Annotated in this window: 100 protein-coding genes and 1 pseudogene (1 of these 101 only partly in view); 55 read left to right on the forward strand and 46 right to left on the reverse strand. The window is 70.0% G+C overall.

The genetic code is table 11. From position 1 onward, the window contains the following. Together FM069_RS21860 and uvrD are read right to left on the reverse strand one after the other, a co-directional pair. Positions 1-138, reverse strand: a pseudogene (locus FM069_RS21860) (hypothetical protein); the annotation flags it as partial. A 129-nt stretch (positions 139-267) separates the two neighbouring features. Continuing rightward, positions 268-2454, reverse strand: coding sequence for a DNA helicase II (gene uvrD / locus FM069_RS10890; protein ID WP_143488337.1), 2187 nt, complete (start codon positions 2452-2454; stop codon positions 268-270). A 173-nt stretch (positions 2455-2627) separates the two neighbouring features. Between uvrD and hutI the strand changes: the two genes are divergently transcribed. Genes hutI through hutH form a run of 4 tightly spaced genes read left to right on the forward strand, consistent with a single transcriptional unit; the run spans position 2628 to position 7987 of the window. After that, the gene (gene hutI, locus FM069_RS10895) at positions 2628-3842 is read left to right on the forward strand and encodes an imidazolonepropionase (protein WP_143488338.1); all 1215 of its coding nucleotides are present in this window, start codon (positions 2628-2630) and stop codon (positions 3840-3842) included. Continuing rightward, positions 3839-4759 carry a formimidoylglutamase gene (gene hutG / locus FM069_RS10900; RefSeq protein ID WP_218570294.1) on the forward strand — a complete coding sequence of 307 codons (921 nt, stop codon included), beginning with the start codon at positions 3839-3841 and terminating at the stop codon, positions 4757-4759. The genes hutI and hutG overlap by 4 nt, the downstream gene beginning before the upstream one ends. 11 nt (positions 4760-4770) lie before the next feature. After that, the gene (gene hutU, locus FM069_RS10905) at positions 4771-6450 is read left to right on the forward strand and encodes a urocanate hydratase (protein ID WP_143488339.1); all 1680 of its coding nucleotides are present in this window, start codon (positions 4771-4773) and stop codon (positions 6448-6450) included. 1 nt (position 6451) lies between these two features. Beyond that, the gene (gene hutH, locus FM069_RS10910) at positions 6452-7987 is read left to right on the forward strand and encodes a histidine ammonia-lyase (protein WP_143488340.1); all 1536 of its coding nucleotides are present in this window, start codon (positions 6452-6454) and stop codon (positions 7985-7987) included. Between the two features lie 407 nt (positions 7988-8394). On the opposite strand, the gene FM069_RS10915 is transcribed toward hutH, so the two are convergent. After that, positions 8395-9345 carry a homoserine kinase gene (locus FM069_RS10915; protein ID WP_143488341.1) on the reverse strand — a complete coding sequence of 317 codons (951 nt, stop codon included), beginning with the start codon at positions 9343-9345 and terminating at the stop codon, positions 8395-8397. A 37-nt stretch (positions 9346-9382) separates the two neighbouring features. Continuing rightward, on the reverse strand, positions 9383-9667 hold the full coding sequence (locus FM069_RS10920; protein ID WP_143488342.1) for a DUF2782 domain-containing protein: 285 nt from the start codon (positions 9665-9667) through the stop codon (positions 9383-9385). A 170-nt stretch (positions 9668-9837) separates the two neighbouring features. Here FM069_RS10920 and polA point away from each other — a divergent pair, with 170 nt between their 5' ends. Further along, positions 9838-12582, forward strand: coding sequence for a DNA polymerase I (polA, locus tag FM069_RS10925; RefSeq protein WP_143488343.1), 2745 nt, complete (start codon positions 9838-9840; stop codon positions 12580-12582). Between the two features lie 234 nt (positions 12583-12816). Here polA and yihA read toward each other — a convergent pair whose 3' ends face one another. Next, the gene (yihA, locus tag FM069_RS10930) at positions 12817-13476 is read right to left on the reverse strand and encodes a ribosome biogenesis GTP-binding protein YihA/YsxC (RefSeq protein ID WP_143488344.1); all 660 of its coding nucleotides are present in this window, start codon (positions 13474-13476) and stop codon (positions 12817-12819) included. Positions 13477-13659: 183 nt separating this feature from the next. On the opposite strand from yihA, the gene FM069_RS10935 reads away from it, so the two are divergent. From FM069_RS10935 to FM069_RS10955, 5 genes are all read left to right on the forward strand, one after another. Then, positions 13660-13950, forward strand: coding sequence for a c-type cytochrome (locus FM069_RS10935; protein WP_143488345.1), 291 nt, complete (start codon positions 13660-13662; stop codon positions 13948-13950). 49 nt (positions 13951-13999) lie between these two features. Continuing rightward, the gene (locus tag FM069_RS10940) at positions 14000-14662 is read left to right on the forward strand and encodes a c-type cytochrome (protein WP_143488346.1); all 663 of its coding nucleotides are present in this window, start codon (positions 14000-14002) and stop codon (positions 14660-14662) included. A 155-nt stretch (positions 14663-14817) separates the two neighbouring features. Further along, positions 14818-15447 carry a thiol:disulfide interchange protein DsbA/DsbL gene (locus FM069_RS10945; protein ID WP_143488347.1) on the forward strand — a complete coding sequence of 210 codons (630 nt, stop codon included), beginning with the start codon at positions 14818-14820 and terminating at the stop codon, positions 15445-15447. A 10-nt stretch (positions 15448-15457) separates the two neighbouring features. Further along, positions 15458-16318: an endonuclease/exonuclease/phosphatase family protein gene (locus FM069_RS10950; RefSeq protein ID WP_178106718.1), complete on the forward strand. Its 861-nt coding sequence runs from the start codon at positions 15458-15460 to the stop codon at positions 16316-16318. A gap of 39 nt (positions 16319-16357) precedes the next feature. Next, the gene (locus tag FM069_RS10955) at positions 16358-18337 is read left to right on the forward strand and encodes a GGDEF domain-containing protein (protein WP_143488348.1); all 1980 of its coding nucleotides are present in this window, start codon (positions 16358-16360) and stop codon (positions 18335-18337) included. Between the two features lie 46 nt (positions 18338-18383). Here the strand turns inward: FM069_RS10955 and FM069_RS10960 are convergent, their stop codons facing one another. After that, positions 18384-19802, reverse strand: coding sequence for a DASH family cryptochrome (locus tag FM069_RS10960; RefSeq protein WP_143488349.1), 1419 nt, complete (start codon positions 19800-19802; stop codon positions 18384-18386). A 138-nt stretch (positions 19803-19940) separates the two neighbouring features. Here FM069_RS10960 and FM069_RS10965 point away from each other — a divergent pair, with 138 nt between their 5' ends. Then, positions 19941-20534 (forward strand): MarC family protein, encoded by a 594-nt coding sequence (locus FM069_RS10965; RefSeq protein WP_143488350.1) that lies wholly within the window; start codon positions 19941-19943, stop codon positions 20532-20534. Continuing rightward, positions 20531-21307 (forward strand): N-acetylmuramoyl-L-alanine amidase, encoded by a 777-nt coding sequence (locus FM069_RS10970; protein WP_143488351.1) that lies wholly within the window; start codon positions 20531-20533, stop codon positions 21305-21307. Before FM069_RS10965 ends, FM069_RS10970 begins: the two co-directional genes overlap by 4 nt. 27 nt (positions 21308-21334) lie before the next feature. On the opposite strand, the gene FM069_RS10975 is transcribed toward FM069_RS10970, so the two are convergent. After that, entirely contained in the window at positions 21335-23110 is a 1776-nt protein-coding gene (locus FM069_RS10975; RefSeq protein ID WP_407681579.1) for a KinB sensor domain-containing domain, read from the reverse strand. A gap of 20 nt (positions 23111-23130) precedes the next feature. Next, positions 23131-24480, reverse strand: coding sequence for a sigma-54-dependent response regulator transcription factor AlgB (algB, locus tag FM069_RS10980; RefSeq protein WP_143488353.1), 1350 nt, complete (start codon positions 24478-24480; stop codon positions 23131-23133). A 284-nt stretch (positions 24481-24764) separates the two neighbouring features. On the opposite strand from algB, the gene FM069_RS10985 reads away from it, so the two are divergent. From FM069_RS10985 to FM069_RS11000, 4 genes are all read left to right on the forward strand, one after another. Continuing rightward, a complete protein-coding gene (locus tag FM069_RS10985) occupies positions 24765-25196 on the forward strand; it encodes a PA2169 family four-helix-bundle protein (RefSeq protein WP_143488354.1) in 432 nt (143 codons plus the stop codon). Between the two features lie 122 nt (positions 25197-25318). After that, complete coding sequence (locus FM069_RS10990; protein WP_143488355.1) at positions 25319-25615, forward strand: hypothetical protein; 297 nt, start codon at positions 25319-25321, stop codon at positions 25613-25615. A 15-nt stretch (positions 25616-25630) separates the two neighbouring features. Further along, positions 25631-25813, forward strand: a complete 183-nt coding sequence (locus FM069_RS10995; RefSeq protein ID WP_143488356.1) for a hypothetical protein — start codon at positions 25631-25633, stop codon at positions 25811-25813. Positions 25814-25835: 22 nt separating this feature from the next. Further along, positions 25836-25997 (forward strand): DUF1328 domain-containing protein, encoded by a 162-nt coding sequence (locus FM069_RS11000; protein ID WP_143488357.1) that lies wholly within the window; start codon positions 25836-25838, stop codon positions 25995-25997. Between the two features lie 628 nt (positions 25998-26625). Here FM069_RS11000 and wrbA read toward each other — a convergent pair. Next, positions 26626-27222, reverse strand: coding sequence for an NAD(P)H:quinone oxidoreductase (gene wrbA, locus FM069_RS11005; protein ID WP_143488358.1), 597 nt, complete (start codon positions 27220-27222; stop codon positions 26626-26628). 216 nt (positions 27223-27438) lie between these two features. Between wrbA and FM069_RS11015 the strand changes: the two genes are divergently transcribed. After that, entirely contained in the window at positions 27439-28665 is a 1227-nt protein-coding gene (locus tag FM069_RS11015) for a nucleoside recognition domain-containing protein (RefSeq protein ID WP_143488359.1), read from the forward strand. Here FM069_RS11015 and FM069_RS11020 read toward each other — a convergent pair. Next, positions 28647-29753: a DUF5924 family protein gene (locus FM069_RS11020; RefSeq protein WP_143488360.1), complete on the reverse strand. Its 1107-nt coding sequence runs from the start codon at positions 29751-29753 to the stop codon at positions 28647-28649. The genes FM069_RS11015 and FM069_RS11020 overlap by 19 nt on opposite strands. Positions 29754-29981: 228 nt before the next feature. Between FM069_RS11020 and FM069_RS11025 the strand changes: the two genes are divergently transcribed. The 3 genes from FM069_RS11025 (at position 29982) to FM069_RS11035 (ending at position 31574) form a co-directional block, all read left to right on the forward strand. Next, the gene (locus tag FM069_RS11025; RefSeq protein WP_178106719.1) at positions 29982-30266 is read left to right on the forward strand and encodes a hypothetical protein; all 285 of its coding nucleotides are present in this window, start codon (positions 29982-29984) and stop codon (positions 30264-30266) included. A gap of 466 nt (positions 30267-30732) precedes the next feature. Next, complete coding sequence (locus FM069_RS11030) at positions 30733-31146, forward strand: hypothetical protein (protein WP_143488361.1); 414 nt, start codon at positions 30733-30735, stop codon at positions 31144-31146. Next, positions 31143-31574: a hypothetical protein gene (locus FM069_RS11035; protein ID WP_143488362.1), complete on the forward strand. Its 432-nt coding sequence runs from the start codon at positions 31143-31145 to the stop codon at positions 31572-31574. Before FM069_RS11030 ends, FM069_RS11035 begins: the two co-directional genes overlap by 4 nt. A gap of 24 nt (positions 31575-31598) precedes the next feature. Here FM069_RS11035 and FM069_RS11040 read toward each other — a convergent pair whose 3' ends face one another. The 3 genes from FM069_RS11040 to FM069_RS11050 all read right to left on the reverse strand — a co-directional run bounded on the left by FM069_RS11040 (position 31599) and on the right by FM069_RS11050 (position 35994). Beyond that, on the reverse strand, positions 31599-32996 hold the full coding sequence (locus tag FM069_RS11040; protein ID WP_143488363.1) for a M16 family metallopeptidase: 1398 nt from the start codon (positions 32994-32996) through the stop codon (positions 31599-31601). Positions 32997-33105: 109 nt separating this feature from the next. Then, on the reverse strand, positions 33106-34236 hold the full coding sequence (locus FM069_RS11045) for a PilT/PilU family type 4a pilus ATPase (RefSeq protein WP_143488364.1): 1131 nt from the start codon (positions 34234-34236) through the stop codon (positions 33106-33108). A 78-nt stretch (positions 34237-34314) separates the two neighbouring features. Then, a complete protein-coding gene (locus tag FM069_RS11050; RefSeq protein ID WP_143488365.1) occupies positions 34315-35994 on the reverse strand; it encodes a Na/Pi cotransporter family protein in 1680 nt (559 codons plus the stop codon). A gap of 241 nt (positions 35995-36235) precedes the next feature. Here FM069_RS11050 and recC point away from each other — a divergent pair, with 241 nt between their 5' ends. From recC to FM069_RS11085, 7 genes are all read left to right on the forward strand, one after another. Next, positions 36236-39514 (forward strand): exodeoxyribonuclease V subunit gamma, encoded by a 3279-nt coding sequence (recC, locus tag FM069_RS11055; protein ID WP_143488366.1) that lies wholly within the window; start codon positions 36236-36238, stop codon positions 39512-39514. Next, positions 39511-43041 carry an exodeoxyribonuclease V subunit beta gene (gene recB / locus FM069_RS11060; protein WP_143488367.1) on the forward strand — a complete coding sequence of 1177 codons (3531 nt, stop codon included), beginning with the start codon at positions 39511-39513 and terminating at the stop codon, positions 43039-43041. Before recC ends, recB begins: the two co-directional genes overlap by 4 nt. Continuing rightward, entirely contained in the window at positions 43038-44897 is a 1860-nt protein-coding gene (recD, locus tag FM069_RS11065; protein ID WP_143488368.1) for an exodeoxyribonuclease V subunit alpha, read from the forward strand. The genes recB and recD overlap by 4 nt, the downstream gene beginning before the upstream one ends. An 89-nt stretch (positions 44898-44986) precedes the next feature. Continuing rightward, a complete protein-coding gene (locus tag FM069_RS11070; protein ID WP_143488369.1) occupies positions 44987-46135 on the forward strand; it encodes an NAD(P)/FAD-dependent oxidoreductase in 1149 nt (382 codons plus the stop codon). A 184-nt stretch (positions 46136-46319) separates the two neighbouring features. Further along, positions 46320-46592 carry an HU family DNA-binding protein gene (locus FM069_RS11075; protein ID WP_143488370.1) on the forward strand — a complete coding sequence of 91 codons (273 nt, stop codon included), beginning with the start codon at positions 46320-46322 and terminating at the stop codon, positions 46590-46592. 202 nt (positions 46593-46794) lie between these two features. Beyond that, the gene (locus tag FM069_RS11080; protein WP_143488371.1) at positions 46795-47193 is read left to right on the forward strand and encodes a helicase; all 399 of its coding nucleotides are present in this window, start codon (positions 46795-46797) and stop codon (positions 47191-47193) included. Between the two features lie 144 nt (positions 47194-47337). Next, on the forward strand, positions 47338-48105 hold the full coding sequence (locus tag FM069_RS11085; protein WP_143488372.1) for a hypothetical protein: 768 nt from the start codon (positions 47338-47340) through the stop codon (positions 48103-48105). A gap of 10 nt (positions 48106-48115) precedes the next feature. Here the strand turns inward: FM069_RS11085 and FM069_RS11090 are convergent, their stop codons facing one another. The 6 genes from FM069_RS11090 to exbB all read right to left on the reverse strand — a co-directional run bounded on the left by FM069_RS11090 (position 48116) and on the right by exbB (position 54893). Then, positions 48116-49525: an HDOD domain-containing protein gene (locus FM069_RS11090; RefSeq protein WP_143488373.1), complete on the reverse strand. Its 1410-nt coding sequence runs from the start codon at positions 49523-49525 to the stop codon at positions 48116-48118. Positions 49526-49615: 90 nt separating this feature from the next. Beyond that, a complete protein-coding gene (gene recG / locus FM069_RS11095) occupies positions 49616-51691 on the reverse strand; it encodes an ATP-dependent DNA helicase RecG (RefSeq protein WP_143488374.1) in 2076 nt (691 codons plus the stop codon). Next, positions 51688-52626 (reverse strand): hydrogen peroxide-inducible genes activator, encoded by a 939-nt coding sequence (locus FM069_RS11100; RefSeq protein ID WP_143488375.1) that lies wholly within the window; start codon positions 52624-52626, stop codon positions 51688-51690. Before FM069_RS11100 ends, recG begins: the two co-directional genes overlap by 4 nt. A gap of 105 nt (positions 52627-52731) precedes the next feature. Beyond that, positions 52732-53475: an energy transducer TonB gene (locus FM069_RS11105; protein ID WP_143488376.1), complete on the reverse strand. Its 744-nt coding sequence runs from the start codon at positions 53473-53475 to the stop codon at positions 52732-52734. Further along, the gene (gene exbD / locus FM069_RS11110; RefSeq protein WP_143488377.1) at positions 53472-53894 is read right to left on the reverse strand and encodes a TonB system transport protein ExbD; all 423 of its coding nucleotides are present in this window, start codon (positions 53892-53894) and stop codon (positions 53472-53474) included. The genes FM069_RS11105 and exbD overlap by 4 nt, the downstream gene beginning before the upstream one ends. 3 nt (positions 53895-53897) lie before the next feature. After that, positions 53898-54893 (reverse strand): tonB-system energizer ExbB, encoded by a 996-nt coding sequence (exbB, locus tag FM069_RS11115; RefSeq protein WP_143488378.1) that lies wholly within the window; start codon positions 54891-54893, stop codon positions 53898-53900. 202 nt (positions 54894-55095) lie between these two features. On the opposite strand from exbB, the gene FM069_RS11120 reads away from it, so the two are divergent. Continuing rightward, a complete protein-coding gene (locus FM069_RS11120) occupies positions 55096-55950 on the forward strand; it encodes an NAD-dependent epimerase/dehydratase family protein (protein ID WP_143488379.1) in 855 nt (284 codons plus the stop codon). Positions 55951-55963: 13 nt separating this feature from the next. Here the strand turns inward: FM069_RS11120 and FM069_RS11125 are convergent, their stop codons facing one another. From FM069_RS11125 to FM069_RS11150, 6 genes are all read right to left on the reverse strand, one after another. Continuing rightward, on the reverse strand, positions 55964-56704 hold the full coding sequence (locus FM069_RS11125) for a hypothetical protein (protein WP_143488380.1): 741 nt from the start codon (positions 56702-56704) through the stop codon (positions 55964-55966). Positions 56705-56754: 50 nt separating this feature from the next. After that, positions 56755-57135, reverse strand: a complete 381-nt coding sequence (locus FM069_RS11130; RefSeq protein WP_143488381.1) for a RidA family protein — start codon at positions 57133-57135, stop codon at positions 56755-56757. Positions 57136-57199: 64 nt separating this feature from the next. Further along, positions 57200-59305, reverse strand: coding sequence for a bifunctional GTP diphosphokinase/guanosine-3',5'-bis pyrophosphate 3'-pyrophosphohydrolase (gene spoT / locus FM069_RS11135; RefSeq protein WP_143488382.1), 2106 nt, complete (start codon positions 59303-59305; stop codon positions 57200-57202). A gap of 57 nt (positions 59306-59362) precedes the next feature. Then, positions 59363-59626: a DNA-directed RNA polymerase subunit omega gene (gene rpoZ, locus FM069_RS11140; RefSeq protein ID WP_143488383.1), complete on the reverse strand. Its 264-nt coding sequence runs from the start codon at positions 59624-59626 to the stop codon at positions 59363-59365. 106 nt (positions 59627-59732) lie between these two features. Continuing rightward, on the reverse strand, positions 59733-60353 hold the full coding sequence (gene gmk / locus FM069_RS11145) for a guanylate kinase (RefSeq protein WP_143488384.1): 621 nt from the start codon (positions 60351-60353) through the stop codon (positions 59733-59735). Positions 60354-60405: 52 nt separating this feature from the next. Next, positions 60406-61269, reverse strand: coding sequence for a YicC/YloC family endoribonuclease (locus tag FM069_RS11150; protein ID WP_143488385.1), 864 nt, complete (start codon positions 61267-61269; stop codon positions 60406-60408). 182 nt (positions 61270-61451) lie between these two features. Here FM069_RS11150 and rph point away from each other — a divergent pair, with 182 nt between their 5' ends. Together rph and FM069_RS11160 are read left to right on the forward strand one after the other, a co-directional pair. Next, entirely contained in the window at positions 61452-62180 is a 729-nt protein-coding gene (rph, locus tag FM069_RS11155) for a ribonuclease PH (protein ID WP_143488386.1), read from the forward strand. A 4-nt stretch (positions 62181-62184) separates the two neighbouring features. Beyond that, positions 62185-62556, forward strand: coding sequence for a DUF4870 domain-containing protein (locus tag FM069_RS11160; RefSeq protein WP_143488387.1), 372 nt, complete (start codon positions 62185-62187; stop codon positions 62554-62556). A 36-nt stretch (positions 62557-62592) separates the two neighbouring features. Here FM069_RS11160 and FM069_RS11165 read toward each other — a convergent pair whose 3' ends face one another. Beyond that, a complete protein-coding gene (locus FM069_RS11165; protein ID WP_143488388.1) occupies positions 62593-63372 on the reverse strand; it encodes an exodeoxyribonuclease III in 780 nt (259 codons plus the stop codon). A gap of 94 nt (positions 63373-63466) precedes the next feature. Here FM069_RS11165 and pyrE point away from each other — a divergent pair, with 94 nt between their 5' ends. Together pyrE and FM069_RS11175 are read left to right on the forward strand one after the other, a co-directional pair. Further along, positions 63467-64108, forward strand: coding sequence for an orotate phosphoribosyltransferase (gene pyrE, locus FM069_RS11170; protein WP_143488389.1), 642 nt, complete (start codon positions 63467-63469; stop codon positions 64106-64108). Positions 64109-64127: 19 nt separating this feature from the next. Continuing rightward, a complete protein-coding gene (locus FM069_RS11175; RefSeq protein ID WP_143488390.1) occupies positions 64128-64730 on the forward strand; it encodes a DUF4124 domain-containing protein in 603 nt (200 codons plus the stop codon). A 46-nt stretch (positions 64731-64776) separates the two neighbouring features. Here FM069_RS11175 and argB read toward each other — a convergent pair whose 3' ends face one another. The 4 genes from argB to coaBC all read right to left on the reverse strand — a co-directional run bounded on the left by argB (position 64777) and on the right by coaBC (position 70098). After that, complete coding sequence (gene argB / locus FM069_RS11180; RefSeq protein ID WP_143488391.1) at positions 64777-65682, reverse strand: acetylglutamate kinase; 906 nt, start codon at positions 65680-65682, stop codon at positions 64777-64779. 99 nt (positions 65683-65781) lie between these two features. Next, a complete protein-coding gene (algC, locus tag FM069_RS21710) occupies positions 65782-67176 on the reverse strand; it encodes a phosphomannomutase/phosphoglucomutase (RefSeq protein WP_218570298.1) in 1395 nt (464 codons plus the stop codon). Between the two features lie 1243 nt (positions 67177-68419). Next, complete coding sequence (gene dut, locus FM069_RS11190; protein ID WP_143488393.1) at positions 68420-68884, reverse strand: dUTP diphosphatase; 465 nt, start codon at positions 68882-68884, stop codon at positions 68420-68422. Between the two features lie 5 nt (positions 68885-68889). Beyond that, positions 68890-70098 carry a bifunctional phosphopantothenoylcysteine decarboxylase/phosphopantothenate--cysteine ligase CoaBC gene (coaBC, locus tag FM069_RS11195; protein WP_143488394.1) on the reverse strand — a complete coding sequence of 403 codons (1209 nt, stop codon included), beginning with the start codon at positions 70096-70098 and terminating at the stop codon, positions 68890-68892. A gap of 250 nt (positions 70099-70348) precedes the next feature. Here coaBC and radC point away from each other — a divergent pair, with 250 nt between their 5' ends. Next, positions 70349-71023: a RadC family protein gene (gene radC / locus FM069_RS11200; RefSeq protein WP_143488395.1), complete on the forward strand. Its 675-nt coding sequence runs from the start codon at positions 70349-70351 to the stop codon at positions 71021-71023. Positions 71024-71026: 3 nt separating this feature from the next. Here radC and FM069_RS11205 read toward each other — a convergent pair whose 3' ends face one another. Beyond that, positions 71027-71587: a hypothetical protein gene (locus FM069_RS11205; protein ID WP_143488396.1), complete on the reverse strand. Its 561-nt coding sequence runs from the start codon at positions 71585-71587 to the stop codon at positions 71027-71029. Then, positions 71584-73155, reverse strand: a complete 1572-nt coding sequence (locus FM069_RS11210) for an ABC transporter substrate-binding protein (protein WP_143488397.1) — start codon at positions 73153-73155, stop codon at positions 71584-71586. The genes FM069_RS11205 and FM069_RS11210 overlap by 4 nt, the downstream gene beginning before the upstream one ends. A 332-nt stretch (positions 73156-73487) precedes the next feature. On the opposite strand from FM069_RS11210, the gene rpmB reads away from it, so the two are divergent. Together rpmB and rpmG are read left to right on the forward strand one after the other, a co-directional pair. Continuing rightward, entirely contained in the window at positions 73488-73724 is a 237-nt protein-coding gene (rpmB, locus tag FM069_RS11215; RefSeq protein ID WP_143488398.1) for a 50S ribosomal protein L28, read from the forward strand. 10 nt (positions 73725-73734) lie between these two features. Beyond that, positions 73735-73890: a 50S ribosomal protein L33 gene (rpmG, locus tag FM069_RS11220; RefSeq protein ID WP_014854577.1), complete on the forward strand. Its 156-nt coding sequence runs from the start codon at positions 73735-73737 to the stop codon at positions 73888-73890. A gap of 63 nt (positions 73891-73953) precedes the next feature. On the opposite strand, the gene FM069_RS11225 is transcribed toward rpmG, so the two are convergent. Next, positions 73954-74313, reverse strand: a complete 360-nt coding sequence (locus FM069_RS11225) for a cupin domain-containing protein (RefSeq protein ID WP_143488399.1) — start codon at positions 74311-74313, stop codon at positions 73954-73956. 141 nt (positions 74314-74454) lie between these two features. Continuing rightward, positions 74455-75579: a GlxA family transcriptional regulator gene (locus FM069_RS11230; RefSeq protein WP_143488400.1), complete on the reverse strand. Its 1125-nt coding sequence runs from the start codon at positions 75577-75579 to the stop codon at positions 74455-74457. 30 nt (positions 75580-75609) lie between these two features. On the opposite strand from FM069_RS11230, the gene FM069_RS11235 reads away from it, so the two are divergent. The 4 genes from FM069_RS11235 to FM069_RS11250 all read left to right on the forward strand — a co-directional run bounded on the left by FM069_RS11235 (position 75610) and on the right by FM069_RS11250 (position 80757). Then, positions 75610-76593, forward strand: coding sequence for an ABC transporter substrate-binding protein (locus FM069_RS11235; protein WP_143488401.1), 984 nt, complete (start codon positions 75610-75612; stop codon positions 76591-76593). 63 nt (positions 76594-76656) lie between these two features. After that, entirely contained in the window at positions 76657-77769 is a 1113-nt protein-coding gene (locus tag FM069_RS11240; RefSeq protein ID WP_143488402.1) for an aryl-sulfate sulfotransferase, read from the forward strand. A gap of 182 nt (positions 77770-77951) precedes the next feature. After that, positions 77952-79445 (forward strand): aldehyde dehydrogenase, encoded by a 1494-nt coding sequence (locus tag FM069_RS11245; protein ID WP_143488403.1) that lies wholly within the window; start codon positions 77952-77954, stop codon positions 79443-79445. Positions 79446-79557: 112 nt separating this feature from the next. Continuing rightward, positions 79558-80757, forward strand: coding sequence for an MFS transporter (locus FM069_RS11250; RefSeq protein ID WP_143488404.1), 1200 nt, complete (start codon positions 79558-79560; stop codon positions 80755-80757). On the opposite strand, the gene FM069_RS11255 is transcribed toward FM069_RS11250, so the two are convergent. The 3 genes from FM069_RS11255 to FM069_RS11265 form a co-directional block, all read right to left on the reverse strand. Continuing rightward, positions 80754-81410: a hypothetical protein gene (locus FM069_RS11255; RefSeq protein WP_143488405.1), complete on the reverse strand. Its 657-nt coding sequence runs from the start codon at positions 81408-81410 to the stop codon at positions 80754-80756. The two genes, FM069_RS11250 and FM069_RS11255, sit on opposite strands and share 4 nt — an antisense overlap. A 17-nt stretch (positions 81411-81427) precedes the next feature. Then, complete coding sequence (locus FM069_RS11260) at positions 81428-82999, reverse strand: phospholipase D family protein (protein ID WP_407681580.1); 1572 nt, start codon at positions 82997-82999, stop codon at positions 81428-81430. 172 nt (positions 83000-83171) lie between these two features. Further along, the gene (locus tag FM069_RS11265) at positions 83172-84470 is read right to left on the reverse strand and encodes an NAD(P)/FAD-dependent oxidoreductase (protein WP_143488406.1); all 1299 of its coding nucleotides are present in this window, start codon (positions 84468-84470) and stop codon (positions 83172-83174) included. A gap of 153 nt (positions 84471-84623) precedes the next feature. Between FM069_RS11265 and FM069_RS11270 the strand changes: the two genes are divergently transcribed. The 3 genes from FM069_RS11270 (at position 84624) to FM069_RS11280 (ending at position 88608) form a co-directional block, all read left to right on the forward strand. Then, a complete protein-coding gene (locus FM069_RS11270) occupies positions 84624-85169 on the forward strand; it encodes a sigma-70 family RNA polymerase sigma factor (RefSeq protein ID WP_178106721.1) in 546 nt (181 codons plus the stop codon). Beyond that, positions 85166-86005 (forward strand): FecR family protein, encoded by an 840-nt coding sequence (locus FM069_RS11275; RefSeq protein ID WP_178106722.1) that lies wholly within the window; start codon positions 85166-85168, stop codon positions 86003-86005. Before FM069_RS11270 ends, FM069_RS11275 begins: the two co-directional genes overlap by 4 nt. A gap of 113 nt (positions 86006-86118) precedes the next feature. Next, complete coding sequence (locus FM069_RS11280; protein ID WP_143488407.1) at positions 86119-88608, forward strand: TonB-dependent siderophore receptor; 2490 nt, start codon at positions 86119-86121, stop codon at positions 88606-88608. A gap of 203 nt (positions 88609-88811) precedes the next feature. Here FM069_RS11280 and dadR read toward each other — a convergent pair whose 3' ends face one another. After that, entirely contained in the window at positions 88812-89300 is a 489-nt protein-coding gene (dadR, locus tag FM069_RS11285; protein WP_143488408.1) for a transcriptional regulator DadR, read from the reverse strand. 136 nt (positions 89301-89436) lie between these two features. Here dadR and FM069_RS11290 point away from each other — a divergent pair, with 136 nt between their 5' ends. The 10 genes from FM069_RS11290 to FM069_RS11335 all read left to right on the forward strand — a co-directional run bounded on the left by FM069_RS11290 (position 89437) and on the right by FM069_RS11335 (position 100461). Continuing rightward, on the forward strand, positions 89437-92013 hold the full coding sequence (locus tag FM069_RS11290; RefSeq protein ID WP_143488409.1) for an intermembrane phospholipid transport protein YdbH family protein: 2577 nt from the start codon (positions 89437-89439) through the stop codon (positions 92011-92013). 13 nt (positions 92014-92026) lie between these two features. After that, positions 92027-92206, forward strand: a complete 180-nt coding sequence (locus FM069_RS11295) for a YnbE family lipoprotein (RefSeq protein ID WP_143488410.1) — start codon at positions 92027-92029, stop codon at positions 92204-92206. A gap of 10 nt (positions 92207-92216) precedes the next feature. After that, positions 92217-92561 (forward strand): YdbL family protein, encoded by a 345-nt coding sequence (locus FM069_RS11300; protein WP_143488411.1) that lies wholly within the window; start codon positions 92217-92219, stop codon positions 92559-92561. A 249-nt stretch (positions 92562-92810) separates the two neighbouring features. Continuing rightward, positions 92811-94109 (forward strand): D-amino acid dehydrogenase, encoded by a 1299-nt coding sequence (dadA, locus tag FM069_RS11305; RefSeq protein WP_143488412.1) that lies wholly within the window; start codon positions 92811-92813, stop codon positions 94107-94109. Beyond that, positions 94084-94437: a RidA family protein gene (locus tag FM069_RS11310; protein WP_143488413.1), complete on the forward strand. Its 354-nt coding sequence runs from the start codon at positions 94084-94086 to the stop codon at positions 94435-94437. The genes dadA and FM069_RS11310 overlap by 26 nt, the downstream gene beginning before the upstream one ends. Before the next feature lie 60 nt (positions 94438-94497). Then, positions 94498-95586, forward strand: coding sequence for an alanine racemase (gene alr, locus FM069_RS11315; protein WP_143488414.1), 1089 nt, complete (start codon positions 94498-94500; stop codon positions 95584-95586). 113 nt (positions 95587-95699) lie between these two features. After that, positions 95700-96248: a cupin domain-containing protein gene (locus tag FM069_RS11320; RefSeq protein ID WP_143488415.1), complete on the forward strand. Its 549-nt coding sequence runs from the start codon at positions 95700-95702 to the stop codon at positions 96246-96248. A 156-nt stretch (positions 96249-96404) separates the two neighbouring features. After that, positions 96405-96827 carry a c-type cytochrome gene (locus FM069_RS11325; protein WP_143488416.1) on the forward strand — a complete coding sequence of 141 codons (423 nt, stop codon included), beginning with the start codon at positions 96405-96407 and terminating at the stop codon, positions 96825-96827. Positions 96828-96956: 129 nt separating this feature from the next. Beyond that, complete coding sequence (locus FM069_RS11330) at positions 96957-99113, forward strand: acetyl-CoA hydrolase/transferase C-terminal domain-containing protein (protein ID WP_143488417.1); 2157 nt, start codon at positions 96957-96959, stop codon at positions 99111-99113. Between the two features lie 157 nt (positions 99114-99270). Further along, positions 99271-100461 (forward strand): HDOD domain-containing protein, encoded by a 1191-nt coding sequence (locus FM069_RS11335; RefSeq protein ID WP_143488418.1) that lies wholly within the window; start codon positions 99271-99273, stop codon positions 100459-100461. Between the two features lie 326 nt (positions 100462-100787). Here the strand turns inward: FM069_RS11335 and FM069_RS11340 are convergent, their stop codons facing one another. Both FM069_RS11340 and FM069_RS11345 read right to left on the reverse strand, forming a co-directional pair. Continuing rightward, on the reverse strand, positions 100788-101711 hold the full coding sequence (locus tag FM069_RS11340) for a LysR family transcriptional regulator (protein ID WP_143488419.1): 924 nt from the start codon (positions 101709-101711) through the stop codon (positions 100788-100790). Positions 101712-101804: 93 nt separating this feature from the next. Then, positions 101805-103043 (reverse strand): cyanate transporter, encoded by a 1239-nt coding sequence (locus FM069_RS11345; protein ID WP_143488420.1) that lies wholly within the window; start codon positions 103041-103043, stop codon positions 101805-101807. Between the two features lie 558 nt (positions 103044-103601). On the opposite strand from FM069_RS11345, the gene FM069_RS11350 reads away from it, so the two are divergent. Continuing rightward, on the forward strand, positions 103602-104822 hold the full coding sequence (locus FM069_RS11350) for a methyl-accepting chemotaxis protein (protein WP_407681581.1): 1221 nt from the start codon (positions 103602-103604) through the stop codon (positions 104820-104822). Here FM069_RS11350 and FM069_RS11355 read toward each other — a convergent pair. Beyond that, positions 104801-105514 carry a Crp/Fnr family transcriptional regulator gene (locus FM069_RS11355; protein ID WP_143488422.1) on the reverse strand — a complete coding sequence of 238 codons (714 nt, stop codon included), beginning with the start codon at positions 105512-105514 and terminating at the stop codon, positions 104801-104803. The two genes, FM069_RS11350 and FM069_RS11355, sit on opposite strands and share 22 nt — an antisense overlap. Before the next feature lie 91 nt (positions 105515-105605). Between FM069_RS11355 and FM069_RS11360 the strand changes: the two genes are divergently transcribed. After that, positions 105606-106106 (forward strand): Mpo1 family 2-hydroxy fatty acid dioxygenase, encoded by a 501-nt coding sequence (locus FM069_RS11360; RefSeq protein WP_143488423.1) that lies wholly within the window; start codon positions 105606-105608, stop codon positions 106104-106106. Position 106107: 1 nt separating this feature from the next. Here FM069_RS11360 and FM069_RS11365 read toward each other — a convergent pair whose 3' ends face one another. Next, positions 106108-106872 carry a hypothetical protein gene (locus FM069_RS11365; protein ID WP_143488424.1) on the reverse strand — a complete coding sequence of 255 codons (765 nt, stop codon included), beginning with the start codon at positions 106870-106872 and terminating at the stop codon, positions 106108-106110. A 230-nt stretch (positions 106873-107102) separates the two neighbouring features. Here FM069_RS11365 and FM069_RS11370 point away from each other — a divergent pair, with 230 nt between their 5' ends. Then, positions 107103-108974 (forward strand): hypothetical protein, encoded by a 1872-nt coding sequence (locus FM069_RS11370; RefSeq protein WP_143488425.1) that lies wholly within the window; start codon positions 107103-107105, stop codon positions 108972-108974. Between the two features lie 35 nt (positions 108975-109009). Here the strand turns inward: FM069_RS11370 and FM069_RS11375 are convergent, their stop codons facing one another. From FM069_RS11375 to FM069_RS11390, 4 genes are all read right to left on the reverse strand, one after another. After that, the gene (locus tag FM069_RS11375; RefSeq protein WP_143488426.1) at positions 109010-109999 is read right to left on the reverse strand and encodes a sulfate/molybdate ABC transporter ATP-binding protein; all 990 of its coding nucleotides are present in this window, start codon (positions 109997-109999) and stop codon (positions 109010-109012) included. A gap of 3 nt (positions 110000-110002) precedes the next feature. Beyond that, a complete protein-coding gene (cysW, locus tag FM069_RS11380; RefSeq protein WP_143488427.1) occupies positions 110003-110863 on the reverse strand; it encodes a sulfate ABC transporter permease subunit CysW in 861 nt (286 codons plus the stop codon). 10 nt (positions 110864-110873) lie between these two features. After that, positions 110874-111692 (reverse strand): sulfate ABC transporter permease subunit CysT, encoded by an 819-nt coding sequence (gene cysT / locus FM069_RS11385; protein WP_143488428.1) that lies wholly within the window; start codon positions 111690-111692, stop codon positions 110874-110876. A 139-nt stretch (positions 111693-111831) separates the two neighbouring features. Continuing rightward, positions 111832-112596, reverse strand: partial view of a sulfate ABC transporter substrate-binding protein gene (locus FM069_RS11390; RefSeq protein ID WP_143488429.1) — the 3' portion only. Its footprint extends 234 nt past the window's final position; the window shows 765 of its 999 coding nt (coding positions 235-999); its start codon lies beyond the right edge, outside the window; the stop codon is at positions 111832-111834.

A 112596-nucleotide genomic window follows, 5' to 3' on the forward strand; every position in this document is an offset into this window, starting at 1 on the left:
GGTCGGCTGGGCCTGGCGGGTCTGGTGGGTCGGCGCGGAGCCGAAGGATTTGCCGCCGCCCATGCGTTTGGCATTGGCGTCGAGGCTCAGCGTCAGGGCGACGCAGAAGGCCAGGGCGATACTGAGGACACGCTGCATGTTCGGCATCTCGTGTGAAAAGGGTACGCGCGCCATGCTGCCGATTCGGGCGCGCCTTGGCCAGCCATAGAATGTTTCGGGATTTTTTGCCCCGGGCCACGCCGACCGGCGGCGGTGTCCGGGACGGCGCTACAGCGCCTGCAGCTTGGCGTAGGCCAGCATCAGCCACTTGCTGCCTTCGCTCTCGAACTTCACCTGCACCCGGGCCTGGGCGCCGGCGCCTTCGAAGTTGAGGATCACCCCCTCGCCGAACAGCGCGTGCTGCACCCGCTGGCCGAGGGAGAAGCCGGTGTCCGGTACCTCGGCGCCGGCGAACATCGAGCCGCCGCCGCGGGTCACCCCGCCCAGGGGCCGGCTGACGCTGTTGGACAGCCGCACTTCCTGCATCAGCCCCGGCGGGATCTCGCGGATGAAGCGCGACACCTTGTTGTAGGTTTCGCTGCCGTACAGCCGGCGGGTCTCGGCATAGGTCACCACCAGGCGCTGCATGGCCCGGGTGATGCCGACGTAGGCCAGGCGCCGCTCCTCTTCCAGGCGGCCCGGCTCCTCCAGGCTCATCTTGTGGGGGAACAGGCCTTCCTCCATCCCCACCAGGAACACCAGGGGGAATTCCAGGCCCTTGGCGCTGTGCAGGGTCATCAGCTGCACGCTGTCCTCGTGGGCCTCGGCCTGGGTGTCGCCGGCCTCCAGGGAGGCGTGGGAGAGGAACGCCTGCAGCGGCGTGAGGCCTTCGTCCTCCTCGCCGTGCTCGAAGGCGCGGGCGGCGCTGACCAGTTCCTCCAGGTTCTCCACCCGGGCCTGGCCCTTCTCGCCCTTTTCCTCCTTGTGGTAGGTGATCAGCCCGGACTGCTCGATGACCGTCTGGGTCATCGTATGCAGGGGCATGTCCTCCACCTTCAGGGCCAGGGTGTCGATCAGCTCGACGAAGCCGTTCAGGGCGCCGGCGGCGCGCCCGGAGACGTGCTTGGCGCCCACCGCCTCGTGCAGCGCCGCCCACAGGGAGATCTGCCGCTGGCGGGCCAGGTCGCGCAGGGTCTCCACGGTCTTCTCGCCGATGCCCCGGGCCGGCACGTTGATCACCCGTTCCAGGGCGGCGTCGTTGTCGCGGCCGTCCAGCAGGCGCAGGTAGGCCATGGCGTTCTTGATCTCGGCGCGCTCGAAGAAGCGCTGGCCGCCGTAGATGCGGTAGGGGATGCGCTCCCGCAGCAGCGCCTCCTCCAGCACCCGGGACTGGGCGTTGGAGCGGTAGAGAATGGCGATCTCGCTGCGGGACAGGCCGTCCTTCAGGGCGCGCTCGATGTTCTCCACCACGTAGCGGGCTTCGTCGTGCTCGTTGAAGGCGGCGTACAGGCCGATGGGCTCGCCGTCCTCGCCCTCGGTCCAGAGTTCCTTGCCCAGGCGTCCCTGGTTGTTGGCGATCAGGGCGTTGGCGGCCTTGAGGATGCCGCCGGTGGAGCGGTAGTTCTGCTCCAGGCGGATCAGCTGGGTGTCGGGGAAATCGGCGGAGTACTGGTGGATGTTCTCGATCTTCGCGCCGCGCCAGCCGTAGATGGACTGGTCGTCGTCGCCCACCACCATCAGGCTGTCGCCGCCCTTGGCCAGCAGCCGCAGCCAGGCGTACTGCACGGCGTTGGTGTCCTGGAACTCGTCCACCAGGATGTGGCGGAAGCGCCGCTGGTAGTGGGCCAGCAGGCCGTCGTGGTTGCGCCACAGGTCCAGGGCGCGCAGCAGCAACTCGGAGAAGTCGATCACCCCGGCGCGGGCGCAGGCCTCTTCGTAGGCCTGGTAGATCTTCAGCATGGTGGCCAGGAACAGGTCGCCGCCGGGCTGGATGTGCTGGGGCCGCAGGCCCTCGTCCTTCTGCCCGTTGATGAACCACTGGGCCTGCCGCGCCGGCCAGCGCTGCTCGTCCAGGCCCAGCTCGCGGATCACCCGCTTGACCAGGCGCTGCTGGTCGTCGCTGTCGAGGATCTGGAAGTTCTGGCTCAGCCCCGCTTCCTGCCAGTGGGCGCGCAGCAGCCGGTGCGCCAGGCCGTGGAAGGTGCCGACCCACATGCCCTGGGGGCTGATGCCCATCAGGTGCTCGATGCGGTGGCGCATCTCGGCGGCGGCCTTGTTGGTGAAGGTCACCGAGAGCACCGAGTGCAGCGACGCGCGCTCCACCTGCATCAGCCAGGCGATGCGGTGCACCAGCACGCGGGTCTTGCCGGAGCCGGCGCCGGCCAGGACCAACTGACGGCCCAGGGGGGCGGTCACCGCCTGGCGCTGGGCATCGTTGAGGGAATTCAGCAGGGGGGAGAGGTCGTCTGTGAGCATCGCGGCATTCTAGGGGCCGCTGCGCACGCGGGCAAACCAGATGGCACCGACGGCAGGGTGGGTGGCGCTTGGTCGCGGGCGCGACATTTGTATAGTCAATATGCGGCATCAGGGTTGACCGGTCCGGTTGTTTGCCTCTATTGGTATGTACAAATAACAACGAGGGATCGTCCATGCCGTCCGCCACGAGCTGGATCAACCTGCGCATCGCCACCTTCGACCCGGCCCTGCCGCAGCCCTACGGCCTGCGGGACGCCATGGCCCTGGACGTGGTCGACGGCCGCATCCACCGGCTGCTGCCCATGGGCGACTGGCGCGCTCCGCCGGGTGCCGAGGTGATCGACGCCGAGGGCCGCTGCCTGACCCCCGGGCTGATCGACTGCCACACCCACCTGGTCTGGGGCGGCGACCGCGCCGGCGAGTTCGAGCGGCGCCTGCGCGGCGCCAGCTATGCGGAGATCGCCGCGGCCGGCGGCGGCATCCGCGCCACCGTGGCGGCCACCCGTGCCGCCGACGAGCAGGCCCTGCTGGACGCCGCCGCGCCGCGCCTGCGGGCGCTGCTGGCCGAGGGCGTCACCTGCGTCGAGATCAAGTCCGGCTACGGCCTGGCCACCGCGCACGAACTCAAGCAGCTGCGGGTCGCCAAGGCCCTGGGCGAGCGGTTCGGCGTGCGGGTGCGCACCACGCTGCTGGCGGCCCACGCAGTACCGCCGGAATTCGTCGGGGACGCCGACGGCTACATCGAACGAGTCTGCACGGAGATCCTCCCGAGCGCCGCGGCCGCCGGCCTGGCCGATGCGGTGGACTTGTTCTGCGAGAGCGTCGGCTTCGACCTGGCGCAGTCGCGCCGGGTATTCCAGCGCGCCCGGGAGCTGGGCCTGCCGTGCAAGGCCCACGTCGAGCAGCTGTCCGCCATGGGCGGGGCGCGGCTGGCCGCCGAGTTCGGCGCGCTGTCCGCCGACCACGTGGAGTACCTGGAGGACGCCGATATCGCCGCCCTGGCCGCCGCCGGCACCGTGGCGGTGCTGCTGCCCGGGGCGTTCCTGTTCCTCAACGAGACCCGCAAGCCGCCGGTGGCCGCCCTGCGCCAGGCCGGCGTGCCGCTGGCGGTGGCCAGCGACCTCAACCCCGGCACCTCGCCCTTCGCCTCCCTGCGGCTGATGGCCAACCTGGCCTGCACCCAGTTCGGCCTGACCCCCGAGGAAGCCCTGGCCGGCGTCACCCGGGAGGCCGCCCGGGCCCTGGGTCTGGACGACTGCGGGACGATCCGCCCCGGCCTGCGCGCCGACCTCGCCCTGTGGGACGTGGAGCACCCGGCCCAGCTGGTCTACGAGCCGCTGACCCCGCGCCTGTGGCGACGGGTGTTGGGCGGGGCGGTGCAGCCATGACCGTGGACATGAGCCTCTGGCAGGGCCGCGTCGACGCCGACGAGGGCCCCCGGGCCCGCCGCTGGCACCAGTGCGTGCAGCCGTTCGCCGCCGGCGTCGAGCCCGGCGTGGCGTTGCTGGGCTTCGCCTGCGACGAGGGGGTGCGGCGCAACCAGGGCCGCATCGGCGCTGCTGCCGGCCCGCGGGTACTGCGCCAGGCCCTGGCGAACCTGGCCTGGCACGGTACGCGGCCGGTGTACGACGCCGGCGACGTGGCCTGCCCGGGCGATGACCTGGAAGGCGCCCAGGCGGCGCTGGCGCAGCGGGTTGCAAGCCTGATGGGCGCCAGCCAGCTGCCGCTGCTGCTGGGCGGGGGCCACGAGACCGCCTGGGGCAGCTTCCAGGGCCTGGTGGCGGCGCGGCCAAGCGCACGCATCGGCATCCTCAACCTGGACGCCCACTTCGACCTGCGCCGCGCCGCCCGGGCCAGTTCCGGCACGCCGTTCGCCCAGATGGCCGACTGGCAGCAGGCCCGGGGGCACGCCTTCGACTACCTCTGCCTGGGCATCGCCGAGCCGGCCAACAGCGCGGCGCTGTTCGACACCGCCGCGGCCCTGGGGGTGGACTGGACCCTCGACGAGGCCATCGACGACGCCCGCCTGCCGGCGCTGCTGGCGCGGGTCGAGGCGTTCTGCGCCCGGGTCGACGCGGTGCAACTGTCCATCGACCTGGACGTGCTGCCCGCCGCGATCATGCCGGCGGTCAGCGCGCCGGCGGCCCGCGGCGTGGCCCTGGCCCACATCGAGGCGATCCTCGAGCGGGTCCGCGCCAGCGGCCGCCTGGCCCTGGCCGAGCTGGTGGAATTCAACCCCCGCTACGACATCGACAACCACGGCGCGCGTTGCGCCGCCCGACTGCTGTGGCGCCTCGCGCGCTGACGGAGACCCCCATGAGCCACGCCCACCACCCCGCCGCCCGTCCCCTGCGCGCGCCCCACGGCAGCACCCTGCACTGCAAGAGCTGGCTGACCGAGGCCGCCTACCGCATGCTGCAGAACAACCTCGACCCGGCGGTGGCCGAGCATCCGCAGGAGCTGGTGGTGTACGGCGGCATCGGCCGCGCCGCCCGCGACTGGGACTGCCTGGACGCCATCCTCGAGACCCTGACCCGGCTGGAGGACGACCAGACCCTGCTGATCCAGTCGGGCAAGCCGGTCGGGGTGTTCCAGACCCATGCCGACGCCCCGCGGGTGCTGCTGGCCAACTCCAACCTGGTGCCCCACTGGGCCACCTGGGAACACTTCCACGAGCTGGATCGCAAGGGCCTGATGATGTACGGCCAGATGACCGCCGGCAGCTGGATCTACATCGGCAGCCAGGGCATCGTCCAAGGCACCTACGAGACTTTCTTCGCGGTCGCCGACCAGCACTTCGGCGGCGACCCGAAGGGCCGCTGGATCCTCACCGCCGGCCTAGGCGGCATGGGCGGCGCGCAACCCCTGGCGGCGACCATGGCCGGCTTCTGCATGCTGGCGGTGGAGTGCGACGAAACCCGCATCGACTTCCGCCTGCGCACCCGCTACCTGGACCACAAGGCCGCCGACCTGGACGAGGCCCTGGCGCTGATCGAGGCCGCCCGGGCCGAGGGCCGGGCGATCTCCGTGGGGCTGCTGGGCAACGCCGCGGAGGTCTACCCGGAGCTGGTGGCGCGCAACGTGATCCCCGACTGCGTCACCGACCAGACCTCCGCCCACGACCCGCTCAATGGCTACCTGCCCGCCGGCTGGGCCCTCGGCCGCTGCCGCGAGGCGCGGCTGCGCGAGCCGAAGGACGTGATCGCCGCGGCGAAGCGCTCCATGGCCGTGCAGGTGCGCGCCATGCTGGCCTTCCAGGCCCGCGGCGCGGCGGTGCTGGACTACGGCAATAACATCCGCCAGATGGCCCTGGAAGAGGGCGTGGCCAACGCCTTCGACTTCCCCGGCTTCGTCCCGGCCTACATCCGCCCGCTGTTCTGCGAGGGCATCGGGCCGTTCCGCTGGGTGGCGCTGTCCGGCGACCCCGAGGACATCTACCGCACCGACGCCAAGGTCAAGGAACTGATCCCTGACGACTCGCACCTGCACACCTGGCTGGACATGGCCCGCGAGCGCATCGCCTTCCAGGGGCTGCCGGCGCGGATCTGCTGGGTCGGCCTGAAGGACCGCGCGCGCCTGGGCCTGGCGTTCAACGAGATGGTCGCCCGCGGCGAGCTGAAGGCGCCCATCGTGATCGGCCGCGACCACCTGGACTCCGGTTCGGTGGCCAGCCCCAACCGCGAGACCGAGGCGATGCGCGACGGCTCCGACGCGGTTTCCGACTGGCCGCTGCTCAACGCCCTGCTGAACACCGCCGGCGGCGCCACTTGGGTCTCGCTGCACCACGGCGGCGGGGTGGGCATGGGCTTCTCCCAGCACGCCGGGGTGGTCATAGTGGCCGACGGCAGCGAGGCGGCGGCGCGTCGCCTGGGCCGGGTGCTGCGCAACGACCCGGGCACCGGCGTGATGCGCCACGCCGACGCCGGCTACGACAGCGCGCGCCGTTGCGCGCGGGAACAGGGCCTCGACCTGCCCATGCTCGCCAAGGATTGCTGACATGTATGAACTGAACCTGCGTCCCGGCCACCTCGGCCTCGCCGACCTGCGCCGGGTGGCCCACGAACCGGTGCGCCTGCGCCTGGACGCCGAGGCCCACGGGGTGATCGCCGCCTCCGCCGCCACTGTCACCGAGCTGCTCGGCCAGGGCCGGGTCATCTACGGCATCAACACCGGCTTCGGCCTGCTGGCCAACACCCGCATCGACGCCGCCGACCTGGAGACCCTGCAACGCTCCATCGTCCTGTCCCACGCCGCCGGCATCGGAGCGCCCATGGACGAGGCCTCGGTGCGGCTGATGATGGTGCTCAAGATCAACTCCCTGGCCCGCGGCTATTCCGGCATCCGCCAGGTGGTGCTGGATGCCCTGATCCGCCTGCTGGAGGCCGAGGTCTACCCCTGCGTGCCGGCCAAGGGCTCGGTGGGCGCCAGCGGCGACCTGGCGCCCCTGGCCCACATGAGCACGCTGCTGCTGGGTGAGGGCGAGGCACTGCACCGCGGGCGCCGCCTGGACGCCGGCGAGGCCCTGGCCCTGGCCGGGCTGCGTCCTCTGGAGCTGGCGCCGAAAGAGGGCCTGGCCCTGCTCAACGGCACCCAGGCCAGCGCCGCCTTCGCCCTGCGCGGGCTGTTCGCCGCCGAGGACCTGTTCGCCGCGGCGCTGGTGTCCGGCTCGCTGTCGGTGGAGGCGGCCAGGGGCAGCCGGCGGCCGTTCGACGCGCGCATCCACGCGGTGCGCGGCCAGCCGGGGCAGATCGACGTGGCGGCGGTGTACCGCCAGTTGCTTGACCGCAGCGAGATCGAGCACAGCCACAGCGACTGCAGCAAGGTCCAGGACCCCTACTCCCTGCGCTGCCAGCCCCAGGTCATGGGCGCCTGCCTGGACCAGCTGCGGCATGCCGCGCGGGTGCTGGAGATCGAGGCCAACGCGGTCTCCGACAACCCCCTGGTGTTCCCGGACGACAACGAGATCCTCTCCGGCGGCAACTTCCACGCCGAGCCGGTGGCCTTCGCCGCCGACAACCTGGCCCTGGTGCTGGCGGAGACCGGCGCGCTGTCCGAGCGGCGCATGGCCCTGCTGATCGACTCCAGCCTGAGCGGCCTGCCGCCGTTCCTGGTGCACAACGGCGGGGTGAACTCCGGCTTCATGATCGCCCAGGTCACTGCCGCCGCCCTGGCCAGCGAGAACAAGAGCCTAGCCCACCCGGCCTCGGTGGACAGCCTGCCCACCTCGGCCAACCAGGAGGACCACGTGTCCATGGCTGCCTTCGCCGGCCGGCGCCTGCTGGAAATGAGCGAGAACACCGCGGGCATCCTTGCCGTGGAGCTGCTGGCCGCCGCCCAAGGCGTGGACTTCCGCCGCCCGCTGCGCAGCTCGGCGGCCCTGGAGACCGCCATCGGCCTGCTGCGGGAGCGAGTGCCGTTCTACGACAAGGACCGCTACTTCGCCCCGGACATCGCCGCGGCCCGGGACCTGATCGTCGCCGGCGCCTACAACGCTTTCATGCCCGGCGGGCTGTTGCCCAGCTTTCCGGCGTAGGGGTCGGCTGGGGGCTTGGCCGGGTCATGACGGCGCTGGCCGGAACCGCTCGCGCGTCTCCTGGGCGCGAGGGTGTCGACGGTCCTGAACGGAAGGTCCTGTGGCGTGGCTCGCTGTCAGGTGATGTCGGGGCAATTAGCCACGGGCGGGTGCTGCCTGGGCCTGCCGCCTTCCCGCGGAGGGACGCCTAGGATGGCCAATGAGGAGACGGTCCGCTTCCCAGGAAAAAGGAAAAGTCCGGAAGGGGAAGGCCTCGGGCCGCCTCTTCGCGAAGAAGGGCGAGGCTGATGAAAGCCGCATGCCCCGGGCGAGTGGCCCCTTGGCGGAGGCGGAGTGCGTTCGAGGCCCGTGGCGTGGCGCGTTGCGCCAACCGCGAGCCCGGGCGGATCGCTCCGCCCGGGGCAGCGTCAGAGGGCGATGGGCAGCGGCAGGTCGACGTCCTGGCGGTGCGTCAGGCGGCGGCGGAACTCGTCGGGGTCGTGGATCAGCACGTCCTGGCCGGCGAAGGCGTCGGCGGCGATCAGCCGCGACAGCCAGAAACGCACGCAGGCGATGCGCAGCAGGGTCGGCCACAGCTCCGCCTCGGCGGCGACGAACCGGCGGCGCGCGGCATAGGCGCCGAGGAAGGCCCGGGCATGCTCCGGGTGCAGGCTGCCGTCGGCGTGGGAGCACCAGTCGTTGAGGGTGATGGCCACGTCGTAGAGCATCGGCCCCGAGCAGGCGTTGTAGAAGTCGATCACCCCGGCCAGATGGGTGCCGTCGAACAGCACGTTGTCGCGGAACAGGTCGCCGTGCAGGTTGGCCCGGGGCAGCGCCCGCACCCGGTCGATCTGGGCCTCGATCTCCGCCAGGGTGCCGGCCAGCAGCGGCTGCGCGTCGGCGTCCAGGCGCGGCAAGCGGGTGCGGCCCACGGTCAGCATCCACTCCAGCCCACGGTCGCTGCGGCGCTCGATGATCCGCTCGCGGGTCGCCAGGTGCAGCCGCGCCAGCAGGTCGCCCACCGCTGCGCAGTGGGCCGCGTTGGGCTCGCGCACGTGGCGGCCGGCCAGCCGCGGCTGCAGCAGCGCCGGCTTGCCAGCCAGTTCCCGCAGGGCCGCGCCGTCCGCGCTGCGCAGCGCATAGGGCACCGGCAGCCCGGCTTCGTGGAGCACGTCCAGCAGGTCGATGAAGAACGGCAGGTCGGCGCTGGGGCCGCGCTCCACCAGGGTCAGGACGTACTCGCCGCGTTCGAGGCTGACGAAGAAATTGCTGTTCTCCGAGCCCTCGGCAATCCCCTGGAAATCCCTCAACCGGCCCAGCCCGTAGGGGGCGAGGAAGGTGGCCAGGACATCGCGTTCGAGGGGGGTGAAGACCGACATAGGGTTCCTTAAATCGGGCCGCCGCGGCGCGGGGCGCTTACCAGCTGAAGATTTCCCACTGCGGGATGAGCATGTCCGGGTTGTCCGAACGGATGAAGTTGCTGTCGCCGTCGGCGCGCACCAGGAAGTACGGCTTGCCGTGCTTCGGGGTGACCTTGATCGCGTAGAGGAAGCCGTTGACCCGGTATTCCTGAACGGTCTTGTCGCCTTCCTGGCGGATGGTCACGTCCGGTTCGGGCGTCACCGCGTCGTCCTCGGCCAGCGCGGCCAGGGGCGGGCAGACCAGCAGGGCGGCGAGCACCAGGCGATTGAGCGTACCCATGGTAACCTTGTCCTTTTCTCGACGGGGGTCCGGCCATTCTAGCGAGGCCCCGGCGAAAAAGCCCTGCCGTCGTCGGCACCGGCCGTGCGAACCGTCGCCGCCGCGGGGCTGTCGCATTCACAGTCGCCGGTCCCCCGCGCCCGCTCTCTCGATAAAGGTCGCTGCCGCCCATGTCCAACGCCCCTCTCGTCCTGGTGGACGGTTCTTCCTACCTGTACCGCGCCTTCCACGCGCTGCCGCCGCTGATGACCTCCACCGGCAAGCCCACCGGCGCGGTGAAGGGCGTGCTGAACATGCTGCTGTCCCTGCGCAAGCAGTACCCGGACAGCTTGTTCGCGGTGGTCTTCGACGCCAAGGGGCCGACCTTCCGCGACGCGCTGTTCGCCGACTACAAGGCCCACCGCCCGCCGATGCCCGACGACCTGCGCGGCCAGGTGGAGCCGCTGCACGCCTGCATCCGCGCCCTCGGCCTGCCGCTGTTGAACGTGGATGGCGTGGAGGCCGACGACGTGATCGGCACCCTGGCCCGGCGCTGCGCCGCCGCCCAGCGCCCGGTGGTGATCTCCACCGGCGACAAGGACATGGCGCAGCTGGTCTGCGAGTACGTCACCCTGGTCAACACCATGAGCGGCAGCGTGCTGGACGTGGAGGGGGTGAAGACCAAGTTCGGCGTGGGCCCCGAGCTGATCATCGACTTTCTGGCCCTGATGGGCGACAAGATCGACAACATTCCCGGCGTGCCGGGCATCGGCGAGAAGACCGCGGCTGCGCTGCTCACCGGCATGAACGGCGGCCTCGACGTGATCTACGCCAACCTGGAGCAGGTGGCCGGCCTGCCGATCCGCGGCGCCAAGTCCCTGGCCGCCAAGCTCGCCGAGCACCGCGAGCAGGCCTACCTCTCCTACCAGCTGGCCACCATCAAGCTGGACGTGGCCCTGGACATCGCCTTCGAGGAGCTGACCGTGGGCGAGCCCCACCTCGAGGCGCTGATGAGCCTGTACCGGGAGCTGGAGTTCAAGTCCTGGCTCGACGACCTGCTGCGGGACGCCAAGACCGCCGGTGCGTCGCTGCCGCTGAGCGAGGACGAGGTGGCCACCCAGGTGGACACCGACTACGAGACCCTGCTGGAACGGGCCGACTTCGACGCCTGGCTGGCGCGCCTGCGCGATGCCGAGCGCTTCGCCTTCGACACCGAGACCACCGGCCTGGACGCCCAGCAGGCGGAGTTGGTGGGGGTGTCGTTCGCCATCGAGCCGGGCCGCGCCGCCTACGTGCCCCTGGCCCACAGTTACATGGGCGCTCCGGAACAGCTGCCCCTGGACGAGGTGCTGGCCGCGCTCAAGCCGCTGCTGGAAGACCCCCGGCGGCTGAAGATCATGCAGCACGGCAAGTACGACATGAACATCCTGGCGCGCTACGACATCGCGCTGCGCGGGGTGGCCTTCGACACCATGCTGGAATCCTACGTGCTGGACGCCACCGCGACCCGCCACGACATGGACAGCCTGGCCCTGAAGTACCTGGGCCACAGCACCATCCGCTTCGAGGACATCGCCGGCAAGGGCGCCAAGCAACTGACCTTCGACCAGATCGCCATCGAGCAGGCCGGGCCCTACGCCGCCGAGGACGCCGACGTCACCCTGCGCCTGCACCAGGCCCTGCAGCCGAAGCTGGAGGCCGTGCCGGCCCTGGCCGAGGTGTTCCGCACCATCGAGATGCCCCTGGTGCCGGTGCTGGCGCGCATCGAGCGCAACGGCGCCCTGGTGGACAAGGACCTGCTGGGGGGGCAGAGCCGCGAGCTGGGCGAGAAGATGCTCGACCTGGAGAAGGAGGCCTACGACCTGGCCGGCCAGGAATTCAACCTGGGCTCGCCCAAGCAGCTGGGGGAGATCCTGTTCATCAAGCTGGGCCTGCCGGTGATCGCCAAGACCGCGTCCGGCCAGGCCTCCACCGCCGAGGCGGTGCTCCAGGAGCTGGCCGACCAGGACTACCCGCTGCCCAAGGTGATCATGCAGCACCGCTCCATGAGCAAGCTCAAGAGCACCTACACCGACAAGCTGCCGCAGCAGATCAACCCGCGCACCGGGCGCATCCACACGTCCTACCACCAGGCGGTGACCGCCACCGGGCGGCTGTCCTCCTCCGACCCGAACCTGCAGAACATTCCGATCCGCACCGCCGAGGGCCGGCGCATCCGCCAAGCGTTCGTCGCGCCCAAGGGCTACAAGCTGCTGGCGGCCGACTATTCCCAGATCGAGCTGCGCATCATGGCCCACCTGGCCCAGGACGAAGGCCTGCTGCACGCGTTTCGCAACGACCTGGACGTGCACCGCGCGACCGCCGCCGAGGTGATGGGGGTGAGCCTGGACGAGGTGTCCCATGAGCAGCGCCGGCGCGCCAAGGCGATCAACTTCGGGCTGATCTACGGCATGAGCGCCTTCGGCCTGGCCAAGCAGATCGACGTGGCCCGCGGCGAGGCCCAGGCCTACATCGACCGCTACTTCATGCGCTACCCGGGCGTGCTGGCCTACATGGAGCGCACCCGCGCCCAGGTGGTGGAACAGGGCTACGTGGAGACCCTGTTCGGCCGCCGCCTGTACCTGCCGGACATCCAGTCGAAGAACCAGGGTATCCGCCGCGCCGCCGAGCGCGCGGCGATCAACGCGCCCATGCAGGGCACCGCGGCGGACATCATGAAGCGCGCCATGGTGGCGGTGGACGATTGGCTGCAGCAGTCGGGTGTCGACGCCCGGGTGATCCTGCAGGTCCACGATGAATTGGTGCTGGAAGTACGCGAAGACCAGGCGGACACCGTGCGCGAGGCGCTGCGGCCGCTCATGAGTCAGGCGGCGCAGCTGGACGTGCCGCTGCTGGTGGAAGCGGGGATCGGCGACAACTGGGATGAGGCGCACTGACGCGCCTCAGCGGTTTCCGCTGGACGGTCGAATCGAAAGTTTGAACTTTTTCACAGCGTGACCGGTCAGACCCCGGGAATGGCTTTGAAGCCCTTCGATGCTCCTTTTGCTGTGTTTTAGTGTTGGCAGATATCTGAACCCCGCCCTAGCGGTTCAGTCTTGAACCCCGAACTTCCCCCTCCCCATACGAAGCTCGGGGTTTTTTTTGCCCGCGAAAAAGTCGCGGGCATTTCTTCAGTGATCGGCCTCAGGGGCCTCGTCCTCTTCCTCGTCCGCCTCCAGCAGCCCCAGCCAGCCGGCGAGTACGGCGTGGGCCTCTTCGATGCCCTGGCGCTTGGGCGCGGAAAACAGCTGGATGCCGACGGACTCGCCCCAGGTGGTCTGGATGTCTCGGCGCACCTTCAGCAGCGCGTTCTTCGCCGCGCCGAAGGCCAGCTTGTCGGCCTTGGTCAGCAGGATGTGCAGCGGCATGTCGCTGCTGCTGGACCAGTCCAGCATCAGCCGGTCGAAGTCGGTGAGGGGATGACGGATGTCCATCAGCAGGATCAGCCCCGACAGGCTGCGGCGGCTGCTCAGGTAGGCTTCCAGGTGGTGCTGCCAGTGCTGCTTGAGGGGGATCGGCACCTTGGCGTAGCCGTAGCCGGGCAGGTCCACCAGGCGGCGGTCCTCGTCCAGTTCGAAGAAATTCAGCAGCTGGGTGCGCCCCGGGGTCTTGGAGGTGCGCGCCAGGCTGGCGTGAGTCAGGGTGTTCAGGGCGCTGGACTTGCCGGCATTGGAACGGCCGGCGAAGGCGACCTCGAGGCCCTCGTCCGGCGGGCACTGGTCCACCTTGGCGGCACTGATGAGGAAGCGGGCCTGCTGGCACAGGCCGAGGATCGGATTCTTGCTTGACATGAAGGGGTGTCCAACGGGTGCGACTCGGTGTCGCAGAGGGCGGTTTCGTTTCCGTTTATGCGTCGCCAGTATATAATGCCGCAGATTTAGTGTGCGCTTTATGCTCAGGATCGGGTGTCACACGGGAGCGGCTGGCAGCCTGCGCGACAGACGCGGCTCGCGCTTTTCCCGCCAAGGTCGATCATGAAAAGAATGCTGTTCGCGGCGGGTTGCGCGGCGCTGGCGTTCGGCGTGGAGGCGGCGCAGGACCCCGAAGCAGTCTTCGAGCGGGCCTGTGGTGTCTGTCACGACGGGCAGCTGCCGACGGCGCCGAAGAAGGGCGACCAGGCCGCCTGGGCCGCGCGGATGGACAAGGGGATCGATACCCTGGTGCTGAGCGTGACCAACGGCGTCGCCGCGATGCCACCGCGTGGAATGTGCACGGATTGCACGGCCGAGGACTACCAAGCAGTCATCCGCTGGATGGCGAAATAAGGTGCCCGGTACTAACTCTATTCACCCTTAGCCGTAGTTGGATTAGCTGATGAACAAACTACTCGTGAGTCTGCTGTTGAGCCTGGGCGTCTCCGGTCTGGGCGTCGCCGGCTCGGCGAATGCCGCGGACGGCGCCATCGTCGGCGATGCCGCCGCCGGTCAAGCCAAGGCGGCCGTCTGCGGCGCCTGCCATGGTCCCGACGGCAACAGCCCGGCCCCCAATTTCCCGAAACTCGCCGGCCAGGGTCAGCGCTACCTGCTCAAGCAGCTGAAGGACATCAAGGTCGGCACCGCCCCCACCGCCAAGCCGGGCGAAGGCCGCAAGGTCCTCGAGATGACCGGCCTGCTGGACAACCTCAGCGACCAGGACCTGGCCGATATCGTCGCCTACTTCTCCAGCCAGCACATGGGCATCGGCGCGGCCGACCCGAACCTGGTGAAGCGTGGCGAGGCCCTGTTCCGCGGCGGCAAGCTGGAAGACGGCATGCCCGCCTGCACCGGTTGCCATTCCCCCAGCGGCGTGGGCAACGCCCCGGCTGGTTTCCCGCGCCTGAGCGGTCAGCACGCCACCTACGTGGCCAAGCAACTGACCGACTTCCGCGAAGGCAACCGCGTCAACGACGGCGACAGCATGATCATGCGCAGCATCGCCGCCAAGCTGAGCAACAAGGACATCGAAGCAGTGTCCAGCTACATCCAGGGCCTGCACTGAGGCCCGCCCGCGCCGACGCGCGGCTTTGCACGAAAGGGTGGCTTCGGCCACCCTTTTTCATTGGCGCGGCCGCTACAATGAGCGGAACCCGATCACCCCGCGCCGGTCGAAGCCTCGCCGTCCGCGGTGCCCTTTTCCCGTTCGAGGAGTGAAACATGCGTAACCTGATCTTCGCCGCTGCGCTCGCCACCGCCAGCCTGTTCGGCGCCACCGCCCAGGCGGAGCCCATCGAGGCCGGCAAGCAGTACGTGGAGCTCAAGAACCCGGTGCCGGTGGCCCAGCCCGGCAAGATCGAAGTGGTCGAGCTGTTCTGGTACGGCTGCCCCCATTGCTACGAATTCGAACCGACCCTCAACCCCTGGGTCGAGAAACTCCCCGACGACGTCCATTTCGTCCGCGTGCCGGCCATGTTCGGCGGCCCCTGGGACGTGCATGGCCAGACCTACATCACCCTCGACCTGATGCGTGTCGAGTCGAAAGTGCACAAGGCCATCTTCGACGCCATGCACGAGCGCAAGCAGCCGCTCAACACCCCCGAGCAGATCGCCGATTTCCTCGCGCCCCTGGGCGTGGACAAGGATGCGTTCCTCAAGACCTACGAGTCCTTCGCCGTGAAGGGTCAGGTGGAGAAGGCCCGCAGCCTGGCCAAGGCCTACCAGATCACCGGCGTGCCCACGATGGTGGTGAACGGTAAGTACCGCTTCGACCTGGGCTCGGCCGGTGGCCCGGAAGGCGCGCTGGATGTGGCCAACCAGTTGATCGAGAAAGAGCGCGCGGCGCGCTGAGACGCACGCCATGCTGCGCCGGGCGGGCAGTGTACGGGTGGCGGGCCTGCGCGATGCGCAGGTCAACCCCCACTGTGACGCGCAGAGCGGCCTGCCGCTCGACGGCCGCCTGCGGCTGCTCAGCTTCAACATCCAGGTCGGGATCAGCACCGGCCGCTACCACCACTACCTGACCAAGGGCTGGCAGCACCTGCTGCCCCATGCCGGCCGTGCGCTGAACCTGCAGCGCATCGGCGCCCTGCTGGGTGACTTCGACCTGGTGGCCCTGCAGGAAGCGGACGGCGGCAGCCTGCGCTCCGGCTTCGTCAACCAGGTCGAGCACCTCGCCCGCCTGGGCAACTTCCCCTACTGGTACCAACAGCTCAACCGCAACCTGGGCCGCATCGCCCAGCACAGCAACGGCCTGCTGAGCCGCCTGCAACCCGCTGCCCTGGAAGACCACCCGTTGCCCGGCCCCGCCGGCCGCGGCGCCATCCTCATGCGCTTCGGCGAAGGTGAGGACGCCCTGGTGGTGGTGATGATGCACCTGGCCCTGGGGTCCAAGGTGCGCACCCGCCAGTTGGCCTACATCCGCGAGCTGATCGGCGGCTACCGCCACCAGGTGCTGATGGGCGACATGAATACCCACGCCGTGGACCTGCTGGAGAACTCGCCGTTGCGGGACCTCGGCCTGCTGGCGCCCCAGGTGGAGGCCACCTTCCCCAGCTGGCGGCCGAAGCGCTGCCTCGACCACATTCTGCTCAGTGCCGGCCTCGGCCTGGAGCGTGTGGAAGTGCTGAGCCAGCCGATTTCCGACCACCTGCCGGTGGCCGTGGACATCCGCCTGCCGGAAGCGCTGAATGGGCGGCAGCTCCCTATCCGGGTGGAGTGATTCACCCCTCCCTCGTTCTTCCGTTTTTGGATCCCCGCCATGAGCGACGACGCCCAGCGCTGGAAAGAAAAATACCTGACGAGCCTTGAGGAGCAGGAGAAGCTCGAGCGCCGGTGGGAGTCGCGTTTCGACCTGCTCAAGCGTGGCCTGGTGCGCAGCTCCCTGGCGGCGGAAGGCAGCGACAAGGCCGTGGACCAGTGCATGCAGGAGCTGCGGGAGATCATCCGCGGCGACAAGCTGGACGCCGGCCTGTCCGGGCTGATCCCGCGGCTGGAGAAGGCCGTGCTGGATTCCGAGGAACGCCGCCGGCAACGGGCCGAGCAGAGCGTCGTCGCCCTGAACGGCCTGGCCGGCCAATTGCTCAAGCTCGACCTGCCCCGGGAGGTGCGCAAGCCCCTCAAGCAGTTCGCCAAGAGCGTCGACGACCGCGCTGGCCATGTCCGCGAGCTGCCGCTGCTGCTGAGCGAGTTGAACGACCTGCAGCACAAGGCGCTGGAAGTGCTGGAAAGCGGCGAGGCGGAGCGGCCCGGGCTGCTGCAGCGGCTGTTCGGCGGCCGCGACAGCGGCAGTGACGCCCCCGAGGATGCACCGCCTGCCGCGGTGTCCGCCGAACCCGGGCAGGTCGCGCCCGCAAGTGCCGTGGAGCCGCTTTCCGAACCCATCGCCGCCCCGGTGCCTGTACCCGCCGCCACCCTGTCTGCCGCACCGGCCGAGACAGCCCGGACGGATACCCCCGAGGCGCCGGTCGCGGCGCTGGACGCCGTGCCGGAGGCGCCCCTGGCCGCGCTCACGGTGGCGGGGGAAGGGCACGCACCGGTGCCGCCGTTGATCGCACCGCAGCTGGAGGAACGTCTGGCGGCAGCCGCGGCGCGCGGCGCGCGGCCCCTGTCCCTGGACAGCCTGCCCATGGCCGCCGCGGTGTTCACCGGCCAGTCCGATCCGGCCTATGCCCTGCCGGCGTTGCCGGAGCCGGGCTACAGCGCTGTGGCGCCCCACGTCGCCAACAGCCTGCTGCACCTGCTGGACGAGCTGGAGCTGCCGCCGCGCCACCAGCCCCAGGGTGACGCCCTGCGCGATCGCCTGCAGGGCGGGCTGAACTGGTACGAGCTGGTGCCGGTGCTGGACGACCTGGCGGTGCTGGTGCTGGCGGTCACCGACAGCGACCAGGACGAGTTCGCCGGCTACCTCAAGCAGCTCAACCAGCGCCTCGTGCAGTTCCTCGGCACTCTCTCCGCGGCCCACGAGGGCTACGCCGACTCCCTGCGCAACGCCCGCGCCCTGGACGTGGAACTGCGCGAGCAGGTGGGCGACCTGCAGCACAGCGTGCAGGACGCGCTCGACCTGGAGATCCTCAAGCGTGCCGTGGAGCAGCGCCTGGACGGCCTGCTGACCACCGTCAACGAGTACCAGCGCCGGCGCGACCAGCACGAGCAGGAAGTCACCGGGCGCCTGCAGGACATGGTCCAACGCATGACGACCATGGAGCAGGAAGCCAAGGATTTCCGCGAGCATCTGGACGAGCAGCGGCAGAAGGCACTCTCCGACCCCCTCACCGGGTTGCCCAACCGCGCCGCCTGGAGCGAGCGCCTGGAGCTGGAAGTCGCGCGTTGGCAGCGCTACGGCGGCGACCTGCTGCTGGTGGTGATGGACATCGACTACTTCAAGCGGATCAACGACAACTATGGCCACCTGGCCGGCGACAAGGTGCTGAAGATCGTCGCTGGCGAGCTGGCCAAGCGGACCCGCAAGACCGACTTCATCGCCCGTTTCGGCGGCGAGGAGTTCGTCCTGCTGGTCCCCGGCACGCCGTCCGAGGGCGGGGCGCAGATGGTGGAAATGCTGCGCCAGGCCATCGCCGCCTGCCCGTTCCACTTCAAGGGCGAGCCGGTGACCATCACCCTGTCCGCCGGGCTGTCGGCCTTCGCCCCCGGCGATACCCCCGAAGCGGTGTTCGAGCGGGCCGACCAGGCCCTCTACCGCGCCAAGCGCGGCGGACGCGACCGGCTGGAGCTGGGCTGATCCTCACCCGCCCGCGTTCGCGGCGGATGGCCGGGCGCCGCGTGCCTCAGGCCGCTTCGCTGAGGTAGGGCTGCCAGGCTTCGGGGATGCGTTCCAGCCGGGGGTAGCCCATGGCATCCAGCTGCAGGGCCGAGAGCTGGAACGGCGAGTGCCGCAGCGCCGCCGGCAGGGCGCGCAGTTCCGGCAGCCACAGACTGACGTAGGCGGCGTCCGGGTCGAAACGACGGGCCTGGCGCAGGGCGTTGAAGCCCTGGCGTCGGCGCGGGTCGGCGGCCACCCCGGCGAGGAACGCCCAGTTGCCCCAGTTGCTGGCCTCCTCATGGTCGATCAGGTGCTCGGCGAACCAGGCGGCGCCGTGCCGCCAGTCCTGCTGCAGGTCGATCACCAGGTAGCTGGCCGCCACCTGGCGGGCCCGGGCGGTGAGGTAGCCGGTGGCCGACAGCTCGCGCATGCAGGCGTCCACCAAGGGCATCCCGGTGCGGCCCTGGCACCAGCGCACGTAGCGTTCGTCCAGGTTACGCGGCGCCCGCGCGGTGGCCTTCACCCCGGCCGGCTGGAACAGCGCGTTACCGTGGCGGCGCAGCGTCCAGCGGAAGAATTCGCGCCACAGCAGGGCGCTCCAGAAGCCCTGGGTGGCCTCGCTGCGGCCGTACTGGGACTCGTAGCGGCGCAGGTCCGCCGCGACCCGCCGCGGTGACAGGCAGCCGTGGGCCAGCCATGGGGAAAGCTTGGAGGAGGTCTCGGCACTGACGTGTTCCTGACTCACCAGGTAGTCCTGCACCCCCTGGCCCTGCCACAGGTAGTCCCGCAGGCGCGCCTGGGCCGCCGCCTCGCCGCCGGCGAAGGGGAAGCCGCTGTTGGGGATCATCACGGGTTCGCCGAGGCCCAACTGGGCCAGCACCGGCAGCGGCTGCAGCCAGGCCTCGCTGCCCTCGGGCAGGGCCGGCAGGCGATCCGGAGCCGGCTCCGGCTGGAACACCTGCACCCGCTGTTCCAGGGCCGCGCGAAAGTGGCTGAACACCACCGGCACCCGGTGCGGCAGCCAGGGCAATTCCTCGGCCCGCAGCAGGCCGTTGTCGTCCAGGCACTGCAGCGGCACGCCGCCCAGGGCGCGCTGCACGGCGGCGACCCGCTCGCGCTGGTCCGGCACGATCTCTTCTAGGGTCACCACGCCGGTGAGGCCCAGCCGCGCCACCAGTTCGGGAATCAGCCGCTCGGCCTGGCCGTGCAGCACCAGCAGGTTGGAGCCGCGCCGGCGCAGCTCCACGTCCAGCGCCTGCAGGCTCTCCAGCAGGAAGCCGGCGCGGTGCACGCCCAGGGCGCGGGTGCCGAAGGCGGTCACCTGCAGCCAGGCGGGGTCCAGGATGAACACCGGGAGCACCCGGTCGGCCTCCAGCGCGGCGCGCACGGCGGGGTGATCGTCGAGTCGCAGGTCCTGTTTGAACCACAGCAGCAGGCGACGCATGGCGGTTTCCTCGCATCAGGGTCTTCTTATGGCAGTCACCATAGCGCGGGGTTCGCCGGCTGCCGAAGGATTTATACGGCGCGCGTTTCGCCGCCGTGCCCGGTAGACTGGGCGGATTTTCGCTCCGGAGCGGTTCCCATGGACATCCTCGGCATCGCGGTGCTGATCTTTCTGGTCACCGACCCGTTCGGCAACATCGCCATCTTCCTCGCCGCGCTCAAGGGCGTCGCTCCGGAGCGGCGCCTGAAGGTGGCGCTGCGGGAGCTGCTGTTCGCCCTGGTCCTGCTGCTGCTGTTCCTCACCTTCGGCGAGAAGATCCTCAGCGCCCTCGGGCTGTCCCGGGAAGCCATCGCCATCGCCGGCGGGATCATCCTGTTCATCATCGCCCTGCGGCTGATCTTCCCCACGCCCCAGGGGGTGCTGGGGGACCTGCCCGACGGCGAGCCGATGCTGGTGCCCCTGGCCACCCCGGCGGTGGCCGGGCCCTCGGCCCTGGCGGTGCTGATGACCCTGCGCAACACCCATCAGGGGCATCTCTGGGAGCTCTACCTGGCGGTGCTGCTGGCCTGGGCGGGGACCGCGCTGATCCTGCTGCAGGCGGCCTTCCTGCAGCGCTTCCTCGGCCCCCGCGGGCTGATCGCCATCGAGCGGCTGACCGGCATGCTGCTGATCATGCTGAGTATCGATATGCTGCTGGACAACCTGCAAAGCGTGCTGCACATCGCCCCATGAAGACCTTGCTGCTCAGCCTGACGCTGGTCCTGCTCGCCGGATGCGCCCGCGGACCGCAGATCGACACCCGCTTCGTCTCGGCCAACCAGGACAGCCGCGTGCAGTACATCGTGCTGCACTACACCTCCACCGACTTCCTGCATTCCCTGGCGCTGCTGACCCACGGCGAGGTCAGCGCCCACTACCTGATCGACGAAGACCCCGCCACGGTCTACCAGCTGGTGGACGAGAACCGCCGCGCCTGGCACGCCGGCGAGAGCCAGTGGCAGGGCCGCACCTGGCTGAACGCCAGCAGCATCGGTATCGAACTGGTCAACCGGGGCTACGACGACACCCCGGACGGGCGGGTCTGGTACCCCTTCTCCGATGCCCAGATCGACGCCCTCATCGGTTTGCTCAAGGACCTGATGAAGCGCCACGGGCTGCGGCCCGGCAGCATCATCGGCCACATGGACATCGCGCCCCAGCGCAAGGTGGACCCCGGTCCGCTGTTCCCCTGGAAGCGCCTGGGCGAGGCCGGCCTGATCCCCTGGCCGAATGCCGGCGAGGTGGCGCGCAAGCAGGTGCTGCTGGCCGCCCAGCTGCCCAACGTGCTGTGGTTCCAGCACCAGCTGTCGAGCCAGGGCTACGCGGTGCCGGAGAACGGGGTGCTGGATCAGGCCACCCGCAACGTGCTGGCGGCGTTCCAGATGAAGTACCGCCCGGCCCGCTACGACGGCGAGCCGGATGCCCAGACGGCGGCGTTGCTGCTGGTGCTGAACACCGCCCGCTGACGCACCGGCCAGGGACGCGCCGCGGCCCTAGAGCGGCAGCGCCAGGTAGAACTGGGCGCCCTGGCCGGGCCGCGAATAGACGCCGATGCGCCCGCCGTGGAGCTGCACGATCTCCTTGCACAGGGCCAGGCCGAGGCCGGCGCCGCCTTTCTTCTGGCTGACCTGCACGAACGGTTCGAAGATGCGCGCCTGCTGGCTGGTGGCGATGCCGTCGCCGTTGTCCTCGACGCTCATGATCACCCGGTCGCCGTGGCGGCGCGCCTGCAGGCGGATGGTGCCGCCGTCGGGGGTGTGGCGCAGGGCGTTGCCCAGCAGGTTGTCGAAGACCCGCTCGATCTGCGCCCGGTCCAGGTTCACCCGCGGCAGCGGCTGGTGCAGGTCCATCTCGATGGCGATGTCGCGCTGGGCGGCGCGCTCGACGAAGCGCGTGCGAATCGCCTGCAGCAGGTCGTCCAGGGCGCAGGGTGCCCGCTCCAGGGACTGCAGCCCGTTCTGGAAGCGGGAGAAGTTCAGCAGATCGGTGATCAGCCCTACGAGGCGCTGCATCTCGGTGTCCACGGTGCCGACCAGGTCGGCTTCGCGGGTCTCCGGAGGGAAGTCCAGGCGTTCCCGGAGCAGGCCGAAGGCCATCTGCATGCCGGTGATGGGGGTCCGCAGTTCGTGGGAAGCCCGCAGCATGAATTCGTTGCGCACCCGCTCGAAGGCGCGCTGCTCGGTGACGTCCCGCAGCACCATCACCGCCCCCAGGGGCCGGCTTTCCCCCAGGCTCACCGGGGTCAGTTGCCAGCTCAGCAGGCGGGTCTCGCCCTGGGCGTCGATCATCAGGTCCGGCGGCGCGTCGTCGAGGAGCTCTCCGGCCAGCACCCGGCGGGTCAGGGCGTCCAACTCGGGGTGGTCGAGGGCGATGCCCAGGGACTGGCCGAGCAGGGCGTCGCGCCAGTCCAGTTGGCGCTGCGCAACCGGGTTTGCGTGTTCCACGTGGCCCTGGCGGTCGAGGATCAGCAGGCCGTCGTCGATGCTGTCGAGCACCGCCTGCAGGCGCTGCTGCTCGGCTTTCAGGCGCTCCACGTCCACCGCCTTGAGTTCCCGCAGGGACTCCGCCATGAAGCCGAAGCGCCGGCTCAGGGCTTCTAGTTCGCGAACCGGCGAATGGGGCAGTTGCACTTGCAGGTTGCCCTGGCCGATCTGGTCGGCGGCCTTGGCCAGGGCCTCGATGGGCCCGCCGAAGCGCCGGGCGATGCCGTGGGCGGTGGCGAAGCCGATCAGCAGCACGGCCACTCCCATCACCCCCAGCAGGCTGGCGATCATGAAAGCGCGGTCTTGGTCGCGGTCTTCCGCTGCAGTGACGTTCTCCAGCGCCCAATGGTGCATGTCCAGCATGCTGTGGCGCAGGGTATTGAAGGTCTGGCTGAAGTCGTTGTCGTCCCGTAGCGACCAGCGGCTGGTGCCAGGTTGTTCGAGGGCGGCCATGAAGGCGTCGTATTGCTGGCCGATCTGCTCGTAACGGGCCTGGGTCTGTGGGTCTCGGGCACTGGCGATGCCTTCTTGCAGGACCTCACGGAATTTCGCCTGAGAGTGTTGCAACGTGTCCTGCTGCACGGATTCGCCCAGCAGATTGGCCAACTGGTCGCCCAGGTGCTGGCGCAACTGCTGGTTGAGCTCGATGGTGGCGAAATTGTCGCGGATCAGCCGCTCCTGGGAGCGGTTCATCTGCATCACGCTGATCAGGCCCAGCAGCAGGCCGATCAGCGCCACGGTGATCAGGGCCGAGATGCTCAGGAACAGACGCGTGCGCAGAGTCATCGGCCGCGCGAATGCAGGCTTCATAGTCCGTACTGCTTGCGTTTCCTATAAAGCGTCGACGCGTCGATCCCGAGGGTTCGGGCGGCTTCGTCGAGGGTCTCGCTGGTGGCGATGACGGCGGCGATGTGGGCTTTCTCCAGCTCCTCCAGGCTCAGGGAGGCGCCGATCCGCGGGGTGTTGCTCTCGGTGGGCGCGCCGCCCAGGCCCAGGTGGCTGACGTCCACCCGTTCCTGCGGGCAGATGATGCTGGCCCGCTCGATGACGTTGCGCAGCTCGCGCACATTGCCCGGCCATCGATAGCCCAGCAGCGCGTTGCGGGCCTCGTCGGCGAAGCCGCGGGCCGGGCGGGCGTAATCCTTGACGAAGCGGGCGAGGAAGCGCTCGGCCAGCTCGATGACGTCTTCCGGGCGCTCCCGCAGGGGCGGCAGCTTGAGGGTGATGACGTTGAGGCGGTAGAGCAGGTCCTCGCGGAATTTGCCGGCGCGGACCATTTCTTCCAGGTTCAGGTTGGTGGCGGCGAGGATGCGCACGTCGGCGCGACGGGTCACCGGGTCGCCGACCCGCTCGTACTCCTTGTCCTGGATGAAGCGCAGCAGCTTGGGCTGCAGCGCCAGGGGGAAGTCGCCGATCTCGTCGAGGAACAGGGTGCCGCCATCCGCCTGACTGACCCGGCCGAGAGTGCTCTCGGAGGCGCCGGTGAAGGCGCCGCGGGTGTGGCCGAACAGCTCGCTTTCCATCAGCTCGGCGGACAGCGACGGGCAGTTGATGGTGACGAAGGCCTTCTTGGCCCGCTTGCTCCAGCCGTGGATGGCCCGGGACAGCTCGCCCTTGCCGGTGCCGGACTCGCCGAGGATCAGGATGTTGGCATCGGTGGCGGCCACCTGCCGGGCGGTTTCCAGCACCGCCATCATCGCCGGGCTGTGGGAATCCATGCCCTCGCCGGGCTTGCGCACCTCGCCTTCCAGGGCCTCCAGGCGCGCCGTCAGCTGGCGCACCTCCAGCTGCTTGGCGGCGGCCAGGCGCAGCTGGTCGGGGCTGCAGGGCTTGACCAGGTAGTCCGCCGCGCCGGCCTGCATGGCGTCCACCGCGGTGTCGATGGCGGAATGGGCGGTGACGATCACCACCCGCATCCAGGGCGCCTGCACCCGCATCTGCGCCAGCACGTCCAGGCCGTTCTCCTCACCCAGGCGCAGGTCCAGGAAACACAGGTCGAACACCTGGCGTTGCAGCAGCGCTTCGGCCTGGGCCGAGCTGCCGGCGGTGGCGACGGTATAGCCCTCGTCTTCCAGGCAATAGCGGAAGGTACGGAGGATGGCGGACTCGTCATCGACCAGAAGGATACGCCCCTGGTTTTCGGTGGCGGATTGCATGGATTCGGATGCTCCGTGATGGGTGCCGTGTCGCTTAGTCAAGGGATTATCGTGCAAGTTGCATGGTTGTTTCGCGGTGATCTTGCAGGGTGCATGTGCTGGCACTTGCTGGACATAACGTAAGTTATTGTTATTAAAAGAAAATAAAATTTATGAAAGTCTGGCACAGCGCTTGCGATAAGGGTTTCAACGGCCGGCGAAAGCCGTCCCAGAAGGCTTCCGACCTCGGCTTCATGAGATCACCGCCTTCCACTCGATCCGCTTCAACCCTCAAGGAGAACGCCATGTCCAGTGCAACGTCGAAACTCAACGAACTGATCGAAATCACCCGCGACGGCCAGCGCTTTTACCAGCACGCCATCGAGGAAGTGAAGAACCCGCAGCTGCAGAGCCTGTTCCGCGACATGGCTCAAGCCAAAACCCAGGTCATTCAGGCCCTGGCCGTGAAAGTTGCCGCCAACCATGACCAGCCCGCCAACGGCGGCACCTTCATGGGCAAGCTGCGCGAAGTCTATGCCGACACCCGCGCCAGCATGAGCAAGGACGAAGACGCTGCCTATGTGGCCCAGCTGGAAGAAGCCGAGGACCGCATCCTGCACGCCTTCGAAGATGCCCTGGAAGATGCCGATCCGGACGTCCGTGCCCTGCTGGTTGCCGAACTGCCGAAAGTGCGCGCCTGCCATGACCGCATGCGCAGCCTGAAGCACTCCCAGTGATTTCACGGCCGGGGCATGGACGCCCCGCTCAGGCCGAAGGGTTTTCTAACGTGATCCGCCCATTTTCTTTTTCTTCGATGCTTCAACGATTCATCCGCGCCGATGCGCCAAGGAGTCCGACCATGCAGCGCCACGCCTTCCCGCGTAACGCCTTTGCCAGCCGACTGGGACAGGTCCTGCTGGCAGTTGCGACGGTCGTGGTCCTGCTGTTCGTCGAGCACCTGCTCAATACCCGTATCAATGCCCTGCAGCCGATGCGCCCAGCCCTGCCGGCCAAGGTCGTCGATGCCGGCCATGCCACGTTGCGCGCGCCTGCGCCTCTGGCCCGGTATGCCTCCCAGGCCGCCTTCGAGGCGGGCTCGGTCCGGGCCGCTGCGCTACGGACCCATGCGGGCGACGCGCCCCTGTGGGTCTTTTGACCGAGGAGAGACGCCATGACCTATCTCGCGTTTCTCGCTCTGTGTGCCGGCTTCGTCCTGTTGCTGTCGGTGATCAGTGCCTTGGCCGTGGGCCAGGCGCTGCATCACAGCCGCTCGCTGGACGCGCAAATCGAACCGAACCCGGCAGACGCCAAGCCGTCTGAATTCCAGTCACCACGACCGATGCATCACGCATAAAAACTGCATAAGGAGACACACCATGTTGAGTTGGGCTCTGACATTCCTGGTAATCGCCATCGTGGCGGGCGTCCTTGGCTTTGGCGGCATCGCCGGTACCGCTGCAGGTATCGCCAAGATCCTGTTCGTCCTGTTCCTGGTCCTGTTCGTGCTGTCCTTCATCTTCGGACGCCGACGCGGCTAGCGGACCCCGATTCCCCGCCTGAACGCATGCGTTCGCCGGGGATCGACACCAGCCCCATCGCGTCGACGCGTGCCGTGGAGCCCGTCGATAACGAGAAACCCGATGCCCTTTCACGTGTCGGTTGCGGGACCCCGAACCCGGCTGGATTCGTCCGCCGGGTGAGGATACGGATCATGACGTCCCGTTCCCAACGGGACGTGGCAGGCTCGGCCGCTGGCCGATCCGCCTTCTTCTTCGACGAGCGCTTGTGCCGTGTGGCGTCAGGCGTTTTCCGAACGAGGCCCCGGACGGGGCCGCGGCCAGGGGGCCGGGTTGCCTTGGATGAAACAGGTCCGAGGCGACCTAGGGGTACAGGGAGTGCCTCCGCGAATGCGGGCCAGGTCAGGCGTACTGCACCGGGGCGCGGGTAAACCCGCCCCCGGGGAGCAGCTCACACGCTTCCTTCGTATTTCTCTTTCTTCCTTGAAGACTCGACCAGCCCTCGCCGGGGCATGGGCACTTGGCGATTGGGTTCCGCTCCGTTCGACTCCGTGTTCCCGCGTGCGGCGGCGCCTGAGTGGTTCGCTTCCGGCCCCCATCGGCTTCGACTTGCGGACGCGACCGGTAGCCCGGCCGCACCCGCGACGGGTCAGGTGAAGCGGGTCGCCAGCTTGGCCACGTGGGCGCCCTGGTAGCGGGCCAGGGACAGCTCCTTGGCACTGGGCTGACGCGAGCCGTCGGCCGCGGCGATAGTGGCTGCGCCATAGGGCGTGCCGCCGCGCATCTCGCTGATGTCGGTCAGCTCCGGGGCGGTGTAAGGCAGGCCGACGATGAGCATCCCGTGGTGGGCCAGGGTGTGCCAGAACGAGGTGATGGTGGTCTCGCTGCCGCCCCCGGTGCCGGTGCTGGTGAACACGCTGCCCAGCTTGCCCACCAGCTTGCCTTGGCTCCACAACCCGCCGGTCTGGTCGAGGAAGGTGCGCATCTGCCCGGTCATGTTGCCGAAGCGGGTCGGGCTGCCGAACAAGATGGCGTCGTAGTCGCCCAGTTCCTGGGGCGAGGCCAGCGGGGCGGCCTGGTCCAGCTTGGCCCCGGCCTTGCGGGCGACATCCTCCGCCATGGTCTCCGGTACCCGCTTGAGGCTCACCTCGACGCCCGGGACGCTGCGCGCGCCTTCGGCCACCGCCTCGGCCATGCGTTCGATGTGGCCATACATGGAGTAATACAGCACCAGAATCTTTTTCATCGCTCTCTCCTGTCGGGACGGCGACCGGGACGGATGCCCGGTCCAACCGGGGCGAGGCGCCCGCAGGCGACCCGTACGTTCGGCCGTGCCGGCCCGGCAAAAGTTCGTCCGCCGCCAACCGCCCTGCCGGGGCGCCTCCCGCCGCCGGGCCCTCCGCCTGGCACGCCGCCGGGGGCGCCGCTATCATCCCCGGCCTCTGCTCGCGAGGGACCTTTCATGCTCAATGGCTTGTGGCTCGGCTTCTTCGCCGTGGCGGCGGTGGCCGCCCTGACCCGCTGGATCGGCGGCGACCCCGGCGTATGGGCGGCCATGGTGGAAAGCCTGTTCGCCATGGCCAAGCTCTCGGTGGAGGTGATGGTGCTGCTGTTCGGCACCCTGACCCTGTGGCTGGGCTTTCTGCGCATCGCCGAGCGGGCCGGCATCGTCGATGTCCTCGCCCGGCTGCTGGGGCCGCTGTTCTCGCGGTTGATGCCGGAGGTGCCGCCGGGCCATCCGGCCCTGGGGCTGATCACCCTGAACTTCGCCGCCAACGGCCTGGGCCTGGACAACGCCGCCACGCCCATCGGCCTGAAGGCGATGAAGGCCCTGCAGAGCCTCAACCCCAGCGCTGAAACCGCCAGCAACGCGCAGATCCTGTTCCTGGTGCTCAACGCTTCCTCCCTGACCCTGCTGCCGGTATCGATCTTCATGTACCGGGCGCAGCAGGGCGCCCACGACCCGACCCTGGTGTTCCTGCCGATCCTGCTGGCCACCAGCGCCTCCACCCTGGTGGGCCTGCTGGCGGTGGCGGTGATGCAGCGCCTGCGCCTGTGGGACCCGAGGGTACTGGCCTACCTGGTGCCCGGCGCGCTGCTGCTGGCCGGCTTCATGGCGCTGCTGGCGGGGTTGTCCGCCACCGCCCTGGCGGCGCTGTCCTCGTTGCTGGGCAACCTGGTGCTGTTCGGCCTGATCCTGCTGTTCCTGCTGGTCGGCGCGCTGAAGAAGGTGCCGGTCTACGAAAGCTTCGTCGAGGGCGCCCGGGAAGGCTTCGACGTGGCCAAGAACCTGCTGCCGTACCTGGTGGCGATGCTCTGCGCGGTGGGTGTGCTGCGGGCTTCCGGCGCCCTGGACATCGGCCTGGACGGCATCCGCTGGCTGGTGGACCTGCTGGGCTGGGACAGCCGCTTCGTCGATGCCCTGCCCACCGCCCTGGTCAAGCCGCTCTCCGGCAGCGCGGCCCGGGCGATGCTGATCGAGACCATGCAGAGCCATGGTGTCGACAGCTTCCCGGCGCTGGTGGCCGCCACCGTGCAGGGCAGCACCGAGACCACCTTCTACGTGCTGGCGGTGTACTTCGGCGCGGTGGGCATCCAGCGCGGGCGCCACGCCGTGGGGTGCGCCCTGCTGGCCGACCTCGCCGGCGTGCTGGCGTCCATCGCGGTGTGCTACTGGTTCTTCGGCTGAACCAGGGACGAGGTGCTGGCCGGCGTGTCCGGTGCCTCGTTTGCGGCGGCCTCGTGGGGGCCGCTGACGTGGAAGCGCAGGGTGCCGATCATCTGCCCGGCCTCGGTCAGCACCTTCACCTGCCAGCGCCCCTCGGCGTCCTCCGGGAAATTCTGCTTGCGCGTCCAGGCGCGGTAGCCTTCCTTGCGTCCGCCGTGGATGTCCAGGGCGATCCGGTCGATGCGCTCGCCGTTGTGCAGCCACTCGTGGTAGATGCGCTCGTTGAGGCCGCGGGGCGCGGAGATCGCCGTGTAGGCGTACAGGCCGCCGGCCCGCAGCTGGGCGATGTTGACGTCCCCCAGGCTGTCGGCAGGCGCGCGGTTGCTGCCGTCCAGCTGGGTGGTGATAGCCACGTCGGTCAGCCAGAGGGTCGCCGGCGGCACCCAGACCCGCGCCAGCCAGCCGCCCAGGCCCAGCACCAGGGTCAGGCCGATCAAGGCCGCCCCGCGCCAGCGCGCCACCGGGATCACGCTGTAGAGGCTGGCGAAGGACAGCAGCACCGCGATACCCAGGGCCAGCGGGTAGCTCTGGGCGGTGCTCAGGTGGAGGATGATTGGCAGCGCGGTGAGCAGCGCGGCGAACAGCGTCAGAGTATGGAACCCCAGGTACAGCCAGCGCCGGCTCGCCAGGCGCTGGTGGTACAGCGGGTCGATCACCGAGACCAGCGCCGCCACCGCCAGCAGGCCGGTGAACAGCGCCTGGCCGCTGTTCCAGCTGGTGGTCACCAGGAAGAACGGCAGCACGAAGAACAGGGTTTCCTGGTGGATCAGCTGGGTGGCGAAGCGCAGCAGCGGTGGCGGCAGCTCCCAGCCGCAGAGCCGCGCCACCAGCCGCCGCACCACCCCCTCCAGCAGCAGCCACAGCCAGCTCACCAGCATGATCGCCGCCACCAGCACCGCCAGCCGGGCGCCCCGGTCCACCAGGAAGAAGCTGCCCACCCCGGAGACGAAACCATAGAGGGCGATCAGCCGGGGGTAGCGCGCCAGCAGCGCGAACAGCTTGAGGATGCGGGTTTTCCAGAGGGTCACGGTGGCGGCGGATGGGGTCATGGCAGGGCTGCGCAGGATACTCGTTCGGCACGTTTCCTTCTGACCGGCGCCGGCCCGAATCGCCGCGCCCGGCAGACGAAAGGTCACCCCCACGATGTGGGGCGCCCAGCGATGTGAGGTACGTCGCCATTCCGGATGCGTGGCCTGGCTTAGGCTGAGGGACCCAAGGGGGGTCTTTGTAACTCCATACCTGATTCCGAAAACTGGGGCGTCGTTCAAGTGGGGCACATGAAAACTTTCTTCTGTCTGCTCGGCATGCTGCTGATTGCTCTTGGGATCACCGCTTTCTGGGCGCGCCACCCGAATTTATTGCCAGCACCGCCAGCGACCTTCGTCCTTTGGCTCGGTGAACGTTATGGCGCCGAAAACGGTGAGCAGGTGGCCGATCTGGAATTGCTGTTGATGTTCGGCCTGTCCTTGGGCTTAGTGTGGATACTGGCGCTGAGCTTGTGCAGGCTGATGAGCAGGTGGAAATCGCGGTGGAAACCATTCGAGCTATGTTTCCCTATTTAGAGGGGTGCTTACTTAATCAGCAGGGAGCTATACATGTGGGTTTTTACTGAAATTGCGAATTGGTGGGAGGAGAACCGCAGGAGCGCGAATCTTTCCCTGGAAGACTATGTAGAAAGATATCCCAATCAATTTGCAATCATGGTGGCGACTGCTGCCCATACATCGATGGCCGTCGGTTCTGGCGTCGTTGATGTGCTCAGGCTGGGTGACGGGGTGAGCGAAGGGAGCTGGAAAAGGGGTCGCAAGCGATGGTTTGAGAGTGCTCAGCGTGGCGGGACCGCTGGGAAAGAGCGTTCAATTGGTAAGAGAGGCCCAACACACTCGACTGGCGAGATTGATAGCTGACCCAGGCGGGCCTTGTTGTGGATGGGTGGCTTCTACGAAAGCCCTGGTCCAAACGGGTAATCGCGTAAACGGTAGGCTCTTGGCCTCAGTGGACGACTTGGCTAAGGCTCTAGGAATACCCATGCATCAAGCCGGCCCGCTTACCCTCGAGGGCATAGCTGCCAATCTGCGAGCGCTGGGGGCCGATGTAGGCTTGGTGAAGAAGGTGGAGCACATGGACGATATTGCCCGCAGTCTGCCGCGAGATGGGAGTGTGGCCATCGTTGGCATACTGGGTGATTTCCAAGGGCAAAGGGTGGGGCATGCCGTTTATGTGTTCAAGGATTTGTCAGGGTCTACGCGCGTGATGGATCGTACAGGGGTCTATAAATCGCTTTCAGACCTCAACCTGATTTATGGCGTGAAACAGTTCAGCCCATTCGCTTATGTCCACGTGAAAAACGTGTTTGGAAAGGTAATGGTGCCTGGTGGAACTGCTGTATTGGCCATGGAAGTTTTGGGCGTGATTGCAACGCAGCAAGGAGCAACTCGATGATCCCGCTTCAGCAACGGACAAGGGCCTTCATTCAAGCGCGCTATCACATTCAGGCACGGATCGTCAGTCCGCTGGAGTTTGCGGCGGATGGCGGCCTGACCCGTCTGGAAGTGGAAGTCTTGAAGAACTATCGGGGCAACGATTTCGCAGTAGGCGATGTGGTTGCGTTCACTCTCAAATTTGTAACGCTTAAAAGAGAAGAAATAATATTAGGCGGTCAGTTCGTATGCGTTGAAGATTTGGTGCCTGGCCGACTTCTTGAAGTATGCCTTGATGGAAATGAAGAACCCTATGACGTGCCACTGGATTTATGTATCTCCATCCAGTCGGTTACCGAAGTCCCTTCTTTCGATTTCAAGGTTCCTGATGTGCCAGCGGTAGAGAACCCCAAAAGGGGACGTTTACTCGGCTGGCTGAAGCGGTCTTAGTTCGACGCTAGGTGCTCTCGCAATCTAGCGCCGACGCCCGCGGCGCAACACGAGCAGCAGCGCGAGGAGTGCCGGCAGCGCCAGGGCCAGGCCGGCGCCCAGCCAGTAGAGGCTGGCGAAGCCCAGCAGCGGTTTCTCGATGCGCAGGTAGCCGGGCTGTTCCAGCAGGTGCCGCAGGGCCTGGTCGGCCTGGTCCAGGCTCACCGCCCGCAGGCGCGCGGCGTCGTCGCCGAAGCGGCCGTCCTGGTAGTCGCCCAGGGCGTACCAGTAGTGGTCGGCGAGGTCGCTGTCGCCCTGCAGCGCCCAGGCCTGGCGGGCCACCGCGGCGCCCTGCAGGCGGGCGAAGGTGTCCGGGTCGAGGCCGTCGTGGCGCAGTTCCTCGATCAGTTCCCGGAGCACCCGCTCGGTGCGCGCGACGTCGCTACGCTCGACGTCGGCGTTGAGGCTGAGGAAGCTTTCCTCGCCGTAGGCGCGCCGCTCACTCCAGGGCCCGTAGGAGAGCCCCTGCTCGATGCGCAGGCGGCGGTACAGCGACCACTCCAGGTAGTCCCGCAGCAGTTCCCAGGTCTCGTTGTCGGCGCCGTCCAGGGCCGGCTCGCGGAAGATCCAGTGGAGCTTGGCGCCTTCGCCGAACAGGCCCTGGCTCAGGGTGCGGCGCGGGGCGGCCGGCTGGCGGATCGAGGTAAGCGGCCGGCGCTCCATCTGCGGGCCTTCGGCGAGGGCGCCGAAGCGCCGCTCGATGTAGGCCGGCAGGTCGCGGTCCAGGTCGCCGACCACGATCAAGGTCATGTTGTTGGGCACGTACCAGTCGTGGCGCAGGGCTTCCAGGCGCTGGCGGGTCAACCCGGCCACCTGGGGCCGTTCGGCGCAGGCCAGGCCCAACTCCACGGCAAGCTGCTGGTGGGCCTCGCGGCCGATCAGGTCCTGGCGGTCGAGCCAGCGCTCCAGGTGCGAGTAGTTGCCGCCGCTCTCGCGCTGGACGATGCGCTTGGCCTCGGCGATGCCGGCGTCACTCAGGCGGGTGTCCGCCAGTACGTCCAGCAGCAGGTCGAGGGCGGCGCGCTGGCGGGCGGCGGGCGCTTCCACCAGGTAGGCGGTGTCGCCGTCGCCGGTGAAGGCGTTCCATTCGCCGCCCAGGGCCTGCATGCGTGCCTCCAGGGCGGCTTCGCCACCGGCGTCCAGCCCGCCGAAGAACAGGTGCTCCAGCAGGTGCGGCAGTTCCTGGTCGACGCAGGCGAAGTCGTCGAAGCCCACCCCGACCACCAGGCGGATCGACACGTGGCCGCGCTCGGCGGTGGGCTTGAGCAGCACCTGCAGGCCGTTCTCCAGCAGGTAGCCTTCGGCCTGGAGGCGGTCCTCGGCGTGCAGCGGAAGAGACAGCAGGAGGGTGAGGCCGAGCAGGCGGGTGAGCAGGTAACGCATGGGTGCAAGCGGTGACGGCGGGGAGGCGGCCAGCATAGCGGGTTTCGCCGCCGCCGCGCAGCGCGTTCGGCGGCCAATCGACCGAACGGAGCCCCGGCATCCGGGCCGCTCAGCCCGGTAGCGGGGTGTCGGTGTCCGACTCGGGGGCACGGTGGCTGCCTTCCAGGCGTACCTTGAGGGACAGGTCGGTGCGCGAATCGGCGTGCTTGAGGGCCTGCTCCAGGGTGATCCGGCCCGCCTCGTAGAGGGCGAACAGGTGCTGGTCGAAGGTCTGCAGGCCCTGTTCCGGCGCCTGGCCGATGGCGTCCTTGAGGGCCGTCAGTTCGTCACGCTTGATCAGGTCCCGCAAGTAGGGGGTGCCCAGCAGCAGCTCCACGGCCACCACCCGCTTGTGGTCGCGCCCCGGCACCAGGCGCTGGGCCACCACCGCCAGCAGGTTCTGCGAGAGATCGCCGAGGACCTGGGTGCGGGCCGACTCGGGGAAGAAGTGCACCACCCGCTCGATGGCCTGGACGCTGCTGGTGGCGTGCAGGGTGGCCAGGCACAGGTGGCCGGTCTCGGCGTAGTGCAGGGCGTGCTGCATGCTGTCCAGGTCGCGGATCTCGCCGAGCATGATCACGTCCGGCGCCTCCCGCAGCACGTTGCGCAGGGCGGCAGCGAAGCTGTGGGTGTCCAGGCCCACCTCCCGCTGGTCCACCAGGGAGCGTTTGTGCCGGTGGATGAACTCGATGGGGTCCTCCACGCAGACGATGTGCCCGCTGCGCCGTTCGTTGCGATGGTCGAGCATGGCGGCCAGGGTGGTGGACTTGCCGGAGCCGGCGGCGCCCACCACCAGGATCAGGCCGCGGTCGAACAGCGCCAGTTTCTCCAGGGCCGGCGGCAGGCCCAGGCTGTCCAGGGAGGGAATGTGGGTCTTCACGTGGCGCACCACCATCGCCACCTCGCCGCGCTGGCGGTACAGGTTGACCCGGAAACGCCCCACCTGGGGGATGCCCAGGGCCAGGTCCAGCTCCAGTTCCTGGGCGAACTCGACGCGCTGGGCGTCGTTCATCAGGTCGTCGGCCATCCGCCGCAGGGCCGGCGGCGTCAGCGGCGGCAGGTCCAGGGGCTGGGCGTGGCCGTCGATCTTCACGTGGGGCGGTGCGCCGACGCTGAGGAACAGGTCGGAGCCCTCGCGTTCGGCCAGCACCCGCAGCAGGGCGTGGATGTCCAGGGGCTCGGGGGTGGGCGACGTGTCCATGGCGGGGCTCGCAGGGCGGGTGACGCGCCATCATCGCCTCGCCACGGCCCGCGCCGCAATGCGCCGGGCCGCCGCGGGTCAGCCGTCTTCCAGGCGCGCCTCGGTCAAGTCGTCGTCCAGGTGCTGCTCGTCGCCGATGGCGGCGGGCGCGTCGGGGTTGTCCAGCACGGCGTAGGCGATGGAGCAGAACAGCGAGTTGAGGCGCTTCATGTCGCTGATCAGGTCCAGGTGCAAGGAGCTGGTCTCGATGCTCTGCACCACCTGGTGGTGCAGGCGGTCGACGTGGGCGTGGGCGAAGCGCCGTTCCTGCAGGCGGAAGCGCTGCTTGGCCCGGCGCAGGCGCTTGGCGCTTTCCACGTCGCCGTTGAGGAACACCGACAGGGCCAGGCGCAGGTTGGCCACCAGCTGGGCGTGGAGGGTGGTGATTTCCTCCAGGCCGGTGCTGGAGAAGGAACGGCTGCGGGCGGTCTTCTTGTCCTGCACGGTGCTGAGCATGTGCTCCACCAGGTCGCCGGATTGCTCCAGGTTGATCGCCAGCTCGATGATCTCCGCCCAGCGGCGGCTGTCCCGCTCCCCCAGGTCTTCCCGCGGCATCCGCGCCAGGTAGAGCTTGATCGCCGTGTAGAGGGCGTCGACGTCGTCGTCCTGGCGGCGGATCTCCTTGCCCAACAGCGGGTCGCCGCCGTGGATCACCTGCAGCAGGTTGTTCAGCATCTGCTCCACCATGTCGCCCATGCGCAAGGTCTCGCGCACCGCGTTGGCCAGGGCGATGCTCGGCGTGTCCAGGGCCGCCGGGTCCAGGTGCCGGGGGCGCGCCACGTTGTCGGCCAGGGCGCGGTCGGGCATCAGGCGGTTGCAGAAGCGCGCCATGGGCGTGGTGAGGGGCATGCACAGGGTGCAGCGCACTAGGTTGTAGAGCACGTGGAAGGCGATCACCAGTTCCTGCTGGCTGATGGGCCAGTGCTCCAGGCCGGCGGCCAGGGGCTCCACCAGGGGCAGCACCAGCAGGCAGCCGCCCAGCTTGAACAGCAGGCTGCCCAGGGCCACTCGGCGGCCGGCGGCGTTCTGCGCGCCGGCGCTGATCATCGCCAGGATGCCGCTGCCCAGGTTGGCGCCCACCACCAGGCACAGCGCCACCTTCAGGGAGATCACCTTGGAGGCGGCCAGGGTCGAGGTGAGCAGTACGGCGGCCAGGCTGGAGTAGGAGACCATGGCGAACAGCGCACCGGTCAGGGCGTCCAGCAGCACGTCGCCGGTGAGGGAAGAGAACAGCACCTGCACGCCCTTGGCTTCGGTCATGGGCGTGGCCGCGGCGACGATCAGCTGCAGGGCGAGGATGATCAGGCCGAGGCCGATGGCCACCCGGCCGAGCTGGCCGATGCGGGTCTGCTTGCGGGACAGGAACAGCACCACGCCGAAGAAGATCAGCAGCGGCGACAGCCAGGACAGGTCGAGGGTCAGCACCCGCGCCATCAGCGCGGTGCCGACGTCGGCGCCGAGCATCACCGTCAGCGCCGGCGCCAGGGCCATCAGCCCCTGGGCGACGAAGGACGTGGCGAGCAGGGCGGTGGCGTTGCTGCTCTGCACCAGGGCGGTCACGCCCATGCCGGTGATGAACGCCAGGGGCTTGCGCTCCACGCTGCGGCTGATCAAGCGCCGCAGGTTGGCGCCGTATACCCGCAGGATGCCGGTGCGCACGATGTGGGTGCCCCAGACCAGCAGGGCGACGGCCGAGAGCAGATTGAGCAAGGTCAGCATTGAGGGCCCTCCGGACTGACGAGGATAGAGCCGCGACGAACACCCCTGGAGACGACGATGAACGGACGAGATGTCACACGATTGTCATATTTGTCCGGAATTGCAATCGTGAGTTCGCTAACGAAACGCTTCCGTGCACCCTGCCAGTCCCCTTCAGCGTAGCCGCACCGGCCGGCGTCCGGGCGAAGCGCTGGCCGGTGCATCTGGTACCCTTGGCGACCGGATTCCCGCAGGCGCCGCGATGCTCGACCTCTACCATGCCAACGACCTGGAAAGCCTCGGCGAGCTGGCCTGCGCGCTGCTGGCGCAGCCCCAGGCCGACCCGCTGGCGCCGACGCGGGTGGTGGTGCCCAGCCAGGGCATGGGACGCTGGCTGACCCTGCAACTGGCGCGCCGCCAGGGCATCGCCATGCACCTGGAGATCCAGCTGCCGGCGCGCTTCGTCTGGGACCTGGCGCGCCAGCTGCTGGGGGCCTTGCCGCCGCAGTCGGCGTTCAACCCGGCGACCCTGGCCTGGCGCCTCTACGACTGGCTCTGCGAGGACGCCCACCTGGCCCGGGCGCCGCGCCTGGCGCGCTACCTGGAGGGCGGCGACGAGCGCCGTCGCCTGGCGCTGGCGGCGCGCATCGCCGACGTTTTCGACCAGTACCTGCTGTACCGCGACGACTGGCTGGCGGCCTGGGAGCGCGGCGCCACCCTCGACCTGGGCGCCGACGAGGACTGGCAGGCGCTGCTCTGGCGCGAACTGACCGCCGACGGCCACCCGCACCGGGCGCGCCTGCTGGGCGAACTGCTGGCCCGGCTGCATGACGACGCGCCGCTGCCGGGGCTGCCGGAACGGCTGCTGGTGTTCGGCATCAGCAGCCTGCCGCCCCACCACCTGCGGGTGCTGGAAGGGCTGGCGCGGCACGTCCACGTGGTGCTGTTCGCCCTCAACCCCAGCCGAGAGGCCTGGGGCGACATCCGCGACATCCGCGAACTGGCCCGGGAGGAGGGCCAGGGCCCGGACGACTGGTACCTGGACGTGGGCCACCCGCTGCTGGCGAGCCTGGGCAAGCAGGGCCGGGACTTCTTCGACGCGCTGTTCGCCCTGGCGTCCGGCGAGGGTGGCCAGGACACCGGGCTGTACGCCGACGACGCCGGGCTGCGGGACGACAGCCTGCTGCACGCCCTGCAGAACGACATCCTGCGCCTGCACACCCGGGCGCCGGAGGCGCGCCTGGCCCTGCGGGAGGACGACCGCTCCCTGGAAGTGCACGTCTGCCACTCGCCGCTGCGGGAAGTGGAGGTGCTGCACGACCAGTTGCTGGCGCGCTTCGCCGCCGACCCCGGCCTGAGCCCCGACCAGGTGGTGGTGCTGACCCCCGACATCGAGCGCTACGCCCCCTACATCGAGGCGGTCTTCGCCGGCCGCGAGGGCGCCGCGGCCCGCGCCACCCCGGCGATCCCCTACAGCCTGGCGGACCGCAGCCTGCGCGCCGAACTGCCGCTGGTGGGCGCCTTCCTCGACCTGCTGGGCCTGCCGGACAGCCGCTTCGCCGCCGAGGAGCTGCTGGCCTGGCTGGAACACCCGGCCCTGGCGGTGCGCGCCGGCATCGAGGCCGACGACCTGCCGCTGCTGCGGGACTGGCTGCGGGACGCCGGCGTGCGCTGGGGGCGCGACGCCGAGCACCGCGAGCGCCTGGGCCTGCCGGGCGACGAGGCATTCGGCTGGCGCCAGGGCCTGGACCGCCTGCTGCTGGGCTTCGCCGCGCCGCCGCAGCTGGCCGGCGACCGACCGCCGCTGCTGGGCGGCACCTGGCCCCTGGACGCCCTGGAAGGCGCCCGCGGCCAGTTGCTGGGGCGCCTGGCGGCCTTCGTCCAGCGCCTCGCCGCCCTCGCCGCCGAACTGGCCCGGCCGCGAGCCCTTGCGGACTGGGCCGACACCCTGCAAGGGCTGCTCGACCTGCTGTTCGACGAGCGCGAGGCGGGCGATACCCTGCTGCTGTTGTCCCAGGCCTGCGCCGCCTTGCGGACCCATGCCGAGGCCGCGCGCATCCAGCGGCCGCTGCCGGTGGCCCTGGTGCGCCAGCAACTGATGGCGACCCTGGAGCAGGGCGGCAGCGTCGGCGGCTTCCTCACCGGCGCGGTGACCTTCTGCACCATGGTGCCCATGCGCAGCCTGCCGTTCCGCCAGGTCTGCCTGCTGGGCCTGGACGACGGCGCCTTCCCCCGGCGCACCCCCTCCGCCGGCTTCGACCTGATCGCCCGCCACCCGCGCCGCGGCGACCGCGCGCGGCGCCTGGACGACCGCTACCTGCTGCTGGAGACCCTGCTCTCGGCGCGAGACGGGCTGTACCTTAGCTACGTCGGCCGCGATCCCCGGGACAATGCCCCGCTGCCCCCTTCGGTGCTGGTCAGCGAGTTGCTGGAGAGCATCGACCTCACCGCCGAGGCCGGCCCCCGGCGCGCCAGCCAGCAGGTCACCTTCGCCCACCCCCTGCAACCCTTCGCCCCCGGCAACTTCGCCGGGGGCGGCTGGCAGGGTTTCGCCGCCCCCTGGCACCGCGCGGCCCAGCGCCTGGCGTCTCCCCCGGTCGCGCCGCCGGCGCCGTTCGCCGCGTCGCTGCCGGCGCCCGAAGGCAACGACTGGCTGACCCTGGAGCCGGCGCGGCTGGTGCAGTGCTTCCGCCATCCGGCGCGCTTCCTCCTGGAACAGCGCCTGGGCCTGCGCCTGCCCGAAGAAGAGGAAACCCTGGCCAGCGACGAGCCCTTCGAGCTGGAGCGCAGCGCGTTGACCGGCCTGCGCCGCCTGGCCCTGGAGGCCGCCGAGCGCGGCTGGAGCGAAGCGGAGGAACGGCGCCTGGCCGCCGCCTCCGGCTGGCTGCCGGCGGGCGAACTGGGCCAGGCGTTCTGGGGGCAGTTGCGCGGGCCGATCCGCGCCTTTGCCCCGCTGCTGCAGGAGGAGCGTCCCGAGGACAGCCCCAGGCCGCTGCTGGTGGACCTGCAGGTGGGCGGGGTGCACCTGCACGGCTGGCTGGACGGGGTCACCGCCGACGGCCTGTTCGACTACCGCCTGCGCGACCTGGGCGCCTGGGAGCTGGCGCCGTTCTGGCTGCGGCACCTGCTGCTCAGCGCTTGCGCCGGCCCTGGCGTGGCCCGCCACAGCCGGCTGCTGTCGCCCCGGCGCGAGTGGCGCCTGGGTCCGGTGGACGACGCCGTCGCCCAGCTCGAACCCTGGATCGCCGCCTACCGCGAGGCCCTGGTGCGGCCCCTGCCGCTGCTCCCCCGCAGCAGCCACGGCTTCGCTCACAAGTGGCGCCACCCCGGGCGCAAGGCGCCGGTGGACGCCGCCCGGCTGGAGGCGCGGGTGCAGTGGGTCGGCAACGACTACCTCAGCGGCGAATCCCTCGACCCCTGGAACGCCCTGGCCTTCCGTGGCGCCGACCCCCTGGACGCACGCTTCGAGGCCCTGGCCGAACAGCTCTACGGGCCGCCCCTGGACGCCCTGGGCGACGCCGACGAGGAGACCGCCCCATGAGTCTCGACCTGCTCGCCTCGCCCTTCGACGGCCGCAGCCTGATCGAGGCCAGCGCCGGCACCGGCAAGACCTGGACCCTTACCGCCCTCTACGCGCGGTTGCTGCTGGAGCGGCAGCTGAGCGTCGGGCAGATCCTGGTGGTGACTTACACCACCGCCGCCACCGCCGAGCTGCGCGAGCGCATCCGCGGGCGCCTGGCGGCGCTGCTGGCGGTGTACGAGGGCGCGGCGGCGGAGGATGCGATCCTCGCCGGGCTGCACGCCCGCTACCCCGGCGAGGACGCCCACCGCCGGCTGTTGCTGGCGGTGCACGGCTTCGACGAGGCGGCGATCTTCACCATCCACGGCTTCTGCCAGCGGGCGCTGCAGGACGCGGCGTTCGAGGCCGGCGGGGATTTCGACGCCGAGCTGACCGCCGACGACCGCGACGTGCTCGACGCGCTGCTGGCCGACCTCTGGCGCCGCGAACTGGCCGCGGCCGAGCCGGCCTGGGCGCGCTACCTGGCCCAGCGGCGGATCACCCCGGCCTGGCTGCGCCAGCGCCTGCGCGGGCACCTGGGCAAGCCCTACCTGCGCATCGAGCCGCGAGACCTGGCGCCGGGCGACCTGGCCGCCAGCGAGGCCGCCTGGCGTGCGGCGCGGGACGCCTGGGTACGGGACAGCGGCGCCTGGCTGGCCGAGCTGTGCGGCTTCGACGGCCTCAACAAGCGCAGCTACGACGCCGCCCGTCTGCGCCTCTGGCAGGGCGAGCTGGACGCCTACTTCGCCGACCCGGCGGCCCTCTACGCGCCTCCCGGCGGGCTGGAGAAGCTCGGCCGCGAGGCCCTGCTCAAGGGCACCCGCAAGGGCCTGGAGGCGCCCCTGGCGCCCCTTGCCGACGCCCTGCAGGCGCTCCACGACGCCCTGGCCGCGGCCGAGCCGGTGGGCGCCGCACGGCTGGTGGCGCTGCAGGTGCGCCTGCTGGACGCCCTCAACGCCGAACTGCCGGCGCGCAAGGCGGCCCAGCGCCTGCTGGCCTTCGACGACCTGCTCAACCGCCTCGACGAGGCCCTGCACGGCGCGGCCGGCGACGACCTGGCGGCGACCCTGCGGGCGCGCTACCCGGTGGCGCTGATCGACGAATTCCAGGACACCGACCCGGTGCAGTACCGGATCTTCCGGCGGATCTACGCCGAGGCGGGCGACCTGTGTTTCGTCGGCGACCCCAAGCAGGCCATCTACGCCTTCCGCGGTGCCGACCTGAGCACCTACCTGCGGGCGCGGGAGGAAGCGGCGCGGCAGTACAGCCTGGCCACCAACCACCGCTCCACGCCGCAGCTGATCGCCGCCCTCAACCGCCTGTTCGACCGTCCGCTGCCCTTCGCCGAGGCGGGCCTGCTCTACCCGCCGGTGGGCGCCAGCGAACGGCCCCGGGCGCGCCTGGTACTGCCGGACGCGGGGGCGCCGCTGGAGCTGGTCTGGCTCGGTGACGAGCCCTTGGGCAAGGGCGAGGCCGGTGAACGGGTGGCCCGGGACAGCGCCCGGCGGATCGCCGCGCTGCTGGCGGCCAGCGCCGCCGGCAGCGCCTATTTCGAGCAGGACGGCGCCCGCACGCCCCTGCGCGGCGGCGACATCGCGGTGCTGGTAGCCAGTCACCGCCAGGCCGCGGCGGTGGCCGCCGAACTGGCGGCCCGCGGCGTGCCCAGCGTGCGCCGCGCGCGCGACAGCGTCTGGCACAGCGAGGAAGCCGAGGCCCTCGGCGCGGTGCTCGCCGCCTACGCCGAGCCGGGCCGCGAAGGAGTCCTGCGCTACGCCCTGGCCAGCCGCCTGCTGGGCCGCGACGCCGCGCACCTGGCGCGTTGCCAGGACGACGAACTGGCCTGGGACGCCGAGCGGGAAAGCGCCGAGCGCTACCACCAGCTCTGGCAGCAGCAAGGCTTCATGCGCGCCTTCCGCGCCTGGCTCGACGAGCAGGGGGTGGCGGAGCGGCTGATCGCCCTGCCGGACGGCGAGCGGCGCCTGACCAACCTGCTGCACCTGGCCGAGCTGCTGCAGGCGGAGAGCCTGCTGCGCCCGGGCCTGGAACCCCTGCTGGCGTGGTTCGACGCCCAGCGCGGTGCCGACCAGCACGGCGAGGACGCGCTGCTGCGCCTGGAGAGCGATGCCGAGCGGGTACAGATCGTCACCGTGCACACCAGCAAGGGCCTGGAGTACCCGCTGGTGTTCTGCCCGTTCCTCTGGGACGGCGCCCTGCTGCGCCGGGAAGAAGACATCACCTGCCATGCCGAGGACGGCACGCCGCTGCTGGACCTGGGCAGCGACCAACTGGACGCCCGCCGCCAGGTGGCCCGCCACGAGCGCTTCGCCGAGCGCCTGCGCCTGGCCTACGTGGCCCTGACCCGAGCCCGCGACCGGCTGTGGCTGCACTGGGGACCGGTGGCGGCGCCCAAACCCAGGGCCGACGGCGGCCTGCCCGAAGAGGGCCTGCACAGCAGCGCCCTGGCCTGGCTGCTGCACGGCCGTCACCTGGATGGCGAGGCCCTGCTGGCGCGCCTCGCCGCGCACCTGGCGGACCTGGACGGCGCCGGCTTGCGCGCCGAGCTGGACGCCCTGGCGGCCGACAGCGACGGCCAACTGGCGGTGGTGGCGCCGCTGGAGGAAGAAGCCCGCGCCCAGGGCGAGGAACGCGCCGCACCGCCGGCGCCCCTGGCGCGCCTGACGCGCACCCTGCACAGCGCCTGGCGCATCGGCAGTTTCTCCGGCCTGGCCGCCGGGATGCACCAGGAAGCCCCGGACCGCGACGCCCTGGCGGTGCCGGCGGCCATCGAGCCCGGCGAGGGCTTCTACGCTTTCCCGCGGGGTGCCCGGGCCGGCACCTGCCTGCACGCGATCCTCGAGGACTGGGTGCGCGGCGAGGGCGAGCTGCCGGCCCTGGTTGCCACCCACCTGAAAGGTCATGGCCTGCCGGAGCACTGGGGCGAGATCGCCAGCGCCCACCTGCAACGGGTGCTGGACACCGACCTGGACGGCCACGGCCTGCGCCTGTCGACCCTGGACCCGGCGCGGCGGCTGCCGGAGCTGGGCTTCACTTTCCCGGTGGCCGGGCTCGACGTGGCGGCGCTGCGCACCCTGCTGGCCGACCCCGCCCACGGCCTGCCGACGCCCATGCGGCTGGCCGCCGAGCGCCTGGAGTTCGACCGCCTGAAAGGCTTCATGAAGGGCTTCATCGACCTCACCTTCGAGCATGCCGGGCGCTGGTACATCGCCGACTACAAGTCCAACTGGCTCGGCCCCGACGCCAGCCACTACGGCGGCGAACGTCTGGAGCAGGCCATCGCCGCGGAGCACTATCACCTGCAGTACCTGATCTACCTGGTGGCGCTGCGGCGCTTCCTGCGCCTGCGCCTGGCGGACTTCAGCGACGCGCGCCTGGGCGGCGCCTATTACCTGTTCCTGCGCGGCATGCCCGAGGCCGGGGTGTACTTCCAGCGCCCCCGTGACAGCCTGCTGGACGCCCTGGAGCGCCTGTTCGACGAGGGCAGCCCATGAGCCTCGCCGCCCTGCCCCTGGGCGCCCTGGAGCGGGCCTTCGTCGACAGCCTGCTGCGCCTAGACCCCGAGGCACCGGAGCCCGTGCTGGCTGCCGCGGCGCTTTGCTGCGCGGCCCTGGCCAACGGCGACGTCTGCCTGCCCCTGGCGCCCCTGGCCGGCCAGGCGGTATTCACCGAGGAGGGTGGCGGCCTGCACGTGCCGCCCCTGGAGGCCTGGCGCGCGCTGCTGGCGGCCTCGCCCCTGGTGGCTGCGCCCGGCGGTTTCGCGCCCCTGGTGCTGGACGACGACCGTCTCTACCTGGCCCGCTACCACGCCTACGAGCGCGCCCTGGCCGCGCAGCTGCTGGCCCGCCACGCCGAGCGCCCGGCGCTGGACGAGGCGCGCCTGGCCGACTCCCTGGCAAGGCTGTTCGCCGCCAACGCCGAGCGCCCGGACTGGCAGCGCCTGGCCGCCGCCCAGGCGGTGCGTTGCAGCCTGGCAGTGATTTCCGGCGGGCCCGGCACCGGCAAGACCACCACCGTGGTGCGCCTGCTGGCGGCCCTGCTGGAGCAACAGGCCGAGGCCCCCTCGCGCCTGGCCATCGGCCTGGCCGCGCCCACCGGCAAGGCCGCGGCGCGCATGGCCGAGGCGATCCGCGGCGCCAAGGCCACGCTGCCGGTGGACGACGCGGTGCGCGCAGCCCTGCCCGAGGAGGCCCAGACCCTGCACCGCCTGCTGGGCAGCCGCGGCGACAGCCCCCAGGTGCGCCACCACGCCGGCAACCCCCTGGCCCTGGACGTGCTGGTGGTGGACGAAGCCTCCATGGTCGACCTGGCGCTGATGGCCAAGCTGCTGGACGCCCTGCCGCCCGGGGCGCGGCTGATCCTCCTGGGGGACAAGGACCAGCTCTCCGCGGTGGAAGCCGGCGCGGTGTTCGCCGAGCTGTGCGAGGGGCGCGGCTTCGACCCGGCCACCGCCGAGGCCCTGCAGCGCCTGACCGGTCAGCCGGTGCCGACGGAAGCGCCCGGCTCGCGCCTGGGCAGCGCGGTGGTGCTGCTCGCCCACAGCCACCGCTTTGCCGGCGACAGCGGCATCGGCGAGCTGGCGCGGCGAATCAACAGCGGCGACCCGACGGCGGTGCTCGCCCTGCTGCGCGAAGGCCGCGACGACCTGGGCTGGAACCCGGCGCCGGTGGCCTCCGCCTTGCTGGACCGGCTCGAACGGGGCTACGCGGCGTACCTGGCGGCGGCCCGGAGCGGCGACCCGGCGACGGCCTTCGCCGCCTTCGCCGGCTTCCGCGCCCTCACCGCCCAGCGCGAAGGCCCCTGGGGCGTGGCCGGGCTCAACGAGGGCCTGGAGACGCGCCTCAAGCGGCGCCTCGGCGTGGCCCAGCGGGAGCGCTGGTACCCGGGGCGGGCGGTGATGGTCCGTCAGAACGACTACGCCCTGGGCCTGTACAACGGCGACGTCGGCCTGTGCCTGGCCACCGCCGGCGGGCTGGCGGTGTTCTTCGAGGGCGAACAGGGCTACCGGCGCTTTGCCCCGGCGCGCCTGCCGAGCCACGACAGCGCGTTCGCCATGACCGTGCACAAGAGCCAGGGCTCGGAATTCGACGAGGTGCTGCTGGCGCTGCCGGAGCAGCCCAGCCCGCTGCTCAGCCGCGCGCTGTTCTACACCGGCATCACCCGGGCACGGCGGCGGGTGGAAATCTGGGGCCTGCCGGCGCGCCTGGAGGAAGCGGTCAGCCACCGGGCCGAGCGCGCCGCCGGCCTGGCCCGGCGCCTGGCGCGGGATGTCCCGGCGGATGCACCGCCCGGGGCGGCCCCCGCCGAGCCGCCTGCGGCCGCCGGGCCGGCCCAGCTCGACCTGTTCTGACCACGACCTTGGCGCAGGCGGCGGCCTTGGGGTAGGGTCGCCGACTGGCCCGCCGCGCCGCGGCGGCCATCGTGTTCGTGGGAGGAAAGATGAACGCACCCCTGGTGATCGTCGGGACCGGCCTGGCCGGCTACACCTTGGCCAAGGAATTCCGCAAGCTGGACAGCGAGACGCCGCTGCTGCTGATCAGCGCGGACGACGGCCGCTCCTATTCCAAGCCGATGCTGTCCACCGGCTTCGGCAAGGCCAAGGACGCCGACGGCCTGAGCATGGCCGAGGCCGGCGCCATGGCCGACCAGCTGCGGGCGGAAATTCGCACCCACACCCGGGTCACCGGCATCGACCCGGGGCACCGGCGCCTGTGGATCGGCGAGGAGGCGGTGCCCTACCGCGACCTGGTGCTGGCCTGGGGCGCCGAGCCGATCCGCGTGCCGCTGCAGGGCGATGGCATCGACGCGGTGTACCCGCTCAACGACCTGGAGGACTACGCACGCTTTCGCGTCGCGGCGGCCGGCAAGCGCCGGGTGCTGGTGCTGGGCGCCGGGCTGATCGGCTGCGAATTCGCCAACGACCTCAGCCTGGGCGGCCTGGAGGTGGACGTGGTGGCACCCTGCGAGCAGGTCATGCCGACCCTGCTGCCGCCGGCGGCGGCCGCGGCGGTGCGCGGTGGCCTGGAAGCCCTGGGCGTGCGCTTCCACCTGGGACCGGTGTTGAGCCGCGTGGAGCGCCACGGCGAGGGCCTGGACGCGCACCTGTCCGACGGCACGCGGATCGCCTGCGACCTGGTGCTGTCGGCGGTGGGCCTGCGCCCGCGCACCGACCTCGCCGCTGCCGCCGGCCTGCGGATCAACCGCGGTATCGAGGTGGATCGGCTGTTGCGCACCTCCCACGCCAACATCCACGCCCTGGGCGACTGCGCCGAGGTGGACGGCCTCAACCTGCTCTACGTGATGCCGCTGATGGCCTGCGCCCGGGCCCTGGCGCGGACCCTGGCCGGTACCCCGACCCCGGTGGGCTACGGGCCGATGCCGGTTACCGTGAAGACCCCGGCCTGCCCGCTGGTGGTCTCGCCGCCGCCCCATGGCGCCCACGGCGCCTGGCAGGAAGAAGGCCAGGGCGCGGACATTCGCGCGCTGTTCCGGGATGCCGAAGGGCGCCTGCTGGGCTACGCCCTGACCGGCGCGGCGGTGCAGGAGAAACTGGCGCTGAACCGCGAGCTGCCGGCGCTCCTGGCCTGATCGCGGCGCATCCTGGCACATTTGCCGCGGACATCCGTCCGCGGACGCCCGGCGAGACTGGCGTGGCCCCGGCAGGCGTGCCATCCTCCCCCGGGTCTGCCGCAGCGCAGAGCTGTTACGGCGCCCCGCCGTCGTACCCCCGGCAGCACGGACACAACAACAACAAACCGTCAAAGAGGCTTCTATGCGTAAACCGGAACTTGCCGCCGTCATCGCGGAAAAGGCTGATATCACCCGCGACCAGGCCAATCGCGTCCTCAATGCCATGCTCGACGAGATCACCGGCGCGCTGAACCGCAAGGACAGCGTCACCCTGGTCGGTTTCGGCACCTTCGTCCAGCGCCACCGGGGCGCCCGCACCGGGAAGAACCCGCAGACCGGCGAGCCGGTGAAGATCAAGGCCAGCAACACCGTGGCCTTCAAACCGGGCAAGTCTCTGCGCGACGCCGTCAACTGAGGTGCATCCCCTGAGCGTTTCCCCCTGGACCGACTCGGGGTCGTCGCCAGGGGGAGCCGCCCAGGGGGCCGCCCAACGAGCCCCGCCCAGCACGCACCGCCAGCCGACCACAGGCTCTGCCGCGCGGTGTGTACGGGCTGTAGTCGTCGCGGCAAACCGCTACAATGCGCCGCCATTCGCAACCCAATCGAGGCCGCGCGCAATGAAATTCCGTTTTCTCCTGTGGATGATGGGTCGTCTGATGGCCAAGGCCAGCCGCGTCGATCCGGGCTTCCAGCAGCAACTGGCGGGCAAGGACCTGGTTTTCCAGCTGCACACCCTGGACGGGCGCATCGCCCGCCACTACATCGTCCGCGACCAGCGGGTAGTGAGCAAAGGCGGCGCCTACAAGGACCCTGACTTCGCCCTCGGCTTCAAGGACGGCGCCTACGGGTTCGCCACCTTCACGGCCAAGAATAAGCAGCTGGCCTTCATGCAGGGCATCCAGAACAAGGACATCCAGATCCAGGGCAACCCGGCGCTGGTGATCTGGTTCCAGGGGCTGACCAAGTACCTGGCGCCGAAGAAGAAAAAGAAGCCTGTGGAACAGAAGGCCGCCTGAGCCCCATCGGCCGGGCCCGGCGCCCGCCGTTTCGCCCCCCGGCGGCATCCCGGCGGGACCTGGCGCACGCTTCGCCGCCGGCCCGCTGGTGGGCGCGAAAGGCTTTCGCTAGGCTGGTCGGGTTTCCCATTGGAAGGCCCTGTCATGCGCGCCCGCACCCTGCTCCCGCTGTTCCTCGCCTGTGCGGCGGTTCCCGCCCTGTTCGCCTCGACCACCCAGGCCGCTCCGGCCGACGACGGCTACCGCCGTCTGTTCCGCCTCGCCGGCCTGGAACTGCTCTGCGAGCAGAGCGCGCCCCTGGCGCAACGGGGCATGCCGCCAGCGCAGCAGGCCCGGCTGGGTGAGGTGTTCGAGGCTGCCGCGCTGTGCCAGGACCTGGCCGCCGCCGTGGCCGCCCGCCTGCCGGCCGACCAGGCGCAGCAGGCCGAGACGCTGCTGGACAGCCCCCTGGCCCAGCGTTTCACCGAGGCCGAGCGCAGCGTCGGCAACGGCGAGGGTCTCGCCACCTACCGCAGCCAGCTGGACAGCCGGCCTCCACGCCCGGAGCGGCTGGCCCTGGTGCGTCGCCTGGACAGCGCGGCCCATACCACGCGCCTGGCGGCGCTGCTGCGCTACGAGGTGGGCAAGACCCAGGCCCTGGCGGCCCTGCAGGCCCGGGGCGAGCACCTGGACGAGGCCACCCTGGGCGCGCGCACGGCCGAGCAGGCCCAGGCGCTGCAGACCTCCAGCGCCCAGGCCGTGGAATCCTTCATGCTGTATGCCTACCGGCAGATGCCCAGCGACCAGGTGCAGGCGTATGCCGAGCTGTACGAGCAACCGGCGGTGACCGCCCTGCTGGACGCCAGCGTGGCCAGCCTGCCGGCGCTGTTCGCCGCGCGCCGGGCGCGGCTGGCGGAACCCGCCACGCCCTGAGGGGCGGTCCTCAGGCCGTGGGGCCGTTGAACTGCTGGGCTAGGTCCCGCAGCGCGGCCTCTGCCTCCAGTACCTTGTTCACCGCTTCCTGGGCCTTCGCCGGCGTCAGCTCCAGGCGTTCGTAGAGGGCGGGCGGCACGGGCAACCGCGGGCCGTTGCCGATGCCCCGTTCCCGCAGCAGGTTCACCGCCAGGCACACCAGGTTCGGGTAGGCGGCGTGGGGGCCGTCGTAGTGGGGGTCGTGCTGGAAGCGCAGGGCGGTGGACAGCTCCTCCGGCATATCCCAGAAGCGCATCAGCCAGGCGCCGATCTGTTCCCGGGTGATCCCCAGCAGGTGCTGCTCGATGTAGCTGTGGGGCAGGTGCGGATTGACCTCCAGGTGCCGGCAGATCAGCGAGAAGTGCGGCGGGAACACGTGGGCCAGGACCAGGTAGCCGAAGTTGTGCAGGAGCCCTGCCAGGTAGGTCAGGCCGGCTTCCGGGCGCAGCGCCCGGGGCATCGCCCGGGTCAGGCCCTCGATCACCGCGGCGGTGTAGATGGACTGCTGCCAGTAGGGCGTCGCCTGCTGCGGCTGGTCCTTGGGCAGGCTGAGGGTCTTGCCCAGGGCCAGGCCCAGGGCCAGGTTGATCACCAGGTCGAAGCCCAGCACACGGACGATGGCGTCCTCCACCGAGCGGATCTTGCCCGGCGCCGCGTAGTAGGGCGAGGCGGCCCAGCTCACCACCTGGGCGGCGAGGGCCGGGTCGGTCTCCACCACGCCGGTGATGTCGTCCACCGTGGCGTTGGGGTCCACCCGCAGCTTGATGATGCGCTGGGCGGTTTCCGGCAGCGGCGGGATCTCGATGGTCTCTTCCAGGCGCTGCTGGATGCGCCGGGCGGTGAAGGCCTGCACCGCCTGGGTGATTTCCGCGCGGTCGTCGTCGGGGCGGTCCAGGTTCGGCCGGATTTTGCTCACCGGCTCACCGAAGCGCGCCGCGCTGGCCTTGCCCAGCAGCGTCCGGTAGGCCTCGCCGGCGATCTCCAGCAACACGCCGCGCTGGCCGGACTCGACCAGCAGCGACGGCGCCTGCAGCAGGCGCTCGTCGTAGAGACAGGGCGAACTGGTCAGGGGCGGCAGCCCCGGCAGGTCGGCCAGGCCGTGCTTGCCCAGCATCCGCTCCAGGCGTTCCGGCTTGACCGCGGTGAGCTTGCGGCCGGTGAGCTCGGCCAGGCGGTTAAGGTCCAGCAACTGGTCGCGGGGGAACAGCACCAGCAGGGCGCCCACGGCATCGTCCAGCAGCACCGCCTGCAGGCGCCGCTCCGCCGGCAGGTCGGCGGTCTCCGGGCGCACCGTGTAGGCGACGCCGAGCCGCTCCAGGAGTTGCTGGATCACCGCGGGAGGCTGGGCGGCATTGTCCGGGGCGAGGGCGAGTTCAGTCATGGAGGCGTCCGGCGGCAGGCGTTCGTCTGGAGTATAACCAGACGTCCTCCCGCGGGGCCGCCGGCCTGACCGGCGTTGTTGTGACCGGCGTCACACTTGGCCGTACTGCTGCCCCTGGCGCAGCCAGCGTTCCAGCAGGGGCGCCACATGTTGCGGCCAGCGCGCCAGCAGCGCCTGGGCGGCGTCGCGCACCGCCGGCAGCAGGTCGGCGTCGCGCATCAGGTCGGCCACCTTGAACTGCAGCAGACCGGTCTGGCGGGTGCCGAGCATCTCGCCCGGGCCGCGCAGCTCCAGGTCCTTCTCGGCGATGACGAAGCCGTCGCAGGTCTCGCGCATGATCCCCAGGCGCTCGCGGCCGAGCTGGGACAGCGGCGCGTGGTAGAGCAGCACGCAGTGGCTGGCGGCGCTGCCGCGGCCGACCCGGCCGCGCAGCTGGTGCAACTGGGCGAGGCCGAGGCGCTCGGGGTTCTCGATGATCATCAGGCTGGCGTTGGGTACGTCCACCCCCACCTCGATCACCGTGGTGGCCACCAGCAGCTGCAGCGCGCCGCCCTTGAACGCGGCCATCACCTCGGCCTTCTCCGCCGGCTTCATGCGGCCGTGGATCAGCCCCACCCGCAGCTCGCCCAGGGCCGCGCCGAGTTCCTCGAAGGTGGTCTCGGCGGCCTGGCAGGTGAGCTCCTCGGATTCCTCGATGAGGGTGCAGACCCAGTAGGCCTGGCGCCCTTCGCGGCAGGCGATACGCACCCGCTCGATCACTTCCGGGCGGCGGCTGTCGGCGATCACCAGGGTGTTCACCGGGGTACGCCCGGGGGGCAGTTCATCGAGGATCGAGGTGTCCAGGTCGGCGTAGGCACTCATGGCCAGGGTTCGCGGGATCGGCGTGGCGGTCATGATCAGCTGGTGCGGGCAGAGCCGACCGTCGATGCCCTTGCGGCGCAGGGCCAGGCGCTGTTGCACGCCGAAGCGGTGCTGCTCGTCGATGATCACCAGGGCCAGGCGCTGGAAGCGCACCTCGTCCTGGAACAGCGCGTGGGTGCCCACCACCATCGGCGCGCCGCCGGCGATCCGCTCCAGGGCCGCGGCGCGGGCCTTGCCCTTGAGCTTGCCGGCCAGCCAGGCCACCTCGATGCCCAGGGGTTCCAGCCAGCGGCTGAAGGTGAGGAAGTGCTGCTCGGCGAGGATTTCCGTGGGCGCCATCAGCGCCACCTGGTAGCCGGCCTCCAGGGCCTGCAGGGCGGCGAGGGCGGCCACCACGGTCTTGCCGGCGCCCACGTCGCCCTGGACCAGGCGCAGCATCGGCTCGCCCTGGCTGAGGTCGTAGGCGATCTCCGCGCCGACCCGGCGCTGGGCGCCGGTGGGGGCGAAGCCCAGGTTGTCGAGGAACCGCGCCGGCAGGCGGGACGCCGGCGGCAGCGCCGGCGCCCGCTGGGCGCGCACGCTTTCCCGCAGGCGCTGCAAGGACAGCTGGTGGGTGAGCAGTTCCTCGAACGCCAGGCGATGCTGGGCCCAGTGGCGGCCCTCGGCCAGTTCTTCCAGGTCGGCATCCGCCGGCGGCCGGTGCAGGTAGCGCAGGGCCTGGTCGAGGGCGCCCAGGCGGTAGTCCCTGGCCAGCTCCTCGGGCAGCCAGTCCGGCAGGCTATGGGGGCCGAGGCGGGCCAGCGCCTGCTGGCTGAGCTGGCGCAGGCGCAGCTGGGTCAGCCCTTCGGTAGTGGGGTAGATGGGCGTCAGGGTCTGCTCCACCGCCGGTGGCTCGCTGCCGTTCAGGGCGCGGTATTCCGGGTGGTAGATCTCCAGCCCGGAGGCGCCGGGGCGCACTTCGCCGTAGCAGCGCAGGGTGGTACCGCGCTTCAGGGCGTCCTTCTGGGCCTGGTTGAAATGGTAGAAGCGCAGGCTGAGGGTGCCGCTGCCGTCCTGCAGGCGCACCAGCAGACTGCGGCGCCGGCCCATGACCACGTCGGCCCCCGCCACCACGCCTTCCACCACCGCGTCCTGTCCCGGGCGCAGGGCGCCGATGGGCACGATGCGGGTGCGGTCCTGGTAGCGCAGCGGCAGGTGGAACAGCACGTCCTGCAGGGTTTCCAGGCCCACCTTGGCGAGCTTCTCGGCCAGTGCCGCCCCCACTCCCTTGAGGGCGGTGACCGGCACCTGGGCGAGTTCGGTCATGCCGGCTGCGGTTCTTCCCGCAGGGCAGGCGGGCGGGCCACGGAGCACAGGCGGATGGAGTCGGCCAGCACCTCGATGGCGCGCGGCCGCGGGAAGCTGGCGCGCCAGGCGATGGCCACGGTGCGGTAGGGCACCGGCGGGGTCAGCGGGCGGATCTCGATGACCCCCGGGGCGTAGTGGTGGCTGTCCACCGCCGAGAACGGCAGGATCGACACGCCCAGGCCGGAGGCCACCATGTGGCGGATGGTCTCCAGGGAGCTGGACTCCACCGTGGTGTGCTTGGCGGCGTCCTCGCTGCGGCGGGTCGCCGGGCAGGCTTCCAGAACCTGGTCGCGGAAGCAGTGACCTTCGCCCAGCAGCAGCAGGCTCTTGTCGTTGAGCAACTCGGCGTCGATGGTCTTGCGCGCCGTCCAGCTGTGATCGGCCGGCATCAGCACGTAGAAGGGCTCGTCGTAGAGGGTCTTGGTCAGGACGTCGGCTTCGTTGAACGGCAGCGCGATGATGATGGCGTCCAGTTCACCGGTGCGCAGCTTGTCCCGCAGCACGTGGGTGAAGTTTTCCTCGATATACAGCGGCATCTGCGGCGCGACCCGGTGCAACTGCGGGATCAGGTGCGGGAACAGGTAGGGGCCGACGGTGTAGATGGCGCCCACCTTGAGGGGGGCGGTGAGCTGGTTCTTGCCGGCCTGGGCCAGTTCGCGGATGCCCTGGGCCTGTTCCAGCACCTTCTGCGCCTGGGCGACGATGCCTTCGCCCACGGGGGTCAGGCGCACCGCGCTCTTGCTGCGCTCGAAGATCAGTACCCCCAGCTCGTCCTCCAGCTTCTTCACCCCCACGGACAAGGTGGGCTGGCTGACATGGCAGCGCTCGGCGGCACGCCCGAAGTGCTGCTCCTGGGCGAGGGTGACGATGTAGCGCAGTTCGGTGAGGGTCATAGCGTGCGTCCATTGAAGTGCCCCAAGCATAGCGGGTCGAGTCAATGGAACCAACCAGAGGGCGCCGGTCGCGTCCGTGCGACCGGTTGCGTGCCCGGGCGGGCCTCAGCGGCGGCCGCGCTCCAGGGAATAGACGAAGGGCGCCACCACTTCCAGGCTGCCGTTGTTCAGCAGCTCCGCGGGCGGGGGCGGCAGCGGCTGGGCGCGGCGGATCATCTCCAGGGTGGCGCGGTCGATGGACGCGCTGCCGGAGTTGCTGACCAGGGAGTAGGACAGCACCTTGCCCTCGGCGTCCACCACGAAGCGCAGGCGGTTCACCCCTTCGAAGCCGCGCCGGCGCGCGTCCTCCGGGTAGCGCTTGTAGCGGCTCAGGTGGGCCAGCAGCTTGCTCTGCCAGGTCACCTCGGCCTTGGACGGCGTGCTGATCGCCGCCTGCTGGGGCGCCGCGGCCTTTTCGTCCACCTCGGCCACCGGCGCCGGTGGCGCTTCCTCGGGCGGCTGGGGCTCCGGCTGCGGTTTCACCGGCGGCTTGGGCTCGACCGGCTTGGGCGGCTTCGGCTTGGGCTTGGGTTTCGGCTTGGGCGGGATGGCGATGGTGGGCTTCGGCGCCTCCACCAGCTTGGGCAGCGGCTCCGGTTCCTCCGGCACCACCTCCGGCGGCGGCGGGGGTGCCGGCTTGGGCGCGGCCGGCGGCAGCGGCTCCAGCTCGATCATCATGGCCGCCGGCGGCAGCTCGATGGGCTGCGCCTCCACGTGCCAGAACATCGTCCAGTAGGCCAATCCCAGGTGCAGGCCGACGATCAGCAGCAGGCTGACGGCCCACTGCACCAGCTTGCGGGTTCCGGTCATCGGCCGACCGTCTCCAACCCGACCAGGCCGATCTTCAGGTAGCCGGCGCCGCGCAGGGCATCCATGACTTCCATCAGGGTGGCGTATTCGACGCCCTTGTCGCCGCGGACGAACACCGTCTTGTCCTTGTCGCCGTGGGTCAGCTGGTCCAGGGCCGGGCCGACGCCCTCCTTGGTCACCGCGTTCTCCCCCAGGAACAGCTCATGGTTTTCCTTGATGCTGAGGTAGATCGGCTTGTCCGGCCGGGGCGCGGGCTTGGCGGTGGAGGCCGGCAGGTCGATCTTCACGTCCACCGTCGCCAGGGGCGCGGCCACCATGAAGATGATCAGCAGTACCAGCATCACGTCGATGAAGGGGGTGACGTTGATGTCATGCACTTCGGCGAGGTCGTCGCCGCCTTCGTTCAGATGCAGTCCCATGTCTCAGCCCACTTTCACCATGTGTGGTTGGGAATTGCGCTCGGCCGGCAACTGGTCGAGGTCGCGGCTCACCAGCAGCAGCACCTGGGCGGAGGCATCCGCCACCTGGGCCTTGTAGCCGGCGATGGAGCGGGCGAAGACGTTGTAGATGACCACCGCGGGGATCGCCGCCACCAGGCCCATGGCGGTGGCCAGCAGCGCTTCGGCGATGCCGGGGGCGACCACGGCGAGGTTGGTGGTCTGGGAGCGGGCGATGCCGATGAAGCTGTTCATGATCCCCCAGACGGTACCGAACAGGCCGACGAAGGGGGCGGTGGAGCCGATGGTGGCGAGCACCCCGGTGCCCTGGCTCATGCGCCGGCCGCTGGCGGCCACCAGACGCTCCAGGCGGAAGCTGACCCGCTCCTTGATACCTTCGCGCTCGCGGACGCTGGCGGACAGCTTCACTTCTTCCAGGGCGTCGTGCACCAGCAGCCGCGACAAGCTGCCGGCGCGGTCGGCCTTCTCGCCGGCTTCGCTCAGGGTGCGGGCGGATTTCAGCGCCAGCAGCTCGCGGCGCAGGCGGCGCTTGGCGGCGATCAGCTCGATGCCCTTGGCCAGCCAGACGGTCCAGGTGAGGACCGAGGCGATGGCCAGGCCGATCATCACACCTTTCACCACCATATCGGCGTTCTGGTACATACCCCAGGGCGACAGGTCATGGGCGAGGCCCGGCTGGTCGTCGGCTTCGGCCACCGGGACCGAGGCGTCCGCGGTCGGCGCGGCAGGCGCTGTCTCCACCGGCGCCGTGGCCGGCGCTTCGCCGGTGGCGGCGGGCACCGCGGGCGTGGCGGTCGGCGTTGCCGGGGTGCTCTCGGGGGCCGCTGCGGGCGCGGGGGCCGCGGCATCGGCCATGGCGCCGGCGGGGATCAGCAGCCCGAGGCACAGCGCCGCGAAGAGCCGCACGACGCGGGAAGGGAGGAACGAGAGGGGCAGGGCACGTGAGGCGAGAGAGTTCATGCGGGCCGGACCTGATTGAGGAGGAAATCGATTGTCCATCGCGGCGGTTGACGGGCAGGCGATGGCACGAAGGGCAGTTATTATTGCAAGTAATTCTTGTTTGTAACAGGGATATGATGGTGCCATCACCAAACCGCCGGGTGCGGCGGTGTCCCGATGGCGGTGCACCTGGCATGCTGGCTGTTTTCCCGGAGTCCTTTCCATGACGATGCCTTCCTTGTTGATCGCCGGCTGCGGCGATGTCGGGGGCCGCCTGGCCACGCGCCTGATGGCCGAGGGTTGGCGGGTGTACGGCCTGCGCCGGACCATCGCTGCCCTGCCCGAGGGCGTGCTGCCGGTGGCCGGCGACCTGGAGCGCGACGCCTGCCCGACCGCCTGGCCCGGCGGCCCGTTGGACTACGTGGTGTACAGCGCGGCCGCCAGCCGCCACGACCAGGCTGGCTACCGGTCCGCCTACGTCGACGGCCTGCGCCACGTACTGGCCTGGCTGCAGGCCCACGGGCAGCGGCCGAAGCGGCTGCTGTTCGTGTCCAGCAGTGGGGTGTATGACCAGCGCGAGGGCGAATGGATCGACGAAACCTCGCCGGCACTGGCCGCGCGCTACTCCGGGCAGCTCATGCGCGAGGCCGAGGCGCTGGCCTTGGGCGCGCCGGTGCCGGCGTCCGTGGTGCGTCTCACCGGCCTCTACGGGCCGGGTCGGGAGTGGTTGCTGCGCCAGGTGCGCGAAGGCTACCGCGTGACCCGGGAGCCGCCACTGTATGCCAATCGCATCCACGTGGACGATGCCGCCGGGCTGCTGGCGTTCCTGCTGCAGGCGGATCGTCGCGGCGTGGCCCTGGAGGACTGTTACCTGGGGGTGGACGACGCCCCGGCGCCGCTGCACGAGGTGATGGACTGGCTGCGCCAGCGCCTGGGCGTGCAGCACTGGTCGGACGAGGAAACGGTGCGCCGGGCGGGCAGCAAGCGCTGTTCCAACGCCCGGGCGCGCGCCCTCGGCTGGCGGCCCCGGTATCCCAGTTACCGCGAGGGCTACGAGGCGATCCTCGCGGAGGACTGAAGGAGCGCGGGCGTCAGTCGCGGCGCAGCAGCCAGCGGCGGGGGCCGGGCACCAGGTCCGGGATCTCGTCCTGCTGGGCGCGGTTCACCGCGGCGAAGATTTCCAGCGTGTCGCCCTGGCGCGTGAAGATCCACGGCGCGCCCTGGTTGCCCTGCTGCAGCCAGAGGCTGTCGTGTTCCTCGCTGGTGGAGGCGCAGTCGCCCGCCAGGCACAGGGCGTAGCGATCCGCCCCGGGCAGGCCTTCGAGGCTGCCGTCGGCGCCGAAGCGTACCCGCCCGCCTTCGCCGTTGCCCTCGCGGATGATCCAGTCGCCGCCCAGGAAGGCCGCGTACAGCGCTTCCTCGAAACCGCTGCCCAGGGGCGCGTTGGCCGGGACACTGCGACTTGGCCGGGCGAAGCGCTGTTCCGGCAGGTGAGGGCTGGCTTCCTGCACCAGTTGCGCGCCGTCCAGGTGCAGGGCGTCCTGACCCTGGTCGTCGAGGTCGACGCGCCAGCGGTTGCTGGTCGCCGGGTCGGCGCTCAGTCGTCCATTGGCGGTCTCGAAACCGTTGGTGCCGTCGGCGCGGCCCGTCGCGGTATCCAGGCGCCATTCGAAGGTGGGGCCATAGGCCTGCAGGGATTCGCGCAGCTTGCCGCTCTCGCGGGCGGCGTCGATGGCGGCCTGGTTGATCCAGACCCCGCTGGGGTCCTGGGGTTTGCTGGCGCAGCCGGCCAGCACGAGGCTGCAGAGCAGCAGGGAAAGGCAGTCACGCATGGGGAGCATCCGTTGCGGCGGGCGGGGGCCGTGGGCCCCCGCCCGTTCCATCACTCGAGAACCAGGATGGCGTCCATCTCGACCTGGGAAGCGCGCGGCAGCGCGGCCACGCCGATGGCGGCGCGGGCCGGGTAGGGCTGCTGGAAGTAGCGGCCCATGATCTCGTTGACCGTGGCGAAGTGGCTGAGGTCGGTGAGGAAGATGTTCAGCTTGACGATGTCCTTGAGGGCGCCGCCGGCCGCCTCGGCCACCGCCTTGAGGTTCTCGAACACCTGCACGGTCTGAGCCTCGAAGCCGTCCACCAGCTCCATGGTCTTCGGGTCCAGGGGAATCTGCCCGGACAGGTAGACGGTGTTGCCGGCCTTGATCGCCTGGGAATAGGTGCCGATGGCGGCGGGTGCGTTCTCGGTATTGATCACAGTCTTGGACATGCTGACTCCTTGTGAGAGGGGTGGGGGCGAACGGAGCCTTCCGTTCGGAGCGCGTGCCCGCCGATCAGGCGCGCACGCGGGTGATGCGGACGACGCCCTTGAGGGCGCGCAGCTTCTTGATCACACGGGCCAGGTGCACCCGGTCGTGCACGCTGACCACCAGCTGGACGACGCTGATGCGGCCGTCGCGCTCGTCCATGCTGATCTTCTCGATGTTGCCGTCGGCGGCGTTGACGCTGCTGGCCAGCAGCGCGATCAGGCCGCGCTGGTGCTCCAGCTCGACCCGCAGCTCGACGTTGAATTCGCCGGTGACGTCCTTGGCCCAGGACAGCTGGATGCACTTCTCCGGGTTGTTGCGCACGTCCTCGATGTTCCGGCAGCTTTCCAGGTGCACCACCATGCCCTTGCCCGCCGACAGGTGGCCGACGATGGGGTCGCCGGGGATCGGCGTGCAGCACTTGGCATAGCTCAGTACCAGGCCCTCGGTGCCGCGGATCGCCAGCGGGCCCTCGCTGCCGTGGGCCTGCTCGCCGTCGCTGGAAAGCAGGCGGCGGGCCACCACGTAGGCCATGCGATTGCCCAGGCCGATGTCTTCCAGCAGGTCTTCCGGACTGTCCAGCCGGTACTCCACCAGGGCCGCCTGCAGGCGGTCGCCGGGAATCCGCTCCAGGTGGCTGTCGAAGCCGGCCAGGGCCTTGTTCAGCAGGCGCTCGCCGAGGTTCACCGACTCGGAGCGGCGCTGCAGCTTGAGGGCGTGGCGGATATGGGTGCGCGCCTTGCCGGTGACCACGAAGTTCAGCCAGGCCGGGTTCGGGCGTGCGCCGGGGGCGCTGACGATCTCCACCGTCTCGCCGCTCTGCAGCGGTTCCGACAGCGGCGCCAGGCGGCGGTCGATGCGGCAGGCGATGCAGGTATTGCCGACGTCGGTGTGCACTGCGTAGGCGAAGTCCACCGCCGTGGAGCCCTTGGGCAGCTCCATGATGCGGCCCTTGGGCGTGAACACGTAGACCTCGTCCGGGAACAGGTCGATCTTCACGCTCTCGATGAATTCCAGGGAGTTGCCGGCGCGCTGCTGCATCTCCAGCACGCCCTTGACCCACTGCCGCGCGCGGGCGTGGCTGGCCTTCGGCGCTTCCTCGTTGGACTTGTACAGCCAATGGGCGGCGATGCCGTTGTTGGCCATCTCCTCCATCTCGTGGGTGCGGATCTGGATCTCGATGGGCACCCCGTGCATGCCGAACAGCGTGGTATGCAGCGACTGGTAGCCGTTGGCCTTGGGGATCGCGATGTAGTCCTTGAAGCGGCCGGGCAGCGGCTTGTAGAGGTTGTGCACGGCGCCCAGCACGCGGTAGCAGGTGTCGACCTTGTCGACGATGATGCGGAAGGCGTAGACGTCCATGATCTCGTTGAACGCCTTGCGCTTGCCACGCATCTTCCGGTAGATGCTGTAGAGGTGCTTCTCGCGGCCGGTCACGTCGCCCTGCATGCCCTCGTGTTCCAGGCAGTGCGTGAGGGATTCCTCGATGCGACCGACGATTTCCTTGCGGTTGCCGCGGGCGCGCCGGACCGCGGCGCGGATGCGCTCGGCGCGCATCGGGTGCATGGCCTTGAAGCCCAGGTCCTCGAACTCCACGCGCATGCTGTGCATGCCCAGGCGGTTGGCGATGGGGGCGTAGATTTCCAGGGTTTCCTTGGCGATGCGCCGGCGTTTTTCGCCGGACAGCACTTCCAGGGTGCGCATGTTGTGCAGGCGGTCAGCCAGCTTCACCAGGATCACCCGGATATCCCGGGCCATGGCCATGGCCATCTTCTGGAAGTTCTCGGCCTGGGCCTCGGCCTTGGTCTCGAAGTTCATCTGGGTCAGCTTGCTGACCCCGTCCACCAGCTCCGCGACGGTCTCGCCGAACTGGGTGACCAGCGCTTCCTTGGCGATACCGGTGTCCTCGATCACGTCGTGCAGCATGGCGGCCATCAGGCTCTGATGGTCCATGTGCATGTCGGCGAGGATGCTGGCGACCGCCAGCGGGTGGGTGACGTAGGCCTCGCCGCTACGCCGGCGCTGCCCGTCGTGGGCTTGTTCGGCGTAGAAATAGGCGCGGCGGACCAGGTCGACCTGGTCGGGGCCGAGGTAGGACGAGAGCCGGTCGGCGAGCGTGTCTATGCTGGGCACTGCTGGCCTCCCCGCCGGCGACCGTCCGGCTCCGCGTCACGTCGACCAGGCATCGAATCAGAGCGCCTCGCTGGACTCGTCCTCGAAGGCGGCGAAGATCGGCTCGTCCTCGACGATCTCTTCCTGGGCGATCACGTCGTAGTCCACCAGGCCGCTGGCGATCTCGCGCAGGGCGACCACGGTGGGCTTGTCGTTTTCCCAGGCGACCTTCGGCTCTTTGCCGCCGGTGGCCAGTTGACGGGAGCGCTTGGTGGCGAGCATCACCAGTTCGAAGCGGTTATCGACGTTATCCAGGCAGTCTTCAACGGTGACGCGAGCCATGGTGTTCCTCGTAGAACTGGAAAATGAAGGCGAATAAGGCTGTGCCCGAGAGGGCGAGCGGACTGGATAGTCTAAAAAATCACCAGCCCGAAGGGAAGTGCTGATTTCACGCCAGCAGTTCGCTCAGCAACCCGCCGTGGCGTTGCTGCTGGACGCCCTGCAGCAACTGGTTGGAGCGGAAGATCGCCCGCAGGTCATCCAGGGCGTGGGCGAAGTCGTCGTTGATCACCAGGTAGTCGTACTCGACGTAGTGGCTCATCTCGCTGACCGCCTCGCGCATGCGCCGCTCGATCACCTCGCCGCTGTCCTGGCCACGCTTGGTCAGGCGGTGACGCAGGGCTTCCTGGGTCGGCGGCAGGATGAAGATGGACTTCGCCAGGGGCATCAGCCGGCGCACCTGCTGGGCGCCCTGCCAGTCGATCTCCAGGATCAGGTCGTAGCCTTCCGCCAGGGTCTGCTCGACCCAGCGTTGGGAGGTGCCATAGAGGTTGCCGAAGACTTCCGCGTGCTCGAGGAATTCGTTGCGCTCCAGCATGGAGAGGAAGCCCTCGCGGTCGACGAAGTGATAGTTCACCCCGTCCAGCTCGCCCGGGCGCATCGACCGGGTGGTGTGGGACACCGAGACGCGGATGCGCGGCTCGACGTCGATCAGCGATTTGACCAGGCTGGTCTTGCCGGCGCCGGAGGGCGCGGAAATGATGTAGAGGGTGCCGATGGTGGTGGGCATGGCGGGTTGTCCGGTAAGCGTCGAAGGGTGGGGAGCGGCGCGTCGGGGCGCGTCATTCGATGTTCTGAACCTGCTCGCGCATCTGTTCGATGAGCACCTTCAGGTTGACCGCCGCCTGGGTGCTGCGGGTGTCGAAGGCCTTGGAGCCCAGGGTGTTGGCCTCGCGGTTGAGTTCCTGCATGAGGAAATCCAGGCGCCGGCCGGCGGCGCCACCGGCCTTGAGCACCCGTCGCACTTCGCCGACATGGGTGTCGAGTCGGTCCAGCTCCTCGGCGACGTCGCTCTTCTGGGCCAGCAGCACCAGTTCCTGTTCCAGCCGCTGCGGGTCCAGCTCGGCCTGCATGTCACGGAAGCGCTCGACGATCCGATGGCGATGGGCGGCGAGCATCTGCGGGACCAGTTCGCGCAGCGCGGCGACTTCCGCACCGATGGTGTCCAGCCGGTCGTCGATCAGCCGCGCCAGGTCGGCGCCTTCCCGGGCGCGGCCGGCCTTGAGTTCGTCTAGGGCCTGCTCGAACAGGGACAGGGCGTCCCGGTTCAGCGCCTGGGGATCGGCCACGTCGGCCACCAGCACGCCCGGCCAGGCCAGCACCTCCAGGGGGTTGAGGGGCGCCGGGCGCTCGATCAGCGCGGCGACCGCCTCGGCGGCGGCGACCAGTTGGGTGGCCCGCTCGCGGTCCACTTGCAGGCTGCCGCGGAGGTTCTCCTCGGCGAAGCGCAGGGTGCATTCCACCTTGCCGCGGGACAGCCCCTGGCGCAGGGCGTCGCGCACCGCGCCTTCCAGTTCGCGGAAGGCGTCCGGCAGGCGCAGGTGCGGCTCCAGGTAGCGGTGGTTGACCGAGCGCAGCTCCCAGCTCAGGGTGCCGTGGGCGCCGGCCCTCTCGACGCGGGCGAAGGCGGTCATGCTGCGCACCATGGGGTTACCTCTCGGAAAGTGGGAACGAAAGGCGCCGGATTGTAACGCCAAACGCCACCTGGGGCGTGCGCCGCGGTCACCCCCGGCCGGCGAAGGCGTGCCGGCTGGCGCCCGCGGATGTCCGCCGCCCGCCGGGTTCCCTATAATGCGCAGCAGTTTTCGATCCAAACAGGTATTCACCGATGAAGCGTCCCAGTGGCCGCGCCGCCGACCAGCTGCGCCCGATCCGCATCACTCGCAACTACACCCGCCATGCCGAAGGCTCGGTCCTGGTGGAGTTCGGCGATACCAAGGTGATCTGCACCGCCAGCGTGGAATCCGGCGTGCCGCGCTTCCTCAAGGGGCAGGGCCAGGGCTGGCTGACCGCCGAGTACGGCATGCTGCCGCGGGCCACCGGCGAGCGGAACCAGCGCGAGGCCAGCCGTGGCAAGCAGGGCGGCCGGACCCTGGAGATCCAGCGCCTGATCGGCCGCTCGCTACGCGCCGCGCTGGACATGACCAAGCTGGGCGACAACACCCTGTACATCGATTGCGATGTGATCCAGGCCGATGGCGGTACCCGCACCGCGTCCATCACCGGCGCCATGGTGGCCCTGGTGGATGCCCTGGCGGTGCTGAAGAAGCGCGGCGCCATCAAGGCCAGCCACTCGCCCCTCAAGCAGATGGTGGCCGCGGTGTCCGTGGGCATGTACCAGGGCGAACCGGTGCTGGACCTGGACTACCCGGAGGATTCCGCCGCCGAGACCGACCTCAACGTGGTGATGACCGAGGCCGGTGGCTTCATCGAGATTCAGGGCACCGCCGAGGGCGAGCCGTTCCAGCCGGAGCAGCTCACCGCGATGCTGGCCCTGGCCGAAAAAGGCATGCGCGAGCTGTTCGAACTGCAGCGCGCGGCGCTGGCGACGGAGTGAGGGCATGACCATGGAATTCCGCGAACTGATGCCACCGCCGAGCCGCGAGGCCCGGCAATGGGCGATGGCTTGCCATTTCGCGGCGTTCCTCGGTCTGGTCTTCCCCTTCGGCAACCTGCTGGGGCCGCTGATCGTCTGGCAGCTGAAGAAGGACCAGGACCCCTTCATCGACCAGCAGGGCAAGGAGGCGCTGAATTTCCAGATCACCGTGGCGGTGGCCGGGCTGGTGTGCCTGCTGCTGATGCTGGTGGTGATCGGTTTCCTGCTGATCGGTCTGCTGGGGCTCGGCGCTCTGGTGCTGACCATCATCGCCGGCATCAAGGCGAACGAGGGTGCGGCGTATCGCTACCCCTTCACCTGGCGGTTGCTGAAGTAAGCATGGAAGGCGCGCCGCGCGGAGCGCGCGGCGGGGTCAGATGCTCAGCGTCCAGTCGTAGTCGACGATCAGCGGGGCGTGCCGGGAGAAGCGTGGCTGGCGCGGCAACCGTGCGCTGCGCACGAAGCGGCGCATGCCCGGGGTCAGTACCTGATAGTCGAAGCGCCAGCCCAGGTTGAGCAGCTCCGCCTGTTCGTTGTCCGGCCACCAGCTGAACTGGTCGCCTTCCCGGCTCACTTCGCGCAGGGCGTCGACGTAGCCGAAATTACCGAACACCTCGTCCAGCCAAGCCCGCTCCGGAGCCAGGAAGCCCGGCATCTGCTGGCAGTCGCGCCAGTTCTTCACATCCAGCTTCTGGTGGGCCACGTACAGCGACCCGCAGTAGATGTATTCACGGCGCTTGCGGCGCTGCTTGTTCAGGTAGTGGGTGAAATCGTCCATGAACTTGAACTTGTGGTTCAGGCTCTCGTCACCGCCTTGCCCGGAAGGCAGGAGCAGCGTGGCGATGCTCACCTTGTCGAAATCTGCCTGCAGGTAGCGCCCATAACGGTCGGCCATCTCGAAGCCCAGACCGCTGATCACCGCCTTGGGTTGCTGCCGCGAATAGAGCGCCACGCCGCCCTGGGCGGGGACTTCGGCATCGCAGGCATACAGGAAGTAGCCATCCAGTTGGAAGGCCGGGTCATCCAGTTCGAAGACGGAGGCGCGGGTGTCTTGCAGGCAGATCACGTCGGCATTCTGCGCCTGCAGCCAGCTGAGGAGTCCTCGCTCGGCGGCAGCCTGAATACCATTCACGTTCACACTGATGATCCGCATAAATGGCCCCCAAAAACACGTCCGTGTATGATACCCGAGCTCATTCCCATTAGCTAAATTCATAGCTGAATCCGTGCAGTCCGGGGCTCTTCCTATGCAGGCGTACCAGCGCGATTTCATTCGTTTCGCCATCGAGCGCGGGGTCCTGCGTTTCGGCGAATTCACCCTCAAGTCCGGGCGCACCAGTCCCTATTTCTTCAACGCCGGCCTGTTCGACAGCGGCCTCGCCCTGGCCCGTCTCGGGCGCTTTTACGCCGCGGCCCTGGCCGACAGCGGGCTGGACTTCGACGTGCTGTTCGGGCCGGCCTACAAGGGCATTCCCCTGGCCGCCGCCACGGCGGTGGCGCTGGCCGAGCACCACGAGCGCGACCTGCCTTGGTGCTTCAACCGCAAGGAAGCCAAGGAGCACGGCGAGGGCGGTACCCTGGTGGGCGCGCCGCTGCGTGGCCGGGTGATGATCGTCGACGACGTGATCACCGCCGGCACCGCGATTCGCGAGGTGATGCAGATCATCGAGGCCCAGGGCGCCCGCCCGGCCGGTGTGCTGATCGCCATGAACCGCCAGGAGCGCGGTCGCGGCGAGCTGTCGGCGATCCAGGAAGTGGAGCGCGATTTCGGCATGCCGGTGGTGAGCATCGTGGGCCTGGACCAGGTGCTGGACTATCTGGCCGAAGATGCTGAACTGAAGAAACACTTGCCCGCGGTGGAAGCCTACCGCGCCCAGTACGGCATCTGACGATCACAGGAAGCCTGCCATGGCCAGACAGGAAGCGATTCGCCTGACGCTGTTGCTCAGCCTCTGCTGCACGTTGCCGGTACAGGCCGCGGGCGAGCTGTACCGCTACGTCAACGACAAGGGCGTGACGGTGCTCGACCGCCAGGGCGTGCCGCCGGAGTTCGTCAGCAAGGGCTACCAGGTCCTGAACGACCAGGGTCGGGTGATCCAGGTGGTACCGCCGGCCCCGTCCCCCGAGGAAATGCAGCAGCGGCTGCAGGCCAAGGCCCAGGCCACCTCCGATGCACAGCTGCTGCGCCTGTATTCCAGCGTCGACGACGTGGACCGCGCCCTCAAGCGCAAGCTGGGCGAGATCGATGGCCTGATCAGCGTGGTCCGCGGCAACCTGCAGTCCCTCAAGGTGCAGCAGGACAACCTGCAGAGCCGCGCCGCCGACATGGAGCGCGCCGGTCGTACGGTGCCGGATGTGCTGGTCGGCCAGATCGCCGATCTCAAGGACGAGCAGCAACGTCTGGAGAAGGACATCCAGCGCTACCAGGACACGCGCCAGCAGACCGAGCAGACCTTCGGTGCCGACCGCGCGCGGATCGCCCAGCTGATGGGGACGTCCACGTCCCCCTGACATAAAAAAGGCCGCGTTCGAGCGGCCTTTTTCATGGGTGGCGGATTCAGGCGCGGCGGCGGTTGGTGATCAGCGTGCCGACCCCGGTATCGGTGAAGATCTCCAGCAGCACGGCATTGGGCACGCGCCCGTCGATGATGTGCGCACTGGTGACGCCACCCTGCACCGCCTCCAGAGCGCAACGAATCTTCGGCAGCATGCCGCCGTAGATGGTGCCGTCGGCGATCAGCGCGTCGACCTGCTCGGTGGACAGCCCGGTGAGCACCTCGCCCTGCTTGTCCATCAGTCCGGCGATGTTGGTCAGCAGCATCAGCTTCTCAGCCCTGAGCGCCTCGGCCACCTTGCCCGCCACCAGGTCGGCGTTGATGTTGTAGGACTCGCCCTCCGGGCCGACGCCGATGGGCGCGATCACCGGGATGAAATTGCCGCGCACCAGCATGTTCAGCAGCTCGACGTTGACCCCGGTGACCTCGCCGACGTGGCCGATGTCGATGATCTCCGGCTGGGTCATCTCCGGCGTCTTGCGGGTCACGGTGAGTTTCTTCGCCCGGATCAGCTCGGCGTCCTTGCCGGTCAGGCCGATGGCGCTGCCGCCGTGGCGGTTGATCAGGTTGACGATGTCCTTGTTCACCAGGCCGCCCAGCACCATCTCTACCACGTCCATGGTCTGTGCGTCGGTGACTCGCATGCCGTCGATGAACCGGCTCTCGATGGAGAGCCGGTTCAGCAGGTCGCCGATCTGCGGGCCGCCCCCGTGCACCACCACCGGGTTGATGCCCACTGCCTTCATCAGCACCATGTCGCGGGCGAAGCCGGCCTTGAGCTCGTCGCTTTCCATGGCGTTGCCGCCGTACTTGACCACCAGGGTCTTGCCGACGAAGCGGCGGATGTAGGGCAGCGCCTCGGACAGGACCTGGGCGACTTGGGTAGCGACTTCACGGCTGTGGGTCATGGGGACTCCAGTGAAACGGTGGGCCGACGGCTGGATGAAGAACGAGCCCCGGTGCGCGCGAGGCGGACCGGGGCGGTGGGGCTGCGCGACGCAGAGGACTCAGAACGGCAGGGTCAGGTCCGGGGCCACGGCGTAGAGCTGGGCGCGGAAGACTTCCTGGATGCGCTTGAGTTCTTCCTCGCTGTCCGCCTCGAAGCGCAGCACCAGCACCGGCGTGGTGTTGGAGGCGCGGATCAGGCCCCAGCCCTTGGGGTAGTCGACGCGCACGCCGTCCAGGGTGGTGAGGTTGGCCTCGCCCCAGTGGCCGTCGCGCTGCAGGCGCTCGATCAGGCGGAACTTGGTCTCGTCGGTGACGGTGATGTTGATCTCGGGGGTGGAAACGTCGCTGGGGAACGCCGAGAACACGTGTTCCGCGTCGCGCTTGTCCTGGCTGAGGATCTCCAGCAGGCGGGCGGCGCTGTAGATGCCGTCGTCGAAGCCGAACCAGCGCTCCTTGAAGAACACGTGGCCGCTCATCTCGCCGGCCAGCAGGGCGCCGGTTTCCTTCATCTTCTTTTTGATCAGCGAATGGCCGGTCTTCCACATCACCGGGCGGCCGCCGTAGCCGCTGATGAGGGCGGTGAGGCGGCGGGTGCATTTCACGTCGAAGATGATGTCGGCGCCCGGGTTGCGCGAGACCACGTCCTTGGCGAACAGCATCAGCAGGCGGTCGGGGTAGATGATGGTGCCGTTGTTGGTCACCACCCCGACGCGGTCGCCGTCGCCGTCGAAGGCCAGGCCCAGGTCGGCGTTCTCCGCCTTGACCTTGGCGATCAGGTCCTTCAGGTTTTCCGGCTTGCCCGGGTCCGGGTGGTGGTTCGGGAAGTGGCCGTCCACGTCGCAGAACAGCGGGATCACGCTGCAGCCCAGGGCCTCGATCAGGCGCGGAGCGATCACCCCGGCGACGCCGTTGCCGCAGTCCACCACCACGCGCATGGGCTTGGCCATCGCCACGTCGTCGCGGATCTGCTTGAAGTAGCGGTCGAGGATTTCCACCTGCTCGACGCTGCCGACGCCGCTGGCCAGGTCGTTGTTCTGGATGCGGGTGTGCAGCGCGGTAATGCTTTCGTTGGCCAGGGTGTCGCCGGCGATGACGATCTTGAAGCCGTTGTAGTCCGGCGGGTTGTGGCTGCCGGTGAGCATCACGCCGGATTTGCCTTCCAGCACGTGGGTCGCGTAGTAGAGCACCGGGGTCGGCACCATGCCGACGTCGCTGACCCGGCAGCCGCAGTCCAGCAGACCCTGGATCAGGCCCTGCACCAGCTCGGGACCGGAAAGGCGGCCGTCGCGGCCGACGGCGACATTGGGCTCGCCACGGGCCAGGCTCTCCGAGCCGATGGCGCGGCCGATCCAGTAGGCGCTTTCGGCGGTGAGCGTATCGCCGACCACGCCGCGGATGTCATAGGCGCGGAAGATGCTGGCGGGCAGGTTGGGGGCGTGCTGTGGGGTGCTCATAATCGGGGCTTGCTCCAATCCCAGGAGGTCCTGGTCTTCGTCGAGGATGTCGATATCGAGGATGTCGGTATCTTGAAAAAGTGGGTCGGTCAGCGCATCGGTCGCCGGCCGGACCGGCGGGGCGGGCGCCAGCGCGACGGGGGCGGCTTCCACGAGGGGCGCCGCTGCCGGGGCGGCCGGCGCGCTCTTGCGACGGGCCTGACGGATCAGGGTCTGGGCCAACAGGTCCAGGGCCGGGAGCTTCAGGGCGAAGGCTTTGACGCTCTTGCCGGTCGAGAGTTCTTGGACCATCTGGTTGAGGGCCAGGACGTCGTCCCGCAGGCGGTGCTGCAGGGACTGGCGCTGCAGGTACAGCCCGGTCAGCCCGCCGGCCAGGGCCAGCAGCGCGGCCAGGCCCAGCAGCAGCGGCGAGCCGCCGGCCTGGGCGAAGGCCGGGCCGGGCACGAATTCCAGCTTCCAGTGGGGGTTGCCGGTGGGGAAGCTCTCCGCCGCGGCGACGCCGGCCTGCCCGCCCTGGGCGAGGGTCTGCGGCGTGGCGCTGCCGAACTGCTGGACCAGGCGCCACTGGCCGGCGTCCTCCGGGAGCGGCGGCAGGGTCCGCAGCAGCCGTTGCAGGTCCACCGCCAGCAGCAGCGTGCCCTGGGCCGGCAGGCCATCGCCGGCGCGCAGCGGCGCGGCACTGTAGACCAGCCAGCGCTGGCCGATCCGGTAGGCTTCCGGCGCGGGTTGCGGGCCGCTCTCGGTCCGCCGCAGCAGGTCGAGGGCGGCGAAGTTCAGCGGTGCGGCCCGCTCCGAGGTGGGCTGCGCCTGGCCGGGCAGGTTGACGTAGGCGTCCACCACGTCGCCCCAGTAGGTGAGGGCCTGCTCGGCCGCCAGCACCTGGGCCGGTTGCTGGCTCTGCAGTGCCTGGACCAGGGCCGGGTTGCGCGCCGCCACGTCGGTGTCCCGGGCCAGTTGCGCCAGGGCCTTCTGCAGCGTCGCCGCCTGGCCGGCGCCCCAGGCCTGGAGCAGGCGCTGGCGTTCCTGCTGGCGGGCGCCTTCGAGGCTGCCGAACCACAGCAGCGCGCCGGCGGCGAGCACGCCGGCGACGCAGGCCACCACGGCCGGCAGGGCCACGCCGAAGCGGCCGGCGGGGCGCACGACCGGCTCCAGCGGGGTGAGGGTCAGGCTGTCATCGTCCTTGGCGGTACGCTTGAAGAGTTTCAACGGAACGTCTCCCGGGCGGTCGTCCTGCGGTAGGGGGTCAGTGGCTGCCGGAATGTCCGAAGCCGCCCGCGCCACGCTGGCTGGGGCTGTGATCGTCGAAGGCCTCGACCACCTCGAACCGGGCCTGCACCACCGGCACCAGCACCAGCTGGGCGATGCGCTCGCCGACGGCGATCTCGAAGGTCGTCTGGCCACGGTTCCAGCAGGACACCATCAGTTCGCCCTGGTAGTCCGAGTCGATCAGGCCCACCAGGTTGCCCAGCACGATGCCGTGCTTGTGGCCGAGGCCCGAGCGCGGCAGCACCAGGGCGGCGAGGCCGGGGTCGGCGATGTGGATCGCCAGGCCGGTAGGGATCAGCACGGTCTGGCCCGGTTCGAGGGACAGCGGCTGCTCGCTCATGGCGCGCAGGTCGAGCCCGGCGGAACCGGGGGTGGCGTACTGGGGCAGGGGGAAATCGCGACCCAGGCGCGGGTCGAGGATCTTCGCTTGCAGGGCGTGCATAGGGCTCAGGCCTGATTGAGACGTTCGGCGATGAAGGCGACCAGTTGCCGGGCGATCTTGCTCTTGCTGGTCTGCGCCAGGCTGGTCTGCCGCAGGTCGCGGTCGATGATGGTGATGGCGTTTTCCTCGCTGTTGAAACCGATGGCGGGGTTCGCCACGTCGTTCGCCACGATCAGGTCGAGGTTCTTGTCCCTGAGCTTGCGCGAGGCGTATTCCAGCAGGTGCTCGGTTTCCGCCGCGAAGCCGACGCTGAAGGGGCGGTCGTCACGGCGTGCGAGGGTGGCGAGGATGTCGGGGTTACGCACCAGTTGCAACAGCAGGCCCTCGCCACTGGCGGGGTCTTTCTTCATTTTGTGCGGCGCCACCACTTCGGGCCGGTAGTCCGCCACCGCGGCGGCGGCGATCAGCAGGTCGCAGGGCATCGCCGCCTCGCAGGCGGCCAGCATGTCGCGGGCGCTGATGACGTCGACCCGGTTGACCCGGTCGGGGGTCGGCAGGTGCACCGGGCCGGTGACCAGGGTCACCTTGGCACCTGCCTCGGCGGCGGCCTCGGCCAGGGAGAAGCCCATCTTCCCGGAGCTGTGGTTGGTGATGTAGCGCACCGGGTCGATATTCTCCCGGGTCGGGCCGGCGGTGATCAGCACATGCCGGCCGTCCAGGGCGCGGCGCTGGAAGCAGTCGGCGGCCAGCTGCGCCAGCTGCTCGGCTTCCAGCATGCGGCCGGGGCCCACGTCGCCGCAGGCCTGGCTGCCGGCGGCCGGGCCGAACAGGCGGATGCCGCGCTTGCCGAGCACCTCGGCGTTGGCCTGGGTGGAAGGGTCGCGCCACATGGCCTGGTTCATCGCCGGGGCGAGGGCCACGGGGGCGTCGGTGGCCAGCACCAGGGTGGTCAGCAGGTCGTCGGCGATGCCCTGGGTCAGGCGCGCCATCAGGTCGGCGGTGGCCGGCGCCACCAGGACCAGGTCGGCCCAGCGGGCCAGCTCGATGTGGCCCATGGCGGCTTCCGCGGCGGGGTCCAGCAGGTCGAGGTGAACGGGGTGCCCGGAGAGGGCCTGAAGGGTCAGCGGGGTGATGAATTCGCGCCCGCCGCGGGTCATCACGACCCGGACTTCGGCGCCCTGATCGCGCAGGCGGCGGACCAGCTCGGCACTCTTGTATGCGGCGATCCCGCCGCCCACGCCCAGAACGATGCGTTTCCGATAAAGCCGCTGCATAGGCCTGCCTTTTATAGAGGGTTCCATGCGCGGCGGAGACGCCTCCCCAGGCCGGCCGCCGCGCGAAGTCGGGGGCTAAGATAGCACAGGGTCCGGGGCGGCACAGGGGAACGCTCCTGCGTCCTCGGCGCACCGCGCGCGGGCGCTGCGAGCGACTTGGCGAAGCTGGGCTAGGCTATCCCTTCGCGGCCACGGAATGGCCGCCCGGTGCCCGCCCTGGGCGCCGTTCAACCCGTACACGGAGGTATGCATGAGCATTCGAGAATGGCCGGCCCAGGAGCGGCCCCGGGAGAAACTGCTGGAGCAGGGCGCGGCGATGCTGACCGATGCCGAATTGCTGGCGATCTTCCTGCGCACCGGGGTCGCCGGGCAGAGCGCGGTGGACCTGGCGCGGCACCTGCTCAACGACTTCGGCAGCCTGCGCCAGCTGCTGGAGGCGGACCTGACGGCGTTCAGCCGGCGCCTCGGCCTGGGGCCGGCGAAGTTCACCCAGCTGCAGGCGGTGCTGGAGATGGGGCGGCGCCACCTGGCCGAGCGCCTGCGCCGGGATTCCGCCCTGGAGAGCCCGCAGGCGGTGCGCGACTACCTCAAGGCCCAGCTGCGCCACGAGCGCCACGAAGTGTTCGGCTGCCTGTTCCTGGACGCCAAGCACCGGGCGCTGGCCTTCGAGGTGCTGTTCCACGGCACCATCGACACCGCCAACGTCTACCCGCGGCAGGTGGTCCGGCGCGCCCTGGCCCACAACGCGGCAGCCCTGATCATCACCCACAACCACCCCTCGGGCATCGCCGAGCCGAGCCAGGCGGACCAGAAGCTCACCCTGCGGCTGAAGGAAGCGCTGGCGCTGATCGACGTGCGCCTGCTGGACCATTTCATCGTCGGCGACGGCGAGCCGCTGTCCCTGGCGGAGCGGGGCCTGCTGTGAGGCCTAGGCGTCGAGGGTGCGGCGGCGGATGTCCCGCAGCAGGCGCTGGCGGATCAGGCCGCTGACCGGGCGGATGGCCAGCCAGTAGGGGGTGAACAGCAGGCGGCTGCGCCGGTCCGGCCAATACACCCGGGTTTCCGTGTGCAGCCGCGCGCCGTGGGCGCCTTCTTCGCAACGGAAGTGCAGCAGCAGCTTGGCGGTGCCGGGTTCGCGGAAAGCGCGGAAATCGTCGCCGTTCGTGCAGGGGCGCAGGCCGAAGTCGCTGCGCCAGAAGCGCCCGATCAGGCCGAAGGCGATTTCCCGGTCATCGGCTCGCCCCAGTGGGGTGAAGGCATGCAGGCCGAAGCGTGGTCGCTCGGCTAGGCCGTTGCGCAGGCCCAGGCGCAACGCCAGGCGCGCGGGCGCCTCACGCACCTGGAGGAGCAGCCGCACCAGGGGATCGTCTTCGTCGGAGGTCTGCTCGATGGCGTCGAGAATGCGCCCGGGCGCCGCCTGGACGTCCAGGGCATGCCGCTCGCTGAACTGGAAGACCGGCAGCAACTGGCCGGCGAGGCCCGTGTTCACAGCGCCACCGCGGAGAAGTCCTGGCGGCCAAACGGGTTGGCCTGGTAGCCCGTGACGTTCTTGCGCAGGAGCGCCGCGGCGGTCGGGTGGGCCAGTGGCAGCCACAACGCCTGGTCGTGGATGATCCGCTGCGCCTGCTGGTAGAGCGCGCTGCGCTTGGCCGGGTCGGCCACGGCCTTGCCCTGGCCGATCAGGTCGTCGAGGGTCTTGTCGCAGTAGCGGGCGAAGTTCAGCCCGGACTGCACGCTGGCGCAGGCGAATTGCGGGGTGAGGAAGTTGTCCGGGTCGCCGTTGTCCCCCGACCAGCCCATGAACAGCAGGTCGTGCTCGCCGGCCTTGGCGCGGCGGATCAGCTCGCCCCATTCGATCACGCGGATCTCGGCCTGGACCCCGATCTTCGCCAGGTCGGCCTGCAGCAACTGGGCGCCCAGGCTGGGGTTCGGGTTGAGCAGGCTGCCCGAGGGGCGGGTCCAGATAGTGGTCTTGAAGCCCTGGGCCAGGCCGGCCTCGGCCAGCAATGCCTTGGCCTTCTCGGGGTCATGGGCATAGCCGGGCTGGTCCTTGGCGTAGCTCCAGGTCGTGGGCGGGTAGGGGCCGTTGGCCTCGGTGGCGCTGCCTTCGAACACCGTCTTGAGGTAGCTGGCCTTGTCGAAGGCCAGGTTGATCGCCTGGCGGACCTTGGGGTTGTCCAGGGGTGGGTGCTGGCTGTTGAGGGCGACGAAAGCCGTCATGAAGGCCGGTGTCTCGCTCACCGCCAGGTTTGCGTCGCCGCGGGCCTGCTGCACGTCCAGGGGCTTGGGCGAGAGGGCGATCTGGCATTCGTTGCGCTTGAGCTTCTGCAGGCGCACGTTGGCGTCCGGGGTGATGGCGAAGATCAGGCCGTCCACCTTGGGCTTGCCGCCGAAGTAGTCCGGGTTGGCGGTGTAGCGCACCACCGCATCCTTCTGGAAACGCTTGAACACGAACGGGCCGGTGCCGATCGGGGCGCTGTTGAGTTTATCCGGCGTGCCGGCGCGCATCAGCTGGTCGGTGTACTCGGCGGAATAGATGGAGGCGAAGCCCATGCTGAGCATGGCGAGGAAGGTGGCGTCCGGAGTGTTCAGGGTGAAGCGCACGGTGTAGGGATCGAGCTTCTCCACCGCCTTGATCAGGCTCGGCAGCTGCATCGACTGGGCGTGGGGAAAGCCGCTGGCGGCCACCTTGTGCCAGGGGTTGGCCGGGTCGAGCATGCGCTGGAAGCTGAACACCACGTCGTCGGCGTTCAGCGGGCGGCTCGGGTTGAAGTAATCGGTGTGGTGGAAGCGCACGTCCTGGCGCAGCTCGAAGCGGTAGCTCAGGCCGTCCTCCGAGACTTCCCAGCGCTGGGCCAGGCTCGGCACCACCTTGCCCTGGGCGGCATCGAACTCCACCAGGCGGTTCATCAGCACGTCGGCCGAGGCATTGGTGGTGGTCAGGGCGTTGTACTGCACCACGTCGAACCCGTCCGGGCTGGCTTCGGTGCACACGCTCAGGCTGGCGGCCTGGGCCAGCAGGGGGGCGAACAGCAGGGGCAGGGCGGCGAGACGCATGGGCGCGGATTCCTGTCGAGAATGGGCGAGGGGCGGGCCCTACCCTAGACCAAGGCGAAAAGCGGAACAATCGCGCGGCGCGACGAGCGGTGTCTTGACCGGCCGCAGAGCCCGGCGGGCGGGGCTGCGCACGGCTACCGGCGGGGCTTTCCGTCCTTGCGGGGGCGGGGGTGTTCTGGTATAAAGCAGCGCTCTTTTCTAGGGGCCCGGTCCTTCGCGGTGCGTGTGCGGCCGGTAAGACCCTGACGAGACGGGCGTGAACACGCCCATAAATATGAGTTCAAGCGGCCAACCCATGCCGGGTTGGGCATGTGGTCTTAGAGGGCTGAGGCATGTCGAGAGTCTGTCAAGTGACCGGTAAGGGTCCGGTCACCGGGAATAACATTTCCCACGCACACAACAAAACCCGCCGTCGTTTCCTGCCGAACCTGCAGCATCACCGCTTCTGGGTCGAGTCCGAGAAGCGCTTCGTGCGTCTGCGCGTTTCCGCCAAGGGCATGCGCATCATCGACAAGCGTGGCATTGACGTCGTTCTGTCCGAGCTGCGCGCTCGCGGCGAAAAGGTTTAAGGAGACAATCATGCGTGACCTGATTCGTTTGGTGTCCAGCGCCGGTACCGGCCACTTCTACACCACCGACAAGAACAAGCGCACCACCCCCGACAAGATCGAAATCAAGAAGTACGATCCTGTCGTGCGCAAGCACGTGATCTACAAGGAAGCCAAGATCAAGTAATTGATCGCGGCCCTTGCGAAGAACCCGCCTCCCGGCGGGTTTTTTATTGCCGGCGGGAAAGGCTCAGGCCTGCTCGAAGACCACGTAGACCTTGCGGCAGGGCTCCAGTACCTCCCAGGTGCCGCGGAACCCGGCGGGGATGACGAAGCGGTCACCGGTGCGCAGGGTCTTGGCGGCGCCCTCGTGGTCCCGCAGCACCGAGACGCCCTGGAGGATCTCGCAGTATTCGTGCTCGGTGTAGTTCACCGTCCATTGCCCCACGGCGCCTTCCCAGATGCCCGCGGAGAACTGCCCGCAGGGGCTGCCGTAGTGATTGCGCACGCTCTGTTCGGGGTCGCCCTTGAGGATTTTCTCCGCCGCCGGACGATAGCGTTCGGGCGACGTGTCGACCTGGGCGAAGTCGACGATGCGTTCGATGGACATGGGCCTGCTCGCGAAAGAAGAGGGAAGCGCCAGTCTATGTGCAGGAAAACGAACGTTACAAGGCGCCGCTCGGCGACGATGTAAAGAATATTGAATAGCCGTCCCGGTGCGTTCGAACGATCGCCTGGGGCTGATGCGCCATCACACCGCCAGATGGTCGAGGGGGATGGCCAGCGGCGGGCCATGGCGGTAGCCGGTCTGCCCGGCGCCCGGTGGGTGCAGGGCCCGCGCCTGGTGTCGATAGGCCTGGGGGCTGCAGCCCAAGCGGCGCTGGAAGAGCCGGCGCAGGCGCTCCTCGTTGCCGAAGCCGAGGGTCGCGGCGATGTGCTTGAGGGCTTCGTCGCCGGCCTCCAGCCGCCGGCAGGCCGCTTCCAGGCGCAGGGCCTCCACCGCCTGGGCCGGGGTGCTGCCGGTGGCCTCCACGTAGGCGCGGGCGAAGTGCCGCGGGCTCATGCCCGCCCGTTCGGCCAGCCGCTCGACCCGCAGGTCGTCCCCCAGGTGCTCGGCGATCCACCCGTGCAGCCGCGCCAGGCGCTGGCCGCGGGCATGGCGCAGGGCCTCGCCCTGGGCCCTGAGGGGCGCGCTGATCTGCGGTTGCCCGGCGGAGCGCTGGAGGAACACGGTGAAGTAGCGCGCCAGGTCGAGGGCGGCGCTGGGGCCCAGGTCCTGCTCCACCAGGGCGAGGCCCAGGTCGATGCCGGCCGCGGCGCCGCCAGAGGTCCAGAGTTCGCCGTCCTGCAGGTAGAGCGCCTGGCGCTCCACCTGGACGTCCGGATGCCGCCGCTGCAGGCCGTCGGCGAACTTCCAGTGGGTCACCGCCCGCCGCCCGCTCAGCAGGCCGGCGGCCGCCAGGACGAAGGCGCCTGAGCCGATGGAGCAGATCCGCCGGACACCCGCCGCCCGGGCGGCCAGCCAGGCGGCCACGGTTTCGTCGTGCTCGGCCTGGTCCACGCCGGGACCGCCGATCACGATCAGCGTGTCGAGGGGGCCGGGACCGGCATCGATCTCCGCCAGGGACGCCGTGGCCACCGCGATGCCCGACACCGTGTCCACCAGGCCGCCGTCCCGGGAGGCCAGGCGAATCCGGTAGGGCGCCCCCGCGGCGAAGGCCGGCAGGACCCGCGGCACCGCGGCGAAGACTTCCAGTGGCCCGGCCGCGTTGAGCAGCAGTGCGCCGGGAAACACCAGGGCGACCACCTCGCGCGGCCCGGGCGTGGCAGCAAACGAGGGGTGTTTGGCATGGAGGGCGGAAGGGGCGCTGGACATACTGGCTCGGCCTCGAGGAGAACCCGAACCATGCCGCCATTGCCCCGCCTTGCCCAGTGCCTCCGCCGTCCTTCATGCCCCTGGGCGGCACTCCTGCTCTGCCTGCTGGCTGCGCGCTGCCTGGCCGACGCGCCGTTGCGCATCGGCGACCAGAACGGCCTGACCCAGGCCCTCTTGCAGGCTTCGGGGGAGGACCGCGGTCTGGACCCGGCCCCGGTGTGGCACCCGTTCGGTACCGGGCCGGCGCTGCTGGAGGCGCTGAACGCCGACGCCATCGACCTGGGGGTGGTGGGCAACGCGCCGCCGGTGTTCGCCCAGGCCGGCGGCTACGCGGTGCGGATCATCGGCGCCGCCGAGGGCGCGCAGACCAACAACGCCCTGCTGGTCCCCGGCGATTCGCCGATCCGGCGCCTGGAGGACCTGCGCGGCCAGCGCATCGGGGTGGCCAAGGGCAGCAGCGGCCACTACCTGCTGCTGGCCGCCCTGGCGCGCGCGGGGCTGGGCATGGACGACGTGCAGGTGCGCTACGTCAGCCCCCTGGATGGGCAGACCGCCTTCGCCAGCGGCCACCTGGATGCCTGGGCGGTCTGGTACCCCTTCGTCGGCCAGGCCACGTCCCGCGGTGCCCGGGTGCTGGCGGATGGCACGCCGTGGCCGGAGACCGGGCTGAACTTCACCCTGGCCAGCGAGCGCGCCCTGGCCGACCCGCGGCGCCGCGACCGGCTCGGCGACCTGCTGCAGCGCCTGGCCCGGGCCCAGGTATGGGCCACCGCGCACCCCCGCGACTGGGCCCGGGCACTGGTGGCCGCCACCCGGTTGCCGGCGCCGCTGGTGGAGGAGATGCTCGACCGCCAGGCGCTGCGCTACGTGCCCCTCGACGCACGGGTGATCGCCCTGCAGCAGCGCCTGGCCGACGCGTTCTTTGCGGCCCGCCTGATCCCCCGGCAATTGCAGGTCGAGGCGGCGTTCGACCCGCGCTTCGATCCACTGCTGCCTCCTGCGTCGCCCCACTGACGCCCTTCTCGTCCACCCATGCCGCGCCTGCCCGGCAGGTCGGCGCTCGTCCGGAGAATCGCCATGCCCCTCGACCCGACCACCCTTCGCCGCCGGGCCACCGGCCTGATCGCCGCCGATCCCGCGCGCAGCGCGGGGGGCTACACCCTGTTCGCGCCGCAGACCGCCGGCGGCAACGTCTACCTGATCGACCTGGCCGGCGAGACGGTGCACCGCTGGACTCTGCCGCACCGGCCGGGGCGTGACGCGGTGCTGCTGGGCAACGGCAACCTCGGCTACAACGGCAACCACCCCGGGTCGCCGGAGCTGTTCCCCGGCTGGTCGGTGTGGCATGGCGGCGCCTTCGCCGAGGTGACCCCGGACGGCGAGATCGTCTGGCAGCACACCGACCTCGCCCACCACCACGACGCCCAGTGGCTGGCCAACGGCAACCTGCTGTACACCGTGGTCGAGCCGCTGCCGGCGGCCCTGGCGCGTCGCGTGGTGGGCGGCATTCCCGGCAGCGAGGCGCCGGGCGGGGTGATCTACGCCGACGTGGTCAAGGAGGTGGACCGTGCCGGGCGCACGGTCTGGGAATGGCGCTGCTGGGAGCACCTGCGTCCGGAGGACTACCCGCTGCACCCGACCTTCGAGCGCTCCCACTGGCCGATGACCAACGCCGTCACCCCCGGGCGCGACGGCAAGCTGCTCCTCAGCCTGCGCAGCGTGTCCGCGGTGATCGCCGTGGCGCGGCACGGCGGGCAGGTGCTGTGGCGCCTCGGCCACGACCTGGTGGCCCAGCAGCACTGCCCGAGCGAACTGGAAGACGGGCGCATTCTGGTCTTCGACAACGGCATCTCCCGGCCCGGCGTCTCCATGCCCCATTCCCGGGTGATCGAGGTGGACCCGCTGGCCGGCCGCATCGTCTGGCAGTACGCCGATGCCCCGGGCTATGCCTTCTTCACTCCGTTCATGGGCGGTGCCCAGCGCCTGCACAACGGCAACACCCTGGTCACCGAGGCCAACTTCGGCCGGCTGTTCGAGATCACCCGGGCCGGCGACGTGGTCTGGGAATACGTCTGCCCGTACTTCGCCGCCTACCCCGACGCGCCGTCCCGGGCGTACCTGCCGGGGGAAACCAACGCCCTGTTCCGCGCCCACCGCTACCAGGCCCGGGAGATCCCCTGGCTGGGGTGAGCGGTGCGGCCGCCGGGTGAAGGATCGGTGGTTTGTTTGAGAAAACGAACATTTGGTGGGCCAGGACCGACCTGTTGTAAAAAATATTGAAAATACCGCGGGCGGTCTTTAGGGTGTCGGGTCTACGATTTCCCCTTCACCGCCGCGGGCACGACGCCCGCGCCCGACCGCGAGGACTTTCCATGACCGATCTGACCTTCAGCGAGTGGCAACAGCGCGCCCAGGCCTTGACGTTCGAAGGCCGTGCCTTCATCGACGGCGAGTACCGCGACGCCCAGTCCGCGGAACGTTTCGACTGCATCAGCCCGGTGGACGGGCGCGTGCTGGCCCAGGTCGCCAGCTGTGGCCAGGCCGACGCCGACGCGGCGGTGGCGGCGGCGCGCCGGGCCTTCGAGGCGGGCAGCTGGTCGCGCCTGGCGCCGGCCAAGCGCAAGAAGGTGCTGATCCGCTTCTCCGAGCTGATGCTGGAACACGCCGAGGAACTGGCGCTGCTGGAAACCCTGGACATGGGCAAGCCCATCGGTGATTCCCTGGGCATCGACATCCCCGGTTCGGCCAACAGCATCCGCTGGTCCGCCGAGGCCATCGACAAGGTCTACGACGAGGTGGCGCCGACGCCCCACAACGAACTCGGCCTGGTGACCCGCGAGCCGGTAGGCGTGGTGGCGGCCATCGTGCCCTGGAACTTCCCGCTGATGATGGCCTGCTGGAAGCTGGGCCCGGCCCTGGCCACCGGCAACTCGGTGGTACTCAAGCCGTCCGAGAAATCGCCCCTCACCGCCATCCGCGTCGCCCAGCTGGCCCTGGAGGCGGGGCTGCCGGCCGGCGTGCTGAACGTGCTGCCCGGCTATGGCCACACCGTCGGCAAGGCCCTGGCCCTGCACATGGACGTGGACACCCTGGTGTTCACCGGCTCGACCCGCACCGCCAAGCAGCTGCTGGTGTACGCGGGCGAATCCAACATGAAGCGCATCTGGCTGGAGGCGGGCGGCAAGAGCCCGAACATCGTCTTCGCCGACGCCCCTGACCTGCAGGCGGCCGCGTCCGCCGCGGCCAGCGGCATCGCCTTCAACCAGGGCGAGGTGTGTACGGCCGGGTCGCGGCTGCTGGTGGAAGCCTCCATCAAGGAGCGCTTCCTGCCCCTGGTGGTGGAGGCCCTCAAGGGCTGGAAGGCCGGCAACCCCCTGGACCCGGCGACCAATGTCGGCGCTTTGGTGGACACCCAGCAGATGGACACCGTGCTCTCCTACATCGAGGCCGGCCACGCCGAGGGCGCCACGCTGGTGACGGGCGGCAAGCGCGTGCTGGAGGACACCGGCGGCACCTACGTCGAGCCGACCATCTTCGACGGCGTGAGCAACGCCATGAAGATCGCCCAGGAGGAGATCTTCGGCCCGGTGCTCTCGGTCATCACCTTCCAGGACGCCGAGGAAGCCGTGCGCATCGCCAACGACACCTCCTACGGGCTGGCGGCGGCGGTCTGGACCCGTGACATCTCCAAGGCCCACCTCACCGCCAAAGCGCTGCGCGCCGGCAGCGTCTGGGTCAACCAGTACGACGGCGGCGACATGACCGCGCCGTTCGGCGGCTTCAAGCAGTCCGGCAACGGTCGCGACAAGTCGCTGCACGCCTTCGACAAGTACACCGAGCTGAAGGCCACCTGGATCAAGCTGTAATCCACGAGGCACCGAGGGGGCCTCGCGGTCCCTTCGGGTTACCCCCGTACGGCCGGGCCTCCCCAGGGAGCCCGGCCGCTTTGCATGGGCCGCCGGACAAGGAGAATGCGTGATGCGTTGGGGGACCTACTTCGCCGTGACCGCGGCGGTGATCAGCATCGGCCTGGCGCTGGGCATCACCCTGCCGCTGGTGTCGCTGCGCCTGGAAGGCTGGGGCTATGGTGTCTTCTCCATCGGCGTGATGGCCGCGGTGCCGGCCTTCAGCTCGCTGCTGGGGGCCAACCTGACCGGTCGCCTGGCGGCCTGGGCGACCACGCCGCAGTTGATGCGCGCCAGCTTGCTGATGGGCGCGCTGTCGGTGGCCGGGCTGGCGCTGCTGCCCCACTACGCGGTGTGGCTGGTGCTGCGGCTGCTCACCGGCATCGCCCTGACCGTGGTGTTCATCCTTGGCGAGAGCTGGATCAACCAACTGGCGGTGGAGCACCTGCGTGGCCGGCTGGTGGCCCTGTATGGCACCGGCTATGCCCTGAGCCAGCTGTCGGGGCCGCTGCTGCTGGGGGTACTGGGCACCGAGGGCGACAGCGGCTTCTGGTTCAGCGGGGTCCTGCTGGTGGTGGGCGCCTGCCTGCTGCTGGGCCGGGGCGGGGCGCCACAACAGGAGGCCCACGGCGCCTCGGCCCGCCAGTTGCTGCACTTCTGCCGCGGCCTGCCGGCGATCGCCTGGGCAGTGGTGTTGTTCGCCGCCTTCGAGGCGATGATGCTGACCCTGCTGCCGATCTACGCCCTGCGCCAGGGCTTTGGCCAGGATGGCGCACTGGCCATGGTCAGCACGGTGGTGGTGGGCAATGCGCTGCTGCAACTGCCCCTGGGCTGGATGGCCGACCGGGTGCCGCGCCAGGCGCTGTTCCGCGGCTGCGGCGTGGCGCTGCTGCTCGCCAGCCTGGCGATCCCGCCGCTGCTGCACACGCCGGCGATCTGGCCGGCGCTGGTGATCTTCGGCGCCAGTGCCGGCGGCCTGTTCACTCTGTCGCTGATCCTCATCGGCGAGCGCTACCGGGACGACCAGTTGGTGCGGGCCAACGCCCACGTCGCCCAGCTGTGGGGCATCGGCTGCCTGCTGGGGCCGCTGAGCACCGGCGCGGCCAGCCAGTGGATCAGTGGCCACGCCCTGCCGCTGCTGCTGGCCGGCGGGGCGGCCGTGTTCATCGTGCTGGCCTGGCGGCGCGGCGGGGTGATGGGTGACACGCCGGGCCCGGTGCAGACGGCCGACAGGGCGACCACCGGCTCGTGCGAGGAGGGCGGCGGACCCTAGGGCGCGAAGGTGTCGCGCCCGGAGGCGGCCAGCGCCTGGTAGCGGAAGCCCAGCCAGGACTGGCTGCCGGCGAGGCGTACCGGGCCGTGGTCCAGGCCGCGCAGGGTCAGGTCCCGGGCCAGGCTGCAGGGCATCAGGGGCGCCACGTGGGTCGGGCTGTCCAGCGTCGCCCCGTAGGCGCAGCCGCGGGTGCCGGGGCGTCGCTGCAGCCGCTCGACCCGCACCTCCAGCTCCGCCGGCTGCGCCCAGAGGCCGTGCAGGGCCGCCGGCACCCCGCCCATCAGCGCCAGGGTGGAGCCCAGCAAGGCGAGGCTCCCCAGCAGGGCCGCCAGCCCCAGGTGCAACAGGCTGCCCATCCGTTCCGAGGAAGCCCAGGCCCGGGCCCGCAGCAGGTCGCCCATGCCCAGTGCGCCGCCCAGGCGCCACCACAGCCAGGCCGCCACCATCACGCTCAGCGCCAGCAACGGGCCGAACAGCGGCCGCGCCAGCAGCAACGGCCGCAGCGCGCCCAGCAGCATCAGGGCGAAGGTCACCAGCGCCAGCGCGCCGTCACGCCAGCCACGGCGCCGGGCCCGCTGCGCCTGCGCCGCGGTGAGGGCTTGCAGGCGCCGCGCCTGGCGCGCCCGGCGGGCGGGGGAAGGGGGTTTCGACACGGGTCCTCCAGCCGGCCTCAGAGCATTCGCTCGAGGCCCACGGCGCTGCTGATCCAGGCGTTGAAGCGGCGCCACAGGCCGGCGGGCTCTTGGTCCAGCACGTGCAGCCGCCCATGGTCCTCGGTGACCCACACCAGTTGGGTGTGGTCGCCGCGGCGCTGCAGCTTCACCTCGTAGGCGAGGGGCGGCGACATGCCTCGCAGGGCCAGCTCGCGCACCCGTTCCGCCAGTTCCGGGCTGTCGACGATGACCCCCACCTCGGTATTCCACAGGGCCGAGCGGGGATCGAAGTTGAACGAACCGATGAACACCTTCTGGCGGTCGAAGATCGCCGCCTTGCTGTGCAGGCTGGAGTCGGACATGCCGGTCAGGTTGTAGCCGGCGCTGCCGCCCGCGCCCTGTTGCTCGGGGCGCCGGCGCAGCTCGAACAGCCGCACCCCGTGCTTCAGCAGGGCCTTGCGCGCCGGCGCGTAGCCGCCGTGGACCGGCGGCACGTCGGTGGCTTCCAGGGAGTTGGTCAGCAGGCGGATGTCCACCCCGGCGTCGGCGCGCTGGGTGAGGTAGCGCATGCCTTCGTCGGCCGGGACGAAGTAAGCGGAGACCAGGAACAGCTCGTGCCGCACCCCTTCCAGCTCCGGCGCCAGCTGGGTGGTGAGCAGCAGCGCCGGGTCCGGCTCGTCGCGGGTCAGCACCTTGGCCGGGGCGTCCCACAGGGATTGGCTGGGCGCCCAGATCAACTCGTCGAGCCAGCCCTGCAGGCGCGGGCGTTGCCGGTAGGCCAGCAGCGATTCGGCGAGGTCCTGCTGTTCGCCGCGGGCGTGGGCGATGTCCCGCTGCAGTCGCTTGCGGGCGTGCTGCAGGTCGCCCGCGTCCGGCTGGCGCCAGAGGAAGGCCTGCACCGGCTTGCTCAGGGCGCTGTTCCAGTACTGGTCGAAACTCTGCCCCAGGTGCTGGGCCACCGGGCCGACGCCCAGCAGGTCGATGTCGGTGAAATTGAGGCTCGGCTCGGCATCGAAATACTCATCCCCCAGGTTGCGGCCGCCGACGATGGCCACGCTGGTGTCCGCCAGCCACAGCTTGTTGTGCATCCGCCGGTGCTGCTGGGACAGGTCCAGCAGCCGCCCGAGGGTGCGGGTCACGCCGGTGCTGCGGCCCAGGTGCATGGGGTTGAACAGGCGGATCTGGATGTTCGGGTGGGCCGCCAGGGCGCCGATCTCGTAGTCGCGGCCGTCGCTGTTGAGGTCGTCGATCAGCAGCCGCACGCGCACGCCCCGGTCGGCGGCCTTAAGCAGTTCATCCACCAGGATCTGCGTGCTTAGGCCGTCGTGGACGATGTAGTACTGCAGGTCGAGGCTGCGTTGGGCGGTGCGGATCAGCTCGGCGCGGGCGATGAACGCCTCGTGGCTGCTGGGCAGCAGGCGGAACCCGGAGCGCCCCGGGTGGGCGTCGGCGCGGGCCATGATCGTCGCGCCGAACGGCGAGGCCTCGGCGGGCAGGGCCTGGGACGGAACACGCGGCACCTGGCTGGTACAGCCGGACAGGCAGAGCAACACCACGAACAGCAGGCGTAGGGGCACGTTGGGCTCCAGCGGGACGGTGAACCGGTCTCCGGGGGCGCCGCCGGGGCGGGCCGTGGCGAGCGGGACCGGCAGTGTACGGGCCGCGGCGGGGATGCCGAAGCCCTTTCGCCGCGGGCCGGCAGCGCAGCGGCGCGTAGTTCTGACGCCGTCCGCGGGAAAAAGATTCAGCCGCGGCGAGCCCTCAGAGCAGCTCCTTCAGGCGGTACCAGAGCATGCCCAGGGCCAGCAGCGGCGAGCGCAGCAGGCGCCCGCCGGGGAAGGTCACGTGAGGCACCCGGGCGAAAGCGTCGAAGCCGCGGCTGTGCTGGCCGTCGATGGCCTGCGCCAGCAGGTGCCCGGCCAGGTGGGTGGCATTCACCCCGTGGCCGGCATAGGCCTGGGCGTAGTAGACATTGGGGTGCTCGGCGAGCCGGCCGATCTGTGGCAGGCGGTTGGCGCCGATGCCGATCATCCCGCCCCACTGGTAGTCGATGCGGGTGTCCGCCAGGGCCGGGAACACCTTGAGCATCTTCGGCCGCATGTAGGCGGCGATGTCCGCCGGGTCGCGCCCGGAATAATGGCAGGCGCCGCCGAACAGCAGGCGACGGTCGGCGGACAGCCGGTAGTAGTCCAAGGCTACCCGCTGGTCGCAGAGCGCCATGTTCTGCGGGATCAGCCGCTGCGCCAGGGCTTCGGGAAGCGGCTCGGTGGCGATCACGTAGCTGCCGGCCGGCAGCACCTTGCCCCCCAGGGTCGGTTCGAGGCCGTTCAGGTAGGCGTTGCACGCCAGCACCAGGGTCTTCGCCCGCACCTGGCCGCGGGCGGTGCGGACCCGCACCTCGGCGCCGTAGTCGATGGCGGTGACCGCCGAGTGCTCGTGCAGGCGCACCCCCAGGCGGGCGGCGGCCTCGGCCTCGCCCAGGGCCAGGTTGAGCGGGTGCAGGTGGCCGGAGCCCATGTCGATCAGGCCGCCGACGTAGCGGTCCGAGCCCACCACCTCGTGCACCTGGTCGGCCTGCAGCAGGCGCAGTTCGTGGCGGTAGCCGAGCTGGCGCAGCTCCGCCATGTCCTCGGCGAACCCCTCCAGGTCGGACGGCTTGTTGGCCAGATCGCAATACCCCCAGGTGAGGTCGCAGTCGATGGCGAACGCCTCGACCCGCCGACGCACCATGTCCACCGCCTCCAGGCCGAGGCGCTTGAGCTCCTGCACGCCCTCGGCGCCGATCACCGGTTCGAACTGCTCCAGGCCGTGGCCGACCCCGCGAATCAGTTGCCCGCCGTTGCGGCCGCTGGCGCCCCAGCCGATCCGCCGCGCTTCCAGCAGCACCACCGAATAGCCGCGCTGGGCCAGCTCCAGGGCGCTGTTCAGCCCGGAGAAGCCGCCACCCACCACGCAAACGTCGGCCACCGCCTCGCCGTCCAGGGGCGGGAAGTCCAGGGAGCGGTTGGCGGTGGCGGCGTAGTAGGAGGGGGCGTGCTGCTCGGTATACCGGGCGCTCATGTGCGGAATCCTGATTATTGTGTTTGGAAAATTTGACGCAGGATAAGCGCAGCCTCCGTTTCGCGCCAGGGGGAGGTCCGACGCGCTGCCCGCTAGGCAGCCGGATCGTCATGGCTATAATGCGACTCACTATCAAATAGAACGATCGCTTCCATGCCCACGCCTGAGCACGACGTCGAACTCATCGGTGCCCTGGCGCTGCATTACGACGATCTGGTGGATTACATCCGCCGCCGCTTCCAGGGCGGCCAGTTCGCCCGCGAGGTCATCCACGACGTCTGCCTGCAAGTGCTGGAAAAGCCGCCCCAGCAGCCGGTCAGGCTGCCGTTCGCGTTCCTGCGCAAGGCTTCCTTCAATCGCGCTATCGACCGCCGGCGCGCCGACGTCCTTCGCAACGCCCGCTTCGAAGCAGTGGCCGAGGTACCCGACTGGCACGTTCACGAGCTGGACGGCGCCGCCGTGCTGGACTTCGAGCAGCAGCTGGAGGCGTTGCTGGCGATCATCGACTCGCTGCCGGCGCGTGCCCGCCAGGTGTTCCTGCTGCACCGCATCCACGGCATGCCGCAGCGTGAGATCGCCACGGAGCTGGGCGTGTCGGCGAACATGGTGACCCAGCACTTCGCCCGTGCCGTGCGCACCATCGCCCGCGACTGGGAACCGGCGCGGCGCGCCCTGGGCGGCGGACGCTGCCACCCATGAACGACCGCGTGCGCCCCGACGAGCCCCCTGCCGACCCCCTGGCGCCGTTCGAACAGGCACTGCGAGCCCGCGTGCCGTCCCGGGACGCCCTGCTCGCCGAAGCCAAGGCGCAGAGCGCGCGCCAGCGGCGGCGCAAGCAGGCCCTGGGCGGCGGCCTCTCGGCGCTGCTGCTGGCGACCGGCCTGTGGCTGGCCGACCCCGCCTGGTACCGCGAGGACGTGCGCACAGTGGCCGGCGGGCGCGACAGCCTGACCCTGGCCGATGGCAGCCGGGTGGCGGTCAACGGCGCCACCCACCTGCGCATCGAGCGGCGCCTGCGCAGCCGCCAGGTCGAGCTGGTCGAGGGCGAGGCGACCTTCACCGTGACCCACGCAGCCCAGCCGTTCATCGTCCACAGCCAGGGCGTCGAGGTGCTGGACATCGGCACGGTGTTCAACGTGCGCAGCGACAGCCGGGGCGTGGCGGTCGCCGTGGTCGAGGGCGCCGTCGAGGTCTCCGCGGGGCCATCGCCCTCGCGCCACCTGGGCGGCGGTCAGCAGGTGCTGGCCCAGGCCGGCGCGCTGGGCATCACCGAACCGGTCGACCCGCTCCGCGCCACCGCCTGGCAGCGGGGCACGCTGCGTTTCGACGGCACGCCGCTGAGCGAGGTGATCGTCGACCTCCAGCGCTATCGCCAGGCGCCGGTCCGCCTGGCCGATCCGCGCCTAGGCGCGCTGCGGGTGTCCGGCGAATACGACAGCGCCGCCATCGAGTCGCTGATCGACCTGCTGCCGGTGATCCTGCCGGTCCGCCTGAGCCGCGCCGGTGACGGCAGCGTGGTGGTGAGGGGGCGCTGATCGGCCTGGCTGGAAAAATAAATGAGAATTTTTCGCAGGCGACCTCAACATCCGCCACGGCTCATCCGCCACTCCCTGTGATCATCACGTTCTGCTCGTTCATGGGGAGTTTCATGGATACCAAATCGACCACCGCGCCGTCCCGGCGCAGCCGCCTTTCCTTCCTGATCGCCGGCCTGGCGCTGGCCTCGGCCCTGCAGGCCCAGGAGGCCACCCACGCGCTGGATCTGCCGGCCCAGCCCCTGGACCAGGCGCTCAATGCGTTGGCCGGGCAGACCGGCAGCCGCATCCTGTTCGCGACCGATATCGCCGAAGGGCGTAACGCGCCAGCGCTGCACGGCGACTTGAGCGTTGAGCATGCGCTGAAGCGCCTGCTGCAGGGGTCCGACCTGACGGCCCAGGTCACCGCCGACGGCGGCTTCGTGATCACCCCGCCGGCGTCGGGCGGCACGGCGCTGGAGCTGGGGGCGACCACCATCCAGGGCCAGGGGATGGGCGAGGCCACCGAGCACTCCGGTTCCTACACCACCGGGCTGACCAGCATCGGCTCCAAATCGCCCACCCGTCTTCGCCAGACGCCGCAGTCGGTATCGGTGGTGACCGACCAAGTGATCCAGGACAGGCGTATGACCGACTTGGCCGAGGCGATGCGGGTGACGCCCGGCATCACCGTACAGAACAACAACTACCGCCTTTCGGACTTCTACTCCCGGGGGTTCAAGGTCGAGAACATCCAGATCGACGGTGCCGCGCCGATGGCGCTGGGCACCACGGCAGGGAGCTTCTACTCGAACAAGAACTACGACCTGGTGGAGTTCGACCATGTCGAGGTCTTGCGCGGCGCGTCCGGGCTGTTCGGCGGCACGGGCGATCCCGGCGGCATGATCAACCTGGTCCGCAAGCGGCCGCTGGATTTCTACCAGCTCAAGGTGGACCTTTCTGCGGGCAGTTGGGACAACTACCGCACCCAGTTCGACGTGACTGGACCGATGGGGCTGGACGGCAGGCTGCGGGGGCGCCTGGTTGCGGCGTACACCGACCGGAAGTACTTCATGGATGACCGGGCGACCGAAAAGCCGACTTTCTACGGGGTCATCGAGGCCGACATCCTGCCCGACACCCGGCTGACCATCGGCGGCCGTTCCGAGGCGTATCACGAGACCGGCTCAGGCACCGGTTTGCCGCGCTACAGCACCGGAGCGGACCTGGGACTGCCGCGCCATACCAACCTGACCGAGCGCTGGGCCTATTCCGATGGCCGCTCCCAGGAAGTTTTCGCCAAGCTCGATCACACGTTCAACGACGATTGGAAGGCCAACGTTTCCTACACCCAGACCTACGATTCAGGTTTCGTGAAGAGCGCCTTCAATTTCGGCGCGGTGGACCCGGTGTCCGGCACCGGGCCGGCGTGGTCGGGCAACACCAACCGATGGGTGAGCCAGCAGTACCTGCTGGATGCCAACCTGGCGGGCAGATTCCGCTTCATGGGGCAGGAACACGAACTGCTGTTCGGCGCCGACCGCCAGACGATCACCAGCCGCTGGCGTGGGACCAACCAGTCGCTCAACACCGGCGGCGCCATCGATGTATTCGATCCGGAATCCACGCCGTGGGTCGAGCCGCCCACCCGCAAGGATTTCTTCCGCGACTACGATCCCAACACCCAGGAGCAGTACGGCCTGTATTCCACCCTGCGGCTCAATCCGCTGGATCAGTTGCACGTGATCGTCGGAGCGCGGGCGCACCGTTATCGCTACCACTCCACCTACCGCCTGCTGGCCAATGAAGTCTGGGGCCTGCAATCGGAGATCGACACCCGCGAAGGCACCAAGGTGGTGCCTTATGGGGGTGTGGTCTATGACCTGACCGATCAGTGGTCGGCATACGCCAGCTATTCGGAAATCTACAAACCCCAGCAGAACCAGCTGTCCGGTCCGCTGCCTGGCAGCACGATCGAGCCGATGACCGGCAAGACCTACGAGACCGGGCTCAAGGGGGAGCTGTTCAACGGCGCGGTGAACACCTCCCTAGCCGTGTTCTATACCCAGCGTGAGAACCAGGCGGTCCTGGACCCGGACTATGCGCCGACCAACATCCTGTACGGGGGCAACTGCTGCTACATGGCCCAGGGCGAGGTGGTCAGCAAGGGCGTGGACATGGAACTCAGTGGAGAGCTCCTGCCCGGCTGGAGGGTGCTCAGTGGCTACACCTACAACAACAACCGCAACCGCCAGAACAGCGCGGTGTTCAGCACCATCACCCCCAAGCACCTGCTCAAGTTCTGGTCGACCTACCAATTGCCGGGTGAGCTGCACGACTTCACGGTGGGCGGCGGCGTGAATATCCAGAGTTCAAACTACGTCAGCGGCAGCGCCACCCCGCTCACCGGCGGCGCCAGCGTGCCATTCGACTATACCCAGGCAGGTTATGCGGTATGGAACGCCCTGGCGGCGTATCGCATCGACGACCACTGGACCCTGACCTATAACCTCAACAACGTGTTCGACAAGGCGTACTACTCCACTGTCGGCTCGTCGGCGTCGGGCAATTGGTACGGTGAGCCCCGCAGCCACATGCTGACCCTGCGCGGAGTCTGGGACTGAATCCGTCGCGTTCCCACGAAGACGCCGCGCCTCGCGCGGGCGTCTTCCTTACGCGGCGCATCTCGAAGCGTTCCAGGCGCCGGGTGCAGTCGTCGAGCGGAGGCGAAACGGGTGAGGGTGCGGCGTTCACGCACGGCACATCAGCAGCCCCGAACCCGTTATCAACGGTGCCTCACCGAAAGCAGGCGTCGCTCGTCCGGAACCTAGTCGGGGACCGGCAGATTGAGCGACTCCTTCACCTCTTCCATGACGATGTAGGACTTGGACTCGCGCACGTGGGGCAGCTTGAGCAGAATATCGCCGAGCAGCTTGCGGTAACTGGCCATCTCGTTGATCCGCGCCTTCACCAGGTAGTCGAAGTCACCGGAAACCAGGTGGCACTCCAGCACGTGGGGCAGCTTGAGCACGGCGCGGCGGAATTCCTCGAAGGTGTCGCCGGACTTGTAGTCCAGGCTGATCTCGACGAACACCAGCAGGCTGGCCTTGAGCTGCTGCGGGTTGAGCCGGGCGTGGTAGCCCATGATGATCCCCTCGCGCTCCAGGCGGCGGACGCGCTCGGTGCAGGGGGTGGTGGACAGGCCGACCCGCTCGCCCAGCTCGGTGAAGGAGATGCGCCCGTCCTGCTGCAGGATGCGCAGGATGTTGCGGTCGATCTTGTCCAGTTCGCGGCGGCTCTGGTGCTGGGTGCGCATCGGGGAATGTCTCTGCAAAAAGCGCTTTATATACCAGCTTCCGCCCGGAAGACTCGCCCGCAGCCAGGGTAAACGCCTTGATCCGCGCGCGGCCTGCGGTCACCCTGCGGGTTCATGCCATCGAACCGGGAGGCCCATGGGTCCGTTCCGCCCCCGCACCGTACGGTTGCTCCTGCTGCTCATCGTCCTGCTGGTGCTGGCGGCCTGCCTGGCGGCCGCCGCCGGCCGTGCCTGGCTGCGTAGCCAGGGGGTCGAGGCGCTGGCCTGGCAGGGGCCGTCGCTGTCCTTCGCCGGGGTCGGCCTGGAGCGGCTGACGCTGACCTGGCGCGACGCCGACGGCAATCGGCTGGAGGTGGACGCCGACGGCCTCTGGCTGTCCTGGCCGGGCGCCGCCGGCACGAACCGCGGCTACCTGCGCCAGGTGCGCGCGGCCCGCCTGGCGCTGGGCTGGCACCCGGCCCCCGACCCGGCCGAAGCGGCCCCCGCGGCGCCACCTGATCCGGCCAGCCTGCTGCGCTGGCTGCCAGGCGACCTGCGGCTCGACCACCTGATCCTCGACCTGCCCTGTGCCAGCGGCCGCTGCGTGGAACAGGGCTCCCTCGCCTTGCAGCGCAACGGCTTCGGCAACCCGGGGGGCGACCCGCTGGACCTGCGCCTGGAGGCCCGCCGCGATGGGCACGTACTGGCCCTGCGGCTGCTGGCCCAGCGCCTGGCGTCGGGCTGGACCGCCAACCTGCTCGGCCAACTGGACCAGCACCCGCTGCTGGCCCTGGCCAGCCAGCTGAAGGAGGACGCCGCCACGCCCACCTGGCAGGGCGAACTGGACGTGCCCGGCCTGCCGGATACGACAGTCCTGCTGGACTGGCTGGCCGCCTGGACGCCCCTGGCCCGCGACCTGCCCCGGGCGCCCCAGGCCCTGCGCCTGAGCGGCAGCTGGGAACTGCGGCCGGGCGAGGGCGAAGCGCCCCTGGACCCGGCGCGGCTGTGGCGCGGCAGTGGGCACGCGCAGGTCCGGGCGGACCTGCCGCAGCCCTGGCCGGTGCCCGGCGTCGGCCTGCTGGAGGGTCGGCTGGACCTGGCCCTGGACGGCGAGGCCGGCCGCTGGCGACCGCGCCGCCTGGACGGCGACCTGCGCGCCGGTGCCTTGCAGGGCGACGCCTGGCAGATGCTGCCGGCCACGCTGCGCCCCCAGTCCCTGGCCCTGCGCCTGACGCCGCTGGAAAACGCCGCGACCCACGTGCAACTGCACCTGAGCGGCGCCGGCAAGACCCAGTTCGAACTGGATACTCGCCTGACCCTGAACGACCAGGCGCCCCTGGCGGTGCGCCTCGACGCGGCGCGGTTGTCCGCGTCCGACGTCGCCTACCACGCGCCGGCCGGCGCCCTCGACGGGCTGACGCTGGACCTGCGCCTGGATGGCCGCCTGGATCGGCAGCACGCCGAGCTGCACCTGCGGCCGACCTCCCGCGCCCGCCTCGCGCGCCTGGAGGTCCCGGGCACCCTGGTCCTGGAGCGCCTGGTGGCGGAATCCGACGCGCTGGAGCTGGCCCTGGCCTACGGCGGCGAGGCGCCGGCGACCTTCGCGCTGCGCGGGCCGGTGTCCCTGCGGGCGGGGCGCCTGGAGCAGGCCGAGTTGCTGGACCAGGGCTGGCGGTTCGTCGGCACCCTGGACCTGCGGGACAGCGCCCAGGCCTGGAAGGGCCGGCTGGACAACGACGCCGGGCTGAAGCTGGACCTCGACGGTACGCACTCCGCCGAGGGCGCCCTGGCCCTGCATGCGCGCCTGCCGGAGCTGTTCCTGCGTGCCGGCAACCCCCTGGCGGGAACCGCCCGCCAGTGGCCGGCCCTGCTGAGCCTGTCCAGCGGGCGGCTGCGGGGCGAGGCGCAGCTGACGGTGCCGACCGGCGCCGCGCCGGCCACCGGGACCCTCGACCTCGACGCGGACGGCCTCGACGGCATCTATGACCGCAGCGAACTGAGCGGCCTGCAGGGCCATGCGAGCCTGCGCCTGGCGCCACGAACCCTGGCGCTGGAGATGCCGGATTTGCGCGTGGCGCAGCTCAACCCCGGCTTGCCCCTTGGCCCCCTGGCGTTCGCCGGCCAGTACCGCGCCGAACGGGTCGCGCCCGCCGCCGGTCGGTTGGAGTGGCGCGAGGCCCGGGCCGGGCTGCTGGGCGGCCGCGTCTGGCTGGCGCCGGGCTCGTTGACCCTGGGCGCCGCGGATCAGCGCCTGGACCTGCACCTGGAAGGGGTGCAACTGGCCGAGCTGTTCAAGGTCTATCCCGCCGAGGGCCTGGCCGGCCAGGGCGTCATCGACGGCACGCTGCCGCTGCGCCTGGACGGCAGCGCGCTGCGCGTCGAGGCCGGCCGGCTGGCGGCCCGCGGCCCGGGCTTCCTGCGGTTCCGCTCGGAGAAGCTGCGCGCCCTGGGCCGCAGCAACCCCGGCATGGGCCTGGTGGCGGATGCCCTGGACGACTTCCGCTACGAGCGGCTCGACAGCAGCGTCGGCTACGATGAACGCGGCACCCTGCGCCTCGGCCTCGACCTGCGCGGACGCAACCCGGACCTGGAGAAGGGCCGCCCGATCAACCTCAACGTCAACCTGGAAGAGGACCTGCCCGCCTTGCTCACCAGCCTGCAGCTCACCGACCGGGTGAGCGACACCATCCGCCAGCGTGTGCAGGACCGCCTGCGCCACGCGCCGGCGCCCTGACGGGAGATTCGCCATGCGCCTGTGCGCTCTGTTCGCCGCCCTGCTGCTGGCCGCCTGCACCCCCACCGTGCAGCTGGCCGTGCCCAACGAGCCGATCAACATCAATCTCAACGTGAAGATCGAGCACGAAATCTACATCAAGGTCGACAAGGCCCTGGACGGCATCATCAACCCGTCCAGCGGCCTGTTCTGAGGAGATGCCCATGACCCTGCGCCGCATACTCGCCGGCGGCCTGCTGGCCTGCTGTTTCAGTCTTCCGTTGTCCGCCATGGAGCTGGGCGACGCCATGTCCGCCCTGGGCGCCGCCAAGCAGGGCGGCCAGGTGGGCGAGCAGCCCGACGGCTACCTGGGAGTGGTGGCAGCCGGTGGCCAGGGGGAGGAGATCGCCCGGCTGATCAACCAGGCGCGGCGCACCGAATACCAGCGCCTGGCCAAGGACAACGGCCTGCAGCTGGGAGACGTGGAAGCCCTGGCCGGGCAGAAGGCTCTGGAGAAAACCCCCGCCGGGCAGTACATCCAGGTCAACGGCAAATGGGTGCGCAAGTGAGGCCTCGCGGCTGAGCCGCCTCGCTGCCCGGGCGCGACAGGCCGTCGCGCCCGGTGCGCCAAACCGCTGAACTTCGCGGTTTTGCGCCTTCACTGCGGGGATGCCCCTCCGTCTGGAGGCGTCTGGCCGAGCATTCCCGCCAAATTACCCCCGCTAAACAGTGAAAACGCCTGCCCCGGCATTCCTATACTTCGTTCATCTCGTTCAAGAATAACGACGCTGCGGCGCGCCCGCGGCGAGGAGAGGAACATGCGTGTAGTGGTGCTCGGCAGCGGCGTCATCGGGACCGCCAGTGCGTATTACCTGGCCCGCGCCGGTTTCGAGGTGGTGGTGATCGACCGCCAGCCGGCCCCGGCCCTGGAGACCAGCTTCGCCAATGCCGGCCAGGTCTCTCCCGGCTATGCCTCGCCCTGGGCCGCGCCCGGCGTGCCGTTCAAGGCCATCAAATGGCTGCTGGAACGCCACGCGCCCCTGGCCATCAAGCTCACCGGCGACGTCCAGCAGTACCTGTGGATGGCGCAGATGCTGCGCAACTGCACCGCCGCCCGCTACGCGGTGAACAAGGAACGCATGGTGCGCCTGTCCGAGTACAGCCGCGACTGCCTCGACGAGCTGCGCGCCGAGACCGGCATCGCCTACGAAGGCCGTCAGCTCGGCACCACCCAGGTGTTTCGCACCCAGGCCCAGCTGGACAACGCCGCCAAGGACATCGCCGTGCTGGAGCAGTCCGGCGTCCCCTACGAACTGCTCGACCGCGCCGGCATCGCCCGGGTGGAACCGGCCCTGGCCGGCGTCACCGACAAGCTGGCCGGTGCGCTGCGGCTGCCCAACGACCAGACCGGCGACTGCCAGATCTTCACCGCCCGCCTGGCCGAGATGGCCCGCGAGCTGGGCGTCGACTTCCGCTTCGGCCAGGCCATCGAGCGCCTGGACTTCGCCGGTGATCGGATCAACGGCGTGTGGGTCGACGGCCGGCTGGAGACCGCCGATCACTACGTGCTGGCCCTGGGCAGCTATTCGCCGCAGCTGCTCGCGCCCCTGGGCATCAAGGCGCCGGTGTACCCCCTGAAGGGCTACTCCCTGACCGTGCCCATCACCGACCCGGCCATGGCGCCCACCTCCACCATCCTCGACGAAAGCTACAAGGTCGCCATCACCCGCTTCGACCAGCGCATCCGCGTCGGTGGCATGGCCGAGATCGCCGGCTTCGACCTGGGCCTCAACCCGCGTCGCCGCGAGACCCTGGAGATGATCGTCAACGACCTCTACCCCCGCGGCGGCGACCTGGCCCGCGCCGATTTCTGGACCGGCCTGCGCCCGGCGACCCCCGACGGCACGCCCATCGTCGGCGCCACGCCGTTCTCCAACCTGTTCCTGAACACCGGACACGGTACTCTGGGCTGGACCATGGCCTGCGGCTCCGGTCGTTTCCTCGCCGACCTCATGGCGAAGAAGCGCCCGCAGATCAGCGCCGAAGGCCTGGACATCTTCCGTTACGGCCACACCAAGGAGAACCACAAGCATGCCAATCCAGCGCCAGCACACTAATGCCCGCATGAGCCAGATCGTCGTCCACAACGGTACCGTCTACCTGGCGGGCCAAGTGGGCGACGACATGAGCGCGGGGGTCGAGCAGCAGACCCGCGAGGTCCTGGCCAGCATCGAGCGCCTGTTGGGCGAGGCCGGCACCGACACCAGCCGCATCCTCTCGGTGACCATCTACCTGAAGAACATCGAGTCGGACTTCGCCGCCATGAACGCCGTCTGGGACGCCTGGCTGCCCGAGGGTACCGCCCCGGCCCGGGCCACCGTCGCGGCGACCCTGTGCGAGCCGGAGATTCTCGTCGAGATGTCGGTCATCGCTGCCCTGCCTTGAAACACCCGCGCCCGGCTTCTGCCGGGCGCCCTTTCCCAGAATCCGAAGAAGTCCATCGCCATGCGTCCCGCCCGTGCCCTGATCGACCTGAACGCCCTGCGCCACAACTACCACCTGGCCCGGGAGCTTACCGGCGCCCGCGCCCTGGCGGTGATCAAGGCGGATGCCTACGGCCATGGCGCGGTGCAGTGCGCGCGGGCCCTGCAGGGCAGCGCCGATGGCTTCGCTGTGGCCTGCATCGAGGAAGCTCTGGAGCTGCGCTACGCCACCGTGCGCAAGCCGATCCTGTTGCTGGAAGGGTTCTTCGAGGCGGACGAGCTCAAGCTCATCGACCAGCATGACCTGTGGTGCGTGGTGCATTCCGCGTGGCAGATCGAGGCCATCGAGAAGACCCGGGTGAACCGGCCACTGACCGTCTGGCTCAAGCTGGACACCGGCATGCACCGGGTCGGCCTGCACCCGGCCGCCTACCGTGACGCCTATCGGCGCCTGATGGACAGCGGCAAGGTGGCGCGCATCGTATTGATGAGCCACTTCTCCAGCGCCGACGAGCCGGACAGCCCGCGCAACGACGTGCAACTGGCCACCTTCGCCGAGGCCAGCGCCGGCCTCGACGCCCCCATCAGCCTGTGCAACTCGCCGGGCCTGCTGCGCTGGCCGGAGATGGCGCTGCGCCAGCGGCCGGACGACTACGTGCGGGCCGGGCTGATGATCTACGGCGCCACGCCGTTCGAGTTCCACCAGGAGCAGGCGGACCGGCTGCAGCCGGTGATGACCCTGGAATCGAAGATCATCGCGGTGCGCGAACTGCAGCCGGGCGAGCCCGTCGGCTACGGCGCCCGCTTCGTCACCGAGCGGCCGACCCGGGTCGGGGTGGTCGCCATGGGCTACGCCGACGGCTACCCGCGTCATGCGCCCAGTGGGACGCCGGTGAGCGTCGGCGGCCGGCGCAGCCGGCTCATCGGCCGGGTCTCCATGGACATGCTCACCGTGGACCTCACCGACCTGCCCGAGGCCGGCCTCGGCACCCGGGTGGAGCTGTGGGGCCGCGAGGTGCCCGCCAGCGAAGTGGCCCACCACGCCGGCAGCATTCCCTACCAGCTGTTCTGCAACCTCAAGCGGGTGCCGGTGATCCATACCGGCGCGTGAGCAGCCGGGCAGAATTTACAATCGCTGTGTTGTAAATAATGAACACTGTTGCCATCATACCGGCGACATCCGTTTCCCCTGCCCCCTACCTGCCCGTGAGGAGGATCACCCCCTTGGACGTCGGTGCTCGACTGCAAGCCATCCGCAAGCTCAAAGGCCTTTCCCAGCGCGAACTCGCCAAGCGCGCGGGCGTCACCAACAGCACCATCTCCATGATCGAGAAGAACAGCGTCAGCCCCTCCATCAGTTCGCTGAAAAAGGTGCTGAGCGGCATCCCGATGTCCCTGGTGGAGTTCTTCTCCATCGACTTCGAGCAGGAAACCCCGGTGCAGGTGGTGTACCGGGCCGACGAGCTGGTGGATATCTCCAGCGGCGCGGTCACCATGAAGCTGATCGGCAAGGCCCACCCGAGCCGCAGCATCGCCTTCCTCGACGAGACCTACCCGCCCGGCTCCGACACCGGCGACGAGATGCTCAACCATGACGGCGAAGAGGCCGGCATGCTGGTGGACGGACGCCTGGAGCTCACCGTCGGCAACGAGGTGTTCGTCCTGGAAAGCGGCGACAGCTACTACTTCGAGAGCAACCGCCCGCATCGTTTCCGCAACCCTTACGAGCATCCGGCGCGGCTGATCAGCGCCACCACGCCGGCGAATTTCTGAGCCCGGGCACCGGCCCGTCATCGCCTGCTGCGACCGTATGCCGCAAGCCCTTGCGCGGCGCAGGGTTGTTTCGATGTGCCGGGCTTACCGGTATACTGGCGCCCGCCCGCGAAAACCGTGGCCGCGGGCGTGACTAGCCACGATGAGGGTGTAAGGGTGAACCTAATCAATAAAATGCTGGCGGCGCAGGTTGCCGTCCTGGCCCTGTGGGCGGTAAGCGCTCAGGCCGCGACCAAGGATGAAATCGCCGAGCGGCTCAAGCCGGTGGGCGAAGTCTGCGTCACCGGTCAGGAGTGCAAGGGCGTCGAAGCCGTGGCCGCCAGTGCCGGCGGTGGCGCACGCACCCCCGACGACATCATCGCCAAGCATTGTGGCGCCTGCCATACCGCCGGCGTGCTGGGCGCGCCGAAGATCGGCGACAGCGCTGCCTGGAAAGAGCGCGCCGACCACCAGGGCGGCCTCGACGGCATCCTGGCCAAGGCCATCACCGGTATCAACAGCATGCCGCCCAAGGGCACCTGTGCCGACTGCAGCGATGACGAGCTGAAGGCCACCATCAAGAAGATGTCCGGCCTGTAACGCTCCCCGTCGTGCCACGCGAAGCCGCCTCCGGGCGGCTTCGTCGTTTTCGGCCGGTGGATCCGGGTGAGCAATGCGCGCCCGGCTCGGGTCCAACCCCGCACTGCCGTCGTCGCGAAGGAGTTCACCGTGCCGTCATCTACGCTGGAGCAGGCCGTCGACCAGGTCCTGGAACGCATCGACGGGCCCATCCGCCTGGGCCTGCCCCTCGGCCTGGGCAAGCCCTGCGCCTTCGTCAACGCGCTGTACCGCCGCATCAAGGCGCTGCCCCAGCGCAGCCTGACCATCTACACCGCCCTGTCCCTGGGGCGCCCGGAAGCCGAGAGCGAGCTGGAGCAGCGCTTCAGCGGGCCGTTCCTGCGCCGGGTCTTCGCCGATACCCCCGAGCTGGAGTACCTCAGCGACCTGCGCTGCGGGGAGCTGCCGGCCAACGTGCAGCTGGAGGAGTTCTACCTGCAGCCCGGCAGCCAGCTGGGCAACGCCCTGGCCCAGCAGCACTACATCAGCCAGAACTACAGCCGGGTGGCCCGGGACCTGGACCGCAAGGGCCTCAACGTGGTCGCCCAACTGGTGGCGCGCCGCGCCGCCTCGCCCGGGCGCCTCTCCCTGAGCTGCAACCCGGACATCACCGTCGACCTGCTGCCGCGCCTGCAGGCGCGCCGCGCGGCCGGCGAGGCGATCCTCTGCATCGCCCAGGTCCACGAAGAGCTGCCCTACATGCTGGGGGAGGCCGAGGTGGACGAAGACAGCTTCGACCTGCTGGTGGAGCCGGCCGAGCGGCGCCGGCTGTTCTCCACGCCGAACCTGCCGGTGAGCCCCCAGGACCACGCCATCGGCCTGTACGCCAGCGCCCTGGTGCGGGATGGCGGCACCCTGCAGATCGGCATCGGCGCCATGGGCGATGCCCTGGCTGCGGCGCTGCTGGCGCGGCATACCGACAACGCCGGCTACCGCGCGCTGCTGGACGGCCTCGAAGTCCCGGCGCGCTGGGGACAGCTGGTGCAGCGGGAAGGCGGGCTGGAGGCGTTCCGGCAGGGCCTGTACGGCTGCAGCGAGATGTTCGTGCTGGGCATGCTGGCGCTGATGGAGGCGGGGGTGGTGAGCCGCCCGGTGTACGCCGACGCGCGCCTGCAGCGCCTGGCCGATGCCGGAGGGCTGGATGACCAGGGCCGCCTGGCCCGGGACGCCGACCTGGACGCCGCCGGCCTGGGTCCGCGGCCGGATGCGCAGGGCCTGGCCTGGCTGCAAGGGGTGGGCCTGCTGGACCCGGCCATCGCCTGGACGCCGGAGGGCCTGCGCCTGCCGGACGGCCGCCAGGTGGCCGTCGACCTCGCCGACCCGGTCACCGCCGACGCCTTGCGGGCGTATGCCGGCGCGGCCCACGGGGTCTGGGTGCATGGCGGCTTCTTCCTCGGCCCGCGGGCGTTCTACCAGCGCCTCGCCGGGCTGGACGAGGCCCAGCGCGCGCGCATCGGCATGACCGGCATCGGCTTCATCAACCGCCTCTATGGCGACGAGGCCCTCAAGCGGGCTCAGCGGCGCCACGCGCGCTTCGTCAACAGCTGCTTCAAGGTCACCCTGCTGGGGGCCAGCGCCGCCGACCAGCTGGAGGACGGCCGGGTGATCAGCGGCGTCGGCGGCCAGTACGACTTCGTCGCCCAGGCCCATGAGCTGGACGACGCGCGCTCCATCCTGATGCTGCGCAGCTGGCGCGAGTCCGCCGGCGAGGTGAGTTCCAACATCGTCTGGGACTACGGCCACACCACCATTCCCCGGCACCTGCGGGACATCGTGGTCACCGAGTACGGCATCGCCGACCTGCGCGGCAAGAACGACGCCCAGGTGATCGAGGCGCTGCTGGGCATCGCCGACTCGCGTTTCCAGGACGAGCTGATCGCCCAGGCGCAGCAGGCCGGCAAGTTGCCCAGGGGCTTCCGCCTCGACGAGGCCAGTCGCCACAACACCCCCTGGCGCCTGCTGGCGCTGCGCGCCGAGCACCCGCGGCTGTTCCCCGAATACCCCCTGGGGTGCGACTTCACCCCGGTGGAGCAGGACCTGCTGCGGGCCCTGACCTGGCTCAAGGGCAAGCTGCGCCTGAGCGAAATCCTCGAACTGGGCATGACCGCCCTGTTCGACACGCCGGACCCGGCCCCCTACGAGGCGCACCTGGCGCGCATGGGCCTGGAGGAGGGCGACGGCCTGCGCGAGCAGCTGTATCGCAGGCTGGTGTTGGCGGGGCTGGCGGCCACTGCGCCGGGGGCGGACGGCGGCCCGCTAGCCGCTTGAGGCGGCGACGGCACGGCCGTGGCGTGCTGTCCAGGGGCGTCCCCTAGACTTTTCGTCGCATGGGCGCGGGCCATCGCATCCGCTAGGCTGCGACGAGGATGGCGGCGCCGTCCCGCACCGTCGCGAGGCGTTGCCGTACACCTTGCGGAATCGCTTCATGACAGTCTCTGCCCGTGCCCCGACGGTCCTCATCGCCGAACCGGATCGCTCCACCTCCGACCTGCTCGCCCGCCTCGTCCGCACCGTTTGCGGCGACGCCCGGGTCCTCGCCGTACGCGACGGCCACGGCGTGCTGGAGCGCTGCCGTGCCGACCCGCCGGACCTGCTCATCGCCGACTGCGACCTGCCCGGCGTCGGCGGCCTGGAGCTGCTGCGGGAAGTGCGCCAGCAGCGCGGCCGCCCGGGGCTGCCGTTCTTCCTCACCGCCCGCCGGGTGGACGCCGGCAATGTGCGCGCCGCGGTCGCCCTGGCGCCCACCGCCTACCTGACCAAGCCGTTCGACAACGATGACCTGAGCAAGCGCCTGCGCCAGGTCCTGGCGGGAGCGCCGCCGCGGCCGTTGCCCGCCCTGGCCGATTACCTGGCGCAGAACCGCGAGCAGGCCGCCGGCGCACCGGCCCTGGCGGAGGTGGCGGAGCGACTGCGGGCCTGCCTCGGCGAAGCGCCGACGGACCTGGTCGAGCTGGAGCGCGCGCTGCGGGACGACCCACAGCTCACCGCGCGGTTGATCGCCGTGGCCAACAGCGCCGAGCGGCAGCGCAGCAGCCCGTGCCAGACCCTGGCCCAGGCGCTGGCCCGGCTGGGCATCCGCCATAGCCTCAACCTGGCCCTGGGGCTGGCCCTGCAACGCGGCGCGCGGCTCGACGCCCCGCCATTGCTGGCGCCCGCCGACACCCTCTGGCGCCTGTCCCTGCGCACCGCCGACGTCGCCCACTGGCTGGCCCAGCGCCTGGAGGCGGATGCCGAACGCTGCTACACCGCCGGCCTGCTGCACCGCCTGGGCGACCTGGCCCTGTTGCGCACCCTGCAGGCCTGGTGCAGCGCCGGTGGTGAGCTGCAGGCCGACCAGGTGGAGTCGGCCCTGGAGGCCCATGCCGCCGGCTACGGCGGTGCCTTGCGCACCCGCTGGCGGCTGCCGGTCGAGCTGCGTCAGCTGATCGGCGCGGCCTATGGCCTGCACGGCGGTGTGTATTCCCGGGAGGCGCTGATCCTGCACCTGGCCGCGCAGATCGCCCACTGGCCGGACGACATGCCCCTGGACGCCCTGCTGGAGCACAAGGCCGCCCGCCTCCTGCGGCTGAGGGCCGCCCTGCTGGCCGACCTGCCGCGTGCGGACCGGGTGGCGTAAGAAAAGCCCATCGAGAAACGGCGCGAAACGCCGAGGACAACGGGGTTAGGGGATGGAAGACCTGTAACCCGGACCCGGTCTTAATGCGTTGTCATGCGCGCGCCCTCGTTCCCGTCAGCGGCTCGCTGGACTGCGCCGACGTGGAACGGACAGGCACCCGCGGGTCTTCCGGCGCTGTCGTGGGCGTTCATGCGTGTGCGTTGCCGTGGACGCCTGCTCCCCTGGGCGAGGGGCGGCGCGTACCGTTCGGCGATCCGGTTCGAGCCATCGCCGCGCGCGTGAGCATCCGAGCGCTGCGGGCCCCCGATGAGGCCCGTGCCGCACGGCTAGTGCCAGCCCAGTTCGGCGCACACGTCCAGCACCTGCTCCCGCAGCCAGAGGTTGGCCGGGTCCTGGTCGAAGGGCTGGGCCCAGAGCATGTCCAGGGAGAACTCCGGCAGCGCCGGGCCGGCCGGACTGGCGTAGGTGCCGTCGTCCGCCAGCAGGCGGTAGATGCGCCGCGGCAGCACCAGCAGCAGGTCGCTGCCGGGGATCAGCCGCAGGGCGGCCAGGTAGCTGTTGGCCTGGGCGGCGATCTGCCGGGCACGGCCCTGCTCCTGCAGCCAGCCGTCGACCATGTTGCGGGTCGAGTCCCAAGGGGTGGGGAACACCTGCCGGCGCTGGCAGAAACCGTCCAGGTCGGTGACCGGTGGCCGGTCCCGGGCCTGCACGCAGCACAGCCCGTCGCGGAACAGCGCGGCGGCGTTCAGGTCGGGGTGGATGCGGTGGCGATGCGGGCCGAAACCCAGGGCCAGGTCCAGTTCGCCGGCCAGCAGGGCGTCGGCCGGTACGTCGCGGGTCAGGCGCTGCACGTCCAGGCTGATGGGGTGGCCGGCCTCGGTCAGGCGGCGCAGCAGGGGCGGCAGGATCAGCAGCTCGAAGTACTCCGGGGCGCACAGGCGGAAGCGCCGCGCCTCGCCGGCGGGGTCGAAGCCGCCGGCCTCCGCCAGGCAGCGCTGCGCCCGGCCGAGCATTTCCTGCACGTGAGGGCGCATGGCCAGGGCCTTGCGGGTCGGCTGCATGCCGCCGCGGGTGGCGAGGAACAGGTCGTCGGCGAACCCGGCACGGAGCTTCTTCAGGCAGTAGCTGACCGCCGAGCTGCTCAGGTTGAGGGCGTCCGCCACCTCGCCGAGGTTCGGTCGTTCGAACACTTCCAGGAAGACCTGCAGGTCCTGCAGGTCGATCTTGCGCAATCCGTTGGCCAGCGGCATGACGGCATCCACGAAACCGGAGGGCGGCCATGAAAGCGCGTCGCGCGGTGGGGAGCAAGGCCGGGGCGCGCCTCCCGGCCCTCGCCTGGCGGACTAGGCGCGGGGCGCCGCGGGCCCGGGGGCGGCGTGCCGCGGCGCTTCGCGGAACAGCCCGGCATAGCGGGCGGGGTCGAAGCGCAGGCTGAGCACTACCAGCACCAGCATGGCCCCGGCCAGGGCCAGCCAGGCGCCGGCGAACTGGCCGAGGGCGTCCCGCAGCACCCCGGCCAGCCAGGGCGAGAGCCCGGCGATCAGGTAGCCGACCCCCTGCACCCAGGCCGCCAGGCCGCCAGCCTGGCGCGGGTCGTCCAGGTGGTCGAGGCAGACGATCAGGCTCAGCGGGAACAGCCCGCCGATGCCCAGCCCCAGCAGCGCCGCCCACAGCCAGGGCGCTTGCAGCGGCGCCAGCACCAGGCCCAGCAGGCCGCCGACGATGGCCAGCAGCAGGCCCACCAGCACCGGACGGCGGTCGCGGCTGCGATTCGCCAGGGCCGGCGCCACCAGCCCGGACACGACTTCCATGGCGGTCAGGAAGCCCAGCAGCAGGCCGGCGCGCTGGGCGCTCCAGCCCTGCTCCACGTAGAACGGCGCGAGCCAGGCCAGCACGCAGGTGTAGCTGGCGGTGCCCAGGCCGAAATACAGCGCCAGCAGCCAGCTGCGCCGGTGCCGCGGGTAGCGCAGGTTCGCCGTTGCGGCGGAAGCCGCCGGCAGCTGCAGCAGGTCCCGGGGCAGGACGTGCCAGAGCAGCAGGGCGGGGATCGCCAGCAGGCCGGAGCAGGCCAGGGCGGCGCGCCAGCCCAGGTGCTGGGCGAGGGCCGGCGAGAGGCTCGCCGCCAGGGCCGCGCCGCCCATGATGGCGGTGACGTAGAGACCTATGGGCGAGGCCACCCGGGCGCCGAAGCGGGCCTTCAACAGGGCCGGCAACAAGGCCTGGGCCAGGGCGATGCCGACCCCGGCCACCGCCGCGCTGAGCAGCAGGCTGAGGCGGTGGTCGACGAACAGCCGGACGGCGCTGGCCAGGCCGATGGCCACCAGCGCCAGGCTCAGGGTGCGTCGTTCACCCAGGCGCCGGGCCAGGGCCAGGCCGACGAACATCGCCAGGCCGAGGATGGTCACCGGCAGCAGGGTCAGCAGGGCGGCGCTGCCGTAGCTCAGGCCGAGGTCGCCGCGCATGTCGCCCAGCAGCGGGCCGATGGCGGCCATGGAGGGCCGCAGGTTGAGGCCGACCAGGATCGCCGTGACGATCAGCCAGCGGGCCTTGGGCGGGGTGGTGGACGAGGGGGACAGGATCATGATGCCTCCATGGGACCGGGAAGGCGCCCATTGCGCCTGTCCGACGCCGCGCCGGCAACCCGAAAAGCGGAGGGGCCATCCGGGTTTTTGCAGTGGACGCCCCGACTGGTGGCGTCCTCGTCCACGCGGGCATTGGACGATTGTCCGACAAGGCTGGCTAGGGCGCCGCCGAGAGGCCACACTCAGACCTCGTCATGGAATCGCGAGGCCAGGATGCACGCGTTCGTTTCCCGCCCCCTGTACATCGCCCTGCTGCACGCCGCTGGCCTGGCAGCCCTGTTCGGATGGCACCTCCTGCACCCGCTGCCGCCCCTGGCGCTGCTGCCGGCGGGGCTGGCGCTGGCCCTCTGGCCCTGGGCCGCCACGGCCTGGCGGGGTACCCGGGCCGCGCCCGTCGAGGTCCGCGACGATCACCAGGACCTGACGGCGAGCCTGTCCCGCTCCACCACCGCCACCGCGTTGTCCGCCGCCCAGGTGGCCTTCGCCGTGCGCCGCCTCACCGGCGAGCTGCAGGCCCAGCGCCAGGCGGTGGACCAGCTGAGCGGCGACGCCGAGGCCATGACCCATACCGAGGAAGACAGCGCCCAGCGCGCCGAGCAGACCCTGGAGGCGGCCCGGGCGGTGCGCGGGCGCAGCGAGGATGGCCAGCAGGAACTGCAGCGGGCCATCGGCCTGATGCAGCGCCTGAGCGCCCAGGGCGAGGACAGCCGCACCCTGATCGACGGCCTCGGCAGCCGCACCGAGCAGATCGAGCAGGTCACCGCGGTGATCCAGTCCATCGCCAGCCAGACCAATCTGCTGGCTCTCAACGCCGCCATCGAGGCGGCCCGGGCAGGCGAGCAGGGCCGCGGCTTCGCCGTGGTGGCGGACGAAGTGCGCAGCCTGGCCGGGCGTACTGCCAGCGCCACCGAGGAAGTGGGGCAGATGATCGCCGACATCCGCCAGCAGAGCGCCGCGGTGGTCAGCCACATCCAGCAGCAGAGCCGCGAACTGGACGAGGCGGCGCGGGAGGTGGAGCGCACCGGCCAGCTGCTGCAGGGCATCGCCGGCCTGGCGGGGGACGTGGAGCGGGAGGTGGCGCAGATCACCGCCGGCACCGAGAACAACCACCAGCGCCTGGGCAGCCTGTTCGGCGCCCTGGGACGGTTGCGGGAGGCGGTAGGCGCCAGCGAGACCCAGACCCAGCGCCTGGATGACACCGCGGCGCAGCTGGTGGGGCAGGCCGAGCAGGTCAGCGAGAAACTGGCGGCCTTCGGCCTGGAGGACTATCACCAGCGGGTCTACGACCTCGCCCGGGAGGGCGCTGCGGCCATCGCCGCACGCTTCGAGGCGGACGTGGACGCCGGCCGGGTCAGCCTCAACGCGCTGTTCGACCGGCGCTTCCAGCCGATCCCCAACACCACGCCGACCCAGTACCGCTCGGCCTTCGACGGCTACACCGACCAGGTGCTGCCGCCGATCCAGGAACCGCTGCTGAGCCGCCACGAAGGACTGGTGTTCGCCATCGCCACCACCCCCGAAGGCTACGTGCCGACCCACAACAACGCCTTCGCCCACCCACCCACTGGCGACCCGGCCACCGACATGCTGCGCAGCCGCAGCAAGCGCAAGTTCGACGACCGCACCGGGATCCGCTGCGGCAGTCACCGCCAGTCGCTGCTGCTGCAGACCTACATGCGCGACACCGGCGAGCTGATGCACGACCTGTCGGTGCCGATCATGGTCCGTGGCCGCCACTGGGGCGGGTTGCGCCTGGGCTACCGGCCGGCGTCGGCCTGAGGCGCGTCCGCCGCGGCCTGGCGCAGCGCCGCCAGGTCGAGGATGCGGATCTCGCCGTAGGCCAGGGCCAGCACGCCGCGGGCCTGGAGGTCGCGCAGGATGCGGTTGGTGGTCTGCCGCGAGAGCGCCAGCATCTGCGCCAGGGACTCCTGGGCCAGGGGGATCGCCCGCCGCGGGTCGCCGGGCTCGCCGTAGCGCTCGGCGATCATCAGCAGCCGCCGGGCCAGGCGCGGGGCGGCCGGCAGCAGGCACATCTCCTCCAGGGCGACGAAGGCCATGCGCAGCTTCTGGCTCATCAGCAGGGCGAAGTCGCGCCAGTGGGCCGGCTGCTGCGCCAGCAGGGCCTGGAGCGCGGCCTCGGGCACGTGCACCAGGCGTGTCGCGGTGGCGGCGAAGGCGTCGTGGGTGCGTGGCTGGCCGTCGAACAGGGCGATCTCGCCGAACCAGTGGGGTGCCTCCACCAGCGCCAGCAGCGCTTCCCGGCCGTTGGCGTCGGCGCTGCCCACGCGCATGGCGCCTTCCAGCACCGCGTACAGGCCGCAGGGCGGGTCGCCGCGACGGAACAGCCGCTGCCCGGCTTCCAGGTGGCGCGGCTGGGCGGCGTCCAGCAGGGCCGCCTGCAGCGAGGCGGGCAGGCCCCGGTACCAGTGGCCCTGGAGCAGCGAAGCATGGCAGGCGTGGGGATCGGTCATGGGGCTCCGGGTCGTCGAGTGTCGCCTAGCTGACAGAGCATAGGCGGCGGCAGTCGCCATCATCGCCCCATCGTTCGCCGGAAGCCGCACCATGAAGACCCTTGCCGATCACCTCGCCCAGTACGCCGCCTATCACCGCGACCGGCGCAACATCGCCAGCCATTTCATCGGCATCCCGCTGATCGTCTACGCGGTCGCCGCGCTGCTGTCGCGGCCCGGGCTGGAGCTGGCCGGCCTGTGGCTGTCCCCGGCCAGCGCGGTGGCCCTGGCCGCGGGGCTGTTCTACCTGCGCCTGGACCGCCTGTTCGGCCTCGTCATGGCGCTGCTGCTGGTGCTCGCCCTGTGGGGCGGCGCGCTTCTCGCCCGGCAGCCTACCGCCGTCTGGCTCGGGGTCGCCGTGGGCACCTTCGTGGTGGGCTGGGTGATCCAGTTCGTCGGCCATTACTACGAGGGCCGCAAGCCGGCGTTCGTCGACGACGTGACCGGCCTGGTGGTCGGGCCGCTGTTCGTGGTGGCCGAGCTGGCCTTCGCCCTCGGCCTGCGGGACGACCTGGCGCGCACCGTGGCCGGCCGCGCCGGCCCGACCCGCTGATTCAGCGCGGCGCCGCCGCCAGTTCGGCGCTGCCGTCCTGTAGCCACTGGGCGCTCAGGGCCCGGGCGTGGCGGTCCACGGTGATCGGCGCGAACGGCCGGCCGGAAGCGCTCACCAGGGCGGTGGTCTGGCTGTTCATGTCGCTCAGGGCGGTCTTTAGGTAGTTCCAGCGCGCCTGCAGGCGGGCGGCCATGGGGTCGTTGCGGCTCTGCAGCTGCGCCAGCTCGGCATCGATGGCCGGCACCAGCTGGCGCTCGTCCTGGCCGATGTAGGTATCGGTATGCTCCCGGGCGGTCTCGAAGCTGCCGATGTAGGCGCGGCTGAGGTACTGCACCGCCAGGTATTCCACCTTCACCGGCAATTCCTCCCGCGGCCCCTCGCCGGGCGCCCGGGCGGCGCCGAGGGTGTCGCGCAACGCCTTGCCCAGCTCCTGCGGGTAGCGCCAGGGCAGGTCTTCCTCCCGGTGACCGAAGGCCAGGCCGCGACGCAGCTCGGCGACCAGCAACTGCTCCTTCTGCCGCAGGTCGTCGGAGGCGGCCGGCACTTCCGCCAGGGCGCGGTCCAGGGCGGCGATATCGGTTTCCACGCGGCTGGCGTGGCCGGGCTGGAAGCCTTCGCCACGGAACAGCAGGAGGCTGCTGACGGCGCGACAGGCGTGGACCTGCAGGCGCTCCAGGGGCGCCGGCGCGGCGGCCTGGGCAGGGGCCAGGGCGAGCCAGCCGAGGAGGACCAGCAGGCAGTGCAGAAACGGCACGGAACGGGACATGCGACATGCTCCTTTGTTGTTGTTTTGAGCAATCGACGGGGTGAACGCTGCGACGTTACCGGAGAGGGAGGCTACTACGCCGACGCGCCGCCCGCACCAGCCGAAAGAATGATTTTGGCCGCCCCGGACGAATGTGTTTCCATGCTGCCGGCCCGCCCACGCGGGCGAGGGCGCATCGCGCCGGGTCTGCAGGAGCAGCCCGGCGCCCGGATCGAGGAACAGGGGCAGAAATGGTCGCTTTGAAAACGCTGGCGGTGCTGCTGTCGGTGCTCGGCTACATGGGGTTCATCGGCGTCTTCGGGCGGGTCAGGGCCAGCGCCACGCCGGTCCTCGCGCTGAGCATGATCGTGCTGGTGCTGTATGGCTTCGGCCTGGCCGGGGTGCTGTTCCCCGGCGCCGTGGTGGCGCTGCTGGGCGGCCTGGCCCTGGGGGCCGCGGCCCTGGTGGGCGTGCGCCGGCGCTGGCGCGAGCTCCTGGTGCCGCGCCAGGCGGTGTGCCTGCTCTACCTGCTGCCGGTCGTGCTGCTCTACCGGGCGATCCCCGCGGACTTCCTGTTCACCGGCTGGGACGAATTCTCCTTCTGGGCCCCCAGCGCCAAGCTGCTGTACGAGATCGACGGGCTGTACCAGGCGGCCTCGCCCATCGTCTTCAAGAACTACCCGCCGGGGCAGCAACTGCTGCAGTACTTCCTGACCAGCCTCACCCAGTGGTCGGAGAAGAGCGTGCTATTCGCCCAGGTGGCCTTCATGCTCTCGGCGATCCTCGCGGTCACCGGCAGCTTCACCCGTCAGCGCAGCGTGCTGGGGGTGGCGGCGTTCTACAGCGCCTGCGCGTTCATCTACTTCTTCCGCTACGACTACGCGCACATCTTCGCCGACCAGCTGCTGGCGGTGTACTTCGCCGCGGCCATCGCCCTGGCCATCCGCCTGGAAAACCGCTATCGGCACCTGGCGTGGCTGCCGGTGATGCTGGCGGTGCTGGTGCTCACCAAGCAGGTGGGGCTGCTGCTGGCGCTGGTGGCCCTGGGGTGCTACGTGCTGGCCCGCGGCTTCGAGGCGGCGGCCCTGCCCGGTGCCTGGCGGGTACGCTTGCGCGCCTGTCTGCCGGCGTTGCTGACGACCCTGCTCGGCCTGCTGGCGATCCTCCTGGCGTACCGCTCGTGGAACGCCTACGTGGCCTCCATCAATGCCAGCAAGGACCTCACCCTGCCGGCCCTGGAAAGCTTCTTCCAGGCGCCCATGCTGCAGCGCATGGGGACCACCTTCCTGGAGTTCCTCAGCCGGCTGCACGTGCCGAACTTCATGATCCTCCACGGGCGGGCGGGTACGCCGCTGTCGCTCTACGGCCTGACCGCCGGCCTGCTGCTGGCCAGCGTCGTGGTGGCCCTGGTGCAGCCGCGCGGCCAGCGCGCCCGCGCCGTGGCGCTGCTGGCGTTCCTGTTCCTCTGCGCCCTGGGCTACGTGGCCTTCCTGCTGCTGAGCTACCTGGTGTTCTTCACCGAGTACGAGGGCACCCAGCTGGCTTCCTTCGAGCGCTACGCCGCCACCTACCACCTGGCCTGGCTGCTGGTGCTGTTCGGCCTGTTCTGCGGGCGCATTGACCACCTGCGCGTGCGGGCGCCGGCCTGGGTGCTGGCGGCGGTGGCCGCCGGCCTCACCGCCTATGCGGTGCCCTCGGCGTTCTTCAGCGACCTGCAGGCGGTGCAGGCCGACCCGCTGCTGCTGCAGAAGCGGCAGAAGGTGGATGCCCTGGTGGAGGTGATGAAGAAGCACATGAGCGGCTACGACCGGGCCTACTTCATTTCCCAGCAGTCCTCGGGCTACGAGAAGTACGCCTTCAACTACGCCGTGCAGCCGTTCCATTCCATGTGGTGGTGCTGGTCGGTGGGCGCCCCGTACGACGACAAGGACGTGTGGAGCTGCGACGATCCGCTGACCAAGCTGTTGCAGCCGTACGCCTACGTGGCGATCTTCCATGCCGACGAGCGCTTCTGGAAGGACAACGGCGCGTTTTTCGACCCGGAGGTGCAGGGCCGCGAGTCGGGGGTGTTCCGCGTCGACAGGCAGGGCGATGCGGTGGTGCACCTCACCGAGGTGCACTGAGGCGGCGGCCCCGCGGGACGAGGCCGCCTTCGCCGTCAGCCGTGGACGATCGGCTGGCGCGCCTTGGGCTTGAAGTACAGCACTTCGCCCCGGGCCAGGCCGGTGAGGCTGTCGTGGTCCTTGACCACTTCCGCCTCGATTAGCTCGTCCTGGCCGTCCACCTTCAGGGTCACCCGGGTGATGGCGCCCAGGGGGCGGATGTCGCGGACCTCGGCGGCGCGGTGTTCCTCCACCGCTTCGCGGGACAGCGACACCTCGTGGGGGCGGAACAGCAGGTGGCGGTCGTCCCCCAGGTGCAGGCGGTTGGAGTCGCCGAGGAAGTGGTAGACGAAGTCGCTGGCCGGCTTCTCGTAGACCTCGCCCGGCGCGCCGATCTGCTCGATCACCCCCTTGTTCATCACCACGATGCGGTCGGCGACTTCCATCGCCTCCTCCTGGTCGTGGGTGACGAACACGCTGGTCAGGTTGATTTCCTCGTGCAGCCGCGCCAGCCAGCGGCGCAGTTCCTTGCGCACCTTGGCGTCGAGGGCGCCGAAGGGCTCGTCCAGCAGCAGGATCTTCGGTTTCACCGCCAGGGCGCGGGCCAGGGCGATGCGCTGGCGCTGGCCGCCGGAGAGTTGCTCGGGGTAGCGGTCGGAGAGCCAGTCCAGCTGCACCATGTTCAGCAGCTCGTGGACCTTCTCGGCGATTTCCTGTTCGCCCGGGCGCTCGCCCTTGGGCTTCATGCGCAGGCCGAAGGCGACGTTGTCGAACACCGTCATGTGGCGGAACAGCGCGTAGTGCTGGAAGACGAAGCCGACGTTGCGGTCGCGCACGTCGTGCTGGGAGACGTCCTCGCCGTGGAACACGATGTTGCCGGCATCCGGGGTCTCCAGGCCGGCGATGATCCGCAGCAGGGTGGTCTTGCCGCAGCCGGAGGGGCCCAGCAGGGCCACCAGCTCGCCGCTCTGGATGTCCAGGTTGATGGCGTCGAGGGCCTTGAAGGCGTTGAAGTTCTTGCTGACGTTACGGATTTCGATGGACATCTGTTATTCCTCGTCAGCCGGGGTGTTCAGTCGGGACATGCGCGATTCGCTCCACTGCTTGAGCAGAAGGATGACCAGCGCCAGCAGCAGCAACAGGCTGGCGACGCTGAAGGCGGCCACGTGGTTGTACTCGTTGTAGAGGATTTCCACGTGCAGGGGCAGGGTGTTGGTGACGCCGCGGATGTGGCCGGAGACCACTGACACGGCGCCGAACTCGCCCATGGCGCGGGCGGTGCACAGCACCACGCCGTAGATCAGGCCCCAGCGGATGTTCGGCAGGGTCACGTGCCAGAACATCTGCCAGCCGTTGGCGCCCAGCAGGCGCGCGGCTTCCTCTTCCTGGGTGCCCTGCTCCTGCATCAGCGGGATCAGTTCACGGGCGACGAAGGGCACGGTGACGAAGAGTGTGGCCAGGACGATCCCCGGCACGGCGAAGACGATCTGGATGTCGTGGTCGCTCAGCCATTCGCCGAAGTAGCCTTGGGCGCCGAACAGCAGCACGTAGATCAGGCCGGCGATCACCGGCGAGACCGAGAACGGCAGGTCGATCAGGGTCACCAGCAGGCTCTTGCCGCGAAACTCGAACTTGCTCACGCACCAGGCGGCGGCGACCCCGAAGACCAGGTTCAGCGGCACCGAGATGAGCACCGCCAGTACCGTCAGCTTGAGGGCGGACAGGGCGTCGGGTTCGAGGATCGCGTCGACGAAGGTCCCCAGGCCCTGCTTGAGGGCCTCGCTGAGGACGACGAACAGCGGCAGCAGGAGGAACAGGGCGAAGGCCAGCCAGGCGGCGAGGATCAGCGCGCGACGGGCCCAGGGGTTGCCGCGGCGGGCCGCGGCGACGGTCAGGGTGGCGGAAGTCATGGCGCGCTCCTCAGGGGGCTTCGATGCGGCGCTGCAGCAGGTTGATCAGCAGCAGCAGGATGAACGAGACCACCAGCATCAGCACGCCGATGGCGGTCGCCCCGGCATAGTCGTACTGGTCCAGCTTGACCATGATCAGCAGCGGCAGGATCTCGGTCTTCATCGGCATGTTGCCGGCGATGAAGATCACCGAGCCGTACTCGCCTACGCCGCGGGCGAAGGCCAGGGCGAACCCGGTGAGCCAGGCCGGCAGCAGGGCCGGCAGCAGGATGTGGCGGAACACCTGCAGCGGGCGCGCACCGAGGCAGGCGGCGGCCTCCTCGATCTCCCGAGGGATGTCGGCCAATACCGGCTGCACCGTGCGGGCGACGAAGGGCAGGGTGACGAAGGTCAGCGCCAGGGTGATGCCGAGCGGCGTGTAGGCGATCTTCAGCCCCAGCTCGGTGGCGAAGCGGCCCACCAGGCCGCTGGGGGCGTAGAGGGCGGTGAGGGCGATGCCGGCCACCGCGGTGGGCAGGGCGAAGGGCAGGTCCACCATGGCGTCGATGATCCGGCGCCCGGGGAACTCGTAGCGCACCAGCACCCACGCCAGCAGCGTGCCGATGATGCCGTTGAGCACCGCGGCGGCCAGGGCCGCGCCGAAGCTCAGGCGCAGCGCCGCCAGCACCCGGGGTGCGGTGACGATGGCCCAGAATTGTTCCCAGCTCAGTTGCGTGGTCTTGAGGAACATGGCACCCAGGGGAATCAGAACCAACAGGCTGAGATACACCAGGGTGTAACCCAGAGTCAGCCCGAAGCCGGGTATGACCGGGGATATGCGTCGAGACATCGTGTGTCCTTAGTGCGTGCGTTGGAACGCTGGTTGTCCTCTCCGCGCGCCGGCTGCCTGGGCCGCCGACACGACGAGGCCCGGCGTTGGCCGGGCCCGGTTCGTCCCGCCCCCGGAGAGGAACGGGCGGGACGAGGTTTCACTGTGCCTGGTAGATCTGGTCGAATACCCCGCCGTCGTCGAAGAAGCGCGGTTGGGCGCTCTTCCAGCCGTCGAAGTCCTTGTCCACGGTCACCAGTTCCAGGTTCGGGAACTGCTGGGCGAACTCCGCGGCGATCTTCTCGTTGCGCGGCCGGTAGAAGTTCTTCGCGGCGATGCGCTGGCCCTCGTCACTGTACAGGTACTGCAGGTAGGCCTCGGCCACCTTGCGGGTGCCCTTCTTGTCGACGTTCTTGTCCACCACCGACACCGGCGGCTCGGCGAGGATCGACAGGGACGGCGCGACGATCTCGAAGTTGTCGCCGCCCTGCTCCTTGAGGGCCAGGAATGCTTCGTTCTCCCACGCCACCAGCACGTCGCCGATGTTGTTGTTGACGAAGGTGATGGTAGAGCCGCGGGCCCCGGTATCCAGCACCGGCACATGCTTGTACAGCGCCTGCACGTACGCCTGGGCCTTGGCGTCGCTGCCATAGGTCTTCTTCGCCCAGGCCCAGGCCGCGAGGAAGTTCCAGCGGGCGCCACCGGAGGTCTTCGGGTTCGGGGTGATCACTTCCACGCCGTCCCGGGTCAGGTCGTTCCAGTCCTTGATGCCTTTCGGGTTGCCCTTGCGCACCAGGAACACGATGGTGGACGTGTAGGGCGTGCTGTTCTGCGGCAGGCGGGTCTGCCAGTCGGCCGGGATCAGCTTGCCGAGCTTCTGCAGCTCGTCGATGTCGCCGGCCAGGGCCAGGGTCACCACGTCGGC

Source organism: Pseudomonas mangiferae, from assembly GCF_007109405.1.
GTDB classification, from domain to species: domain Bacteria; phylum Pseudomonadota; class Gammaproteobacteria; order Pseudomonadales; family Pseudomonadaceae; genus Pseudomonas_T; species Pseudomonas_T mangiferae.

Coding starts and splice junctions, on each gene's coding strand:
- uvrD (WP_143488337.1), bottom strand. CDS start 2,454: ATGCTCACAGACGACCTCTCCCCCCTGCTGAATTCCCTCAACGATGCC.
- hutI (WP_143488338.1), top strand. CDS start 2,628: ATGCCGTCCGCCACGAGCTGGATCAACCTGCGCATCGCCACCTTCGAC.
- hutG (WP_218570294.1), top strand. CDS start 3,839: ATGACCGTGGACATGAGCCTCTGGCAGGGCCGCGTCGACGCCGACGAG.
- hutU (WP_143488339.1), top strand. CDS start 4,771: ATGAGCCACGCCCACCACCCCGCCGCCCGTCCCCTGCGCGCGCCCCAC.
- hutH (WP_143488340.1), top strand. CDS start 6,452: ATGTATGAACTGAACCTGCGTCCCGGCCACCTCGGCCTCGCCGACCTG.
- FM069_RS10915 (WP_143488341.1), bottom strand. CDS start 9,345: ATGTCGGTCTTCACCCCCCTCGAACGCGATGTCCTGGCCACCTTCCTC.
- FM069_RS10920 (WP_143488342.1), bottom strand. CDS start 9,667: ATGGGTACGCTCAATCGCCTGGTGCTCGCCGCCCTGCTGGTCTGCCCG.
- polA (WP_143488343.1), top strand. CDS start 9,838: ATGTCCAACGCCCCTCTCGTCCTGGTGGACGGTTCTTCCTACCTGTAC.
- yihA (WP_143488344.1), bottom strand. CDS start 13,476: ATGTCAAGCAAGAATCCGATCCTCGGCCTGTGCCAGCAGGCCCGCTTC.
- FM069_RS10935 (WP_143488345.1), top strand. CDS start 13,660: ATGAAAAGAATGCTGTTCGCGGCGGGTTGCGCGGCGCTGGCGTTCGGC.
- FM069_RS10940 (WP_143488346.1), top strand. CDS start 14,000: ATGAACAAACTACTCGTGAGTCTGCTGTTGAGCCTGGGCGTCTCCGGT.
- FM069_RS10945 (WP_143488347.1), top strand. CDS start 14,818: ATGCGTAACCTGATCTTCGCCGCTGCGCTCGCCACCGCCAGCCTGTTC.
- FM069_RS10950 (WP_178106718.1), top strand. CDS start 15,458: ATGCTGCGCCGGGCGGGCAGTGTACGGGTGGCGGGCCTGCGCGATGCG.
- FM069_RS10955 (WP_143488348.1), top strand. CDS start 16,358: ATGAGCGACGACGCCCAGCGCTGGAAAGAAAAATACCTGACGAGCCTT.
- FM069_RS10960 (WP_143488349.1), bottom strand. CDS start 19,802: ATGCGTCGCCTGCTGCTGTGGTTCAAACAGGACCTGCGACTCGACGAT.
- FM069_RS10965 (WP_143488350.1), top strand. CDS start 19,941: ATGGACATCCTCGGCATCGCGGTGCTGATCTTTCTGGTCACCGACCCG.
- FM069_RS10970 (WP_143488351.1), top strand. CDS start 20,531: ATGAAGACCTTGCTGCTCAGCCTGACGCTGGTCCTGCTCGCCGGATGC.
- FM069_RS10975 (WP_407681579.1), bottom strand. CDS start 23,110: ATGACTCTGCGCACGCGTCTGTTCCTGAGCATCTCGGCCCTGATCACC.
- algB (WP_143488353.1), bottom strand. CDS start 24,480: ATGCAATCCGCCACCGAAAACCAGGGGCGTATCCTTCTGGTCGATGAC.
- FM069_RS10985 (WP_143488354.1), top strand. CDS start 24,765: ATGTCCAGTGCAACGTCGAAACTCAACGAACTGATCGAAATCACCCGC.
- FM069_RS10990 (WP_143488355.1), top strand. CDS start 25,319: ATGCAGCGCCACGCCTTCCCGCGTAACGCCTTTGCCAGCCGACTGGGA.
- FM069_RS10995 (WP_143488356.1), top strand. CDS start 25,631: ATGACCTATCTCGCGTTTCTCGCTCTGTGTGCCGGCTTCGTCCTGTTG.
- FM069_RS11000 (WP_143488357.1), top strand. CDS start 25,836: ATGTTGAGTTGGGCTCTGACATTCCTGGTAATCGCCATCGTGGCGGGC.
- wrbA (WP_143488358.1), bottom strand. CDS start 27,222: ATGAAAAAGATTCTGGTGCTGTATTACTCCATGTATGGCCACATCGAA.
- FM069_RS11015 (WP_143488359.1), top strand. CDS start 27,439: ATGCTCAATGGCTTGTGGCTCGGCTTCTTCGCCGTGGCGGCGGTGGCC.
- FM069_RS11020 (WP_143488360.1), bottom strand. CDS start 29,753: ATGACCCCATCCGCCGCCACCGTGACCCTCTGGAAAACCCGCATCCTC.
- FM069_RS11025 (WP_178106719.1), top strand. CDS start 29,982: ATGAAAACTTTCTTCTGTCTGCTCGGCATGCTGCTGATTGCTCTTGGG.
- FM069_RS11030 (WP_143488361.1), top strand. CDS start 30,733: ATGCATCAAGCCGGCCCGCTTACCCTCGAGGGCATAGCTGCCAATCTG.
- FM069_RS11035 (WP_143488362.1), top strand. CDS start 31,143: ATGATCCCGCTTCAGCAACGGACAAGGGCCTTCATTCAAGCGCGCTAT.
- FM069_RS11040 (WP_143488363.1), bottom strand. CDS start 32,996: ATGCGTTACCTGCTCACCCGCCTGCTCGGCCTCACCCTCCTGCTGTCT.
- FM069_RS11045 (WP_143488364.1), bottom strand. CDS start 34,236: ATGGACACGTCGCCCACCCCCGAGCCCCTGGACATCCACGCCCTGCTG.
- FM069_RS11050 (WP_143488365.1), bottom strand. CDS start 35,994: ATGCTGACCTTGCTCAATCTGCTCTCGGCCGTCGCCCTGCTGGTCTGG.
- recC (WP_143488366.1), top strand. CDS start 36,236: ATGCTCGACCTCTACCATGCCAACGACCTGGAAAGCCTCGGCGAGCTG.
- recB (WP_143488367.1), top strand. CDS start 39,511: ATGAGTCTCGACCTGCTCGCCTCGCCCTTCGACGGCCGCAGCCTGATC.
- recD (WP_143488368.1), top strand. CDS start 43,038: ATGAGCCTCGCCGCCCTGCCCCTGGGCGCCCTGGAGCGGGCCTTCGTC.
- FM069_RS11070 (WP_143488369.1), top strand. CDS start 44,987: ATGAACGCACCCCTGGTGATCGTCGGGACCGGCCTGGCCGGCTACACC.
- FM069_RS11075 (WP_143488370.1), top strand. CDS start 46,320: ATGCGTAAACCGGAACTTGCCGCCGTCATCGCGGAAAAGGCTGATATC.
- FM069_RS11080 (WP_143488371.1), top strand. CDS start 46,795: ATGAAATTCCGTTTTCTCCTGTGGATGATGGGTCGTCTGATGGCCAAG.
- FM069_RS11085 (WP_143488372.1), top strand. CDS start 47,338: ATGCGCGCCCGCACCCTGCTCCCGCTGTTCCTCGCCTGTGCGGCGGTT.
- FM069_RS11090 (WP_143488373.1), bottom strand. CDS start 49,525: ATGACTGAACTCGCCCTCGCCCCGGACAATGCCGCCCAGCCTCCCGCG.
- recG (WP_143488374.1), bottom strand. CDS start 51,691: ATGACCGAACTCGCCCAGGTGCCGGTCACCGCCCTCAAGGGAGTGGGG.
- FM069_RS11100 (WP_143488375.1), bottom strand. CDS start 52,626: ATGACCCTCACCGAACTGCGCTACATCGTCACCCTCGCCCAGGAGCAG.
- FM069_RS11105 (WP_143488376.1), bottom strand. CDS start 53,475: ATGACCGGAACCCGCAAGCTGGTGCAGTGGGCCGTCAGCCTGCTGCTG.
- exbD (WP_143488377.1), bottom strand. CDS start 53,894: ATGGGACTGCATCTGAACGAAGGCGGCGACGACCTCGCCGAAGTGCAT.
- exbB (WP_143488378.1), bottom strand. CDS start 54,893: ATGAACTCTCTCGCCTCACGTGCCCTGCCCCTCTCGTTCCTCCCTTCC.
- FM069_RS11120 (WP_143488379.1), top strand. CDS start 55,096: ATGACGATGCCTTCCTTGTTGATCGCCGGCTGCGGCGATGTCGGGGGC.
- FM069_RS11125 (WP_143488380.1), bottom strand. CDS start 56,704: ATGCGTGACTGCCTTTCCCTGCTGCTCTGCAGCCTCGTGCTGGCCGGC.
- FM069_RS11130 (WP_143488381.1), bottom strand. CDS start 57,135: ATGTCCAAGACTGTGATCAATACCGAGAACGCACCCGCCGCCATCGGC.
- rpoZ (WP_143488383.1), bottom strand. CDS start 59,626: ATGGCTCGCGTCACCGTTGAAGACTGCCTGGATAACGTCGATAACCGC.
- gmk (WP_143488384.1), bottom strand. CDS start 60,353: ATGCCCACCACCATCGGCACCCTCTACATCATTTCCGCGCCCTCCGGC.
- FM069_RS11150 (WP_143488385.1), bottom strand. CDS start 61,269: ATGGTGCGCAGCATGACCGCCTTCGCCCGCGTCGAGAGGGCCGGCGCC.
- rph (WP_143488386.1), top strand. CDS start 61,452: ATGAAGCGTCCCAGTGGCCGCGCCGCCGACCAGCTGCGCCCGATCCGC.
- FM069_RS11160 (WP_143488387.1), top strand. CDS start 62,185: ATGACCATGGAATTCCGCGAACTGATGCCACCGCCGAGCCGCGAGGCC.
- FM069_RS11165 (WP_143488388.1), bottom strand. CDS start 63,372: ATGCGGATCATCAGTGTGAACGTGAATGGTATTCAGGCTGCCGCCGAG.
- pyrE (WP_143488389.1), top strand. CDS start 63,467: ATGCAGGCGTACCAGCGCGATTTCATTCGTTTCGCCATCGAGCGCGGG.
- FM069_RS11175 (WP_143488390.1), top strand. CDS start 64,128: ATGGCCAGACAGGAAGCGATTCGCCTGACGCTGTTGCTCAGCCTCTGC.
- argB (WP_143488391.1), bottom strand. CDS start 65,682: ATGACCCACAGCCGTGAAGTCGCTACCCAAGTCGCCCAGGTCCTGTCC.
- algC (WP_218570298.1), bottom strand. CDS start 67,176: ATGAGCACCCCACAGCACGCCCCCAACCTGCCCGCCAGCATCTTCCGC.
- dut (WP_143488393.1), bottom strand. CDS start 68,884: ATGCACGCCCTGCAAGCGAAGATCCTCGACCCGCGCCTGGGTCGCGAT.
- coaBC (WP_143488394.1), bottom strand. CDS start 70,098: ATGCAGCGGCTTTATCGGAAACGCATCGTTCTGGGCGTGGGCGGCGGG.
- radC (WP_143488395.1), top strand. CDS start 70,349: ATGAGCATTCGAGAATGGCCGGCCCAGGAGCGGCCCCGGGAGAAACTG.
- FM069_RS11210 (WP_143488397.1), bottom strand. CDS start 73,155: ATGCGTCTCGCCGCCCTGCCCCTGCTGTTCGCCCCCCTGCTGGCCCAG.
- rpmB (WP_143488398.1), top strand. CDS start 73,488: ATGTCGAGAGTCTGTCAAGTGACCGGTAAGGGTCCGGTCACCGGGAAT.
- rpmG (WP_014854577.1), top strand. CDS start 73,735: ATGCGTGACCTGATTCGTTTGGTGTCCAGCGCCGGTACCGGCCACTTC.
- FM069_RS11225 (WP_143488399.1), bottom strand. CDS start 74,313: ATGTCCATCGAACGCATCGTCGACTTCGCCCAGGTCGACACGTCGCCC.
- FM069_RS11230 (WP_143488400.1), bottom strand. CDS start 75,579: ATGTCCAGCGCCCCTTCCGCCCTCCATGCCAAACACCCCTCGTTTGCT.
- FM069_RS11235 (WP_143488401.1), top strand. CDS start 75,610: ATGCCGCCATTGCCCCGCCTTGCCCAGTGCCTCCGCCGTCCTTCATGC.
- FM069_RS11240 (WP_143488402.1), top strand. CDS start 76,657: ATGCCCCTCGACCCGACCACCCTTCGCCGCCGGGCCACCGGCCTGATC.
- FM069_RS11245 (WP_143488403.1), top strand. CDS start 77,952: ATGACCGATCTGACCTTCAGCGAGTGGCAACAGCGCGCCCAGGCCTTG.
- FM069_RS11250 (WP_143488404.1), top strand. CDS start 79,558: ATGCGTTGGGGGACCTACTTCGCCGTGACCGCGGCGGTGATCAGCATC.
- FM069_RS11265 (WP_143488406.1), bottom strand. CDS start 84,470: ATGAGCGCCCGGTATACCGAGCAGCACGCCCCCTCCTACTACGCCGCC.
- FM069_RS11270 (WP_178106721.1), top strand. CDS start 84,624: ATGCCCACGCCTGAGCACGACGTCGAACTCATCGGTGCCCTGGCGCTG.
- FM069_RS11275 (WP_178106722.1), top strand. CDS start 85,166: ATGAACGACCGCGTGCGCCCCGACGAGCCCCCTGCCGACCCCCTGGCG.
- FM069_RS11280 (WP_143488407.1), top strand. CDS start 86,119: ATGGATACCAAATCGACCACCGCGCCGTCCCGGCGCAGCCGCCTTTCC.
- dadR (WP_143488408.1), bottom strand. CDS start 89,300: ATGCGCACCCAGCACCAGAGCCGCCGCGAACTGGACAAGATCGACCGC.
- FM069_RS11290 (WP_143488409.1), top strand. CDS start 89,437: ATGGGTCCGTTCCGCCCCCGCACCGTACGGTTGCTCCTGCTGCTCATC.
- FM069_RS11295 (WP_143488410.1), top strand. CDS start 92,027: ATGCGCCTGTGCGCTCTGTTCGCCGCCCTGCTGCTGGCCGCCTGCACC.
- FM069_RS11300 (WP_143488411.1), top strand. CDS start 92,217: ATGACCCTGCGCCGCATACTCGCCGGCGGCCTGCTGGCCTGCTGTTTC.
- dadA (WP_143488412.1), top strand. CDS start 92,811: ATGCGTGTAGTGGTGCTCGGCAGCGGCGTCATCGGGACCGCCAGTGCG.
- FM069_RS11310 (WP_143488413.1), top strand. CDS start 94,084: ATGCCAATCCAGCGCCAGCACACTAATGCCCGCATGAGCCAGATCGTC.
- alr (WP_143488414.1), top strand. CDS start 94,498: ATGCGTCCCGCCCGTGCCCTGATCGACCTGAACGCCCTGCGCCACAAC.
- FM069_RS11335 (WP_143488418.1), top strand. CDS start 99,271: ATGACAGTCTCTGCCCGTGCCCCGACGGTCCTCATCGCCGAACCGGAT.
- FM069_RS11340 (WP_143488419.1), bottom strand. CDS start 101,711: ATGCCGCTGGCCAACGGATTGCGCAAGATCGACCTGCAGGACCTGCAG.
- FM069_RS11345 (WP_143488420.1), bottom strand. CDS start 103,043: ATGATCCTGTCCCCCTCGTCCACCACCCCGCCCAAGGCCCGCTGGCTG.
- FM069_RS11350 (WP_407681581.1), top strand. CDS start 103,602: ATGACCCATACCGAGGAAGACAGCGCCCAGCGCGCCGAGCAGACCCTG.
- FM069_RS11355 (WP_143488422.1), bottom strand. CDS start 105,514: ATGACCGATCCCCACGCCTGCCATGCTTCGCTGCTCCAGGGCCACTGG.
- FM069_RS11360 (WP_143488423.1), top strand. CDS start 105,606: ATGAAGACCCTTGCCGATCACCTCGCCCAGTACGCCGCCTATCACCGC.
- FM069_RS11365 (WP_143488424.1), bottom strand. CDS start 106,872: ATGTCCCGTTCCGTGCCGTTTCTGCACTGCCTGCTGGTCCTCCTCGGC.
- FM069_RS11370 (WP_143488425.1), top strand. CDS start 107,103: ATGGTCGCTTTGAAAACGCTGGCGGTGCTGCTGTCGGTGCTCGGCTAC.
- FM069_RS11375 (WP_143488426.1), bottom strand. CDS start 109,999: ATGTCCATCGAAATCCGTAACGTCAGCAAGAACTTCAACGCCTTCAAG.
- cysW (WP_143488427.1), bottom strand. CDS start 110,863: ATGACTTCCGCCACCCTGACCGTCGCCGCGGCCCGCCGCGGCAACCCC.
- cysT (WP_143488428.1), bottom strand. CDS start 111,692: ATGTCTCGACGCATATCCCCGGTCATACCCGGCTTCGGGCTGACTCTG.